The organism is Pleomorphomonas koreensis DSM 23070 (assembly GCF_000425185.1).
Taxonomy (GTDB): Bacteria; Pseudomonadota; Alphaproteobacteria; order Rhizobiales; family Pleomorphomonadaceae; genus Pleomorphomonas; species Pleomorphomonas koreensis.
On record NZ_KE384327.1, the window covers coordinates 1 to 81,984 of the forward strand.

67 protein-coding genes, 1 tRNA gene and 1 pseudogene are annotated in these 81,984 nt (G+C 69.3%); 45 read left to right on the forward strand and 24 right to left on the reverse strand.

Going from position 1 to position 81,984, the window contains the following annotated elements:
- The 4 genes from H512_RS0120125 to H512_RS0120140 form a co-directional block, all read right to left on the reverse strand.
- Positions 1–704, reverse strand: a 704-nt coding sequence (locus tag H512_RS0120125) for an NAD-dependent epimerase/dehydratase family protein (RefSeq protein ID WP_026784696.1), incomplete at its 3' end; no start/stop codon positions are given.
- A 25-nt stretch (positions 705–729) separates the two neighbouring features.
- On the reverse strand, positions 730–2,034 hold the full coding sequence (locus H512_RS0120130) for a UDP-glucose dehydrogenase family protein (RefSeq protein ID WP_026784697.1): 1,305 nt from the start codon (positions 2,032–2,034) through the stop codon (positions 730–732).
- Between the two features lie 262 nt (positions 2,035–2,296).
- The gene (nusG, locus tag H512_RS26770; RefSeq protein ID WP_169507196.1) at positions 2,297–2,860 is read right to left on the reverse strand and encodes a transcription termination/antitermination protein NusG; all 564 of its coding nucleotides are present in this window, start codon (positions 2,858–2,860) and stop codon (positions 2,297–2,299) included.
- A gap of 424 nt (positions 2,861–3,284) precedes the next feature.
- Positions 3,285–3,518 (reverse strand): glycosyltransferase family protein, encoded by a 234-nt coding sequence (locus H512_RS0120140; RefSeq protein WP_026784926.1) that lies wholly within the window; start codon positions 3,516–3,518, stop codon positions 3,285–3,287.
- A 108-nt stretch (positions 3,519–3,626) separates the two neighbouring features.
- Between H512_RS0120140 and H512_RS25250 the strand changes: the two genes are divergently transcribed.
- A complete protein-coding gene (locus H512_RS25250; protein ID WP_053240099.1) occupies positions 3,627–4,037 on the forward strand; it encodes a DUF488 domain-containing protein in 411 nt (136 codons plus the stop codon).
- Here H512_RS25250 and H512_RS26075 read toward each other — a convergent pair.
- Positions 4,016–4,378: an FCD domain-containing protein gene (locus tag H512_RS26075; protein ID WP_053240100.1), complete on the reverse strand. Its 363-nt coding sequence runs from the start codon at positions 4,376–4,378 to the stop codon at positions 4,016–4,018. The two genes, H512_RS25250 and H512_RS26075, sit on opposite strands and share 22 nt — an antisense overlap.
- Positions 4,379–4,531: 153 nt before the next feature.
- On the opposite strand from H512_RS26075, the gene H512_RS27970 reads away from it, so the two are divergent.
- From H512_RS27970 to rpiB, 17 genes and pseudogenes are all read left to right on the forward strand, one after another.
- Positions 4,532–5,248, forward strand: coding sequence for a TIM barrel protein (locus tag H512_RS27970; RefSeq protein ID WP_053240101.1), 717 nt, complete (start codon positions 4,532–4,534; stop codon positions 5,246–5,248).
- Positions 5,199–5,339: pseudogene (locus H512_RS27975) on the forward strand (NAD(P)-binding domain-containing protein); the annotation flags it as partial. The gene H512_RS27970 and the pseudogene H512_RS27975, both read left to right, overlap by 50 nt.
- 250 nt (positions 5,340–5,589) lie before the next feature.
- Complete coding sequence (locus H512_RS0120170) at positions 5,590–6,363, forward strand: GntR family transcriptional regulator (RefSeq protein WP_026784928.1); 774 nt, start codon at positions 5,590–5,592, stop codon at positions 6,361–6,363.
- A gap of 105 nt (positions 6,364–6,468) precedes the next feature.
- Positions 6,469–8,001, forward strand: coding sequence for a putative N-acetylmannosamine-6-phosphate 2-epimerase (locus H512_RS0120175; protein WP_026784929.1), 1,533 nt, complete (start codon positions 6,469–6,471; stop codon positions 7,999–8,001).
- Positions 8,002–8,019: 18 nt separating this feature from the next.
- Positions 8,020–9,339 (forward strand): ABC transporter substrate-binding protein, encoded by a 1,320-nt coding sequence (locus H512_RS0120180; protein ID WP_026784930.1) that lies wholly within the window; start codon positions 8,020–8,022, stop codon positions 9,337–9,339.
- Between the two features lie 173 nt (positions 9,340–9,512).
- On the forward strand, positions 9,513–10,382 hold the full coding sequence (locus tag H512_RS0120185) for a carbohydrate ABC transporter permease (RefSeq protein ID WP_026784931.1): 870 nt from the start codon (positions 9,513–9,515) through the stop codon (positions 10,380–10,382).
- The gene (locus H512_RS0120190; protein WP_026784932.1) at positions 10,379–11,212 is read left to right on the forward strand and encodes a carbohydrate ABC transporter permease; all 834 of its coding nucleotides are present in this window, start codon (positions 10,379–10,381) and stop codon (positions 11,210–11,212) included. The genes H512_RS0120185 and H512_RS0120190 overlap by 4 nt, the downstream gene beginning before the upstream one ends.
- Positions 11,213–11,247: 35 nt before the next feature.
- On the forward strand, positions 11,248–12,318 hold the full coding sequence (locus tag H512_RS0120195; protein ID WP_026784933.1) for an ABC transporter ATP-binding protein: 1,071 nt from the start codon (positions 11,248–11,250) through the stop codon (positions 12,316–12,318).
- Positions 12,319–12,476: 158 nt separating this feature from the next.
- Positions 12,477–14,684: a catalase/peroxidase HPI gene (gene katG, locus H512_RS0120200; RefSeq protein WP_026784934.1), complete on the forward strand. Its 2,208-nt coding sequence runs from the start codon at positions 12,477–12,479 to the stop codon at positions 14,682–14,684.
- A 189-nt stretch (positions 14,685–14,873) separates the two neighbouring features.
- Positions 14,874–15,998 (forward strand): HD-GYP domain-containing protein, encoded by a 1,125-nt coding sequence (locus H512_RS26080; RefSeq protein ID WP_169507198.1) that lies wholly within the window; start codon positions 14,874–14,876, stop codon positions 15,996–15,998.
- Positions 15,999–16,309: 311 nt separating this feature from the next.
- Entirely contained in the window at positions 16,310–17,254 is a 945-nt protein-coding gene (gene alsR, locus H512_RS25270; protein WP_281170375.1) for a transcriptional repressor AlsR, read from the forward strand.
- Positions 17,251–18,189 carry a D-allose transporter substrate-binding protein gene (gene alsB, locus H512_RS0120215; protein ID WP_036793057.1) on the forward strand — a complete coding sequence of 313 codons (939 nt, stop codon included), beginning with the start codon at positions 17,251–17,253 and terminating at the stop codon, positions 18,187–18,189. The genes alsR and alsB overlap by 4 nt, the downstream gene beginning before the upstream one ends.
- Before the next feature lie 234 nt (positions 18,190–18,423).
- Positions 18,424–19,998, forward strand: a complete 1,575-nt coding sequence (locus H512_RS0120220) for a sugar ABC transporter ATP-binding protein (RefSeq protein WP_210162732.1) — start codon at positions 18,424–18,426, stop codon at positions 19,996–19,998.
- Positions 19,995–20,945, forward strand: a complete 951-nt coding sequence (gene alsC / locus H512_RS0120225; RefSeq protein ID WP_026784937.1) for a D-allose ABC transporter permease — start codon at positions 19,995–19,997, stop codon at positions 20,943–20,945. The genes H512_RS0120220 and alsC overlap by 4 nt, the downstream gene beginning before the upstream one ends.
- Before the next feature lie 132 nt (positions 20,946–21,077).
- Positions 21,078–21,761, forward strand: coding sequence for a D-allulose 6-phosphate 3-epimerase (gene alsE / locus H512_RS0120230; RefSeq protein WP_281170376.1), 684 nt, complete (start codon positions 21,078–21,080; stop codon positions 21,759–21,761).
- Positions 21,758–22,651 (forward strand): allose kinase, encoded by an 894-nt coding sequence (alsK, locus tag H512_RS25275; RefSeq protein WP_036793058.1) that lies wholly within the window; start codon positions 21,758–21,760, stop codon positions 22,649–22,651. Before alsE ends, alsK begins: the two co-directional genes overlap by 4 nt.
- Positions 22,648–23,103, forward strand: a complete 456-nt coding sequence (gene rpiB, locus H512_RS0120240; RefSeq protein ID WP_026784939.1) for a ribose 5-phosphate isomerase B — start codon at positions 22,648–22,650, stop codon at positions 23,101–23,103. Before alsK ends, rpiB begins: the two co-directional genes overlap by 4 nt.
- A 104-nt stretch (positions 23,104–23,207) precedes the next feature.
- Here rpiB and rbsK read toward each other — a convergent pair whose 3' ends face one another.
- Positions 23,208–24,128: a ribokinase gene (gene rbsK / locus H512_RS0120245; protein WP_026784940.1), complete on the reverse strand. Its 921-nt coding sequence runs from the start codon at positions 24,126–24,128 to the stop codon at positions 23,208–23,210.
- A 115-nt stretch (positions 24,129–24,243) separates the two neighbouring features.
- Here rbsK and H512_RS25280 point away from each other — a divergent pair, with 115 nt between their 5' ends.
- Positions 24,244–25,365: an ROK family protein gene (locus H512_RS25280; RefSeq protein ID WP_053240104.1), complete on the forward strand. Its 1,122-nt coding sequence runs from the start codon at positions 24,244–24,246 to the stop codon at positions 25,363–25,365.
- Here H512_RS25280 and H512_RS0120255 read toward each other — a convergent pair.
- The 5 genes from H512_RS0120255 to H512_RS0120275 all read right to left on the reverse strand — a co-directional run bounded on the left by H512_RS0120255 (position 25,331) and on the right by H512_RS0120275 (position 32,858).
- Positions 25,331–26,545: an ROK family transcriptional regulator gene (locus tag H512_RS0120255; protein ID WP_026784941.1), complete on the reverse strand. Its 1,215-nt coding sequence runs from the start codon at positions 26,543–26,545 to the stop codon at positions 25,331–25,333. The two genes, H512_RS25280 and H512_RS0120255, sit on opposite strands and share 35 nt — an antisense overlap.
- Before the next feature lie 59 nt (positions 26,546–26,604).
- The gene (locus H512_RS0120260; RefSeq protein ID WP_026784942.1) at positions 26,605–29,625 is read right to left on the reverse strand and encodes an alpha-mannosidase; all 3,021 of its coding nucleotides are present in this window, start codon (positions 29,623–29,625) and stop codon (positions 26,605–26,607) included.
- Positions 29,626–29,646: 21 nt separating this feature from the next.
- Complete coding sequence (locus tag H512_RS0120265) at positions 29,647–30,489, reverse strand: carbohydrate ABC transporter permease (protein ID WP_026784943.1); 843 nt, start codon at positions 30,487–30,489, stop codon at positions 29,647–29,649.
- Positions 30,486–31,328, reverse strand: a complete 843-nt coding sequence (locus tag H512_RS0120270) for a carbohydrate ABC transporter permease (RefSeq protein WP_156899605.1) — start codon at positions 31,326–31,328, stop codon at positions 30,486–30,488. The genes H512_RS0120265 and H512_RS0120270 overlap by 4 nt, the downstream gene beginning before the upstream one ends.
- A 234-nt stretch (positions 31,329–31,562) precedes the next feature.
- Positions 31,563–32,858, reverse strand: a complete 1,296-nt coding sequence (locus H512_RS0120275) for an extracellular solute-binding protein (RefSeq protein ID WP_026784945.1) — start codon at positions 32,856–32,858, stop codon at positions 31,563–31,565.
- Between the two features lie 114 nt (positions 32,859–32,972).
- On the opposite strand from H512_RS0120275, the gene H512_RS0120280 reads away from it, so the two are divergent.
- The 7 genes from H512_RS0120280 (at position 32,973) to H512_RS0120310 (ending at position 41,366) form a co-directional block, all read left to right on the forward strand.
- Complete coding sequence (locus H512_RS0120280; protein ID WP_026784946.1) at positions 32,973–33,977, forward strand: ABC transporter ATP-binding protein; 1,005 nt, start codon at positions 32,973–32,975, stop codon at positions 33,975–33,977.
- Between the two features lie 324 nt (positions 33,978–34,301).
- A complete protein-coding gene (locus tag H512_RS0120285) occupies positions 34,302–35,300 on the forward strand; it encodes a LacI family DNA-binding transcriptional regulator (protein WP_026784947.1) in 999 nt (332 codons plus the stop codon).
- 39 nt (positions 35,301–35,339) lie between these two features.
- Positions 35,340–36,629, forward strand: coding sequence for an ABC transporter substrate-binding protein (locus tag H512_RS0120290; protein WP_026784948.1), 1,290 nt, complete (start codon positions 35,340–35,342; stop codon positions 36,627–36,629).
- A 157-nt stretch (positions 36,630–36,786) separates the two neighbouring features.
- Complete coding sequence (locus tag H512_RS25285; RefSeq protein WP_084798665.1) at positions 36,787–37,722, forward strand: ABC transporter permease subunit; 936 nt, start codon at positions 36,787–36,789, stop codon at positions 37,720–37,722.
- Positions 37,715–38,593, forward strand: a complete 879-nt coding sequence (locus H512_RS0120300; RefSeq protein WP_026784949.1) for a carbohydrate ABC transporter permease — start codon at positions 37,715–37,717, stop codon at positions 38,591–38,593. The genes H512_RS25285 and H512_RS0120300 overlap by 8 nt, the downstream gene beginning before the upstream one ends.
- Positions 38,594–38,595: 2 nt before the next feature.
- On the forward strand, positions 38,596–40,302 hold the full coding sequence (locus H512_RS0120305; RefSeq protein ID WP_026784950.1) for a GH32 C-terminal domain-containing protein: 1,707 nt from the start codon (positions 38,596–38,598) through the stop codon (positions 40,300–40,302).
- A 23-nt stretch (positions 40,303–40,325) separates the two neighbouring features.
- Complete coding sequence (locus H512_RS0120310) at positions 40,326–41,366, forward strand: ABC transporter ATP-binding protein (protein ID WP_026784951.1); 1,041 nt, start codon at positions 40,326–40,328, stop codon at positions 41,364–41,366.
- A 7-nt stretch (positions 41,367–41,373) separates the two neighbouring features.
- Here the strand turns inward: H512_RS0120310 and H512_RS25290 are convergent, their stop codons facing one another.
- A complete protein-coding gene (locus tag H512_RS25290; protein ID WP_053240105.1) occupies positions 41,374–42,276 on the reverse strand; it encodes an AraC family transcriptional regulator in 903 nt (300 codons plus the stop codon).
- Positions 42,277–42,513: 237 nt separating this feature from the next.
- Between H512_RS25290 and ahcY the strand changes: the two genes are divergently transcribed.
- From ahcY to trxA, 7 genes are all read left to right on the forward strand, one after another.
- Positions 42,514–43,911: an adenosylhomocysteinase gene (gene ahcY, locus H512_RS0120320; RefSeq protein WP_036793060.1), complete on the forward strand. Its 1,398-nt coding sequence runs from the start codon at positions 42,514–42,516 to the stop codon at positions 43,909–43,911.
- A 506-nt stretch (positions 43,912–44,417) separates the two neighbouring features.
- The gene (locus tag H512_RS0120325; RefSeq protein WP_245585468.1) at positions 44,418–46,868 is read left to right on the forward strand and encodes a PAS domain-containing sensor histidine kinase; all 2,451 of its coding nucleotides are present in this window, start codon (positions 44,418–44,420) and stop codon (positions 46,866–46,868) included.
- Positions 46,865–48,373: a tRNA (adenosine(37)-N6)-threonylcarbamoyltransferase complex ATPase subunit type 1 TsaE gene (gene tsaE, locus H512_RS0120330; RefSeq protein ID WP_026784954.1), complete on the forward strand. Its 1,509-nt coding sequence runs from the start codon at positions 46,865–46,867 to the stop codon at positions 48,371–48,373. Before H512_RS0120325 ends, tsaE begins: the two co-directional genes overlap by 4 nt.
- Positions 48,374–48,405: 32 nt before the next feature.
- Positions 48,406–49,149 (forward strand): nucleotidyltransferase family protein, encoded by a 744-nt coding sequence (locus tag H512_RS0120335; RefSeq protein ID WP_026784955.1) that lies wholly within the window; start codon positions 48,406–48,408, stop codon positions 49,147–49,149.
- Positions 49,150–49,154: 5 nt separating this feature from the next.
- A complete protein-coding gene (gene addB, locus H512_RS0120340) occupies positions 49,155–52,229 on the forward strand; it encodes a double-strand break repair protein AddB (RefSeq protein ID WP_026784956.1) in 3,075 nt (1,024 codons plus the stop codon).
- Positions 52,226–55,714, forward strand: a complete 3,489-nt coding sequence (gene addA / locus H512_RS25295) for a double-strand break repair helicase AddA (protein ID WP_036793062.1) — start codon at positions 52,226–52,228, stop codon at positions 55,712–55,714. Before addB ends, addA begins: the two co-directional genes overlap by 4 nt.
- 79 nt (positions 55,715–55,793) lie before the next feature.
- A complete protein-coding gene (trxA, locus tag H512_RS0120350) occupies positions 55,794–56,114 on the forward strand; it encodes a thioredoxin TrxA (protein WP_026784957.1) in 321 nt (106 codons plus the stop codon).
- Between the two features lie 81 nt (positions 56,115–56,195).
- Here trxA and H512_RS0120355 read toward each other — a convergent pair whose 3' ends face one another.
- The 3 genes from H512_RS0120355 to H512_RS0120365 are packed head-to-tail and all read right to left on the reverse strand — an operon-like array spanning position 56,196 to position 59,019.
- Positions 56,196–56,441 carry a FeoC-like transcriptional regulator gene (locus H512_RS0120355; RefSeq protein ID WP_210162733.1) on the reverse strand — a complete coding sequence of 82 codons (246 nt, stop codon included), beginning with the start codon at positions 56,439–56,441 and terminating at the stop codon, positions 56,196–56,198.
- A 5-nt stretch (positions 56,442–56,446) separates the two neighbouring features.
- Complete coding sequence (gene feoB / locus H512_RS0120360; RefSeq protein WP_245585469.1) at positions 56,447–58,789, reverse strand: Fe(2+) transporter permease subunit FeoB; 2,343 nt, start codon at positions 58,787–58,789, stop codon at positions 56,447–56,449.
- Complete coding sequence (locus H512_RS0120365) at positions 58,786–59,019, reverse strand: FeoA family protein (RefSeq protein ID WP_026784960.1); 234 nt, start codon at positions 59,017–59,019, stop codon at positions 58,786–58,788. The genes feoB and H512_RS0120365 overlap by 4 nt, the downstream gene beginning before the upstream one ends.
- Positions 59,020–59,852: 833 nt before the next feature.
- Between H512_RS0120365 and H512_RS25300 the strand changes: the two genes are divergently transcribed.
- On the forward strand, positions 59,853–64,481 hold the full coding sequence (locus H512_RS25300; protein WP_036793120.1) for a 2-oxoacid:acceptor oxidoreductase family protein: 4,629 nt from the start codon (positions 59,853–59,855) through the stop codon (positions 64,479–64,481).
- Positions 64,482–64,601: 120 nt separating this feature from the next.
- Here H512_RS25300 and H512_RS0120375 read toward each other — a convergent pair whose 3' ends face one another.
- The 6 genes from H512_RS0120375 to hisB all read right to left on the reverse strand — a co-directional run bounded on the left by H512_RS0120375 (position 64,602) and on the right by hisB (position 68,489).
- Positions 64,602–65,429 carry a ferredoxin--NADP reductase gene (locus tag H512_RS0120375; protein ID WP_026784961.1) on the reverse strand — a complete coding sequence of 276 codons (828 nt, stop codon included), beginning with the start codon at positions 65,427–65,429 and terminating at the stop codon, positions 64,602–64,604.
- A gap of 193 nt (positions 65,430–65,622) precedes the next feature.
- On the reverse strand, positions 65,623–65,931 hold the full coding sequence (locus H512_RS0120380; RefSeq protein WP_026784962.1) for a hypothetical protein: 309 nt from the start codon (positions 65,929–65,931) through the stop codon (positions 65,623–65,625).
- Positions 65,932–66,034: 103 nt separating this feature from the next.
- Entirely contained in the window at positions 66,035–66,772 is a 738-nt protein-coding gene (hisA, locus tag H512_RS0120385) for a 1-(5-phosphoribosyl)-5-[(5-phosphoribosylamino)methylideneamino]imidazole-4-carboxamide isomerase (RefSeq protein ID WP_026784963.1), read from the reverse strand.
- Positions 66,769–67,419 (reverse strand): imidazole glycerol phosphate synthase subunit HisH, encoded by a 651-nt coding sequence (gene hisH, locus H512_RS0120390; protein ID WP_026784964.1) that lies wholly within the window; start codon positions 67,417–67,419, stop codon positions 66,769–66,771. Before hisH ends, hisA begins: the two co-directional genes overlap by 4 nt.
- Positions 67,419–67,883, reverse strand: coding sequence for a DUF2628 domain-containing protein (locus H512_RS25305; RefSeq protein WP_053240106.1), 465 nt, complete (start codon positions 67,881–67,883; stop codon positions 67,419–67,421). Before H512_RS25305 ends, hisH begins: the two co-directional genes overlap by 1 nt.
- A gap of 12 nt (positions 67,884–67,895) precedes the next feature.
- Positions 67,896–68,489: an imidazoleglycerol-phosphate dehydratase HisB gene (hisB, locus tag H512_RS0120400; RefSeq protein ID WP_026784965.1), complete on the reverse strand. Its 594-nt coding sequence runs from the start codon at positions 68,487–68,489 to the stop codon at positions 67,896–67,898.
- A gap of 183 nt (positions 68,490–68,672) precedes the next feature.
- On the opposite strand from hisB, the gene H512_RS0120405 reads away from it, so the two are divergent.
- On the forward strand, positions 68,673–70,088 hold the full coding sequence (locus H512_RS0120405; protein ID WP_026784966.1) for an MFS transporter: 1,416 nt from the start codon (positions 68,673–68,675) through the stop codon (positions 70,086–70,088).
- Here the strand turns inward: H512_RS0120405 and queG are convergent.
- On the reverse strand, positions 70,072–71,094 hold the full coding sequence (gene queG / locus H512_RS0120410) for a tRNA epoxyqueuosine(34) reductase QueG (RefSeq protein WP_026784967.1): 1,023 nt from the start codon (positions 71,092–71,094) through the stop codon (positions 70,072–70,074). The two genes, H512_RS0120405 and queG, sit on opposite strands and share 17 nt — an antisense overlap.
- A 24-nt stretch (positions 71,095–71,118) precedes the next feature.
- Positions 71,119–71,811, reverse strand: coding sequence for a glutathione S-transferase family protein (locus tag H512_RS0120415; protein ID WP_026784968.1), 693 nt, complete (start codon positions 71,809–71,811; stop codon positions 71,119–71,121).
- A gap of 206 nt (positions 71,812–72,017) precedes the next feature.
- Between H512_RS0120415 and H512_RS0120420 the strand changes: the two genes are divergently transcribed.
- Positions 72,018–72,827 carry an undecaprenyl-diphosphate phosphatase gene (locus tag H512_RS0120420; protein WP_026784969.1) on the forward strand — a complete coding sequence of 270 codons (810 nt, stop codon included), beginning with the start codon at positions 72,018–72,020 and terminating at the stop codon, positions 72,825–72,827.
- On the opposite strand, the gene H512_RS0120425 is transcribed toward H512_RS0120420, so the two are convergent.
- Positions 72,828–73,796, reverse strand: coding sequence for a complex I NDUFA9 subunit family protein (locus H512_RS0120425; protein ID WP_026784970.1), 969 nt, complete (start codon positions 73,794–73,796; stop codon positions 72,828–72,830).
- 206 nt (positions 73,797–74,002) lie between these two features.
- On the opposite strand from H512_RS0120425, the gene H512_RS0120430 reads away from it, so the two are divergent.
- The 9 genes from H512_RS0120430 (at position 74,003) to ptsN (ending at position 81,817) form a co-directional block, all read left to right on the forward strand.
- Positions 74,003–74,087, forward strand: a tRNA-Leu gene (locus tag H512_RS0120430).
- Positions 74,088–74,350: 263 nt separating this feature from the next.
- On the forward strand, positions 74,351–75,538 hold the full coding sequence (locus tag H512_RS25310) for an FprA family A-type flavoprotein (RefSeq protein WP_036793063.1): 1,188 nt from the start codon (positions 74,351–74,353) through the stop codon (positions 75,536–75,538).
- A gap of 169 nt (positions 75,539–75,707) precedes the next feature.
- Positions 75,708–76,322, forward strand: a complete 615-nt coding sequence (locus H512_RS0120440; protein ID WP_026784971.1) for a ribonuclease D — start codon at positions 75,708–75,710, stop codon at positions 76,320–76,322.
- Positions 76,323–76,535: 213 nt separating this feature from the next.
- Entirely contained in the window at positions 76,536–77,261 is a 726-nt protein-coding gene (gene lptC, locus H512_RS0120445) for an LPS export ABC transporter periplasmic protein LptC (protein ID WP_026784972.1), read from the forward strand.
- A 71-nt stretch (positions 77,262–77,332) separates the two neighbouring features.
- The gene (gene lptA, locus H512_RS0120450) at positions 77,333–77,893 is read left to right on the forward strand and encodes a lipopolysaccharide transport periplasmic protein LptA (RefSeq protein WP_053240107.1); all 561 of its coding nucleotides are present in this window, start codon (positions 77,333–77,335) and stop codon (positions 77,891–77,893) included.
- Positions 77,890–78,696, forward strand: a complete 807-nt coding sequence (lptB, locus tag H512_RS0120455) for an LPS export ABC transporter ATP-binding protein (protein WP_026784974.1) — start codon at positions 77,890–77,892, stop codon at positions 78,694–78,696. Before lptA ends, lptB begins: the two co-directional genes overlap by 4 nt.
- A gap of 104 nt (positions 78,697–78,800) precedes the next feature.
- Positions 78,801–80,318: an RNA polymerase factor sigma-54 gene (gene rpoN, locus H512_RS0120460; RefSeq protein ID WP_026784975.1), complete on the forward strand. Its 1,518-nt coding sequence runs from the start codon at positions 78,801–78,803 to the stop codon at positions 80,316–80,318.
- Between the two features lie 335 nt (positions 80,319–80,653).
- Entirely contained in the window at positions 80,654–81,259 is a 606-nt protein-coding gene (gene hpf, locus H512_RS0120465) for a ribosome hibernation-promoting factor, HPF/YfiA family (RefSeq protein ID WP_026784976.1), read from the forward strand.
- A gap of 93 nt (positions 81,260–81,352) precedes the next feature.
- Complete coding sequence (gene ptsN / locus H512_RS0120470) at positions 81,353–81,817, forward strand: PTS IIA-like nitrogen regulatory protein PtsN (RefSeq protein WP_026784977.1); 465 nt, start codon at positions 81,353–81,355, stop codon at positions 81,815–81,817.
- Positions 81,818–81,984: the final 167 nt, after the last annotated feature.

The window sequence follows — 81,984 nt, forward strand, 5'->3', positions numbered from 1 at the left end:
GCGACCGGCACCAGGCGGACGATCGCCTCGACGAGATCGCCGACATAGGTGAAGTCGCGCTGCATGTTGCCCTCGCCGTAGACGTCGATCGGCGCGCCCGTCTCGATGGCCTCGACGAACTTGAACAGCGCCATGTCCGGCCGGCCCCACGGGCCGTAGACGGTGAAGAAGCGGAAGGCGGTGGTGGGGATCTTCCAGAGATGGGCGTAGGCGTGGCCCATCGCCTCCATCGCCTTCTTGCTGGCGGCGTAGAGCGTCAGCGGCTCGTCGGTCTTGTCGCTTTCGGCGAAGGGAACCTTGTCGTTGGCGCCGTAGACCGACGAGGTCGAGGCGAGCATCAGGTGCCTGACCTCGCAGGCCTTGGCCAGTTCCAGCACGTTCCAGCTGCCGACGAGGTTGGCGTCGACATAGGCGCGGGGGTTCTCCAGGCTGTAGCGGACGCCGGCCTGGGCGGCGAGGTGGACGATCACCTCGGGCTCGGCCAGGTCGGCCGCCTGCCTGAGCGTCGCGGCGTCCTCCAGCTGGCCGATCACCGCCCGGAAGCCGTTCGAGCGTTCGAGGAGGGCGTGGCGCGCCTCCTTCAGGCGGACGTCGTAATAGGGCGTCATCCCGTCGAAGCCGACCACGAAGTGGCCGTCGTCGAGGAGGCGTCTGGCCAGATGGAAGCCGATGAAGCCGGCGGTGCCGGTGATCAGGAAGCGCATGTCCGTCCCCCGTTCAGGCTCCCGTTCAGGCCCGTCCGACGCTGGTGTAGCTGAAGCCGTGGCGTTCGACCTCGTCGCGGCGGTAGATATTGCGGAGATCGACCAGCACCGGGGCGGCCATCAGCGCCTTGAGGCGGTCGAAGTCGAGCGCCCGGAAGGCGTTCCACTCGGTGACGATGCACAGCGCGTCGGCGCCGCTCGCCGCGTCATAGGCGTCGCTCGCCAGGGCGATGCCGTCGATGGCCGCGCGGGCGTTGGCCATGCCCTCGGGGTCGTAGCCGACCACCCTGGCGCCGGCGTCCTGCAAGGCCTGGATGATCGAGATGGCCGGGCTGTCGCGCATGTCGTCGGTCATCGGCTTGAAGGTCAGGCCGAGCACGGCCACCGTCTTGCCGCGGGCGTCGCCGCCCAGCGCCTGGATCACCTTCCTCGCCATCGCCCGCTTGCGCGTGTCGTTGACGGCAACGGTGGTCTCGATCAGCCGCACCGGGCTGTCATGGTCCTGCGCCGTCTTGACGAGGGCCAGCGTGTCCTTGGGAAAGCACGAGCCGCCGTAGCCGGGGCCGGCGTGCAGGAACTTGGCGCCGATGCGGCCGTCGAGGCCGATGCCGCGCGCCACCTGCTGCACGTCCGCCCCCACCTTCTCGCAGAGGTCGGCGATCTCGTTGATGAAGGTGATCTTCATGGCCAGGAAGGCGTTGCCGGCATATTTGATCAGTTCGCTCGTGCGGCGCGAGGTGAAGAGAAGCGGCGCCTGGTTGAGGTAGAGCGGCCGGTAGACCTCGGTCATCACCGCCTTCGCCCGTTCGTCCTCGTAGCCGACGACGATGCGGTCGGGCCGCTTGAAGTCGTCGATGGCGGCGCCCTCGCGCAGGAACTCCGGGTTGGAGACCACGGCGACGTCGGCCTCGGGATTGGTGTCGCGGATGATGCGCTCGACCTCGTCGCCCGTCCCCACCGGTACCGTCGACTTGGTGACGACGACGGTGAAGCCCTTGACCGCCGCGGCGATCTCGCGGGCGGCGGCGTAGACGTAGCTGAGATCGGCGTGGCCGTCGCCGCGCCGCGACGGCGTGCCGACGGCGATGAACACCACGTCGGCCTCGGCCACCGGGCCGGCGAGATCGGTGGTGAAGGTCAGGCGCCCCGCCTTGACGTTGCTCTCCACCAGCGCGTCGAGGCCGGGCTCGTAGATCGGGATCTCGCCGCGCTCCAGCGCCGCGATCTTCTCCACCGCCTTGTCCATGCACACCACGTCATGGCCGAAATCGGCAAAGCATGTGCCTGAAACAAGGCCGACGTAGCCAGAACCGATCATCACGATTTTCAAAATCGATACTCCAAAACTCGAACGGCGTTCAAATCGACTTCAAACGTTTGATAAAGCCGCAATTCACGCACACCTCATCGCCCAGACGCAGGCCATTGGCGGGCGGCAATAGCCCCCCTTGACGGGCAATAGCTACCGCACTCCGGGTGAAATACTTCGACCCGGCCCCATCACGCCGCCACCGGAACCGAACAGTCACCAGACCGTTCCTCCGTGCCCCAAGCCAAAGGCCATCAACCTACCAAACCCACCAAAAAGGCGGTCACGCCACCTTCAGGATCATATCCCGGGAAACTCCGGTCCGCACTCGACCGCCCATGAAATCCAACAACAGCACCAGGCGACCAGAGCCATCGAGCCGCTCAATCACACCAAGCTGCTCGGCCAACGGCCCCGCCCTGAGGCGCACCGTCATGCCGGGTTGCAGCGGATTGGCGAACTTGAGAATGCCATCGGCATCGGTCGAAGCCGCCAGGGTCTCGATCACGCCCGGCCGAATCGGCAGCGGAACGTCGCCATTGGTCACCAGCGACCGCACGCCGAGCGTGCCGTTGATCGACCGCCAGCGCGCCTTTCCCGGATCCATATGCACGAAGACATAGCCGCGAAACACCGGCACCGTCATCGCAATCGTCTTGCGGGCATGGTGGCGAACGACTCGTTCAAGGGGGCAGAAGGTGTGAAAGCCCTGACGGACGAGATTGTCAACCGCAACACGTTCCCGGTGCGGTTGGGTCGTGGCGGCAAACCAGCAACGACCTTCAACAGCTCGCTCAGGAACGGAGTCCACCACCTCGTTAGCCTTCTGGGACGCCAGACTTTCCATAAGGCTCCTTCTCGCGCCTGAAAACCATCGGATCGCCTGCCGGCAACCTTTTTCCATCCATATGCAAGCGGGCTGCCAAGCCAGTCATTTCACGATGACACAACGTCAATAGACAGTTCCGGCAACAACCGGACGACAATCGATCGGCAGATGCATGCGCCGGATCAAGCAGGCCCTCATCTCAAAACAAACGCGGCGTTCAAAACGGATCGATCCTACGGAATTCGAAAAACAAAACTCAGCAAAATCTCTTGCAAGATTCACTCACTTCGGCATGCCCGCCAATGCAATGTTTAAACCGTACTTTCACTTAAGGCCCACTGTCAACCTGGCCTAGCCAAAGGCGATCCCGGGCGAGATGAAAAGACCGCCGGCGTCCATCCCGGAAAGAGACAATCTCAGGCGGATCAGTGACAAAGCCCCGTCAGGCGCTTTCCATATTTCCCTGGCCGAGCTTCCTGCGGAGGGCTTCTGGCTGGTCCCACCTGATGAAGCCGGTACGGAAGGCGATCGCCTCGGGACAGGCGATCTTCAAGCCCCGGCGTCGTTGCAAAGCGCCGATGAAGCCCGGCTTTTCCTTGATCGGCAACGTCTTCATCACCCTGCCGAACCCGACGATGGCATAGCGCTCGGGATCGGTGACGTGGTAAGCGAACATGGCAGCGCCTCTGCTGCGCGCCGGCGCTGACCAGGAGGCCGGTCCCGGCATTGGATGGGGCGCTTTGCCCGCTTTGCGACGGCGGGCGCTGCCCGGAAAGGCGTGGCCATGGATATCCGCCTGAAGCGCGTCTACGTGCCGCCGGCGCCCGACGACGGCCGGCGAGTGCTGGTCGACCGGCTGTGGCCGCGCGGCCTCCGCAAGGCCGATGCCGCCATCGACGTCTGGCTGAAGGAGATCACGCCGAGCATCGAGTTGCGCACCTGGTTCGGTCACGATCCGGTCCGTCTCGACGAATTCGCGCGCCGTTACGAGGCCGAACTCGACGGCAACGAAGAAGCGGTACGACGGCTCGACGCACTCCTCGACGAGGGACGGGTGACGCTGCTCTATGCCGCCCGCGATCCCCACTGCAACCATGCACAGGTGCTGGCCGCCTACATGGCGCGCCGGCGGTTGCCGGACTCTGAACCGGACGACGCAGACGGCCGCTCGTCTCAAAGAGGCGCGAAAGAATAGATCTGCCGCGCCGATCCCTGCATGGTGAATAGCCCGTTCTCCTGGGCGTCAAGGAAATAGTCCCTGGCGCGTCCGATATGGCGTTTCAGGAGATCGGCCAGCTCGTCCATGCGGTTCTCCCGGAACAGCTCGATGATCCGGCGATGCTCTGTGAGGGAAAGCTCCTGATCCGGCTGATGGCTGGTGGAGAAGTTATTGCGCAACGCGGCGATCCGGCTCGACACCAGGGCGTAGGAATCCATGAAGTAGCGGTTGCCGCAGTGCTCGAAGAACGCCTTGTGCAGCGGGTCGTCGCAATTGACATAGTCGAGGCCTTGCCTTGCCGCGAAGGCGGCCTCCATTTCGGCGAGTATGGCCAGAAGGTCGGCCTGACCAGCTTCGGAGCGTCAGGCCTCGGCGGCGAGTTGATGGCCCATTTCGGCATCACGCCGGCGGCCGCCACTGACGCCGTTCTCGGCCGGCTCGCCTGAGGCCGAGCTAAAGGGAAGATCATCATGCCCAGATTCGCCGCCAACCTTTCGATGCTGTTCACCCAGCTGCCTTTCCTCGACCGCTTCGCCGCCGCGACGGCGGCCGGCGTCTCCGTCGTCGAATATCTCTTTCCCTACGACTTCGACGCCGAGGTGCTGGCCGGCCGACCGACGGCGCACGGCCTCGCGCAGGTGCTGTACAACCTGCCGGCCGGCGACTGGGCGGCTAGCGAGCGCGGCATCGCCTGCCATCCCGGCCGGGTAGAGGAGTTCAGGGCCGGCGTCGACAAGGCAATCGCCTACGCGACGGCGCTCGGCTGTCCGCGCCTCAACTGTCTCGTCGGCAAGCTGCCGGTCGGCGTTGCGGCCGCCGAGGCGCGCGAAGTGCTCGTGGCCAATCTCACGCGGATCAGCCACATCCAGCTCGCCGGCAATCCGGACCGCCACGAGCCCGGCAGCGGCGAGATCGCCTATTCCGTACTGCTACCGTTCCTTGATGCCACAATACAATCGGGCCGGTGCCGGCGGCGATCCTCCCGGCCAGCGCCACGGTCTACCCGAGCGGCCGCGAAGTCGCCCACGCCGCCGACGTGGTATTTGTTATGGTGCCGGACACGCCCGACGTCGAAGCGGTGCTGTTCGGCCCTGCCGGCGTCGCAGAAGGGCTCGTACCGGCAAGATCGCCGTCGACATGAGTTCGATCTCGCCGATCGCCACCAAGGACTTCGCCCGCCGCATTGAAGCGGCCGGTTGCGGCTATCTCGACGCGCCAGTGTCGGGCGGCGAGATGGGCGCCAGGGCGGCGTCGCTGACCATCATGATCGGCGGCCCCGCGGCAGTGGCGATCGAGCCGCCGTTACGCCGGATGGGCCGCAACGTCACCCTGGTCGGCGGCAACGGCGCCGAACAGACTACCAAGGTGGCCAACCAGATCATCGTGGCGCCGACCATCGAGGCGGTCGGCGAGGCGCTGCTGTTCACCAGCAAGGCCGGCGTCGGCCGGATCAGCCTTCCGACGTCGTTTCGCTTTGGGCCGCGACCTGTTACATCGGGCGGGCATGTCGCCATCCTCCGACCGACCCATGTCCGATCTAGCGCCCAGCCAATCCCCGCTCATCCTGTTTCTCCGCCGCGCCCTCGACCGGCATTCGAGCGGCGTCATCTACCGCGATCTCGCGGCGGCGCTGCGCCAGGCGATCACCGAGGACGTGCTCGGCACCGGCGACGTGCTGCCCGGCGAGCGCGATCTGGCGGAAGCCATCGACGTCTCCCGCACCTCGGTGCGCAAGGCGATCGAGGCACTGGTCGGCGACGGCGCGCTGATCCGCCGCCACGGCGCCCGCACCGCCGTGGCCGAGCGCGTCGAGAAGCCGCTGTCGGCGCTGACCTCGTTTTCCGAGGACATGCGCTCGCGCGGCCTTCAGCCGGGCATGACCTGGATCAGCCGCGAGGTGGGGCCGGCCTCGCCGGCCGAAATCATGGCGCTTCACCTCTCCGTCGGCGCCCGAGTCTGCCGGCTGAAGCGCCTCCGCACCGGCGACGGCCTGCCGATGGCCATCGAGCACGCCGTGGTGCCGGCCGACGTGCTCGACGACCCCGAGGTGGTCACCGCCTCGCTCTACGATGTGCTGGCCGAGCGCCACCGCCGGCCGGTCCGGGCGCTGCAACGCCTGCGCGCCGCCGTGGCCGGCGCCGAGGACGGCCGCCTCCTGCACATCGAGATCGGCGCGCCGCTCTTGGTCGCCGAGCGCCGCTGCTTCACCGCCGACGGCACGCCGGTGGAGTTCACCCGCACCTATTATTGCGGCGAGCGCTACGACTTTCTGGTCGAATTGCGCGCCCAGGACAACGTGTGATCACTTCGATACCAGTTGCGCGAATATTAGGCCTTTAGTCCAAACTGGTTGCTAACTGGTTCCCTCACTGCTACCACTTCCGAGGTGGTCTACAGCGAGGAAACCGTGTCCGACCGTCTCCAGCGCTTCGCTTCGTCGCTCGTCGTCTCCTGCCAGCCGGTGCCGGACGGTCCGCTCGACCATCCCGAGCAGGTGGTCGGCTTCGCCCTGGCGGCGCTCGCCTCCGGCGGCCGCGGCCTCCGCATCGAGGGTCTCGCCAACCTCAGGGCGGTGCGGGCGGCCACCGACGCGCCGATCATCGGCCTGATAAAGCGCGATCTCGACGATTCGCCGGTGCGCATCACCCCCTTCCTCGACGACGTCAGGGCGCTGGCCGAGGCCGGCGCCGACATCATCGCCTTCGACGCCACGGACCGCGCCCGGCCGGCCGCCGTCGCCGACCTCTGCGCCGCCGCGCATGCCCACGGCCGGCTGGCCATGGCCGACATCTCCACCATCGAGGAGGCGAAGGCGGCGGTGGCGCTCGGCGTCGACGTGATCGGCACCACGCTGTCCGGCTATACCGGCGGTCCGGAGCCGGACGATCCCGACTTTCCGCTGCTCGCCGCCGCCGTGCGGCTCGGCCGGCCGGTGATTGCCGAGGGCCGCATCCGCGTGCCGGAGCAGGCGGCCGAGGCGATCCGGCTCGGCGCCCACGGCGTGGTGGTCGGCTCGGCCATCACCCGGCCCGAGCACATCACCCGCTGGTTCGCCGACGCCATCGCCACGGCGCGGGCCGCCGCCACCCGGCCGGCGCTCGCCTTCGACCTCGGCGGCACCAAGACGCTGGTGGCGCTGGTCGACGGCGACCGCGTCGTCGAAGAGACCGAGCGCGCCACCCTCCGCCATCTCGATCCCGACGCCTGGTGCGACGCCATCGCCGAACTCGCCGCCCCCTGGCAGGGCCGCTACGGCGCCATCGGCGGCGCGGTGACCGGCGTCGTGCATGCCGGCCGCTGGTCGGCGCTCAATCCCGGCACGCTGCCGGTGCCGGACGGCTATCCGCTGGCCGACGCGCTGGCGCGCCGGCTCGGGCAGCCGGTGACGCTCAACAACGACGCCCAGGCCGCCGCCTGGGGCGAATACCGCTTCGGCGCCGGCGCCGGCCGCGACCTCGTGTTCGTCACCGTCTCCACCGGCATCGGCGGCGGCGCCGTCATCGGCGGCCGGCTGCTGATCGGCCGGGGCGGCGTCGCCGGCTCGGTCGGCCTCACGCTTGAGGCCGCCGCCGATGGCGCCATGCCGCTCGAGACGCTGGCGAGCGGCCGCTTCCTGGCCGAAGCCGCCGCCAAGGCCGGCCATCTTGCCGACGCGCCGGCCGTGTTCGCCGCCGCCGCCCGCGGCGAGAGCTGGGCTTCGGCGCTTGTCGACCGCTCGGCCGACGTGGTGGCGCGGCTCCTCCAGAACCTGCAACTCTTGTTCGACCCGGCCGTCATGGTGGTGGGCGGCGGCGTCGGCCTGGCCGGCGGCTACCGCGAGCGCCTGAACGCGCGGCTCAGCCACCTGCCGCCGCACCTGAAGCCCGAGATCCGCGCCGCGGCTCTCGGAAAAACCGCCGGCGTGATCGGCGCCGCCGATCTCGCCCGTCGCACATCATAAGATCCAAGGGGACACCAAATGACGCGACTGAAGACCCTTCTGACGAGCGCCGCCCTGTTCGCGGCGATGGGAGCGACCGCGGCCATGGCCGAGGTGACCGTGCTCGGCTGGCCGGGCGGACCGGAGGAGGCCGGCCTGCGCAAGGCGGCCGACGCCTACAACGCCACCGCTACCGACGCCGACAAGGTGAAGCTGATCTTCTTCAACCGCGACGGCTTCTTCGACAAGCTGGCCGCCGACCTCGCCGCCGGCTCGACCGACTTCGACGTCAACCTGATCGCCACCTACGCGCTCGGCCGCTACGCGCCGTTCATGGACCCGATCACCCTGCCGGACGCCGCCAAGGCCACCTTCCCCGAGAAGGTGCTGGCCACCATGCAATATGACGGCAAGCAGTATGGCATCCCGACCGACCTGTCGCTGCACTTCATGTATTACCGCTCGGACCTGATCGACAAGCTGATGTCCGACGCCGACTGGAAGGCGAAATACGGCGAGATCTCCGAGAAATACCTCGGCAAGAAACTGGAGCCCAAGGACCCGGACGCCTGGACCTGGGACGACTGGATGGCGACGGCGCTGTTCTTCACCAAGTCGATCAATTCCGACAGCCCGACCCGCTACGGCACGGTTCTCCAGATGAAGAACCTGTTGTTCAACATGATGGTCTGGCATTCGGCGGCGCGCGCCCAAGGCGGCGACTGGATGAATGAGGCGGGCGAGATCACCGTCGACAGCCCGGCCTACCGCACCGCTCTCGACATCTACAAGAAGCTCTACGACGAGGGCACCTCGCCCAAGGATTCCACCACCTACGAGTTCGCCGAGGCCAACGCCGCCTTCGGCGCCGGCCAGGCGGCCACCATGCTGCAATGGAACGCCGCCTTCGGCGACCTTGACAACAAGGACAAGACGCCGGCTGTCGCCGGCAAGATCGGCACCGTGGCGCCGCCGGCCGGGCCGGCCGGCCGCTTCACCCATATCCATGGCCTCGGGCTCGGCATCAACAAGGCCTCCACCCACAAGGAGGGCGCCGTCAAGTTCCTCAACTGGCTGGCGACGCCCGAGGCGATGGAGACCTATGCCAAGGCCGGCGGCTCGCCGGCGCTTTCCGACGAGGTGGTGCAGAAGGTCGCCGCCGAGCGGCCCGACCTCGTCAAGCTCGGCCAGTATGCCGGCGCCTACGGCTTCGTCATGCACGGCGGCACCGCCGCCAAGGCGTTGCAGGTCTACGAGTTGCAGGCCAAGGAGTTCACCGCCTACTGGTCCGGCGACAAGTCGCTCGACGACGCGCTTGCCGCCGCCAAGGCGGGCATGGCCGACCTCCTGAAGCCCTGACCAATCCGGACGGCGGCGGCACTCCCCGGCCGCCGCTGGTCCGGCCCAGGCGGATGCGGTAGACTCGACGAGTGAGCCAGCAGCGCCGCGCCGCCCTTCCCGCGCGCCGATCCCCCCGGCCGGCGCGCGGGCGCCTTTCCGCCGTCGCCGACCTCCCGAGGACGAGACCCCTCATGCCGCGGACTTCCCGTTTCGAGGGGCGTCTCCTGATCGCCCCGCTCACGGCCTTCCTGATCGCCCTCCTGGGGTTCCCGCTCGTTCTCGACCTCGTCTACTCGATCTCCCGCGTCGGCTTCGAGAACATCCGCGCCCCCGAGCTGATCGGCTTCTCCAACTATGCCAAGGCGATCGCCGATCCGGAATTCTGGGCCGCCGCCTGGTTCTCGCTGCGCTTCGGGCTGATCGTCGCCGTCATCCAGATGGTGGCCGGCCTGGCGCTGGCCGTGTTCCTGGCGCCGCTGTTCGCGCGCCGGCCGTGGCTGATCGCCTTGCTGATGCTGCCGATGATGGTGGCGCCGGCGCTGGTCGGCCTGATGTACCGGCTGATCCTGCATGAGTTCGTCGGCGCCGTGCCCTATTATCTCCTCGAATGGTACGGCGACTTCCCGGCCTTCCTCGGCCGCGACTGGGCGTTCACGACGCTGGTCACCGTCGAGACGCTGCAGTGGACGCCGTTCGCGCTGCTGATCCTGCATTCGTCCTACGCGGCGATCTCGCCGGACGTCCGCGAGGCGGCGGCGCTCGACGGCGCCCGCGGCCGGCGCCTGTTCCTCCACATCGACCTGCCGTTGATGCTGCCGGCCCTCGGCCTCACCTTCTTCATCCGCTTCATCGACAGCTTCCGGGTGTTCGACAACCTCTACACCCTGGTCGGCCCCGGCGCCGGCGGCTCCACCACCTCGATGAGCATCTACATCTACCAGGCCTTCTTCAAGGTCGGCGACATCGGCCTCGCCGTCGCCGCCTCGATGCTGCTGCTCGCCGCCTCCTTCGCGGTGCTGTGGGCGATCAACCGGCTGACGGCCAGAAAGGCGCCGCTATGAGGAAGACCGTCGTCGACGCCCTGCGCTGGCTGGTGTTCGCGCTGGCGGTGATCGTGCTGAACTTCCCGGTGATCGCCACGCTGGTCACCTCGCTGAAGAGCGAGGCGGAGATCATGACCAACGCCTCGCTGATCATCGAGACGCCGACGCTCGCCAACTACGCGGCGGTGTTCGCCATGGCCGACCGCTTCGACATCCTGCACTTCCTGACCAACAGCCTCGTCGCCTCGCTGATCGGCTCGGCGCTGGCCATCGCGCTGGCCTTTCCGGCCGCCTATGCCATGGCCCGCTTCGACGTCGGCCGGAGCTGGCTGCTGCCGCTCGCCGTCAATCTCCGCGCCGTGCCGCTGATCATCTTCGCCATCCCGATCTACCTGATGTACCAGCAGGTCGGCCTGCTCGACACCCGCTTCGGCCTCGCCCTGATCCTCTGCCTCGTCAACGTGCCGCTGGTGCTGGTGCTGTTCGCCTCGTCGATCGCCGACCTGCCGCTGGAGATCGAGGAGGCCGGCCGCGTCGACGGCGCCGGCACGCTGCGCCTCCTCGCCTATGTGGTGGCGCCGATGTCGCTCAACGTCGTCGCGGCGTCGTCGGTCTTGGCCTTCATCTACTCCTGGAACGAGTTCCTGTTCGGCCTGATGCTGACCACCAACAAGGCGACGCCGGTGTCGGTCGGCGCCTCCTTCTTCTTCGCCGCCTCGGGCGGCGGCGTGCGCTGGGGCGTCGCGGCCGCCGTGATGATCCTCGCCACCTTGCCGCCGCTCGTCCTCGGCCTCCTGATGTACCGCCAGATCGGCCGGTCGATGACCGCCGGCGCCGTCAAGGGCTGACCCCTTCACCGCTTCGACAGTTCCGGGAAACGACCATGGCCGAGATCGAATTCAAGTCCGTCGCCAAGTCCTTCGGCAAGGTGGAGGTGATCGCCGGCCTCGATCTCAGGGTCGACGACGGCGAGTTCATCGTCTTCGTCGGGCCGTCCGGCTGCGGCAAGTCGACGGCGCTCCGCATGATCGCCGGCCTCGAGGAGACCACGGCCGGCGACATCCGCATCGGCGGCCGCCCGATGGCCGGCCTCGCGCCGTCCGAGCGCAACGTCGCCATGGTGTTCCAGAGCTACGCGCTCTATCCGCACATGACGGTCGGCGGCAACATCGGCTTCCCGCTGAAGATGGCCGGCCGGCCGGCCGCCGAGATCGCCCGGCGGGTGAAGGAGGCGGCCGACATCCTCGACCTCGGCCCCTATCTCGACCGCCGGCCGGCCCAGCTCTCCGGCGGCCAGCGCCAGCGCGTGGCGCTCGGCCGGGCGATCGTCCGCCATCCGGACGTGTTCCTGTTCGACGAGCCGCTCTCCAACCTCGACGCCGACCTGCGCGTTTCCATGCGCGGCGAGATCATGCTTCTGCGCGAGCGCATCCAGGCGACGATGATCTACGTGACGCACGACCAGACCGAGGCGATGACCATGGGCGACCGCATCGCCGTGTTCGCGCCGCTGAAAGACGGCCACCCCCGCAACCTGATGCAGGTCGGCACGCCGGAGGCGCTCTACGAGCGGCCGGCCAACCTGTTCGTCGCCCGCTTCCTCGGCTCGCCGAAGATGAACCTGATCGAGATGGGCGGCGGCGAGGCGCCGGCCTTCGGCACGTTTCCCGTTGCCGGGACGGCGGCCGGGCCGGGCGGCCTTCTCCTCGGCGTCCGCCCCGAGGACATCCGCATCGCCGACGCCGGCACGCCGGGACTTGCCGGCCGCATCCGGCTGGTCGAGGCGCTCGGCGCCGAATATTACGTCCACGTCGAGACCGCGGCCGGCGAGTTGATCGTCCGCGTCATGGACAAGCGCCGGCGTCCGGTGCCCGGCGAGACGGTCGTCCTGCAACCGGCGCCCGACGCCGTCCACCTGTTCGACACGGCGACCGGCCTCCGCGTCGAAGCCTAGAAAACGCCTCCCGAGCGGCGGAATTCCGCGCCTCCCCCGTCGGAATGCGGATTGGTGGCGGGCGCCCGGCCGCCTATGATCGGACAGGTTGCCGGGAGCGCCTGCGCCGCAAGGCGAGGAGGGGCGATGGGCCGAGCGGCAAAAGACGGGAGAGGGACATGGACAAGATCGATCCGCATGCCGGCAAATGCCCAGTCATGCACGGGGTCAGCCCCAACGCCATTGCCGCCGGCCGCTCCAACCGCGACTGGTGGCCGAACCAGCTCAACCTCGACATCCTCCACCAGCATTCCAGCCTGTCCGATCCGCTCGGACCGGACTTCGACTATGCGGCGGAATTCAAGAAACTCGACCTCGCCGCGGTGAAGGCCGACCTCTACGCGCTGATGACCGACAGCCAGGACTGGTGGCCGGCCGACTGGGGCCACTACGGGCCGCTGTTCATCCGCATGGCCTGGCACAGCGCCGGCACCTATCGCGTCATGGACGGTCGCGGCGGCGGCGGCCACGGCAACCAGCGCTTCGCCCCGCTCAGCAGTTGGCCCGACAACGTCAATCTCGACAAGGCGCGGCGGCTCCTGTGGCCGATCAAGCGCAAGTACGGCAACCGCCTGTCGTGGGCCGACCTTTACATACTCGCCGGCAACTGCGCGCTGGAATCGATGGGCTTTGGCACCTTCGGCTTCGGCGGCGGCCGCACCGACATCTGGGAGCCGGAGGAGGACGTCTACTGGGGCGCCGAGACCGAATGGCTGGGTGACATGCGCTATACCGGCGAGCGAAGCCTTGAGAACCCGCTGGCCGCCGTGCAGATGGGCCTCATCTACGTCAACCCGGAAGGGCCGAACGGCAATCCCGATCCGGTCGCCTCGGGCCGCGACGTGCGCGAGACCTTCGCCCGCATGGCGATGAACGACGAGGAGACGGTGGCGCTGGTGGCCGGCGGCCACACCTTCGGCAAGTGCCACGGCGCCGGCGACCCGACGCTGATCGGCCCGGAGCCGGAGGCGGCGCCGCTCGAACAGATGGGCCTCGGCTGGAAGAATGCCTTCGGCACCGGCAAGGGCGTCTACACCACCGGCAGCGGCATCGAGGGCGCCTGGAAGAAGAACCCCACCACCTGGGACATGGGCTATCTCGACACGCTGTTCCGCTACGAGTGGGAGCTGGTGCGCAGCCCGGCCGGCGCCCAGCAGTGGCTGGCCAGGGACGTCGCCGACGAGGATCTGATCCCCGACGCCCACGACCCCACCAGGAAGCAGCGTCCAATGATGACCACGGCCGACCTGTCGCTCAGGTTCGACCCGATCTACGGCCCGATCGCCCGCCGCTTCCGCGACGATCCCGCCGCCTTCGCCGATGCCTTCGCCCGCGCCTGGTTCAAATTGACCCACCGCGACATGGGGCCGAAGGTGCGCTATCTCGGGCCGGAGGTACCGGCCGAGGACCTGATCTGGCAGGATCCGCTGCCGCCGGTCGACCACGAGCTGGTCGACGCCGCCGACATCGCCGCCCTCAAGGCGAAGGTGCTCGGCTCCGGCCTTACCGTCTCCGAGCTGGTCGCCACCGCCTGGGCCTCGGCCTCGACCTTCCGCGGCTCGGACAAGCGCGGCGGCGCCAACGGCGCCCGCATCCGCCTCTCGCCGCAAAAGGACTGGGAAGTCAACGAGCCGGCGCGGCTCGCCCGCGTGCTGTCGGTGCTGGAGGGCATCCGGCTCGACTTCAACGCCGCCTCCGCCACCCGCAAGATCTCGCTCGCCGACATGATCGTGCTGGCCGGCTCGGCGGCCGTCGAGGAAGCGGCGCGCAAGGCCGGCTACACCCTCGACGTGCCGTTCGCGCCGGGCCGTACCGACGCCACGCCCGAGCAGACGGACGTCGCTTCCTTCGCCGTGATGGAGCCGCGCGCCGACGCCTTCCGCAACTATGCGCGGGCGGGCCGGCCGCTGGCCACCGAGGAGATGATGGTCGACCGGGCGCAGCTCCTGACGCTGACCGCGCCGGAGATGACCGTGCTGGTCGGCGGTCTCAGGGTGCTCGGCGCCAACTGGGGCGGCTCCGGCCACGGTGTGTTCACCGAACGGCCGGGCGTGCTCAGCAACGACTTCTTCGTCAACCTCGTCGACATGGGCACCGAATGGCGGCCGGTGTCGGAGGTCGAGGAGACGCTGTTCGAGGGCCGCGATCGGGTGACCGGCGCCGTCAGGTGGACCGCCACCCGCGTCGACCTGGTGTTCGGCGCCAATACCCAGCTCCGGGCGCTGGCCGAGGTCTACGCCCAGGACGACGCCGGCGAGAAGTTCGTGCGCGACTTCGCCAGGGCCTGGACCAAGGTGATGAACGCCGACCGCTTCGACCTCCGCTGAACGGCGGCAGGCACAACAGGTCCGACAAGCTGCTGCCGACCGCCGGGAATGCCCCCGGCGGTCGGCCATTTTACGATTCCGGACACGATTCGGAATTGCGGCAAGGTGTTCGCAGGTATTTGATGCTCAATATGCAGTAGCCGCGAAATGCCGGCGGATTCCCGTCGGCGCGCCTTTCAGGTTGTGAACATGCACACCCGCCAGACCACCATTCACATCGCAGCCGAAGACGCCGGGGAAGCCGCCGGGCTCTGCCGCGAACTGATGGTGCGCGGCTTCCACGGCGCGACGCGCAGCCTGACCGGAGAGGGACTCGGCCAGATCGGCGCCGACGACATCCTGGTCATCGCCGGCGACTTCGAGCGGATGAACGGCGGCGAGCGGCGGCTGCCGGCGCTCAGCCATGCGGTGCGCGGCCGCACCATCGTCTTCGTCACCCGGCTGCGGCCGGCCGACATCGCCGGCCTCGGCCGCGCCGGCTTCCGCTACATCAACACGGCGACCACGCCGACGGTCGACAACCTGGTTTTCCTGATCACCCAGATCGACCCGAACACGGTCTATCGCGCCTCCAAGCAGCAGGCGCTCAGGGTGGAAAAGGCCGCCGCCATCGAGACCGGCGTGCTGTCCTTCTTCCGGATGCTGCGCGACGGCGGCCCGATGGCACCAGCCGAGGAGGTGGAACGCCAGCGCCGCGAGATGGACGACATCATCGGCATGTCACCGATGTCGGTCTGGCTCGACCTGTTCCAGAACTACCACGACGGCACCGCCCAGCACTGCTCGCTGGTCTCCGGCTTCACGCTGGCCTTCGCGCGCAAGCTCGGCTTCAACGATCGCGACACCAGCCGCCTCTACGACGCCGCCTTCTTCCACGACATCGGCAAGGCGGTCATCCCCCTGGAGATCCTCGACAAGCCCGGCCGGCTGATCGCCAGCGAATGGGAAATCATGAAGAGCCACGCCTCGCGCGGCTACGAGATCCTGACCCGCGATGACCGCACGGCCGGCGAGATCGCCCGCATCGCCCGCGACCATCACGAGTATCTCGACGGCTCCGGTTACCCGAACGGCCTGACGGCGGCGAAGATCGGCGATCCCACGCGCATCCTGACCATCTGCGACATCTTCGCCGCCCTGGTCGAGAAGCGCGCCTACAAGAGCCCGAAGTCGCCGGAGGAAGCCTACGCCATCCTCGCCTCGATGGCCGGCAGCAAGCTCGACCCCGACCTGGTGCGGCTGTTCGAGGCGGTGGTCGCCGACTACGATACCGGCCAGGCCGGCCGGCTCTTCGAGGGTACCGGCATCGTCTGACGCCGCCGATCCGGCGCGTCCGTCCATCCCGCCTGCGGCGGGTCGTTGCCTTTTGTCCGTCTCCCCGCCCTTTCCACGCTGTCCGCCGATCCCCGTCCGCCCGGCGTCGACCGGCGCCGGCGCGTGCCGCCGCCGCTCTATCCGTAAAAATACCACATCCAAAGGAGTTGGTGGTTTACACTTTACATGTCGACACCACTTTCGTAAAGTTTGGCCCATCAAGCTCCATGGCGGTGAACCCGCGGGATTGCCAGGCGATGACCAGCAGGGACCGCACCGGTCAACAAGAAAGCGTCAGAAGTCGTGACCATATGGCAGTCGCGGCGCATATCCGCATGTTGCTACCTGCGCTGTCGCAAGGAGAGCAGGCGGTTGCCCTCTGGTTGCTGGAACGCGGAAATTTGACGAGCAATCCGAAGATCGGTGAAGTAGCCACGGCCCTTGGCATTTCGGAAGCGATGGTCGTCAAGGTGGCGCGCCGGCTCGGCTATGGCGGCTTCAAGGAGCTGCGCGCCGAACTGATGGCCTATTACGCCAACCTCCGGGTGGAGATCGACGAGGAACTGAGGCGCGAGGATTCGATCCCGCAGATCGTCCGCAAGGTGTTCGCCACCGAGCGCTCGGCGCTCGAGGAGGTGGAGAGCATTCTCGACATCGACGCCATCGCCGAGGCGGCGCGCATCTTCATCAAGGCCCGCCACCGCGACCTCTATGGCGTCGGCGGCTCGGCCACCGTCTGCGCCGACGCCTCCCACAAGTTCCTGAGGATCGGCATCCGGTCGAGCGTGTTCTCGGACGCCCACCTGATCGCCATGTCGGCGAGCCTCCTCGAAGAGGGCGACGCGGCGCTGGTGGTGTCGCATTCGGGCGAGTCCAAGGACGTCATCCTCGGCGCCGAAGTCGCCCGCGCCGCCGGCGCCAAGGTGATCACCATCACCAACTCGATCGCCTCGACGCTGGCCCGCAATTCCGATGTCGTGCTGTGCGCGCCGGCCAAGGAAGCGCCGCTGATGGGACAGAACGCCGCCGCCCGCATCGCCCAGCTCGCCATTCTCGACACGATGTTCATCTGTCTGGCGCGCGAGGACTACGAGACCGCCGAGCGCAACCTGAACAAGGTCATGACCTCGGTCGCCGTCTATTCGACGAACGACCGCGGCCGGACCGAAAGACGCGGCACGCCCCGCGCTGACAAGAACTCGCCGGACGGCGTACAGCCGGCGAAGGAAACCGCAAGGAAAAGGGTGGAGTTATGAAAATCAAGGGTCTGCTCATCGCCTCCGTCGCCGCCGCCGGCCTCCTCGGCTTCGCCGCGAACGCCATGGCCGCCGACTACGCCATCATCCTCAAGACGCTGTCCAACCCGTTCTGGGTGCAGATGAAGGACGGCATCGAGGCCAAGGCCAAGGACCTCGGCGTCGAGGTCGACATCGTCGCCTCGCCGTCGGAGGAGGACTTCCAGGCCCAGCTGCAGCTGTTCGAGGACATGCTGAACCGCGACTACAAGGGCTTCGGCTTCGCGCCGCTGTCGCCGGTCAACCTGGTCAATCCGGCCGCCGCCGCCTACAAGAAGGGCAAGCCGATCGTCAACATCGACGAGAAGGTCGACATGAAGGCCCTCGAAGCGGCCGGCGCCAACGTCGAGGCCTTCGTCACCACCGACAACGTCAAGGTCGGCGAGAAGGGCGCTCAGTTCATCATCGAGCAGCTCGGCGCCGACGGCGGCGAGGTGGCCATCGTCGAGGGCAAGGCCGGCAACGCTTCCGGCCAGGCCCGCCACGACGGCGCCAAGGCGGCCTTCGAGGCGACCTCCAACGTCAAGCTGGTGGCCAGCCAGCCGGCCGACTGGGACCGCCTGAAGGCGCTCGACGTCGCCACCAACATCCTGCAGTCCTCGCCCGACCTCAAGGCCTTCTACTGCGCCAACGACACCATGGCGCTCGGCGTCATGCAGGCGGTGCAGAACGCCGGCAAGGCCGGCAAGGTGCTGGTGGTCGGCACCGACGGCGCGCCGGAAGCCCGCGAGATGGTGGCCGCCGGCCGCCTGACCGCCACCGTCGCCCAGGACCCCGGCCAGATCGGCGCCACCAGCCTTGAGCTGCTGGTCGAGGCCGTCAAGGCCGGCAAGCTGACGCCGGTCGGCACCGAGCCCAAGCAGGTGGCCGTGGACTCGGTCCTCGTCACCAAGTGATAAAGCCGAGGCGGGCGGCCACCTGCGCATGCGGCCGCCTCCCTCCTCCTCGGTCCGGCGCGTTTCTTCCCCGACGCGCCGGACCTTTTCCGAAGATGCCGCCGATCGGACGATCCCGGAGCCTTCGCGCCTTCTCCGAGGGGAAGGCCATATAGCTCCATCTCTTTGATCATGCATCGGATTTCCTCGGAGGGCGCCCGGCGCTTTCCGGCCCGATGCCCTAGCGAGACCGACATGTCAAACCTGGCCCCGAATGCCGCCGGCCCGGCCGGCACCGAAGCGGTCGCCCCGATCGTCCGCATGGTCGGCATCGAGAAGCATTTCAACACCATCCCCGTGCTGAAGGGCGTCAACCTCGACATCCGCCCCGGCGAGGTGCACGTGCTGCTCGGCGAGAACGGCGCCGGCAAGTCGACGCTGATGAAGATCCTGACCGGCATTCACGAGCCGACCGGCGGCGAGATCGTGCTCGACGGCGTCAGCCACCCGCTGGTGACGCCGCGGCAGGCCAGCGATGCCGGCATCTCGATCATCTATCAGGAACTCTCGGTCATCAACGAGTTGTCGGCGCTGGAAAACCTGTTCGTCGGCCGCCTGCCCGTGAAGCGCCGCCTCGGCATTCCCGTCGTCGACTGGAAGCTGATGGAGGCGGAGGCGCGGTCGATCGTCGACCGGCTCGGCCTCGTCGGCCTCGACCTCTTCAAGCCGGTCGGCGAAATGCCGATCGCCCACCGCCAGATCATCGAGATCGCCAAGTCGCTGATGAAGAACGTCCGCGTCCTGGTGATGGACGAGCCGACGTCGTCGCTGACCTCGGTGGAGACCGAGCGGCTGTTCGCCCTCGTCCGCCAGCTCCGGGGCGAGGGCACGGCGATCCTGTTCATCTCGCACAAGCTCGACGAGGTGCGCGAGATCGGCGACAGCTTCTCGGTGCTGAAAGACGGCGTCTCCACCGGCCACGGCCGCATCGCCGACACCACCAACGACGACCTCGTCCGCATGATGGTCGGCCGCGTCGTCAAGCAGCGCTTCCTCGCCGAAGGTACCATCGACCGCACCTCCATGCCGGTGCTGAAGGTGGAGAACGTCACCAGCGCCGACCGCCGCCGCGTGCGCGACGTCAGCTTCGAGGTGCACCACGGCGAGGTGCTGGGCTTTGCCGGCCTGGTCGGTTCCGGCCGCACCGATCTGATGAACTGCCTGTTCGGCGCCGAGCGGCGGGCCGGCGGCAAGATCATCCTGAACGGCCAGGACATCACGCCGGACAATCCGGTCGAGGCGGTGAAATCGGGCATGGCCTATCTCACCGAGAACCGCCGCCAGACCGGCTTCACCCCCAACTTCACCATCGAGGGCAACATCGCCGTCACCAAGTCGGTGAAGGACGCGCCGCTCCGCGGCACCTGGGGCCTCGTCGACCGCAAGGCCGAGCGGGCGGTGGCCGAGGAGCAGCGGCGGCGGCTCTCCATCCGCTGCGCCGGCATCGACCAGAGCATCCTCGAACTGTCGGGCGGCAACCAGCAGAAGGTGCTGGTCGGCAAGTGGATGTCGATCGGCCCGTCGGTGATCATCTTCGACGAGCCGACGCGCGGCATCGACGTCGGCGCCAAGTCGCAGATCCACGAAATCATCCGGGCGCTCGCCAATGCCGGCAAGGCGGTGATCATGGTGTCGTCCGAACTCCCCGAAATCCTGGCCGTCTGCGACCGCGTCGCGGTGTTCCGCAACGGCCGCATCATGGACATTCTCGACGGCGCCACGGCGACCGAGGAATCCATCCTGAGCGTCGCAATGAGGGACGGCAAATGAGCCAGCGCGTGAAACTCGGCAAACTCTGGGACATCTACGGGACGCTCTGCATCCTCCTGGTGATCGTGGTGCTGTTCAGCGCCCTGTCGCCGACCTATTTCACCCGGCCCGAGAACATCGTGCAGATCTTCCTGCAAAGCTCGATCACCATCATGATCGCGCTCGGCGAGTTCTTCCCGATCCTGATCGCCGGCATCGACCTCTCCGTCGGCTCGGTGCTGGCGCTGACCGGCATGATGACCGCCCAGCTGATGGTCGCCGGCTTCGACCCGACGCTGGCCGTGCTGATCGGCGGCATCGGCGGCGGCCTGACGCTCGGCGCCATCAACGGCCTGCTGGTCAACTTCACCGGCCTGCATCCGTTCATCATCACGCTCGGCACCAACGCCATCTTCCGTGGCGTCACCATGATCATCTCCGGCGCCAGCCCGGTGTTCGGCTTCTCCTACGACTTCGTCAACACGGTGACCGGCTTCGTCGGCTTCGTGCCGGTGCCGGTGATCTTCGCGCTGTCGTTCGCCGCCGTGCTGTGGTTCTTCACCGCCAAGACGCGCCTCGGCCGCAACATCTACGCCGTCGGCGGCAACAAGGAATCGGCCTTCTATTCGGGCATCGACGTCAAGCTGCACACGCTGATCGTCTTCATGATCTCCGGCCTGTGCGCCGGTCTCGCCGGCGTCCTCTCCATCGCCCGCCTCGGCGCCGCCGAGCCGGCGGCCGGCACCGGCTTCGAGACCTACGCCATCGCGGCGGTGATCATCGGCGGCACCAGCTTCTTCGGCGGCAAGGGGCGCATCCCCTCGGTGGTGATCGGCGGCCTGATCATCGGCACCATCAACAACGGCCTCAACATCCTGCGCGTGCCCACCTTCTACCAACTGGTGGTGATGGGCGGCCTGATCATCTCGGCCGTGGCGCTCGACCGGCTGATCGCCCGCATGCGCTGACGGGACCTCCTCCGGACCCCATATGACAAGTCCCGCCCCGCCGCCTCCTCCCCGGCGGAGCGGCTCGCCCCCGCCGCCCCTCCCACGGCGGGGGAACCGCCGGCCGGGACCGGCCCAGACCAGGACGACACGATGAAGATCAAGATCTCCCCCTCCCTGATGTGCATGGACCTCCTGCGCTTCAAGGACCAGCTCGCCTTCCTCGACAGCCACGCCGACTTCCTGCACATCGACATCATGGACGGCCACTACGTGCCGAATCTCACGCTGTCGCCGTTCTTCATGGAGAGCGTCGCCAAGGTGTCGAAGCTGCCGATGGACTGCCACCTGATGACCACCGACCCGTGGATGTGGGTGCCGATCATGGCCAAGGCGGGCGCCGGCTTCATCTCGCCGCAGGCCGAGACCATCAACGCCATCGCCTTCCGCATCCTCGCCAAGATCCGCGAACTCGGCTGCAAGCCCGGCATCGTCGTCAACCCGGCGACGCCGCTCGACAGCCTCAAGCACTACATCCACCTGATCGACAAGATCACCATCATGACCGTCGATCCCGGCTATGCCGGCCAGCCGTTCATCGAGGAAATGCTGGACAAGATCGCCGAGGCCAAGCGCCTGCGCGAGGCGCGCGGCCTCAAGTTCCTGATCGAGGTCGACGGCTCCTGCAACAAGCGCACCTACGCCCGCCTCGCCGCGGCCGGCGCCGACGTGTTCATCGTCGGCACCTCGGGCCTGTTCAACAACCACGAGGACATCGCCGAGGCCTGGAAGATCATGACCGCCGACATCGAAGCGGCGCTCGGAGCGGCGGCATGAGCGTCTTCGCCGGCATCGACCTCGGCGGCACGCATACCCGCTTCGCCGTGATGGCGGACGGCGCCTTCGTCACGTCCGAGAAATACGTCACCGCCGACCTGATGGCGGCCGGTCCGAGGCTCGCCGGCGTCATCGACCGCTACCGCGAGGTGATCGACCGCACCGGCCTCGCCCCGCGGGCGGTCGGCATCGGCCTGCCGGCAACGCTCGACGCGGCCCGCCGCACCGTGCTGTCGGCGCCCAACGTCGACGGTCTCGACGGCCTCGACGTCGTCGATCTCCTGCAAGGCGCCTTCGGCGTGCCGGTCGTCGCCGAGCGCGACGTCAACTTCCAGTTCTTCCACGACATGACGGCGAGCGGCCGGACCCCGAAGGTGGCGCTCGGCGTCTACATCGGCACCGGCGTCGGCAACGCGGTGTGGATCAACGGCTTCTACACCGGCGCCCACGGCTCGGCCGCCGAGCTTGGCCACATCCCGGTGCCCGGCGCCACCGGCACCTGCGGCTGCGGCAAGGTCGGCTGCCTTGAAACCGTGTGCTGCGGCCGCTGGCTGAAGGGCTGGCAGGAGAAGAACGCGCCTCAGACGCCGATCGCCGACATCTTCGCCCGCCACGGCGGCCATCCGGACATCCGCGGCTTCGTCGAGACGGCGGCGATGGCCGTCGCCACGGCCGTCAACATCATCGACCCCGAGCTGGTGTTCCTCGGCGGCGGCGTCCTGGAGATGCCGGCCTTTCCGCTGGAGACGCTGAAGGCGCGCCTCCTCGCCCACACCCGCGCGCCCTTCCCGCGCGACGTGCTGGAGGTGCGCCTTGCCTCCAACCTCGGCGACAGCGGCGCCCGCGGCGCCTCGCTCTACGTCGCCAACCAGTTCGGACCGCAACCATGACCAGGATCGTCATCTCCTCCGACCACGTCGGCCTCGGCCTCCGCAAGGCCGTCGCCGCCCATCTCCAGGCGCGCGGCTGCGTCGTCGAGGACGTCGGCCCGACGAGCGACGCCCGCACCGACTATCCGAAATGGGGCGAGGCGGCCGCCCGCATCGTCCGCGACGGCGGCGCCGACTTCGGCATCGTCATCTGCGGCACCGGCTTCGGCATCTCGCTCGCCGCCAACAAGCTCAAGGGCATCCGCTGCGTCGTCTGTTCCGAGCCCTATACGGCCAGACTGTCGCGCCAGCACAACAACGCCAACATGCTGGCCTTCGGCGCCCGCGTCGTCGGTGAGGATCTGGCGCTGATGATCGTCGACGCTTTCCTCGATGCCGCGTTCGAGGGCGGCCGCCACGCCAACCGCGTCGCCATGATCGGCGACATCGAGGCGCGCGAAGGCGGCGGCTGATCCGGAGCATGTCCGGCCAAAGCCAGTTCGCCGGACATGCTCCGTCTTTTTCTTCCGCGCAGTTTCGGCCGCTGGACCGGATTTCCGGGATTGCCGGACATTCTCTAGCCGCGCGCCAGCAGCGTCTCGACCTCGGCTCGCGTCGGCGCCGCCTCGGAGGAGCCTTCCCTGGTGCAGGCGAGCGCGCCGCAGGCCGCCGCGAAGCGGATGGCCGCCTCCACCGCCATGCCCTCGGCGAGCGCCACGGCGAGGCCGGCGGCGAAGCAGTCGCCGGCCGCCACCGTATCGACCGCCGTCACCGCGAACGGCGGCACGTGGCCGCGGAAGCCGGCGCCGTCGGCATAGACGCCGCGGGCACCCATCTTGACGACGGCGAGCGGCAGGCCGGTCTCCCTGAGCCGACCGGCGGCGGCCGCCGCCGCCTCGACGTCGACCGGTGCGATGCCGGTCAGCGCCTCGGTCTCGATCTCGTTGGGCGTCAGCGCGTCGAACAGGCGGATGGTGTCGGCCGACACCGGACGATCCGGCGCCGGCGCCGGATCGAGGATGGCCAGCGCGCCGGCCCGCCGCGCCAGCTCCACCGCCTTCAGCGTCGCCGCGAACGGATGTTCGAGCTGGGCGAGCAGCACCTTCGCATCCGCGAACAGCGGCGCCGCCGCCGCCACCTGATCCACCGCGAGGCCGGTGTTGGCGCCGGGCACCACGGTGATGGCATTCTCGCCGCGGCCGTCGATGGCGATGACGGCGATGCCGGTCGGCAGCACGGGGTCGACGGCGAGATGGCCGGGATCGACGCCGAGGCCGCCAAGCCGTGCACGGATGAAATCGCCGAAGGAATCGGCGCCGACGCGGCCGATGAAGCGCACCGGCGCGCCAAGCCGCGCCACGGCCACCGACTGGTTGGCGCCCTTGCCGCCGGGCACCATGGCATAGCGATGGCCGGTGAGCGATTCGCCGGGGCGCGGCGCCCGGTCGGCGTAGGTGACGATGTCGACGTTGACCGAGCCGATGACGATGACGGACAAGACTATCTCCGGGCGGCGGACCTTTGCATGCGGCCGGCATCGTTGTATCGCTGGAGCATTGGACCGGAAAGCCGCATTTCGGTTCGGCGGAGAGGCGTGGGTCCGGGAGCGGGTGATGACGGGAATTCGGTCGACGACGCGGCTCGGACGGACGCCGCCGGCCGCCAAGGATGGGCCGGGCCTCAACCACGGCGACATCGCCGACCACAATTGCCGCATCGTGCTGGAGCTTCTGCGCGTCTGCGGGCCGCTGACCCGCCGCGACCTCGCCGCCCGCCTCGGGCTGACCGAGCCGGCGATCACCGGCATCGTCGGGCGTCTGGAAGGCCGCGGCCTCGTCGCCTCGCGCCGGCAGGCCGACGCCGGCCGCTATCCGGCCACCGAATTCCGGCTGCGGCCGGAGGGCGCCGTGGCGCTCGGCCTGCGGCTGGCCCGCCGGGCGGCGGCGGCCGTGCTGGTCGACGCGGCCGGCAGCGTCATTGCCGAGAGGCGCGACCTGACGCCGGACGAACTGATCGCCGCCGGCCGGGCGCTGCTCGCCGTCAAGCCGGCCGGGGCATCGGTGCTGGGCGTCGGCGTGGCGCTGTCGCCCGACGACGGCATCGGCCTTGATGACGTGCAGGCGGCCTTCGCGCCGCTCCCGGTGTTCGCCGACGCCGACAGCGCCGCCGCCGCCACCGCCGAGCGGCTGATCGGCGCCGGCGACCGCGACGGCGGTTTCGTCAGCATCCTGGTTACCCGGTCCGGCGTGCGGGCCGGCCTCTCGATCGGCGGCCGGCCGTTCCACGGCATGCACGGCTTTGCCGGCGGCATCGGCGCCATGCGCACCGGCGAGGCCCGCGCGCCGCTGGCCGACGGCCTGTCGCCCCACCGGCTGGACGCGGCGATCGCTGCCGGCGGCGACCGCGAGGCCGCCATCGCCGGCTGGGCGCGCCAGGCGGCCGACCACCTGCTCGACGCGGTGGTGGCGATCTCCGGCGTGGTGGTGCCGGGACTGATCGTCATCGGCGGCGACCTTCCCGGCGCGGCGCTCGACGCGGTGGTCAGCGAGACGCTGGCCACGCCGGTGGCGATCGGCGGCCGGCCGACCACCGCCGCCTGGATGCCGCCGCTCCGCCGCTCGACGCTGCCGGCGGCCGGCGTCGCCGAGGGCGCCGCGCTGTTGCCGCTCCTCGAATTCCTGCTGCCCGATCCCAGGCGGCTCAGGGAGACGCCGGTCGCGCCGCCTCGGTCCTGAGCGGCACGCGCCTCAGTTGACCGGCGTCGGCCGACGGCAGGCCGAGCCGATGGGCGAGCGGCATGGCCGCCGCGCCGAGGGCGGCGGCGTCTTCCGAGCAGACGGCGCGGTGCAGGGCGGCCGGCGGCAGGCCGGCGGCGATCTGCGCCTTCCGCGTTTCGGCGATCAGCTCGTCGATCAGGCGCACCGGCATCCGGCCGCCGACCAGCACCGCCTCAGGATCGGCGATCAGTGCGATATGCGACACCGCTTCGGCCAGCCAGCCGGCGGCGCGGGCGATCCAGGCCGACACCAGCGCCCGCCCCCGGCCGTCGAGGGCGGCCAGTTCCGCCGGCGTGCCGACGACGATGCCGTGGGCGCGCAGGTGGTCGTAGAGCAGGAACATCGAGAACAGCTCACCGAACTGGCGGATGCGGCGGCGGCCGTCGTCCGGGGTCTCCAGCACCGGCAGACAGCCGATCTCGCCATTGATGCCGCCCGCCCCCTTGTGGCGGACGCCGTCGATGACCAGCGCGCCGCCGACGCAGGCGTTGGCGAGCACATAGAAGAAGCTGCCGATCTCGGTGCCGAGGCCGTAGTCGATCTCGCCGAGGGCGGCGGCGTTGGCGTCGTTGTCGATGAACACCGGATGCGGCGTCACCGCCTCGACGGCGCCGCGCAGGTCGAAGCCGGTCCAGGCGGCATAGGCGGCCGGCCGGCCGATGACGTCGATTTCGCCAAGCCAGTCGGGCACGGCGAGGCCGACACCGGCCAGCCGGCCCTCGTCGATCAGCTTGCGGCGACGGAAGCTGGACAGCGCATCGGCGAACAGCGCCACGAACTCGTCCGGCAGGATGAAGCGTTTCTCGTGGTGGACGCGGCCGCGCACCGTGCCGGTGGCGTCGACCACCACCACCGTCAGGTGGTCGCGGTCGATGTTGGCGCCGACCGAGAACAGGCCCTCGGGATCGATTTCCAGCTCGATGGCCGGCTGACCCCTGAGACCGTGGCGTCGCCGCGCCTCGATCACCAGTCCCTCGTCGGCGAGGCGTTCGACGATGCGGGCGATCGCCTGCTTGGTGAGGCCGCAGCGCGCCGCCAGCTCGGTGCGGGAAATCGGCGCGCCGCGATGGATGGCCGCCAGCACCAGCTGGCGGTTTCTCAAGGCGGCCTGTTCGGCGTTCGATCCGAGCAAGTTCACGCGCCGGCCCTCCTCCGTCCGCGGACCGATCGGCGGACGGAGGGAGAGTAGCCGGCCGGTCACGTCTTTGAAAGCCGCCAGCTCTTGACCTCGAACGGCCTGAGGCCGCGCTCGGGCACATCCATCGGCTCCTCCAGAATGCTGACCGGCCCGTCGACCGTCCAGCCGCCGTCGAGCGACAGGCCGAAGTCGCCGCGCCGACCGGCCGGCTCCCAGACACGCAGGATCAGGCCATCGCCTTCTTCCGCCGGCTTCAGCACCGACAGCGCCGCCGGGATGCCCTCGGCCCTGACCGGCCGGTAGACGCCGGCCGCAACGCCGTCGACCGGGCGGACAATGAGCGGCTGGTTGAGATCGTCGGCCTCCTCGCGGACGCCGCCGGCGTACCAGGCGCCGGCATGCGGCATCAGCGCGTAGGTGAAGGTCTGTTCGCCTTCGTCGGCCAGCGGATCGGGATAGACCGGCGAGCGCAACAGGCTGAGGCCGAGCACATTGTCACGGACGCTGTGGCCGTATTTGGCGTCGTTGAGGAGGGCGACGCCGAAATCCGGCTCGGACAGGTCGAGGAAGCGGTGGGCGGCCGCCTCGAACATCGCCGCGTCCCAGGTGGTGTTGGCATGCGTCGGCCTGCTGACGATGCCGTAGGCGCATTCGGCCGTGGCGGTGCGGCTCCGGGCGTTGACGGCGGTCAGCGTCCTCAAGAAGACGCGGCGGTCGTGCCAGTCGAGCGTGGTGCGGATGTCGAGGCGGCGACCGCCGGCGACCAGCGACAGCACCTGGGTGATGGTCGACGACCGGAACCGGCGGACGATCTTCACCGCCACGCGGTGCGGGCCTTGCTCCACCACTTCCAGGCTCTGGAGATCGGTGATCTCCTCGCCGCGCATCGCATAATCGCCCTCGATATCCCAGGCGTCCCAATTGCGCGGCTTGTCGACCGGATAGGCCATCAGCCGGTTGCCGTAGCCGTCGAGCGCCTCGCGGCCGGTCGGCTTGTGCAGGATCGAGGCGATCGAGCCGTCGGCGGCGAGCGTCACGCGCAACACGTCGTTTTCGAGATGATCCCGGCCGACCGACAGCGCGCCGGCCGGCTTCAGGGAGCCGGCATCGACGACGGCGACGGCGAGCGGCGGCAGCGTCTCGCTTGATGAGACGACGGCGCCATCTTCGAGCGTCAGTCGCAGCGGCCGGACGTCGAGCGACGGGTTGACGACCAGCAGGCGGCTCCCCTCGCCTTTCGGCAGCCGCGCGGCGATCGCGTCGAGAGCGGCGGCCTGCGCCTTCATCCCCTCATCGATCACCGCGCCCAACTCCCCGGCGGCGTCCTCATAGACCTCGCGGATCGACGAACCGGGCAGGATGTCGTGGAACTCGTTCTTGAGGAGCGTGCGCCAGGCCGGCTCCAGGCTCACAGGCTTCGGCGCGCCGATGAGATGGGCGAGCGAGGCGGCGGTCTCGGCGGTGATCAGCGCCCGCTCGGCCTTGCGGTGCAGGCGCTTGACGACGCTCTGGCTGGTCAGCGTGCCGCGGTGCAGTTCGAGATAGATCTCGCCCTGCCAGACCGACAGCGGCGTCTCGCTGGCGGTTTGATGGGCGCGGGCGAAGAAATCCGTCACGCGCGTCCAGCGGGCCTTCGGCAGCGTCGGGAAGACGCGCAGCTGCTCCTCGCGGGCCAGCATTTCCGGCGTCGGGCCGCCACCGCCGTCGCCGTAGCCGACGCAGAGCAGCGTTTCCGGATGCCGCGCCTTTTCCCGGAAGTTGCGCCAGGTCGGCACATGGCAATCGGGCCGGACGAAGCCGTTGTAACCCTGCATCGGGTTGTCGAAGGTGTGGGCGAGCACGCGGCTGCCGTCGAGCCCTTCCCACCAGAACAGGTCGGAGGGAATGCGGTTGGTCTCCGACCAGTTGACCTTGATGGTGAAGAAGCTGCGGATGCCGGCCTGCTTGAGGAGCTGCGGCAGGGCGCCGGTGAAGCCGAAGCAGTCCGGCTGCCAGCAGACGTCGTGGCGGATGCCGAAGGTCTTCTGAAAATAGCGCTGGCCGTAGAGATACTGGCGCGTCAGGCTTTCGCCCGAGGGCATGTTGGTGTCCGGCTCGACCCAGCTGCCGCCCACCGTCTCCCATTCGCCGGAGCGGATGCGGGCGGCGATCCGCTCGAACAGCGCCGGATCGTCCTCGGCCAGCTGGGCGTAATAGTGGGCCGTCGACTGGTTGAAGCGGAAATCCTTCGAGGCCGCCATCAGCGACAGCGCGGTCGAGAAGGTGCGGCGGGTCTTGCGGCGCGTCTCGCCATAGGGCCACAGCCAGCCGAGGTCGATGTGGGCATGGCCGGTGAGGCCGATCTCGCCTTCCGGCGGAAACCGCTCCTGCAAGGCCGCGAGGCGGGCGACGAGCGCGTCATAGGCGGCGGCGACGCTGGCCCGCTCGGCCTGATTGAGGCCGGCCGGCGCGTCGATCAGCTCGGGCAGGCGCCAGATCTTCTGCTGCCCCTCGCTGCCGGCGGTACGGGCGATATAGTCGGCGGTCGACGACGGCCAGTCGAGGCCGCGCAACGTATCCTCGGCGGCGGCGACGAGATGCGGCACCACGTCATGGCCTTCGAGGACGCGCGCCGCCTCGATCGCCTGGGTGACCAGCAGCCACAGGGCGTCGACGGCCGGCTCCATGAGTTGCAGCTCGGCGCGGTTGACGTGCGGCCGCCGCACCGGCTCGCCGAACGGCAGGCGGGCGACCGTCTCCGTCTCGACGCGGACGGCGCGGCCGGTCAGCGGGAAGCTCTGGTGATAGGGATCGAGACCGTAGGGAACGGGCTCGCCGCCGTCGCAGGCGATGGTGATCAGGCTCTCGCCGCCGAGGTCGAGGCTGAGGCGGCTGTTCTCGATCGGCCAGTCCTCCGGCAGGCGGCCTTCCAGCGAGAAGCGGACGACGCCGTCGGCCCGCGGCCAGGGGTCGCCGACGGCGATCGGCGTGCCGTCGAAAGCGAGGGCGGCGAGCGGCCGCCGTTCGCGCACCTTCCATGACTCCAGTTCGGCGACGCGGACGTCGAGGCGGTCGATACGTTGGGCAAGCGTGAGAGGCATGGGAAACATCCGGTTGGGAAATCAGCCTTTGACGGCACCGGCCGTCATGGCGCTCAGGATCAGGCGTTGCAGGGCGAGGAAGGCGACGATGGCCGGCACCACCGAGATCAGGCAGGCGGCGGCGAGGATCTGGATGGTGCTGGCATTCTGCGTGCCGGCATACTGGAAGATGCCGACGCCGATGGGAACAAGGGAATCCTTGGTGATCAGCAGGAAGGGCACCAGGAACTGCGACCAGCCGGCGATCACCGTGATGATGAAGGCCGAGGCGACGCCCGGCGTCGACAGCGGCAGGATGATGCGGACGAACACCGAGAGACGGCTGCAGCCGTCGATCAGCGCCGCCTCGTCGAGGCTTCTCGGAATGCCGTCCATGTAGCCCTTGAGGAGCCAGGTGACCACCGGCACGCCAAGCGCGATGTAGACCATGGTGGTGCCGAAATGGCCGTCGATCAGCCCGAGCCGGCTCATGTAGCGGTAGAGCGGCACCATGATCACCAGGGGGGAGATCATCTGGAAGGCGAGGATGCCGAGCATCCACAGGCCCTTGCCCTTGAAGTCGAAGCGCGAGAAGGCGTAGGCGGCCGGCGCGGCGACGATCAGGCAGCCGACGGCCGACAGGCACGACAGTTTCAGCGCGTTGACAAGATAGACCAGGAACTGGCTCGACGTCAGCACGGCCACGAAATTGTCGAGCGTCGGGGACTTGGGAATCAGCCTGGCGACGCCGAGGAACACCTCCTTGCGCGTCCGGAGCGCCATGGACAGCAGCCAGATCAGCGGCCAGGAGAAGAAGACGAACATCAGGGCCATGAAGGCGTAGCTCAGGATGTCGCCGAGACGGTCGCGGCGGCGGCGTTTCATGAGCGATCCTCCTTGGGCAGGAAGGCGGCGTAGACGAGTGCCAGCCCGAGGCTGATCGCCAGCATCAGGATCGACAGTACGCTGCCGGCGGCGAGGTCGTAATTCCGGAACACCACGTTGAAGGTATAGAGCGACAGCACCTCGGTGGCGCGGCCGGGGCCGCCGCCGGAGAGCGCGATGATGGCGTCGAAGGTGTTGAGCGTCTGGATGGTGATCAGGATCATGTTGACGAGAATGGCCGGGCGGAGCTGCGGCAGCGTCACGAAAGCGAGCTTCTGCCGCGCCGTGGCGCCGTCCATCTCGGCCGCCTCGTAGAGCGTGGGGTCGATGGCCTTCAGCGCCGCGTACATCACCACCATCGAGAAGGCGGTGCCGCGCCAGATGTTGGACAGCACCACCGACCACATGGCGATATCGGGGTCGGACAGCCATTGCACCGGCGCCATGCCCATCAGGCGCAACAGCGAGTTGAGGCCGCCGAACGGCGCCTCGTTGAACAGCATCTTCCAGATGATGCCGCCGGCGATGCCCGGCACCACCCAGGCGACCAGCGCCGTGGTCCTCAGGATGGTGGTGCCGAACAGGCGGCGCTTTTCGGCGCGCACGACGACCAGGGCGATGGCAAGGCCGATCACCTGCTGGCCGATCACCGAGCCGGCGGTGAAGACGAAGGTGACCCAGAGGATCTGCGCCAGCTCGGGGCGCCGCAGCACGTTGCCGAAGGTCGAAAGCGTGTAGTGGCCCTCGCCGCCCAAGAGCGTCAGGTCGGTGAAGGCGTAGCGGAAGACGTCGATCACCGGATAGAGGTAGAACAGCCCCATCACCAGGATCACCGGCATCAGCCAGGGATAGGGCGAGGGCAGGCGGTTCTGCCGGCCCGACGCCCCGAGGATGGACGGCTTCCGCCTGGCGGCGCTTGCGGACATGGGCACCTCGGATATCCGGGGGGATCGACGGGTGGCGGGCGGCCGCCGGGCTCTGCGGCCGCCCGCGGCGGACGGCTGCGGGAGGTCTATCGAAGCCGCCCGCCGGTCGGAAACCGCCCGTCCCCGAGAGAGGACGGGCGGGAGCCGTCAGAGCCGGGCGTAGGCGTCGAGCGACGCCTTGAAGGCTTCGTCGACGGCGGCTTCGGTGCTCTCGGCGCCGGTCAGCACCTTGCCCATCATGATCTGGATCTGGTTGGAGATCTCAGGATAGACCAGCACGCCGGGCCGCGCCTCTCCCACCTTCAGCGCCTTGGCAAAGGTCTGGTTGGCCTCGCTCTTGAAGACGTCATACTTGTCGTAGAGGTCGGCGCGGGTCGGCAGCTGCTCCTGCAGGGCGTTGGCCGGACCCATGTAGACCTCGCGGGTGAGCGCGGCGCACATCTCGACCTTCTTGGGGTCGGAGGAGAAGGCGGCCACCGTCCAGCCGCCGGTGCCGGTGGAGCGCTGATCGGCGGTGATGCCGGGCAGCATCGAGAAGCTCCACTTGGCGAACTCCTCCGGCTCCATGGCGTTCTGGAGCTGGCGATACTGCCAGTTGCCGCCGACAAACAGCGCCGTGCTGCCAGCCGTGGCGGCGGCGTTGAAGTCGTCGTAGTTGCCGATGGTGGCGACGCGCTTGGGGGCGGCGCCGGATTCGACGAGGTCGCGGTAGTAGTCGACGGCCTTGACGAACTTGTCGCGGTTGGCCGCGTCGGCGAACACCGGCTTGCCGGCCTCGTCGACCAGCTTGCCGCCCTGGCCCCAGAAGTTGCCCAGCCAGTCGAAGGTGGTGCCCTCGTAGCGGCTGCCGTTGAACAGCATGCCCTCCATGCCGGCCTTCACCGAGGCGAGAGCGGCGGCCTTGGCGTCGGCCCAGGTCTCCGGCGCGTCCGGCACGATCTCGGTGTTGCGATAGAGCACGCGGAGGTCGGTCGACCACCACCAGGCATAGATCTGGCCGTCCTTGCCGGTGACGCCGTCACGCACGAAGGGGAACAGCTCAGCGATCTCCTCCTTGGAAAAATAGGGGGAGAGGGACTTCAGCACGCCGGCCGCCTTGAACAGCGGCAGCACGAAGCTGTCGACGGCGGCGCAGTCGGGCGCGTGGCCGGCCTTGGCCTGCTCCAGCATGCGCGCCTGCTCCTGGCTGATGTCGCCGGTCATCATCTGCAATTCCAGCTGCCAGCCGGGATGGTTGTTGATGAAGTCGGTGTAGAGCTTGGTGTAGCCGGCCGCCCAGGTCGGATCGGTGCTGGACGGGCCGTCGCCGGTCATGCGGAACACCATCTTGTTCGGCGCGTCCGACGGTCCGACGCGGTCGCTGGTGATCAGGTCCTCGGCGATGGCCGGCAGGCAGCCGAGCGCCGTCGCGGCGGCGAGCGCCGTGAACAGGGTTGTCTTCATTACTGTCTCCTCCCGAGCGTCGCGGGAAGCCGCACGAAAATACGGCTTCCCAAGTCGACATCAATTAGATTAAATCACTTTGTTTTGTTGTCAAGCGATGTGCGGGAGGATCGCATGGCCACCGTCGAGATCAGGAACCTGCGCAAGGCCTACGGGGCGCTGGAAGTGCTGCACGACATCTCCATCGGCATCGCCGACGGCGAATTTCTGGCGCTGGTCGGGCCGTCCGGCTGCGGCAAGTCGACGCTGCTCAGGACCATCGCCGGCCTCGAGATGATCAACGGCGGCGAGATCCGCATCGACGACAGGGCGGTCGACGACCTCGCCCCCAAGGACCGGGACATCGCCATGGTGTTCCAGAACTATGCGCTCTATCCGCACATGGACGTCGCCGCCAACATGGGCTTCGCGCTGCGGCTGGCCGGCCGGCCCAAGGCGGAGATCGGCGACCGGGTGGGACGGGCGGCCGCCATCCTCGACCTCTCCCGCGAGCTTGCCCGCAAGCCGGCGCAACTCTCCGGCGGCCAGCGCCAGCGCGTCGCCATGGGTCGCGCCATCGTCCGAGACCCCAAGGTGTTCCTGTTCGACGAGCCGCTTTCCAACCTCGACGCCAAGCTGCGCGTACAGATGCGGGCCGAGATCCGCGAATTGCAGCAGCGGCTCGGCACCACCACCATCTACGTGACGCACGACCAGGTGGAGGCGATGACCATGGCCGACAAGATCGCCGTGCTGTCGGCCGGCCGCCTCGAACAGGTCGGCGCGCCGCTCGATCTCTACCGGGCGCCGGCCAACCTGTTCGTCGCCGGCTTCATCGGTTCGCCGCAGATGAACTTCGTCACCGGCGATCTCGCGGCCAAGGCCGGCGCCGACACCATCGGCATCCGGCCGGAGCATCTCGTCGTCGGTCGCGACGGCGACGGCTGGCGCGGCCGGGTGGTCGCCGCCGAGCATCTCGGCAGTGACACTTTCATCCACGTCGAGGTGCCGGATGCCGGCCGCCTCACCGCCCGCACGGTCGGCGACATGCCGGTCGGCAGCGGAGACGAGGTGGTGCTGGCACCGATGGCCGGCCACCTGCACCGCTTCGGCGCCGATGGCCGCGCCATCCGAGACTGAGACGACAGTATCGACCGGGGTCGGAGGAAGGCGGGACGTTCGGGCCCGGTCCCGACCGAGGCATCGTCGCCCGGCCGGATTTCAGCCACTCCGCGCGTACAGATCCGCGCCCGCCCCTCTCCTGCCTGCGAGTCCGGGGATGCAGCGTTTTCGGCGATTGACCCCTTGACACGGGTCAGCCGCGGTGGCATTGGGTAATCGATAACTCAAGGGAAAACGCGGTACAGCCGGCGCATTCGTCCGCCACATGCCGCAAAAGCACAGGACGGCAGCCGTGGGAGCGGCGGAGGAGCCGGGAAACCGGCGTCGCGGGGGAGTTTGATCGTGGCCGTTTCGCTACAGGACATCGCCAGGATCGCCGGGGTGTCGGTGAAAACCGTCTCCGGCGCGCTGCATGGCGGTTCGGCGCGCATGGCCGAGGAGACGCGCGACCGCATCCGCGCCATTGCCGAGGACCTCGGCTACGTCACCAACTTCGCCGCCCGCAGCATGCGGCAGGGCTGGATGCCGCTGATCGCCATCATCGCCGACGAATTGCTGACCTCGCCGTTCGCCACCGAGATCATCCGCGGCCTCGACAATTCCGCCCGCAAGGCCGATCTCTCCGTGTTCTTCACCACCATCGGCGGCGACCGCGACATCGCCAAGGTCTATGACGACGTCAGCCGCTTCCGGCCGCGCGCCATCGGCTACGCCGCCATGTACCACAAGGAAGTGGCGCTGCCGCCGGAGATCGCCGACAGCATCGGCGTGATGATCAACTGCCGCGATGCCGCGGGCCGAGTGACGTCGCTGGTGCCCGACGACGAGCTGGCCGGCCACACCATCGCCAGCCATCTCGTCGACGCCGGCCGGCGGCGGATCGCCTTCATCAACCTGCCCGGCATCCTGGCCGGCGAGTTGCGCGAACGCGGCGTCCGCGCCGCGCTCGACGAGGCCGGCCTCGCGCCGGTCGCCGTGCTGCCGGCGGTGAAGCGCGCCGCCTACGCCGACCGGGCGCGCAGCCTGGTGCAGCAGCACGTTTTCGATCTCATGGCCGGTCCCGACCGGCCCGACGCCATCCTCTGCGGCAACGATCGCGTTGCCATGGAGGTCTACGCCGCGCTCCGCAGGACAGGGGCCGGCATTCCCGACGACGTCGCCGTGGCGGGCTTCGACAATCAGGTCGACATCGTCACGCGACTCGACCCGCCGCTCACCACCATGGCGCTGCCCCACAGGGCGATGGGCCGGATGGCGGCGGAAATACTTCAGGCGGCCGAACCGCCGGAGGGGGGGCTGAAACGGCTCCCGTTCCAGCTTGTAGAGCGGGCTTCCGTCTGAACCTTCTTGGACAAACGACTGGTGGAGGAGATTTTCAGGATGGGTAATCGTTTACTTACGGTCCTCGCGGCCACCACCGCCCTCGTGGCGCTTGCCGCCGCCGCCGACGCCAAGACCGTCGTGCGCATGATGCACCAGGGCGATCCCGGCTGGGTGGCGCTCTACGGCAAGGTTGCCGAGCGCTTCGAGGCGGCCAACCCGGACGTCGACATCGAGCTGATCTACGCCCCGCACGACGCCTACAACGAGAAGTTCTCTTCGGCGGTGATGTCCAAGCAGTTGCCGGACATCATGGAACTCGACGCGCCCTTCCTCGCCAACTACGTCTGGTCGGGCTATCTCAAGCCGCTCAAGAGCTACATCGACCAGGACCTTCTCGACGACATGACGGCGTCCAACGTCGCCCAGGGCACCTACCCGATCGACAAGGACCTCTATGCCATCGGCCTCACCGACAGTTCGGTGGTGCTCTACGGCAACAGGAAGTATCTCGAGGCGATCGGCGCCCGCATCCCCAAGTCGGTGGACGACGCCTGGACGCGCGCCGAGTTCGAGGACTATCTCGGCAAGCTCGCCAAACTCGACGGCGTCAAGTGGCCGATCGACACCTTCCGCGGCTACGGCATCAAGACCGAGTGGGTGACCTACGCCTACCAGCCGATCCTCAACTCCTTCGGCTGCGACCTGATCGACCGCACCACCTGGACGGCCACCGGCACGCTCGATTCCAAGGCTTGCGTCGACGCGCTCTCCATGATGCAGACTTGGGTGAAGAACGGCTGGGTCGTGCCGATGTCGTCGGGCACCAACCAGTTCTACGCCGAGGGAGAGCCGGCGGCGCTCGCCTGGGGCGGCCACTGGTTCTACGCCGAGGCGGCCGCCAAGATGAAGGACGACGTGGTGGTGATGCCGCTGCCGAAGTTCGGCGACAAGAGCGCCAGCCCCGACGGCACCTGGATCTGGGCGATCACCAGCCAGTCCGAGCATCCCGACATCGCCGGCAAGTTCCTGAGCTTCCTCTTGAAGGACAAGGACTATCGCGACTATGCGGTGAGCCAGAGCGCCTATCCCGGCCTCAAGAGCTTCGCCGCCCAGTCGCCGCTCTATGCCGAGGGCGGGCCGCTGGCCGTCGCCTTCGAGCAGGCGTCGAAGGTGGCGGTGCCGCGGCCGCCGCACCCGGCCTATCCGGCCATCACCTCGGCCTTCATGCAGGCCGTCGACCAGATCTTCAACGGCGAGGACGCGCAGAAGACGCTGACGGCCGCCGCCGCCAAGATCGACGAGGACATTGCCGACAACGACGGCTACCCGCCGTTCGGCGGCAACTGACGCCCCGCGTTCCCGCCGCCCGCCCCCCGGACGCGGCTGGAACGACGCCGGCGTGCCGGCCGGCCACGGCCAGCCGGCATGATCCTCGCGGCGCGCGCCCGTCCTCCCTTCGGGCGCGCGTCACCTCCTGCCATCCATCGCCCGGCGAGGGGCTCCCATGTCCGCACTCACAACCGTTCCGAAGCAGCGTCGCCGCTCCGTCATCGCCCGCGTCGGCTGGTCGCGTTTCCTCCAGGAAATCGGCATGCTGGCGCCGGCCGTCGGGCTGATGACCATCTTCCTGATTACGCCGTTCCTGTTGTCCTTCTGGACGGCGATGACCAACCAGCCGCTGGTGCCGCGACCGACGCCGGTCCGCTTCATCGGCTTCAACAACTTCATCCGCATCCTCAACGACGGCCTGTTCTGGACGTCGCTGTGGAACGTCACCCGCTTCACCCTGTGGGTGCTGCCGATCCAGTGCGGCTTCGCCTTCCTGACGGCGCTGCTGCTCAATCGCAAGATGCCGTTCCGCAACCTCTACCGCGGCATGTTCTTCCTGCCGGCCATCACCTCGATGGTGGTGGTCTGCGTCATCTGGGGCACGCTGTTCCAGTATCCGACCGGCCCGCTCAACCACGTCGTCGGCGTGCTGTCGGGCGGCCGCATCCAGCCGATCGACTGGCTGGGCGATCCCAACTGGGCGATGCTGTCGATGGTGCTGTTGTCGGCCTGGCAGGCCTACGGCTTCCAGATGATCATCTATCTCGCCGGCCTGCAGGGCATTCCCGACGAACTCTACGACGCCGCCCGCATCGACGGCGCCGGCCGCTGGGGCCGCTTCTGGCACGTCACCATGCCCGGCCTCAGGCCGACCCACGTCTTCGTCCTGGTTATCACCACCATCCAGGCCTTCAAGCTCTACACGCAGGTGGCTATCCTGACGCAGGGCGGGCCGAAGTCGTCGACCGAAACCGTGGTGCACTACATGGTGCGCTCCGGCTTCGAGGAGCAGAAGCTCGGCTATGCCTCGGCGGTATCGGTGATCCTGTTCCTGATCGTCCTGGTCATCGCGCTGGTTCAGCGCAGGCTCATGAGGCGCTTCGATGTCTGACCTCGCCCTTTCCGTGAAAAAGCCGGCGGCGGCGCTCAACGGCTACCGCTTTGTCCAGTCGATTTCAGTGTTCATCATCGCGCTGGTGGTGATCTCGCCGCTGTTCATGCTGTTCATCGCCTCGCTGAAGGACGACCGCTTCCAGATCCTGGCCGACATGGGCTCGTTCCGGGCCTTCTGGGTGGACCATCCGACCTTCAACAACTTCCGCGAGGTCGGCAACTTCGCCGGCGAGCTGGCCTTCGGCCGCTATCTCGGCAACTCGCTGTTCATCCTGTTCTCGACGGTCAGCCTCGGCCTGATCGTCAACTCGATGGCCGGCTTCATCCTCGCCTGGGGCAGCCTGCCGGGGCGGGCGTTGATCCTCGCCGTGGTCATCGCGCTCTACGTGATCCCGCAGGAGAGCATCATCATGCCGCTGCTGATCATCGTGTCGCGCGCCGGCCTCTCCGACACCTTCACCGCCCAGATCCTGCCCTTCGTGGCCAGTCCGCTCTACACTTTCCTGTTCTACCAGTTCTTCGCGCAACTGCCGAAGGAGCTATACGAGGCCGCCGCCATCGACGGCGCCTCGATCTTCCGCACCTGGTGGTCGATCTTCATCCCGCTGAGCCTGCCGGCGCTGGCCACCGTCTCCATCCTGATGGGCATCGAGACCTGGAACCAGTATCTCTGGCCGATCCTGATCACCCAGACCGACTACGCCCGGCCGATCTCGGTGGCCATCGCCACCTTCTTCGGCCAGGACAGCATCTACTGGGACCGGGCGATGGCCGCCTCGGTGCTGATGATGATCCCCATCCTCCTGTTCTACCTTGTCTTCCAGCGCTGGTTCATCAGCTCGTTTGTTGGCTCGGCGGTGAAAGGTTGACCATGTCCCAGGCATTCACTCCGGCCGGCGGTTCCGGCCGGGCAACGCTGGCCTTCCCCGAGGTGGCGGCCGGCGAGACGATCGAGCTGTTCCTCAAGGCAACCGGTGCGGCGCCGGCCGTCGTCATGCTACGCGGCGGCGCCGGCCCGGCCGGCGAGGTCTCGACGCGGCGCAGCGACTGCTTCGAGCGGCAGCGCATCGTCGCCGCCGCGCCGGCCGACCGGCTCGACTATGATCCGGAAACGACCTCGCTGTCGGTCGTCTACGCCTACGATCCGGCCACCGTGCTCGATGCCGGTGTCCGCATCCTCTCCGCCGGGCCGGCCGCGACGCCGCCGGAGCTGGCCGGCTACCACTTCCGGCCGCCCTTCGGCTGGATGAACGATCCCAATGGCTTCGGCCGCTTCGGCGACCGCATCCACCTCTGCTACCAGCACTATCCGCACCGGGCGCGCTGGCACGCCATGCACTGGGGCCACGCCGTCTCCGACGACCTCCTGCACTGGCGTCATCTGCCGATCTTCCTCGAACCGGACGAGGCGGTGTGGGCGGCGAACGGCGCCGGCGGCGTGTTCTCCGGCACGGCGATCGCCGTGCCGGGCGAGGACGGCTTCCGCGCCTTCTTCACCGACCACATCGACGGCCGCCAGCCGGAGATGGAGGTGCAGCGCATGGTCCGCTCCGAGGACGGCATCACGGCCGGCGCCTCGCGGGTGGTGCTGGCCGGCCGGCCCGAAGGGCTCGGCATCGGCGAGGACAATCGCGACCCCTACGTCTTCACCGGGCCGGACGGCCGGCTGAAGATGCTGCTCGGCGGCCGCGACGCCGAGGGCGGCGTGGTGATGCTCTCCGAGACCGACGACCCGACCGGCGCCACCGGCTGGCGATTCGTCGGCCTCGTCCACCGCGAGCGGGAATACGGCCACACGGTCGGCGAATGCCCGGCCATGCTGCCGCTCGACGGCCCGGCCGGCGATCCCGCGACGCGCTGGCTGCTGATCGTCGGCCTGCTGATGAGCCGCGACCTGCCGACGCGGCGGCGCAACCTCACCTTCGGCATCGTCGGCCGCTTCGACGGGCGGACGTTCACGCCGGAGTTCCGGCAGGAGCTGGACTTCGGCACCGACGCCTACGGCTTCCAGGCCTTCGTCGACCAGGACGGCCCGGTGGCCATCGCCTGGCTGGCCAACTGGACCGACATCGTCAAGAGCGCCGACTGGCCGACGGCGATGACGCTGCCGCGCCGGCTGCTGCTGACCGACGGCGCCCTGTCGACGCCGCCGGTCGAGGCGGCCGTCACGCTGCGCCAGTCGCTGGTCGACGATCGCCGCCTCGCTTCCGGCGAGACGCTGCGCCTCGATGACGGCGCCGCCGAGATCGTCATCGAGTTCGACGAGGCCGGCACGCCGTTCGATCTCGTGCTCGACCATCCAGGCCTCAGGCTCGGCGTCCGCGCCGACGCGGACGGCCTTGCCATCATCCACGAGGCGGGCGGCGCCGATGCGCCGTCGCCGCATTATCTCGCCGCCGGCGCCCGCGTGCGCTCGCTCCGCGTCTTCCTCGACCGGGGATCGATCGAGGTGTTCGCCGACGGCGGACGCCACGCCGGCACCAAGCGTTTCGCCGATCCGGCCGCCGTCACCGCCGTCCGCCTCAAAGCCCCCGAGGGGCGCATCATGGCGGCCCGCGTCTGGCGGCTTGGCCTCTGAACACTATTCCAGGGAGGAACAGCATGGCCAAGGTCTCCATCGAGAACGTCGCCAAGTTCTACGGCAACCATCAGGTCATCCACGGTATCGACATCGACATCGCCGACGGCGAGTTCGTGACGCTGGTCGGTCCATCCGGCTGCGGCAAGTCGACGCTGCTCCGGATGATCGCCGGCCTCGAGGAGATTTCCGCCGGCGACATCCGCATCGGCGATCGTCTCGTCAACGACGTGCCGCCCAAGGAACGCGACATCGCCATGGTGTTCCAGAACTATGCGCTCTACCCGCATATGACGGTGGCCCAGAACATGGGGTTCGCGCTGAAGCTGAAGGGCGAAAGCCGCGCCGCCATCGACGCCCGCGTCCAGGAGGCGGCGGCCATCCTGGCGCTCGAGCCCTATCTCGACCGCCTGCCCAAGCAGCTGTCCGGCGGCCAGCGCCAGCGCGTCGCCATGGGCCGGGCCATCGTGCGCGACCCGCAGGTGTTCCTGTTCGACGAACCGCTCAGCAACCTCGACGCCAAGCTCCGGGTGCAGATGCGGGCCGAGATCAAGGACCTGCACCAGCGCCTCGGCACCACCACGGTCTACGTCACCCACGACCAGATCGAGGCGATGACCATGGCCGACCGCATCGTGGTGATGAAGGGCGGCGTCGTCGAGCAGATCGGCCGGCCGCTGGAACTCTACGACCACCCGGCCAACCTGTTCGTCGCCACCTTCATCGGCTCGCCGGCCATGAACCTCGTCAAGGGCAAGGCGGGCAACGGCGGCTTCGTCGCCGAGGGCGGCGCCGTGCTGCCGCTGCCGCCCGGCGCCAAGGCCGGCGCCGTCACCTACGGCATCCGGCCCGAGCATCTGGCGCTCGACGAGGCCGGCTTCCGCGCCGAGGTGGTGGTGGTGGAGCCGACCGGCGCCGAGACGCAGGTGCTGGCCCGCTTCGGCACGACGATGCTGGTCGTCGTGCTGCGCGAGCGCGTCGACCTCAATCCCGGTGACAGCATCGGCCTCCGCCCGGATCTCTCCACCGTGCACCTGTTCGGCGAGGACGGCCGGCGGCTCTAGCACCAGGTCAGGCCGCCGGGCGGGCGTCGCCGCGGCCGGCCGCCTTCCGCTCGGCCCGGAAGGCCGACGGCGTCCGGCCGATCAGCCGCAGGAAGTTGCGGTTGAAGGTCGACAGCGTCTCGTAGCCGACGTCCATGGCGATGGAGGTGACGAGGTCGTCGGTCTCCGACAACAGCTGGCACGCCTTGTAGATGCGCAGATGGTTGATGTACTCGGCGCAGGAGCAGGCGAGGTGCCGCTCGAACAGGCGCGAGAAGGCCGACAGCGCCATGCCCTCCGTCGACGCCACCTCGCGGCAGGTGAGGCCCGGCCGGTTGAAGTTGCCGGCGATGTAGGCGAGCATCCGCTCCAGCCGGCGCGGCTGGGCGCACTGGTGCTCGAGGCCCTTCACCGACAGCGACCGCCGGCCGCCGTCCGCTTCCAGCACGCGCAACAGCTCGAAGAACAGCGCCATCCGCTCGAAGCCGTTGGCGGCGAGCAGCGCCTCCATCAGCCCGGACGCCTTGGCGGACGCGGCGTCGGAGAATTCGATGCCGGCCCGCGTCGCGTCGAGCAGGGCGGCGAGGCCGGCGCAGTCGGAGAACTCGGCCATGCAGCGCTCGGCGAAGCCCTCGCCCATCTGCAGCACCAGGTCGCGTTCGCGGATGCGGCCGTCGCCGTCGCGGTCGGCGGCATCCGACACCCACATGTGCGGCAGGTTGGGGCCAGTCATCACCAGGTTGCCCGGCCCGAAGGCGCCGGCATAGGTGCCGACGTAGAACTGGCCGGAACTGCGGCGAATGAGGTGCAACTCGTATTCCGGATGGTGGTGCCAGCCGGAATAGACGAAGGGATAGTCGTGGCCGTAGATGCGGAAGGTCCGCGCCAGCGGCGCCTCGATCACCTCCAGCACCGGCTTTACATTGCTCATGTCCGCTCTCCTCCCGGACCGGCGGACGGACCGCCGCGCTGGACACTAGAGCAAAAGCCGATCGATCTGAAGCGCCGTCGAGCGTGCCGTCCATCATGATATAAGGATTTCTTTATGTCGCGATTGCGCTGGGGGCCGACTTCTCCTATAAGGCGTCGAGCAGCGGACGCCGGCCGGCGTCCGCCTTTCCGTTTGCCGCCCGCAACATTCATCCAGCCAATACCGGGAGATCCGCCGATGGCCGCCCAGGACTACGTCGTGAAAGACATCTCGCTCGCCCCCTGGGGCCGCACCGAGATCGAGATGGCCGAGATCGAGATGCCCGGCCTGATGGCCGTGCGCGCCGAATATGCCGAGGCGCAGCCGCTGAAGGGCGCCCGCATCGCCGGCTCGCTGCACATGACCATCCAGACCGCCGTGCTGATCGAGACGCTGAAGGCGCTCGGCGCCGACGTGCGCTGGGCCTCCTGCAACATCTTCTCGACGCAGGACCACGCCGCCGCCGCCATCGCCGCCGCCGGCACGCCGGTGTTCGCGGTGAAGGGCGAAACCCTCCGCGACTACTGGACCTATACCGACCGCATCCTCGACTGGGGCAACGGCCAGACCGCCAACATGATCCTCGACGACGGCGGCGACGCGACGCTGCTGGTCACCCTCGGCGCCCGCGCCGAGACCGACCCCTCCGTGCTCGCCGATCCCAAGAGCGAGGAGGAGGAAGAACTCTTCGCCACCATCAAGGCGCGGCTCGCCAAGGACCCGACCTTCTACTCGCGCGCCAAGGCCAGCATCCGCGGCGTCTCCGAGGAGACCACCACCGGCGTCATGCGGCTCTACCAGATGGAAGCGCGCGGCGAACTGCCCTGGCCGGCCTTCAACGTCAACGACAGCGTCACCAAGTCGAAGTTCGACAACAAGTATGGCTGCCGCGAGAGCCTGGTCGACGCCATCCGCCGCGGCACCGACGTGATGATGGCCGGCAAGGTGGCGATCGTCTGCGGCTACGGCGACGTCGGCAAGGGCTCGGCCCAGTCGCTCGCCGGCGCCGGCGCCCGCGTGCTGGTCACCGAGGTCGATCCGATCTGTGCCCTGCAGGCGGCCATGGACGGCTTCGAGGTGGTGACGCTGGAAGACGACATCCACCGGGCGGACATCGTCGTCACCTGCACCGGCAACCTTCACGTCGTCACCCTCGATCACATGCGCAAGCTCAAGAACATGGCGATCGTCTGCAACATCGGCCATTTCGACAACGAGATCGATGTCGCCGGGCTCAGGAACTTCAAGTGGAAGAACGTCAAGCCGCAGGTCGACCTCGTCGAATTCCCCGACGGCAAGAAGATCGTCCTTCTCTCCGAGGGCCGGCTGGTCAACCTCGGCAACGCCACCGGACACCCGAGCTTCGTGATGAGCGCCTCGTTCTCCAACCAGACGCTGGCCCAGATCGAGCTGTGGACGCGCGGCGACAAGTACGAGAAGAAGGTGCACGTTCTGCCCAAGCATCTCGACGAGAAGGTGGCCCAGCTGCACCTCGCCAAGCTCGGCGCCAAGCTCAGCAAGCTGACGGCCGAGCAGGCCGACTACATCGGCGTCAAGTCGAACGGCCCGTTCAAGTCGGCCATGTACCGGTACTGATCGAGCGCCGGCACCGCCCGCCGTTTTCCCAAAGCAGCCCGCCCGCGCCCCTCGACGGCGCGGGCGGGCTTTTGTTGCCGGCAAAGCCTTATCCACAGCTGTTCCACATATGCGGATTTTCCCCCTCGAAGCGGGCGCTCCCGGCGACGGCGGGCGAAAGTCCAGGCGGCCGGGATGCATAAGGCGAGTCCGCTCAACCCTCTGGCCGACCCCTTCCCGAGATGTCGACTCCCCGGCCGCGACGGGCCGGCCGCCGGAAACTCTGAACGTTCCGTGAACAGAATCGTCAGATGAAACTTCCTGCCTCCGGCAGGCCGATGGCGGCGTCCTCGACCCTTTTTGCCCCCCCTGAAAGGCGGTATTTTGGGGTGATTCGGATCGGCGTCGGGGCACGCGCCGGTCCGGGGCGCGGCTCCCGGACGGGAGCGGATGCCCTTTGAATGCGGCCGGAAGGGGACACGTGCATGCCGGGCTCGCGCCGGAGACGATTGCCGTTTGCTGGGCGTGTGGGGAAGATCGCCCTGCTCACGACGGTGCTGTCGCCGATCGCCGCCGGTTCGGCGGCGGCCCAGGCCATCAAGTTCGGTTCCGACGGCGCCGTCTACTTCGAGCCGATGCAGGTGGCCGCCCTCTCCGCCCTGGTATCGGCCATCTGCATCGCCGTGGTGTCGGCCGCCGCGCTGATCCGGGCGCGCCGCATGGCCGAGGACGACCGCGAGCGCCTGTTGCGCGAGAACGCCGACCTCAAGCTCGCCGCCGACCGCACCGAGGCCGCCCTCAATGCCGACGACCAGCGCACCGTCATCTGGGGCGCCCGCGACGAAGCGCCCAAGGTGATGGGCTCGCTGCCGGAAGCCTCGGGCGTGCCGCGCAGCCAGGTCGGCTTCCTCGCCTTCGGCCAGTGGCTGGAGCCGGCCTCCGCCCAGCTTCTCGAAGCCCGCACCCGGTCGTTGCGCGCCGAGGGCGAAGCCTTCGTCGACGTGCTGACCACCACCAACGGCGTCCACATCGAGGCGGCCGGCCGCGTCAACGGCTCGCGCTGCTTCATCCGCTTCCGCAACCTCACGCGCGAGCGGCAGCAATATGCCGAGCTTGCCGAACGCTTCGAGCGCCAGCGGACGCTGATCGAGACCTTCGAGAGCCTGATCGACAAGGCACCGATGCCGGCCTGGACGCGCGACAAGGCCGGCCGCCTCGTCTGGGTCAACGCCGCCTACGCCCGCGCCGTCGAGGTGGCCAGCCCCACCCAGGCGGTGGCCGTCGGCGCCGAGTTCCTCGATACCGCCGCCCGCAAGGCGATCGCCGACAGCCGGCCGGCGGCGCCGCTGTTCGAGAAGCGCCTGTCGCTGGTGGTCGGCGGCGCCCGGCGGGTGTTCGACGTCGTCGACGTCGAGACGGCGAACGGCAGCGCCGGCATCGCCACCGACGTCTCCGACCTCGAACAGGCGCAGGTCGAGCTGCGCCGCACCATCGACAGCCACGCCCGCACCCTCGACCAGCTGACCACCGCCGTCGCCATCTTCGGCGCCGACAAGCGGCTGAAGTTCTACAACGCCGCCTACCGGGCGCTGTTCGACCTCGATACCGCCTTCCTGGAAACCGGACCGGACGACGCCGCCGTGCTCGACCAGCTCCGCGTGTCGCGCAAGCTGCCCGAGCAGGCCGACTTCCGCAGCTGGAAGCGCGAGCAGCTTGCCGCCTACCAGGCGATGGAGGCGCGCGAGAGCTGGTGGCATCTGCCGACCGGCCAGACGCTGCGCGTCATCGCCAACCCGCATCCGCAGGGCGGCGTCACCTATGTCTACGAGAACGTCACCGAGCAGATCGAGCTGAAGAGCCGCTACAACGCACTGACGCGGGTGCAGGGCGAGACACTCGACCACCTGTCCGAGGGCGTCGCCGTGTTCGGCTCCGACGGCCGGCTGCGGCTGTCCAATCCGGCCTTCGGCGCGCTGTGGAAGCTCTCCGACGACATGCTGGCCGGCCGACCCCACATCAACGACGTCGTCAACCACTGCATGGCCGCCCACGGCAACCGCGCCGCCTGGGACGAGGTGCGGCTTGCCGTCGCCGGCCTCGCCGACAGCCGCAACCGCCTGACCGGCCGGCTCGACCGCCGCGACGGCGGCGTCATCGACTTCACCACCGTGCCGCTGCCGGACGGCGCGACGCTGATCACCTTCGTCAACGTCACCGATTCGGTGAACGTCGAGCGGGCGCTGACCGAGAAGAACGAGGCGCTCGAGGAAGCCGACCAGCTGAAGAACGCCTTCATCCAGCACGTCTCCTACGAGCTGCGCTCGCCGCTCACCAACATCATCGGCTTCGCCCAGCTGCTCGGCGACGACACCGCCGGCCCGCTCAACATCAAGCAGCAGGAATACACCGGCTACATCCTCGATTCCTCGACGGCGCTGCTCGCCATCATCAACGACATTCTCGACCTCGCCACCGTCGACGCCGGCATCATGGAACTCGACCTCGGCGAGGTGGACATCCCGCACACCGTCGAAGCGGCGACCGCCGGCCTCAGGGACCGCATCGCCGAGGCGCGCATCGACCTCCGCCTCGACGTGCCCCAGGACATCGGCTGCTTCGTCGCCGACGAGAAGCGCATCCGCCAGGTGCTGTACAACCTCCTGTCCAACGCCATCGCCTTCTCCGACGACGGCGGCGTGGTGTCGCTGGTCTGCCGGCGCGCCGGCGACGAGATCACCTTCGTCGTCGAGGACCAGGGCCGCGGCATTCCCGACGAGTACCTGCAGGCGGTGTTCGAGCGCTTCGAGAGCCGCACCAACGGCGCCCGCCGGCGCGGCCCCGGCCTCGGCCTCTCCATCGTCAAGAGCTTCGTCGAGCTGCACCGGGGCAGCGTCGACATCGTCTCCCAGACGGGCGTCGGCACGCGCGTCGCCTGCCGGCTGCCGGTCAATCCCAGCCTCGCCGAAGCGGCCGAATGAGCGGCGACGCCCTATCCGTCAGCGTCGCCGACGAGGCCGGCACGCGGCGGCTCGCCGACGACATCGCCGCCATCGTCCGGCCGGGCGACGTCATCGCGCTCCACGGCGACCTCGGCATGGGCAAGAGCGCCTTCGCCCGCGCCGTCGTCCGGCGGCTGGCCGGCGACCCCGGCCTCGACGTGCCGAGCCCCACCTTCACGCTTCTGCAGGGCTACGAGACGGCCCGCTTCCCCGTCCACCATTTCGACCTCTACCGCCTCGCCGATCCCGACGAACTCCTGGAGATCGGCTTCGCCGATGCGGTCGGCGAAGGCGTGACACTGATCGAATGGCCCGAGCGGGCCGGCGGCGAACTGCCGGCCGACCGGCTCGACGTGATCATCTCCGAGGGCGAGGGACGCGACGGCCGCCGCTTCGCGCTGGTGCCGCACGGCGGCGGCTGGGCGCACCGGCTCGACGAGACCTGCGCCGTCCGCGACCTTCTCGACCGCGCCGGCTTCGGCGAGGCGTCCCGCGCGCATCTCCAGGGCGACGCCTCGACCCGTCGCTTCGAGCGGATCAGTGGCGGCAAGGGGCCGGCGGTGCTGATGCGCTGGCCGCCGTTCGGCGCCCTGCCGATCCATGCCGACGGCCTCCCCTACGAGGCGCTGGTGCATGTCACCGACCGCCTCGACGCCTTCGTCGCCATCGGCGACACGCTGCGCCGGCACGGCTTCCGCGCGCCGCGCCTCCTTGCCGAGGACGCGCCGCGCCGCATCCTGCTGCTCGAAGACCTCGGCGGCGAGGGCATCGCGCCGGAGGGCGTCGCCGACCCCGGGCGCTATCTCGCCGCCGCCCGCCGCCTCGCCGACATGGCGGCCGTCGCCTGGCCGGCGACGGCGACCGGCGACGACGGCCGCGCCTTCCCGCTCCCCGTCTACGACCGGCGGGCGCTGCTCACCGAGGTCGAGCTGTTCGCCACCTGGTACGCGCCGGACGCGCTTCATCGGCCGCTCGCCGCCGCCGAGGCGGCCGACTGGCGCGCCCTCTGGGATGGCCTCTTCGCCCGCTTCGACGACGATCGCACCGCCTGGGTGCTGCGCGACTATCATTCGCCCAACATCCTCTGGCAGGCCGACGGCGATCCGATCGGCCTCATCGACTACCAGGACGCGCTGATCGGCCCCGCCGCCTACGACCTCGCCTCACTGGTCACCGACGCCCGCGTCGACGTCGCGGACGACCTTCAGGCGGCGCTCGTCGACGCCTATTGCCAGCGGCGGCTGGCGGTGGCCGGGCCGTTCGACGAGGCGGAATTCCGCGACGCCGTCCTCCTCCTCGGCGCCCAGCGCAACGCCAAGATCCTCGGCCGCTTCGTCCGCTACGCCAAGCTCACCGGCCGCAGCCATCATCTCCGCTTCGTGCCGCGCGTCCGTCGCAACCTCGAAAAAGCGCTGGCCGGCAAGGTTCTCGCCGGCGTCAAGCTCTGGTATGAACGGCTCGGGCTCGCCGACGCCCGGCCGTGAGCCGCCCTTTTCGAGAGACCGACCGTTTCGTGATGACCGACGCCGTTTCCTCCCCCGCTTTCCGCCCGCGCCGGGCCATGGTGCTCGCCGCCGGCCGCGGCAAGCGCATGCGCCCGATCACCGCCACCACGCCGAAGCCGCTGGTGGAGGTGCTCGGCCGCAGCCTGATCGACCGGGTGTTCGACCGCCTGTCCGAGGCCGGCGTCGAGACGGCCGTCGTCAACGTCCACTATCTCGCCGACCTCGTGGAGATCCACGTCGGCAAGCGGCGCGACCTCGCCGTCGTCGTCTCCGACGAGCGCAACCTGCTGCTCGACACCGGCGGCGGCGTCGTCAAGGCGCTGCCGCAGCTCGGCGACGAGCCTTTCTACCACCTCAACTCCGATTCGATCTGGATCGAGGGCGTCTCCGCCAACCTGCCGGCGCTGGCCCGCGCCTGGGATGGCGACTGCATGGACGGCCTGTTGCTGCTCGCCCCCACCGTCGGCTCGGTCGGCTATTCCGGGGCTGGCGACTTCGAGATGTCCGGCGACGGCCGTCTGACGCGGCGGCGCGAGCGGACCGTCGCCCCCTTCGTCTACGCCGGCGTCGCCATCCTGAAGCCGCAGGCCTTCGCCGGCCGGCCGCTCGCTCCCTTCTCGCTCAACCGCGTCTTCGACGAGATGATCCTCGGCGGCCGCCTGCACGGCCTCCGCATGGAAGGCACCTGGCTGCACGTCGGCACGCCCGAGGCGATCGGACAGGCGGAGCGGACCATCCTGACATCGGCGGAGTAGGGCTGATGTCCGGGGGCGTCTTCACCATCCATCCCGGCGCACCCTTCCTCGCCACGCTCGCCGAGGCCCTCCTCGACGGCCGGCTGATCGCCGGCCGCACCTATCGCGACGATCCCTTCGCGCTGGCCGACGTCACCGTCTGCCTGCCGACCCGCCGGGCCGGCGTGGCGCTGCGTCAGGCTTTCCGCCGGGCCTCCGGCCGCGGCGCGACGGTGCTGCCGCGCATCCTCGCCATCTCCGACGTGCTCGAGGGCGACGACGACCTCGTGGCGCCGGAAGCGCTCGGCCTGCCACCGGTGATCGCCGCCGCCGAGCGGCGGCTGATGCTCGCCCGCCTCATCGGCCGCTGGCGCGAGCGGGTGGCCGGCGACCGGCTGCTGACGCCGTCCGGCGCGCCGATCGCCGTGCCGGGATCGCCGGCCGAAGCGCTCAACCTCGCCGCCGACCTCTTGGCCCTGCTCGATCAGGCCGAACTCGAGAGCGTCGACTGGCGGAAGCTCGACACGCTGGTGCCCGACGACTATGCCGCCTGGTGGCAGATGTCGCTGACCTTCCTGAAGATCGCCACCGAGGCGCTGCCGGCCGCCGTCGCCGAGCGCGGCGGCATCGGCGCCGGCGCCTTCCACCGGGCGATGGTCGAGGCCACCATCGCCCGCTGGCGCCGCCTTCGCCCACGCGGGCCGGTGATCGTCGCCGGGTCCACCGGCTCGGTGCCGGCCACCGCCGAGCTGATGGCCGCCGTGCTGGCGCTTCCCGAGGGCGCCGTGGTGCTGCCCGGCCTTGATCGCGACATCCCGCCCGACACGCTGGCCGCCAGCCTCATCGACGCCGCCCATCCCGAGCACACCATGAACCGGCTGCTGGCACGGCTCGGTATCAACCGCGACGACATCGGCGAACTCGGCGGGCCGCCGCCGGCGCTTCTCGCCCGCGCCGGCATCGTCCGGCGGGCGCTGGTGCCGGCCGAGGTCACCGACCGCTGGCCCGAGCACGCCGCGGCGCTCGACGCCGACGCCGGGGGCACCGGGGAAGCGCTCTCCGGCGTCGCCCTGACCGTCGCCGCCAACGAGGCCGAGGAGGCGCTGGCCGCCGCCATCGCGCTGCGCGAATGCCTGGAGCGGCCGGAGGCGCGGGCCATCCTGGTGACGCCCGACCGCACCATCATCCGCCGCGTCGTCGCCGAACTCGACCGCTTCGGCATCGAGGTCGAGGACACCGCCGGCCTGCCCTTGCCGCAGACGCCCTACGGCGCTCTGGCGCTCATCGCCACCGAAGCGGCGACCGAGAACTTCCCGGCGGTGAAGGTGGCGGCCATCCTCGGCCATCCGGAGGCGCGCTTCGGCCTGCCGCCGGCCAGGGTGCGGCCGGCCGGCCGGCTGATCGTCCGCAAGGTGCTGCGCGGGCCGCGCCTTTTCGGCGGCACGGCGGCGATCGCCGCCGCCCTCAGGACGCTGGACGGGGCATTCGGCCGGGCCGACGACGGCGACGACGGCCCCGCCCTCGACGAGGCGCGCCGGCTCGCCGACGCCTTCGACGCGGCCATGGCGCCGCTGGTCGCCGCGTCGGCGCTGCCGGCGACGACGCTCGGCGATTTTCTCGCCGCCCTCGCCGAGACGCTGGCCCGCCTGACGCGCCGTCCCGACGGCGAGACGGAAGATGAACCGACGCGGGCCGAGCGGCAGTTGCTGTCGGTGCTCGAACAGCACGCCCGGGCGCCCGACGCCGATCTGCCGCTCAGGGCCGCCGACTTCGCGCCGGTGCTGAAAGCGCTGATCGGCAACGTGCTGGTGCTGACGCCGGGCCGCCAGGCGCGCGTCACCGTCACCGGCCCGATCGAGGCGCGCCTGCTGCCGGCCGACCGGCTGGTGCTGGTCGGCCTCGACGAGGGCGTGTTCCCACCGGTCACCGACACCGGCCCCTGGCTGTCGCGGCCGATGCGGGCCGGCCTCGGCCTCAGTCCGCCGGAGGTGCGCATCGGCCTCTCCGCCCACGATTTCGCCCAGAGCCTCGGCGCCCCCGACGTGGTGCTGATCCGGGCGACCCGGCGCGGCGGCGCTCCCACCGTGCCGACCCGCTTCCTGCAACGCCTCGTCAGCCTCATCGGCCCGGCGCGCGCCGCGGCCATGACGGCGCGCGGCGACCGCTTCGTCGACTGGGCGCGACGGCTCGACGACCGGCCGCCCGAGCCGCGGACGCCGCGCCCCGTTCCGGCGCCGCCGCTCGACGCCCGGCCGCGCAAGCTGCCGGTCACCGACATCGAGACGCTGATCCGCGACCCCTATGCCATCTACGCCAAGCGCATCCTGAGGCTGCGGCCGCTCGACGGCCTCGGCGAGACGCCCGACTTCGGCACGCGCGGCACGCTCATCCACGACATCCTCGCCGATTTCGCCGGCAGCTGGCCCGGCCCGTGGGACGAGACGGCCGTCGCCGTCCTCGTCGAATTGGGCCGGACGCGCTTTGCCGAGGCACTGGCCGCCCATCCGGAGGTGCACGCCCTCTGGTGGCCGCGCTTCGTGGCGCTCGCCCGTTTCATCGTGCTCGACTTCGAGGCCAAGCGCGCGCCGCGCTCCCGCCACCCGGAGATCGAGGGCAGCCTTGCCCTTACCGACCGCTTCACGCTGACCGGCCGCGCCGACCGCATCGACATCGAGCCGGACGGCCGCGTCACGATCATCGACTTCAAGACCGGCCGGGCGCCGACGGCGGCGCAGATCGCCGCCCAGTTGACGCCGCAACTGCCGCTCGAAGCGGCGATCGCCCGCCACGGCGGCTTCGTGGCGCTCGACGGGCCGCGCGAGGCGGCCGAGCTGGTGCACGTGGTGCTGCGCGGCCTCGAGGGCCGCGACGAGGTCGAACGCTACGCCGGCCACGCGCCGCGCGGCGGCGATCCGGTCAGCCTCGAACAGACCATCGCCGAGGCGGAAGGCCGCCTGCGCGGCCTCGTCCGCGCCTATGCCGACCCGAGGCGCGGCTACCTGTCGCGCGCCCGCCCCTTCCGCCGCAGCGACCGGGGCGACTACGACCACCTCGCCCGCGTCAAGGAATGGAGCATCGAGGACGAGGGGGGGGACGAATGAAGATCCCGGCCGCCACCCGCGACGTCCAGAGGAAGGCCACCGACCCGCACGCCTCCGCCTTCGTGTCGGCCAACGCCGGCTCGGGCAAGACCTGGGTGCTGACGCGGCGGGTGATCCGCCTGCTGCTCAACGGCGTCGACCCCGGCCGCATCCTCTGCCTGACCTTCACCAAGGCGGCAGCGGCCGAAATGTCAGGCCGCGTCTTCGACGAACTCGGCCGCTGGGCCGGCCTTTCCGACACCGAGCTGGCGGCTGTGCTTTCCGACCTCGAGGGCAGCCCCGTGGCGCCCGAGCGCCTCGCCCCGGCCCGGCGGCTGTTCGCCCGGGCCATCGAGACGCCGGGCGGCCTGAAGATCCAGACCATCCACGCCTTCGCCGAGGCGCTGCTGCAACGCTTTCCCCTGGAGGCCAACCTCTCCGGCCGCTTCCGCGTGCTCGACGACGTCCGCGCCGCCGACCTCTACGCCGAGGCGCGGGCCGAGCTGCTCGCCGCCTGCGCCGCCCGGCCGGCCAGTCCGGAAGGGCTGGCGCTGGCCGAACTGGTCGCCACGGCCAGCGACGACGCCCTCGACCGGGCGCTGTCCGCCGTGGTCGCCGCCCGCGGCGAGCTGGTCGCCTTCTTCGACGGCTATCCGTCGATCGATGCGGCGCTCGCCGCCCTGCCGCAGGCGCTGGGCGCGCCGGCCGGCGCCAGCCGCGACAGTCTGCTCCAGGAGATGGCGGCGTCGCCGGATTTCTCCGGCCCGTTCCTGAGCCGGCTGATCGACGCGCTCGACGCCTCGACGTCGAAGTCCATGCCGCTGCTGGCCGGCGAATTCCGCGCCGCGCTGGCCGCCCCCGACGCCGAGGCGCGACGGCCGCTCTGGCGGGCGCTGTTCCTGACCGCCAGGGGCGAGCCGCGCAAGCGGCCGTTCACCAAGGACGTCACCGAGGCGCTGCCCGAGGCGATGGAGCGCTTCGAGCGCGAGGCGCAGCGTCTCAATGAGATCGAGCGGGCGCTGTCGGCCACCCTGTGGGGCACGCGCAGCGCCGCCCTGTTGCGTCTCGCCGACCGGCTGATCGGCATTTTCGAGGCGAAGAAGGCGCGGCTCGGCCTCCTCGACTTCGACGACCTGATCGAGCGGGCCGCCGCCCTGTTGTCGCGCTCCGACGCCGCCGGCTGGGTGCAATACAAGCTCGACGAGGGCCTCGACCACGTGCTGATCGACGAGGCGCAGGACACCTCGCCGCGCCAGTGGCAGATCGTCGAGGCACTGACCGGCGAGTTCACGGCCGGCGAGGGGGCGCGCGGCGGCCGACGCACCGTGTTCGCGGTCGGCGACGAGAAACAGTCGATCTATTCCTTCCAGGGGGCGGCGCCGCACCTGTTCGGCGAGACGCGGCGGACGCTCGGCGGCCGCCTCGCCGCCGCCCGCCTGCCGGTGCACGACCTCCGCCTCACCCTGTCCTTCCGCTCGACGGCGGCGGTGATCGGCGCCGTCGACGCCATTTTCCGCAATCCGGCCGCCCACGCGGGCCTGTCCACCGATGCCGGCCCCACCGTGCACGAGACGGTGCGCGGCCGCGAGCCCGGCCTCGTCGAACTGTGGCCGGCGGTCGGCAAGCTGCCGGCGCCGCCGCCCGGCAACTGGGAAGATCCGGTCGACACCACGGCCGCCGCCAGCCCGGCGGTACGCCTCGCCGGCCGCGTCGCCGAGGAGATCGCTAGCTGGCTGCGCGCCGGCACGCGCCTCGCCGCCACCGGTGCGCCGATCCGGCCCGGCGACATCCTGATCCTCGTCCGCAAGCGCGGCGTCTTCGTCGAGGCGGTCAACCGGGCGCTGAAGGCGCGCGGCGTGGCGGTGGCCGGCGCCGACCGGCTCGACGTCGCCCACCACATCGTCACCGAGGACCTGATCGCCGCCGCCCGCGTGGCGCTGATGCCCGAGGACGACCTGACGCTGGCCACCGTGGCGAAATCGCCTTTGGTCGGCCTCACGGAGGAGGCGCTGTTCCGCCTCGCCCACGACCGGCCGGGCCTGCTGTGGGATGCCGTCAAGCGTCAGGCCGATGCCGGCGACACCGACGCCGAGCGCCTGCGGTCGATCGTCGCCGTCTGGATGGCGCGCGCCGATCGCGGCGAGCCCTTCGTCTTCCTCTCCCGCCTGGTCGGGCCGGACGGCGGCCGCGCCGCCTATCGCGCCCGCTTCGGCCGCGAGGCCGACGAGGTGATCGACGAGCTGCTGTCGCTGGCGCTCGCCTACGAGGGCGAGGAGGCGGCCGGCCTCAACGGCTTCGTCGACCGCCTCGCCAAGGGGGGCGAGCTGATCCGCCGCGAACTCGACGCCGAGCGCGACGAGGTGCGCGTCATGACGGTGCATGGCTCCAAGGGTCTGGAGGCACCGATCGTCTTCCTGATCGATCCCGGCGACAAACCGGGCAGCGAGAAGAACCTGCCCGACGTGCTGACGCTCGGCGACGGGCCGCATCCGCCGCTGGTCTGGCGGCAGGGCGGCGCCTTCCGGCCGGCGCCGGTGGAACAGGCGGCCGGCGTCTTCGTCGCCGCCGAGGAGGAGGAATACCGGCGCCTGCTCTACGTCGGCCTGACGCGTGCCCGCGACCGGCTGATCGTCGCCGGTCTGGCCGGCGCCGACGAGGGCGCCGACCGCCGCTGGCACGGCCTGGTGCTGACGGCGCTCGGCAGCACGGCCGAGACGGTGAAGGACGATGACGGCAGCATCATTGCCTGGCGCTGGCGTGCCGAGGGCGAGGAACCGCCGGCGTCGCCCGTCGCCGCCGCCGAGGCTGCCGGCGTACCGGCGCCGCTGCCGGCCTGGCTGACCGCACCCTTGGCGACAACCGCTGCCGAAGCCGGGCCGGTCTCGCCGTCACGGGCCGGCACGGTCGGCGCCGCCGCCTTCGATCCGGCGGCGGCGGCGCGCGGCACGGCGCTGCACCGCCTGTTCGAGCTACTGCCGGAGATCGCGCCGGAGGAGCGCGCCGCCGCGGCGCGCGGCTATCTCGCCCGCGCCCTGTCCCAATTCTCCGACGCGGAGCGGACGACGCTCGCCGATGGCGTCGTCGCCCTCCTCGCCCGGCCCGACCTCGCGCCGCTGTTCTCGCCGGCCGCCCGCGCCGAGGCGGCGATCGCCGGCCGCCTGACGACGCCGGCGGGGCGGACGGTCACCGTGGCCGGCAGCGTCGACCGGCTGCTGGTTGGCGACGACTCCGTGACGGTGGTCGACTACAAGACGGCGGCGCGGCCGCCGCGCGCCGTGCCGGAGCGCTACCTGCTGCAACTCGCCCTCTACCGGGCGGTGCTTGCCGATCTCTGGCCCGACCGGCCGGTGCGCGCCGCCATCCTGTGGACGGCGACGCCGAGGCTCGACGAGATCGCGCCGGGGGCGCTCGACGCGGCGCTTTCCGCCTATCTTCACGCCGTCGATGCCGGCTCCGAGCCCGGCGATCACGAAAGCTGGATCGACGGCGATGCCGGCGCGGCTTGACGGTCGCAGGTCGGCTCCTTAGCTTTCGGGCAACGGCGACGCCGACTCACGGCGTCGCGTTCTGCTCGTGAGGTTCGCCATGTCGACCAAGAAAGTCACCGATCAGTCGTTTCCCGCCGACGTGCTCGCCTCGTCGACGCCCGTCCTCGTCGATTTCTGGGCCGAGTGGTGCGGCCCCTGCCGGATGATCGCCCCGGCGCTCGACGAGATCGCCAGCGAACTCGACGGCAAGATCACCATCGCCAAGCTGAACATCGACGAAAACGGCAACACGGCGATGAAATACGGCGTCCGCTCGATCCCGACGCTGATCATCTTCAAGGACGGCCAGCCGGCCGCCATGAAGGTCGGCGCCGCCCCCAAGAGCGACCTTTCCAACTGGATCAAGGCCGCCATCTGACAGGGCGCTCTTTCTCGGACAACGCAAAGCCCCGGCTCCCTCACGGGAAGCCGGGGCTTTTTCCGTTCTGAAAGACGTGGCTCAGCCGGCCGACCGTTGCTCGCCGACCCACTCGAAGATGTCCTCGGGCTTGCAGGCGCAGCCGCAGGAGCCGGCCTTGGCGCAGGCGGCACCGGCCGGCAGCGGCCGCGCCTTGCCCTTGCCGACCCAGAGGTCGAGGACGGCGCGGGCGGCGTCCTCGCTGGCGTCGAAATGCAGCGCGACGTCGGTGAGCGAGGCGCTGCCGCGCTCCCTCAGATAATCGCGCACTCCGGATGGCGTCATCATGCGGCTCACTCCGCCGGCTGGGCGGCAAGCCGGCGGCCGTGCGCCCGGCCGGCCATCCACATCAGCGTCACCGACCCCGCGAAGATCACCGCGGCGGCGATCAGCCAGCGGGCCGAGCTGGCCGGGTGGGCGGCGAAGGTGGCCGCCTGATAGAAGGACACGGCGGCGAGATAGCCGATCACCGTCGTCCAGACGGCGGCGAAGGCCGTCCACTTGCCGCCGATCTCGTGGCGCATGGCGCCGAGGGCGGCGACGCAGGGCGTGTAGAGCAGGATCAGCAGCATATAGGCGAAGGCGGCGGCGGGGCCGCCGAAATGCGCCTGCATGGCGCCGAACACCGAGCCGTCCACTTCCAGCTTCTCGGCGGCGGCGGTGCTGTCGTCGACATAGCCGACGTCGATGCCGAGCGGATCGGCGACGCTGCCGCCGAGCGCGGCGAGGTTCTCCGGGATGGTGGCCAGCGCCCCGATCAGCTTGTCGCCGAGGCCGACGGCTTCTTCCTCCCCGCCGGCCGGCGTCGCGGCCGCTTCGCCGCCCACCTGTTCGTAGAGGGCGTTGAGCGTGCCGATCACCGCTTCCTTGGCGAAGATGCCGGTAAACAGGCCGACGGCGGCCGGCCAGTTGTCCTCGGTGACGCCGAGCGGCTCGAACACCGGCACCAGCTCGCGGCTCATCGCCGACAGCACGCTGTCGCGGCCGTTGTCGCGGCCGACGCTGCCGTCGGTGCCGATGGCCGACAGGAAGGACAGCACCATGACGATCGGCACGATCACCTGGCCGGCCCGCAGGATGAACTCCCGAAGGCGCTGCCAGGCCTGGACGACCACCGTGCGGACGGTGGGGATGTGGTAGGGTGGCAGCTCCATGACGAAGCGGGTCGGCTCGCCGTCGAGCAGCGTCGACTTCAGCACGAGGCCGGTCAGCACGGCGAAGGCGAGGCCGACGATATAGAGGCCGAACACGATGTTCTGGCCGCTCACCGGGAAGAAGGCGGCGGCGAACAGCGCGAACACCGGCAGGCGGGCGCCGCAGGACATGAAGGGCGCCATCAGCGAGGTCATCACGCGGTCGCGCCGGCTTTCGAGGGTGCGCGTCGCCATGATGGCCGGCACGTTGCAGCCGAAGCCGACGATCAGCGGCACGAAGGACTTGCCGGGCAGGCCGATCGCCCGCATGGCGCGGTCCATGACGAAGGCGGCGCGGGCCATGTAGCCCGAATCTTCGAGGAAGGACAGGAACAGGAACAGGCAGGCGATGATCGGCACGAAGGTCGACACCGTCTGGATGCCCGAGCCGAAGCCGACCAGCGCCGCCTCGATGATCGGCGGCGTGCCGATGGCGGCGAGCAGCGCGCCGAAGCCGTCGACGAACACGGCGCCGAAAGCCTGATCGAAGAAATCGATGAAGGCGCCGCCCACCGAGATGGTGAACAGGAACATCAGGTACATGGCGAACAGGAAGATCGGCACGCCGAGCAGGCGGTTAAGCACCACGGCGTCGATCATCTGCGACAGCGGCGCGGCGAGCCGGCCGGTGTGGCGATGGCTCGCGGCCATCAGTTCGCCGACGAAGCGGTAGCGGCCGTCGGCGATGACGATGTCGGTGTCCTCGCCGGTCGCCTCCTCGACAGCCCGGCGGGCTTTGACGGCGTCGGCGACGAGCGCCGGACCGGCGAGGCTTTCCGCCAGAGTGTCGCCCTCGATCAGCTTCAGCGCCAGCCATTCGGCATCGGCGCCGGCACCACGGGCGGCGTCGGCAAGGCGCGGCGCCAGCGCCTCGACGGCGGCGGCGACGGCCGGATCGAGGGCCGGACGGTCGATCGGCCGGCAGTGGTGCGCGGCCGCCTCGACGATCGCCGACTTCAGCGCCTCGCGGCCGGCGGAGCGGTTGGCCACCGTCGGCACCACCGGGCAGCCGAGCCGCGCCGACAGCGCGGCGACGTCGATCTCGACGCCGGCCGCCTTGGCCATGTCCATCATGTTGAGGACCACCAGCATCGGCACGCCGAGTTCGATCAATTGGGTGGTCAGGTAGAGGTTGCGCTCGAGGTTGGAGGCGTCGACGATGTTGAGGACCAGATCGGCCTCGCCGGACAGCACGAAGTCGCGGGCGACGCGCTCGTCCTGCGAGCCGGCGTCGGCGCTGCCGATCAGGTAGACGCCGGGCAGGTCGACGAGATCGACCGGCCGGCCGGCATGGACGAAGTGGCCGACCCGCTTCTCGACGGTGACGCCCGGCCAGTTGCCGACCTTCTGCGTCGCGCCGGTCAGGGCGTTGAACAGCGTCGACTTGCCGCAGTTGGGATTGCCGGCGACGGCGACGACGAGAGGTTTCCGCCCGGCCATCATACGGCCTCCAGTTCCAGGATGGCCGCCTCGGCCTTGCGCAAGGTCAGCGTGAAGTTGCGGATGGAGATCTCGATCGGGTCGCCGAGCGGCGCCTTGCGGCGCAGCTCGAACACCGAGCCCGGCGTCAGCCCCATGGCAAGCAGGCGCTGGCGGTAGCCGCGGTCGCCGGCCGTGAGGCCGGTGACGCGGGCGCTGTCGCCCGGCTTCATGGTCTCGATCGAAACACCCATCCTCAGGCACTCCCGGAATCCGCCGCGCCTGGAAACCGAACCGGCCAGCGGCACCGATACTGCAACTCACTTTCAATCGTATAGGGCGGACCGGTGATGCACCTCAATTCGTATTCGACCTTAGTCTCATCGACAGCGTAAAGAAGCCGGCGGCCAGCGGCGCTGCAAACCCGCGCCGGCCGCCGGAAGATCTGTCAGTAGAAGGCGTCGACGACTGGCCACAGGGCCGGCCCGACACCGCTCCCGGCGTATCTCCCTGAGACGAATGCAGCATGGAAAGCGGAACCGCTTCGGATTAAACTTATCTTGAAAGGTGAACTTTACGTTCCGTCGGGATCGGGCAGGCCGCCGCCGCGCCGGGCGCAAGAGATAAACCGATTAATCGGCCGACGAATACTGTCCTTTCCTTGCCGGCCGCCGGCGATAGTTTCCGGTGACGGCGGCCGCGGAGGCGGCTCCGGCGCGCTGCCGCGACAAGCGTTTGTCGGAATTCCTCATTTCGGAGCAGCGGGTTGTCCGGGAAGCCGGCGGCAGGCAACGCGACCCTGGCAGGGACGGTGCCCTGCAAAAAACGCATAGCAGTAAAACCTTCGCAGTTCCACTTAGTCCACGGGCGATTACTTACGACAAACTTCTGCCGCGCCTCTATAACGGCAGAAGGGTCTATCGGTAACAACACTGAAACCCAAGTAAGTTTCGTATAGTTTTGACCGAAATCAAGGTCAGAACTCCATCGGCAGCTGAACATCGGCGTATCGTCGCCCGAACTCCGGCCAGTGACTGATCGGACGGAGCGGGCAGAAGCAGCAGATGCAGCAGGACGGATGCAGCAAATGAGCGCGAAATATCCAGGTCTATCCACGGTCATCAACGGCAACGGCGCCGTAGCCCACGTCATGGGTCACGTCTGCGGCGGCGTCATCGGCTACCCGATCACCCCCTCGACCGAGATTTCTGAAATCTACGAGAGCTTCCGCGCCGGCGGCGGCTGCAACGTCTGGGGTCGCCATCCCTTCTTCTATGAGCCGGAAGGCGAGCATTCGGCCCAGTCGGGCGCCCTCGGCGCCGCGCTGACCGGTGGCAAGTTCATTTCCAACGCCTCGTCGTCGCAGGGCATCCTCTACGGCCTCGAGTCGCATTACGTGACGGTCGGCAAGAAGGCCGGCGGTTTCGTGCTGCAGGTGGCCGCCCGCGTGGTGTCCAAGCATTCGCTCAACGTCATGGCCGGCCATGACGACGTCTACTCGCTGCTGCCGACCGGCTACACCATCCTGTTCGGCGCCAACCCGCAGGAAGCGGCCGACCTCGCCGCCATCTCCTACAAGGTATCGGCGCTGTCGCTGGTGCCGGTCGCCAACGCCATGGACGGATTTGCCACCTCGCACATGCTGTCCGAGGCCAAGATGCCCGAGCCGGCGCTGCTCAAGGAATTCCTCGGCGATCCCACCGGCCGCATCAAGTGCCCGACCGTCGCCCAGGAGATCCTGTTCGGCGCCAAGGGCCGCGCCTACCAGCTGCGCCAGTGGCTCGTGCGCCGCAAGGACGCCTTCACCGCCGCCGCCACCGCCAGCCTCAAGGGCTACATCGACGCCAACGAGGCGGCCATTGAGGCCGACAACGACGGCAAGCTGATCGACACCGCCGCCCAGTGGGTGCCGGCCGATCTCAAGGCCCAGTTCAAGCGCCAGTGGCTGAACGCCTGGGAGAAGGGCACCCGCCAGATGGTGCCGGCTCTCGTCGACATCCACAACCCCGGCCTGACCGGCGGCGTGCAGAACCAGCCCGACTTCCAGTCCGGCGCCGCCGACCATCGCACCCACTTCGTGGTGGACGTGCCGAAGTTCGTCAAAGAGGCGATGGACGAGTATGGCGAGCTGACCGGCCGCCACTATTCGCCGATCATGACCTACAAGACCGAGGACGCCGACTACGTGATGATCGGCCTCGGTTCGGTCACCGACGACGTCGAGGCGGTGGTCGACTACCTGCGCTCCAAGGGCCGCAAGGTCGGCTCGATCGCCGTCAAGCTGCTGCAGCCGTTCCCCGAGGCCGAGCTGATCGCCGCCATCGCCGGCAAGAAGGCCGTCACCGTGCTCGAGCGCTCGGACGACACGGCGCTGACCGCCTTCGTCACCCAGGCGCTGTTCAAGGCCCGCGAGAACGCCGACGGCGGCCGCCATGAAGGCATCCCGGCCATCGACAGCCTGCCCAAGGTCACCACGGCCATCTTCGGCCTCGGCGGCCACGACCTGCAGTCGCGCCACATCGTCGCCGCCTTCGACAACATGGAAGCGGCCCGCAACAACCCGTTCGTCTATCTCGGCTCGCAGTTCTTCTCCAAGAACCCGAACGCCCGCATGAGCGAAGTCCAGGCCAAGCTCAAGGCGGCCTATCCGCAGACCGAGTTCATGGCGCTGGAGACCGGCGAGAACCCGCGCCTCTTGCCCGACGACGCCTTCCGCGTCCGCTTCCACTCGGTGGGCGGCTACGGCACCATCGCCACCGGCAAGCTCCTGACCGACATCCTGGCCGGCGCCCTCGGCCTCTACTCCAAGGCCGCCCCCAAGTACGGCTCGGAGAAGTCCGGCGCGCCGACCAACTACTACATCACCCTGTCGCCGGAGCCGGTGAAGATCACCAACGCCGAGATCGAGGACGTCGAGATCGTCATCTCGCCGGACCACAAGGTGTTCGCCCACTCCAACCCGCTGCGCGGCCTCGCCAAGGGCGGCACCTTCATCCTGCAGTCGTCGAAGACGCCGCTCGAAGCCTGGCTCGACCTGCCGGCCTCGGCCCGCAAGACGATCCGCGACAAGGAGATCAAGTTCCTGGTGGTCGACGCCTTCGCCGTCGCCAGCAAGAACGCGCCGTCGCCTGAGCTTGCCACCCGCATGATGGGCATCGCCTTCATCGGTGCCCTGTGCGGCCATGAGAAGCGCATCACCGCCGGCGCCGACCGCGCCGCCATCCTGGAGAAGGTGCGCCAGCAGATCTCCAAGAAGTTCGGCGCCAAGGGCGACGCCATCGTCGCCGGCAACATGGCGGTGATCGCCGAGGGTGCCGAGGCGACCCAGGCCGTCCCCTACAACGACGAAGCCTACAAGGCCGCCGAGGCCAACGCCCCGGTGACGCAGGCCCGTTCGGTGGCGATCTCCGCCTCGATCTGCAACCTCGACGCCAACTCGCCGGCCGGCGTCTTCGACGCCGACTATTACGAGGAAATGCTGGCCGGTCCGTTCCGCGACGGCACCATCGGCGAATCGCCGGTCCTGCCGGGCACCGGCATGTTCATGCCGGCCGGTTCCGCCGCCATGAAGGACAAGGGCCTGTTCCGTCGTCAGGTGCCGGTGTTCGACGCCGACAAGTGCACGGCCTGCCTCGAATGCACGCTGGTCTGCCCCGACGCCGCCATGCCGTCGACGGTGCACGAGATCGACGATCTCGTCGCCACCGCCGCCCGGCAGATCGACGTCGTCGAAGCCCGCCGCGCCGAGATCGCCGACAAGGTGCCGGCCATCGCCGCCGCCATCCGCGAGGTCTACAAGTCTCAGCCGAAGGCTCGCGCCTTCCATGAGGTGTTCGCCCAGGTGGCGCCCGGCATTGCCGCCGGCGATGCCTCGCTCGCCCTCGACTTCGACAAGATGACCAGCGTGCTGGCCAACTTCCCGGTGGCGCGTACCCGCCTGTTCTTCGACCAGACGGAAAAGAAGGCGCCGGGCACCGGCGGCCTCTACTCGGTCGGCCTCGACCCGTGGAAGTGCTCGGGCTGCCTCGAGTGCACCACGGTCTGCGGCTCCGACGCCCTGGTCCAGACCGAGCAGGACGACGCGCTCCTGGAGACGCTGCAGGCCCGCTTCGAGTTCCTGACCAAGACGGCCAACACGCCGGCTCGCTTCACCGAGCAGCTGACCGGCGCCAACGCCAAGCGTCTGGTCCTCGACCGCGACAACTACTATGCCATGACCGGTGGTCACGGCGGTTGCCGCGGCTGCGGCGAGGTGACGGCGCTGCGCCTGATCATGGCGGCGAACAACGCCCTGCAGGGCCGTGCCCGCAAGGAGCACATCGCCGAGGTGGAGGTGCTGGTCGCCAAGCTGGAGGACAAGCTCGCCACGGTGACCGACGAGGCGCGGATCGCCCGCATCAAGTCGTCGCTCGAGACGATCAATCACCACCTCTTCCTGCTGGAGAGCGGCCCGACGGGCGAAGGCCCGGCGGCGGCGGTGATCGCCAACTCGACCGGCTGCTCGTCGGTCTACTCGTCGACCTTCCCCTACAACCCCTACCGCGATCCGTGGGTGAACAGCCTGTTCCAGGATGCTCCCGCGCTCGCCAAGGGCATCTACGAGGGCATCGCGGCCGACGTGCTCGTCAACTTCCGGGCCATGCGCATCGCCGAGCTGGAGCTCGCCGACCAGTATGATCCGGCGGTGCACGACAAGGCGTTCCGCACCTTCGGCTGGGAGCAGTTCAGCGAAACCGAACTCGGCCGCCTGCCGACCGTGTTCTCGATCGGCGGCGACGGCGCCACCTACGACATCGGCTTCGGCGCGCTGTCGCGGCTCCTGTCGACCAAGACGCCGATCAAGGTGATCGTGGTCAACACCGGCGTCTACTCCAACACCGGCGGCCAGGCCTCGACCTCCTCGCTGATCGGCCAGGACTCCGACCTCGCCCGCTATGGCGCGGCGCATGCCGGCAAGACCGAGAACCGCAAGGAACTCGGCCTGATCGCCGCCTTCCATCCGGCGGTGATGGTGGTGCAGACCGCCACCTCGATCCAGGGTCACTTCCTGAAGAACGTCCTCTCCGCCCTGTCGCGGACGACGTCGCCGGCCATCATCGACGTCTACACGCCCTGCCAGGGCGAGCAGGGCATCGGTGACGACGTGTCGAGCGAGCATGCCCGCCTCGCCGTCGAGAGCCGCACCAGCCCGGTCTACGTCCACAATCCGGACGGCGGCTCGGTGCTGAAGGAGCGCTTCTCGCTGGACGGCAACCCCGACGTCGATCAGGACTGGACGACCCTCGTCCTGACCTACAAGGACGCCGACGGCAACGAGCAGACCAAGGAAGTGCCGCTCACCCCGGCTCACTTCGCCCACCAGGAAGGTCGCTTCAAGAAGCAGTTCACCGGCAAGCCGCTTGCCGATGACGTCAACAACGCCGTGTCGATCGACGAGTTCATCAACCTCAGCGAAGAGGACCGGATCGGCAAGATCCCGTTCATCTGGGAAGTCAAGAAGGGCAAGCTGATCCGCTTCCCGGTGCCGGCCCAGATCGTTCGCCTGGTCGAGGAACGCCGCCGCTTCTGGCGCACGCTGCAGAATCTGGCCGGCATCGATGCCGCCAAGCTCGACGAGGCCCATCAGGCCGAACTTGAGAGCCTGCAGGGCCGCTACGACGAGGCGCTCGCCGAGATCGAGGCGCTGAAGGGCGCCGCGACCAACGCCGCCGAGTAATCGGCGCGTCGGCAACACCCATCGAGGCCGCCGGGCAACCGGCGGCCTTTTTCTTTGCCGCGCCGCCAAAAGAAAAAGGCGCCCCGAGGGGCGCCTTCGGCATATCCGGAAGGCGAAGGATCAGCCGACGAAGGCGCGCTCGACGACGAAGGTGTTGGGGGCGTTGTTGGCGCCCTCGACGAGGCCGAAGCGCTCCAGCCGGTCCTTGGTGTCCTTGATCATCGCCATCGAGCCGCAGATCATCGCCCGGTCGATGGCCGGATCGAACGGCGCCACGCCGAGGTCGGCGAACAGCTTGCCCGAATCGATCAGGTCGGTGACGCGGCCCTGACGCGGATAGGGCTCGCGCGTCGCCGAATCGTAGAGACGCAGCTTGCCGGCGGCGATCTCGCCGAGGAACTCGTGGTTCACCACCTCGTCGTAGAGTTCGCGGGCGTAGGCCAGCTCGGCCACCTCGCGGCAGGTCTGGACGAGGATCACCTCGTCGAACTTCTCGTAGACATCGGGGTCGCGGACGAGGCTGGCGAACGGCGCCACGCCGGTGCCGGTGGACAGCAGATAAAGCCGCTTGCCGGGCAACAGCGCGTCGATCACCAGCGTGCCCGTCGGCTTCTTGCGCATCAGGATGGTGTCGCCGACCTTGACCTTCTGCAGGTATTCGGTGAGCGGACCGCCCGGCACCTTGATCGAGAAGAACTCCAGCTCGTCGTCCCAGGCGGGGCTGGCCACCGAGTAGGCGCGGAACACCGGCCGCTCGGCATTGGGCAGGCCGATCATCACGAATTCGCCGGAGCGGAAGCGGAAGCTCTGCGGCCGCGTGGTGCGGAAGCGGAACAGCCGATCGGTGTAGTGCCGGACCTCGGTCACCGTCTCGGCAAACACATTGTCGGGGATCGGGAAGGTGGCGCCCCCGGCGGCGGTCGCAGCGTTCGACGTGTAGGCGTTCAAAGTCGGCTTCCTTCGAATGCAGGCCCGGCCGGAGGCGGAGGATCAACGTCGGAAAGACACGGCCGCGAGCGGGCGTTGATAACACCCGCCTCTCCTCTAAATGAAGCAAAGGCGTTGCGAATTCCAGTCATTCGCAAGAAAAATCCGCCCGTGACAGCCGGCAAAGCTGCATGGCTGGATTGCGGGCGGCCTCTCAGCGCAGCGCGGCGGCGCCGGAGCGGGCGGCGCGGGCCGGCTTGGCCGTCTCGGGAGCTTCCCCGGCGGCGCCGGCGGCCGGCGACAGACCGATGCGCACCGACATGGCGGCGAAGGCGGCCAGCTCGAAGGCGGTGACTGCCAGCACGACCGACAGGGCGACCTGCCAGCCCGGCAGCGCCAGGGAGACGGCGCCGACGCCGGCGGCGGCGGCCACCAGGGCGGCCAGCAGCGTCAGGGCCAGGAGGCGTACCCTGACGCCGGCCACGAACCCCACCAGTCCCGACATCGCGACGATGAACAGCATGGCCCTTCTCCGGACAAATCCCGATGGCCGGACTATGGCAGGCTGCCCTTAGGACTTTCTTAAAAAAGGTGGTCGGTTTTGATCGAATGTGCCGCGGCGGCCGTCACGGCGCCGCCGCCAGGCGTTCGAGCGCGGCGCGCGGATCGAGCCGGCCGTCGTAGAGCGCCCGGCCGGTGATGGCGCCGTCGAGCACCGCCGCCTCGGGCCGGCACAGCGCCTCGATGTCGTCCATCGAGGCGAGGCCGCCGGAGGCGATCACCGGGATGGCGACGGCCCGGGCAAGCTCCAGCGTCGACGCAAGGTTGAGGCCCTTCAGCACGCCGTCGCGGTCGATGTCGGTGTAGACGACGGCGGCGACGCCGGCATCCTCGAAGCGGCGGGCCAGCTCGACCGCCGTCAGTTCCGAACTCTCGGCCCAGCCCTCGACGGCCACCTTGCCGCCGCGGGCGTCGATGCCGACCACCACGCGACCGGGGAACGCCCTGGCCGCCGCCTTCACCAGCTCGGGATCGCGCAGCGCCACCGTGCCGAGGATGACGCGGGAGACGCCCTTGCCGAGCCAGCCCTCGATCGCCGCGAGGTCGCGGATGCCGCCGCCGAGCTGCACCTTCATGCCCGGCGCCACGGCGGCGAGGATCGCCTCGACGGCGGCGCCGTTGACCGAGCGGCCGGCGAAGGCGCCGTTGAGGTCGACGACGTGCAGCCATGGAAAGCCGATGTCGCGGAAGGCGCGCGCCTGGGCGGCCGGGTCGGCGTTGTAGACGGTGGCGGCATCCATGTCGCCGAGCTTCAGGCGGACGCAGGCGCCGTCCTTGAGGTCGATGGCCGGGTAGAGGATCACGGGCGCCACCTCAGGAAGTTGGCGATCAGGCCGAGGCCGAGCGTCTGGCTCTTCTCGGGATGGAACTGGGTGCCGGCGATATTGTCGCGGCCGACCATGGCGGTGACCGGCCCGCCGTAGTCGGCGACGGCGACGAGGGCGTCCCGGTCGGCCAGCGTCATGTGGTAGCTGTGGACGAAATAGGCGTGCAGGCCATCCTCGCCGGTCGGCAGCCCCTGAAGGAGGGCGTGCGGCCGCCGGACGTCGAGGGTGTTCCAGCCCATGTGCGGCACCTTGAGGGCGGGATCGGCGGGGGCGATCGGCACCACCTCGCCGTCGATCCAGCCGAGGCCGTCGGTCACCGTCTTCTCGACGCCGCGCCTTGCCATCAGTTGCATGCCGACGCAGATGCCGAGGAAGGGGCGGCCCTTGCCGAGCACCGTCTCGGTCAGCGCCTCGATCATGCCGGGCACGGCGGCGAGGCCGGCCTTGCAGTCGGCGAAGGCGCCGACGCCGGGCAGCACGACGCGGTCGGCGGCGCGCACGGCATCCGGATCGGCGGTGACCAGCACGGCGTCGGCAAGGCCGGCGTCATGCACCGACCGCTCGAAGGCCTTGGCGGCCGACTTGAGGTTGCCCGAGCCGTAATCGACGATGGCGACGGTCATCAGCGCGCTCCGCTGTCGGGAAAGAGGCCGAGGACGCCGGGCATGACGCGCCGCGCCGCCGGATGAGCGGCGGGGGCCACCGGCGCCGGCGGCGGGGCCGGCCGCCGGACGAGCCAGGCTTCGAAGAAGCGGCGCTCGGCCGCCTCGCGGTTCAGGCCCTCGACGACGCCGGCCTCGGAAAAGCCGCGCAGCGCCAGCGTCAGGCGGCGGACATCATTGGCGACGACGCCGGTGGCAATGATCAGCACCAGTTGCAAGCCGCCGGTCACCACCGGATCCAGCCAGGGCGCGGCGACGCGGATCAGCGCCGCCAGCACCAGCCAGCCGACGAGGCCCAGCCATTCGCGGTGGCGCAGGAACCACAGCGGCCCGAAGACGAGTGCCCAGAAGGCGAAGCCGTCGCGCACGAAGACGGCGCGCTCGGCGACGGGTTCCGGCGGCAGATGGACGCTCCAGAGAGCCATGGTCGCCTCCCTTCAGGCTTCGAGCACGCCCTTGGTCGACGGCACGCGGCCGCCCTGACCGGCATCGACGGCGACGGCGAGGCGGAGCGCCCGCGCCAGCGCCTTGAAGCAGCTCTCGGCGATATGGTGGTCGTTCGAGCCGTAGAAGGTCTCGACGTGCAGCGTCAGGCCGGCCTGCATGGCGAAGGCGCGGAACCATTCCTCGACCAGCTGGGTGTCGAAGCTGCCGATCTTCGGCGCGTGGAAGGCGGTGCGGAAGACCAGATACGGCCGGCCGGAGATGTCGACGACGACGCGGCTGAGCGCCTCGTCGAGCGGCAGCGTCACGTCGGCGTAGCGGCTGATGCCGGCCTTGTCGCCGAGCGCCTTCCGGAAGCACTGGCCGAGCGCGATGCCGACGTCCTCGACGGTGTGATGGTCGTCGATGTGGAGATCGCCCCTCGCCTTGACGTCGAGGTCGAAGAGGCCGTGGCGGGCGATCTGGGTCAGCATGTGGTCGAAGAAGCCGACGCCGGTCGCGATGTCGGCCTCGCCGCGGCCGTCGAGGTCGAGGCGGACGGAGATCTCGGTTTCGCGGGTCGAGCGGCTGAGGCTGGCCGTGCGCATGGCTCGGGGTCACTCCTTCGTCGGGATATCCGGCTTCTATCAGGGGTGGACGGAATTGGAAACGGGAAATGCCGCCGGCGCGCCACCGCCCTTCACCGAACAGTGAACGGCAAAGGCAGCATCCGGCCTGTCCTTTTGACTGCCGATGCCGCATGACGGTCGGCGCTTGCCCCTGCCCCGCCGATGACCGACAGCCTCGCCCCTCCCACCGCCGCCAGCCGCTATTCGCCCGCCGTCGCCCTGACCATGGCGGCGATCGGCTTCATGCAGATCCTCGACAGCGCCATCATCAACACCTCGCTGCCGACCATGGCGCGCGCCTTCGGCGTCGAGCCGATCGACCTGTCGCTGGCCGTCACCGCCTACGTGCTGGCGGCCGCCGCCGCCTCGCCGCTCGCCAACTGGCTGGCCGACCGCTGCGGCGCCCGCCATGTGCTGGTGGCGGCGCTCGTCGCCTTCACGCTGTCGTCGGTGTGGTGCGCGCTCTGCCAGACGCTGCCCGAGCTGATCGTCGCCCGCGTGGTGCAGGGGATCGGCGGCGCGCTGCTGCTGCCGGTCGGTACCGCCGTGGTGATGCGCCGGGCCGCCAGGGCGGATTTCGTGCGCGCCACGGCGCTGATGGTCTGGCCGGCGCTGATGGCGCCGATCATCGGGCCGGTGCTCGGCGGCGTCATTACCGAGCATCTCGGCTGGCGCTGGAACTTCTGGCTCAACCTGCCGCTCGGCGTCTGCGGCGTGCTGGCCATCCTGCGCCTGGTGCCCAACGAACGCGGCGACGGCCTCAGGCGGCTCGACGTCATCGGCTTCCTGCTCTGCGCCACCAGCCTGACGACGCTGCTCGCCGGTTTCCAGCGCTCGGCCGAGGCCGGCGGCGAGCGGATCGTGGCGCTGGCGATGATCGGCATCGGCAGTCTGCTCGGCGTCGCCGCCGTCCGCCACCTCAGGCGCCATCCGGCGCCGCTCCTGTCGCTCGCGGCGCTCAGGCGGCCGAGCCTTGCCTATGCCTTCCATCCGGGCGGCCTCTACCGGGTGATCTTCTCGGCGGCGCCCTTTCTGCTGCCGCTGTGGTTCCAGCTCGGCTTCGGCCTGTCGCCGGCCGCCGCCGGCCTGTGGGTGCTGGTCTATTTCGTCGGCAACCTCGGCATCAAGGTGATCACCACGCCGCTGATGCGCCGCTTCGGCTTCCGCCGGGTGCTGGTCGGCGACGGCCTCATGGTGGTGCTGTCGATGGCGGCCTGCGCGGCGGTCGGCTCGCTCGACCACCCCGTCGTCGTGGTGCTGATCCTGCTGTTCGCCGGCTCCGTCCGCTCGGTGCAGCTGACCACGCTGACGACGCTGGCCTTCGCCGACGTGCCCGGCGCCGAGCGCGGCAACGCCTCCAACCTGATCGCCATGATGCAGCAGGCCACCCAGGCGGCCGGCGTGGCGGTGGCCGCCTTCAGTCTCACGGTGCTGCAGGCGATGCGCGGCAGCGACCATATCGGCTTGCCCGAGTTGCGGGGCACCTTCTGGATCATGGCCGCCCTGGCGCTGATCGGCAGCATCGCGGCGCGGCGGGTGCCGGAGACCTTCGGAGCCGAGGTCAGCGGCGCTCGCTGAGACGGTGAAGCGCCCAGCGGGCGGCCTCGGCCACCACCGGGTCGGCGTCGTCGAGAAGCGGCGTCAGCGACGGCACGAGCGAGGGATCGCCGGAGTTGCCGATGGCGATGGCGACGTTGCGCACGAAGCGGTCGCGGCCGATGCGCTTGACGGGCGAGCCGGCGAACAGCGCCCGGAAGCCGGCATCGTCGAGCGCCGCGAGGTCGGCGAGCGACGGCGCCATCAGCTCGGGGCGCGGCTTCAGCTTCATCTCGGCCGCCTCGCGGGCGAACTTGTTCCAGGGACAGACGGCGAGACAGTCGTCGCAGCCGTAGATGCGGTTGCCGAGCAGCGGCCGCAGGTCCTCGGGAATCGGGCCGGCGTGCTCGATGGTCAGGTAGGAGATGCAGCGGCGGGCGTCGATCTGGTAAGGCGCCGGCAGGGCGGCGGTCGGGCAGGCGTCGAGGCAGCGGCGGCAGGCGCCGCAGCGGTCGGCGGCCGGCCCGTCGGCCGGCAGCTCGGCGGCGGTGAGAATCACCCCCAGCAGCAGCCATGAGCCGAAGTCGCGCGACACCAGGTTGGTGTGCTTGCCCTGCCAGCCGAGGCCGGCGAGGCCGGCCAGCGGCTTCTCCATCAGCGGCGCCGTGTCGACGAACACCTTGACGTCGGCGCCGGTGTCGCGGGCAATCAGCCCGGCCACCTCCTTGAGGCGGCCCTTCATCACCTCGTGATAGTCGCGATGGCGGGCGTAGACGGAGATGTTGCCGACCGCGGGCGTGCCGAGGTTGGCCAGCGCGTCGCCCTCCGGCCCGTAGTTCATGCCGAGCACCACGGCCGACCGCGCCTCCGGCCACAGCACGCGCGGGTCGGCCCGCCGATGAATCGTCTCCTCCATCCAGGCCATGGAGGCGTGGCGGCCGAGGTCGACGAAGATGCGCAGGCGAAGGCCGGCGTCGGAGAGCCGATCGACCGGCGCCACGCCGATCGCCGAGAAGCCGAGGTCGCGGGCGCGGTCCCGCCAGCTCACGGCGTCGCTCCCGGCCGGCGCGACTCAGAAGTCGAGATCGGTGTAGATCGGCGCCGCCGGCAGGCCGGCCAGACGGTCGGCGAGCAGCGTGCGGAAGGTCGGGCGCGACTTGATCCGGGCATACCAGTACTTGGCATTGAGATCCTCGTCCCAAGGGACGTCGCCGACATAGTCGACCACCGACAGTTCGGCGGCGGCGGCGAGGTCGGCGAAGGTCAGCTGCTCGCCGGACAGCCAGTTGCGCGAGCCGGCCAGCCAGCCGATGTAGTGCAGATGGTGCTTGATGTTGACGCGGGCAACCCGCAGCACCTGGTTGTCGGGCGAGCCGCCGCCCAGCTCGCGCGGCAGCTCCAGCTTCATGATCTTCTCATGCAGGAAATACTGCACCGCCTCGTCGTGCGTCTTGCGCAGGAACCAGTCGACGAGGCGGCGCATCTCGGCGCGCGCCTCGGGGTGGTTGGGCATCAGGCGGCGGTCGCCGAGCGCGTAGCCGCGCGTTTCGTCGATGTATTCCATGATCGGGCCGGGGCCGACGACCGGCGGACCGTCGTTCTCGACCAGCACCGGCACGCTGCCGGCCGGATTGAGCGCCAGGAACTCGGGCCGGCGCTCCCAGCTCCTCTCGACGACGAGTTCCACCTTGGCGTCGTGTTCGGCCAGCATCAGCCGCACGAAGCGCGAGGTGGTGGAAAAGGGATGATGGTAAAGCTTGAGCATCGTGAACCCGGATCGCCGGCCGCGCCGGCGCCTAGACTGAAAAGCGGCGTCAGGCCGCCGGAGCGGCCGCCGCCGTCCCGGACCCTGCCGGGCCGGCACGGTGGCGGAGCCTCGGCGCTGGCCTATAGAACCGTCGCCATGTATGAACAACCGGTTACCGAATCCTTGCTTTCACCCCACCCATTTTTCATCGAAAGCCCTGCCACATGGATCCGATCGGACTCGTTCAAGCGCTTCTCCTTGGCGTCATCGAGGGTATCACCGAGTTTCTGCCGATTTCCAGCACCGGCCACCTGATCATCGCCGAGCAATGGCTGGGCGCCCGCTCCGACATGTTCAACATCGTCATCCAGGCCGGCGCCATCCTGGCGGTGACGCTGATCTATTGGCGGCGGCTCCTCGGCTTCGTGACGAACTGGCGCGATCACGAGACGAGGCTCTACCTCGGCAAGCTGATCGTCGCCTTCCTGGTGACGTCCGTGCTCGGCCTGATCGCCAAGAAGCTCGGCTTCAAGCTGCCGGAAACGGTGGTGCCGATCGCCTGGGCGCTGGTGATCGGCGGCTTCTGGATGATCCTCGCCGAGCACTACGCCGCCAAGCGGCCGGAGAGCCGCCATATCAGCTGGACGGTGGCGGTGGTCGTCGGCATCGCGCAGGTGGTGGCCGGCGTCTTTCCCGGCACCTCGCGCTCGGCCGCGACCATCTTCTCGGCCATGCTGCTCGGCACCGGCAACCGGGCGGCGGCCACCGAATTCGCCTTCCTGGTCGGCATCCCCACCATGTACGCGGCGAGCGCCTTCGAGCTGGTCGCCACGCTGAAGGATGGCGCCGCCACGGCCGGCGAGGACTGGGCGGCGCTCATCGTCGCCTTCGTCGTGTCGGCGATCACCGCCTTCGTGTCGGTGAAGTGGCTGCTCGGCTACATCCAGACCAACCGTTTCACCGTGTTCGCCGTCTACCGCGTGCTGTTCGGCGCGCTGCTGTTCGCGGCGGTTCTGACCGGCTGGGTGAACTGATCAGACCGGCGCCTTGTCGCGGTCGTACTGGCCGTGCGGACGGAAGCGGACGGCATAGTCAGGGAGCATGGCGGCGAGGGCGGTCGGGCGGATGCCGAAGGCCGCCAGCGTGCGTCCCTCGTCGACGGCCGCCGCCGACACCACGTTGGCCGACTTCAGGAGTTCCACCTGATCCGCCGTCAGCGGCACGCCGGGCAGGCGGGCGACAAGCGCCGCGAGGCCAAAAGGCAGCGTCAGGAAGCGCCGGCGGCGCTCGGAGGCGTCGAGCAGGCATTCGAGGGCGGCGCGGAAGGTCAGCACCTCGGGGCCGCCCAGTTCGTAGACGCGGCCGCCGGTCACCGCACCGTCGACGGCGGCGGCGACCGCCGCGGCGACGTCGCCGACGAACACCGGCTGCAACGGCGTGCGGCCGCCGCCGATCAGCGGCAGCACCGGGCTCAGCATGGCGATCTCGCCGAACAGGTTGAGGAAGCGGTCCTCGGGGCCGAACACCACCGACGGCCTCAGCACCACCGCGTCGGGCATGGTCTCGAACACCGCCGCCTCGCCGGCCGCCTTGGTGCGGGCATAGAGTGAGGCCGAGGCGGGATCGGCGCCGATGGCCGAGACGTGAACGAGGCGGCTGATCCCGGCGGCGGCCGTCGCCTCGGCGACGGCGCGGGCGCCGAAGGCCTGCACGGCGGCGTAGGTCTGGCGACCGGAGGCGGCGAGGATGCCGACCAGGTTGACCACGGCGTCGGCGCCGGCCACCGCCCGGTCGACCGAGGCGCGGTAGCGCAGGTTGGCCTGCATCGGCATGATCTGGCCGACGCCGCCGAGCGGCTGCAGATGGGCGGCGAGGTCGGGCCGGCGGCAGGCGGCGCGGATGCGCCAGCCGCGCTGCGCCAGGGCGCGCACGACGTGGCGGCCGAGGAAGCCGGAGGCGCCGAACACGGTGACGATCGGCTGTTCTTCTCGAACGAGGGTCATGACGGTCTCCCCAAGCATGGGCTGCGGCGGCCAGCCTGCCATCAACGGGCCGGCAAAAGCGAATTATTACGGCAGGATGCGGCATTCTGTACAGACCGGACAGCGTAGCATTCCGTAAGCGGGAGCAATTTGCCGGCGCGACCCGAAATGGCGGTTGACAACGCCGCGCCGACCCCGTATTCACGCCGCCAGCCGACGACCCCTGTGCCCAGGTGGCGGAATTGGTAGACGCGCACGGTTCAGGTCCGTGTGCCGCGAGGCGTGAAGGTTCGAGTCCTTTCCTGGGCACCATCGTCCGATCCGAGTGATCGGTACGAAAGGTCTCTACTATCGAAGGCGATGATCAACCTGCCCTTCCGGCAGGTTTTTTCATGTCCGCGCCATGCCCCCTGCCGGGCGCGGGGCAGCCCTGCGGCAGATCGTTTTAGAACCCTTCCAGTCTTGTCCGGCGGCGCAACGGCGCCTATCGAGGCGTGTGCAACCGACGACACGCGCCGGCGCGCCGCGGCATGGGGCCGCGACGAAACGCCCTGTCCTTCCGGGAAAGAAACACGATGATTGCCCAGCGCCTCACCGACGACATCCACCTGTTCCGCGCCATCGACTGGGACCGCAAGCTGTTCGACGAACTGGTGCCGCTGCCCGAGGGAACGACCTACAACGCCTATCTCGTCCGGGGCCGCGACAAGACGGCGCTGATCGACACCGTCTACCCGCCGAAGGTCGAGGAACTGATCGCCGCGCTCAAGGCGGCGGGCGTCGAGCGGCTCGACTACATCGTCGCCAACCATGCCGAGCAGGACCATACCGGCGCCATCCCGGCGCTCCTCGCCCTCCACCCCGAGGCGAAGGTGGTGACCAACGCCAAGTGCAAGCGCTTCATCCTCGACACGCTGCCGGTGGATCGCGACGCCTTCATCACCGTGCGCGACGGCGGCAGCCTCGATCTCGGCGGCAAGACGCTGACCTTCCACCTGACGCCCTGGGTGCATTGGCCGGACACCATGGTGACCTTCGCCGTCGAGGACCGGATCGCCTTCACCTGCGACTTCCTGGGCGCCCATCTCGCCACCACCGAGCTTTACGCCCGCGACGAGGCGCAGGTGGCGATCTCGGCCAAGCGCTACTATGCCGAGATCATGATGCCCTATCGCGGCTTCTCGGCCGATGCGCTCGCCAAGGTCGAGGCGCTCGATCCGGTGCTGGTGGCGCCGAGCCACGGCCCGGTGCACGACCGGCCGGCCTTCGTCTTCGACCTCTACCGCGGCTGGACGGCGGACGAGGTGAAACCCCTCGTCGTCATCCCCTACGTGTCGATGTACGAGAGCACGGCCAAGATGGTCGCCTATCTCACCGACCGCCTCGCCGAGCGCGGCGTCGCGGCGCAGCCGGTCAGCGTCGTCGATCTCGACAGCGGCGCGCTGGCGATGAGCATCGTCGATGCCTCGGGAATCGTCTTCGCCTCGCCGACCGTGCTCGGCGGCCCGCACCCCAGCCTGGCGGCGGCGGCGATCCTGATCAACGCGCTCGCCCCCAAGACGCGGCAGGTGGCGGTGATCGGCTCGTTCGGCTGGGAGGGCAGCCTGCCGGAGCAGGTGATCGGCCTGTTGCCGCGCCTCGAAGCCGAGGTGCTGGAGCCGGTGATGGCCAAGGGCCTGGCGCGCGAGGAGACGCTTGCCGAGATCGCCCGCCTCGCCGACCAACTTGCCGGCCTCAACACCGCCGAGGCGGCGGCGGCCTGAGGCTGCGAGGCCGGAAGGCGGCACAATTTCCTTGCGCTCCGCCGTCCGGCGCCCGCATATACGGCGGATCGCTTTCCGGAGCCGGCGCCGCCGGCCGTCTTCTCGGGCATCCGCCCATTCGAAAAGTCGGCAACTTTTCGGGCGGATGCCTCAGCCACAGAGTTCCGCCATGACCATCCGCCTCCACACCGGCGACCTGCCCGACCTTGACGCCTACGGCGACGTCGTCGCCATCGACACCGAGACCCTCGGCCTCCACCCGCACCGCGACCGCCTCTGCGTCGTGCAGCTGTCGCCGGGCGACGGCTCGGCCGATGTGGTGCAGATCGCCAAGGGCCAGACCGCGGCGCCCAACCTCGTCCGCCTGCTCACCGATCAGAGGCGCATCAAGGTGTTCCACTTCGCCCGCTTCGACATCGCCGTGCTGAAGCAGACCTTCGGCATCACGGTGGGACCGGTCTTCTGCACCAAGATCGCCTCGCGGCTCGTCCGCACCTACACCGACCGGCACGGCCTGAAGGACGTCACCAAGGAACTCCTGGGCATCGACATCTCCAAGGCGCAGCAGTCGTCGGACTGGGGCGCCGCGACGCTCACCCCGGCCCAGCTCGACTATGCCGCCTCGGACGTGCTCAACCTCCATGCCCTCAGGACGCGGCTCATCGCCATGCTGGAGCGCGAGGGGCGGATGGAGATGGCCGAGGCGTGCTTCCGCTTCCTGCCGACCCGCGCCGACCTCGACCTCGCCGGCTGGGCCGAGGAAGACATCTTCGCCCACAGCTGACACCGGTCCGGACCATCGCCTGGAACCGCCCGCCAGGCGGGTGTTTCCGGCGAGGCCCCGAAAGGCGCAAAGCGGAGCATGAAGGCGCTGCCGGGCGATGGCCTGAATGTGATCGCCTGCCACTCGCAGCGCGGCAAGCGTTGGTTTATCTTCTCGGGTTATACATGATGCACGGCGCGGGATTACGACCCCGCCCGCCGGCAGGATGGCAGGATGACAGGCATCGCAGCGAACGGCGCTTTCGACGGCGGCCGCCCGGCAGCGTCCGGCGGCGACGTACGCACGCGCCTGTTCGAGGCGGCGGCGAGAGAAAGCCGGCGGGTTCACCGGCTGCGCCTGATGCTGCCCGCCCTCGGCGCGCTGTTGTGCCTCGTGGTGGTCGGCGCCACCATCGTTAGCCGCATCACCATCAGCCTTGGCATCGGCGATCTCAGGATCACCAGCGAAGGCCTCGCCATGGACGCGCCGCATCTCTCCGGCAGCGACGGCAAGGGCCGCACCTATGCCGTCAGCGCCGAGAGCGCCATCCAGGATCTCTCAGACACCAGGGTGATTCGTCTGAAGGGCATCGAGGCCAGCGTCACCCAGGCCGACGGCAGTCAGGCCCGGCTCACCGCCGACGGCGGCGTCTACAATGCTGCCGCCCAGACGCTGGTGCTCAAGGACAACATCCGTCTGGCCAATTCCGACGGCTCGGGCGGCGCGCTGAACCGCGCCGAGATCGACCTCGCCACCGGCTCGCTCTCCTCCGACAGCCCTGTCGCCTTTTCTTCCCGCCTCGGCGAGATCAACGCCGAGAAGATGGGCGTCGCCAAGAAATCGGGAACGGTCACCTTCTCCGGCGGCGTCCGCATGACCGTCGATCCCACGGTCCGGCCCGGCGACGCGAAGGAAACTCCTTCCAACCAGCCGGAGAAGGTCCCGGAGTCCAATCCTTGAGCATGGTCCGGTCCGCTTGATGCGGGCAGGACGCGCTCCAGCCGCCTCGCCGAGGCAGAAGGCAAACGAAGATGACGGTCCGCATGCCTTGCTTCCCAATCCTCCGCTGCGCCGCCGCGGCCGGCCTCGTCCTCGCCTTCGCCCTGGCGCCAGCCGTGGCCGCCGAGCAGACGGCCAAGCTGCCGCCCTCCGCCTACCAGGGCCTCGGCATGTCCTCCGACCAGCCGATCCAGTTCGAATCCGAGCAGCTCGAGGTGCACGACCAGGACAAGACGGCGGTGTTCACCGGCCACGTCATCGTCCGCCAGGGGACGACCGTGCTGAAGACCGACCGTCTCATCGTGTTCTACGCCGGCTCGCCGACCGGCGAGGGGCCGCAGCAGGTGAGCCGCCTCGAAGCGACCGGCAGCGTGCTGGTCACCTCGCCCAACCAGACGGCGAGCGGCGACGCCGCCACCTTCGACACCGCCGCCAACACCATCGTGCTGACCGGTAATGTCGTGCTCACCCAGGGCGACAACGTCATCCGCGGTGCCAAGCTCCAGATCGACATCAACACCAGCCAGGCCAAGATGCTGGGCGGCCGGGTGCAGATGCTGATCGCGCCGAAGTCGCTCGGCACCAAGGGCTGACGCCCCTTTCTCCGGATACCAGACCCTTGCTCAAGCGCTTCTCCCGCACCGAGGCCGGTCCGCCGCCGGCCGCCGCCGACACCTCCGACCTCGCCGTCTTCGACCTCGTCAAGACCTTCGGCCAGCGGCCGGTGGTGCGCGGCGTTTCCATGCAGGTGCGGCGCGGCGAGGCGGTCGGCCTCCTGGGCCCCAACGGCGCCGGCAAGACCACCCTGTTCTACATGATCACCGGACTGATCCCGGCGGATGGCGGCCGCATCTTCCTCGACGGTCACGACGTCACCGGCTACCCGATGTTCCGCCGCGCCCGGCTCGGCATCGGCTATCTGCCGCAGGAAGCGTCGATCTTCCGCGGCCTTTCGGTCGAGACCAACATCCGCGCCGTGCTCGAGCTGGTGGAGCCCGACCGCGACGCCCGCGAGGCCGAACTCGACGCGCTGCTCGACGAGTTCCACCTCGCCCACCTGCGCCGCCAGCCGGCCATCGCGCTGTCGGGCGGCGAGCGGCGGCGCGCCGAGATCGCCCGGGCGCTGGCCAGCCGGCCGGTGTTCATGCTGCTCGACGAACCCTTCGCCGGCGTCGACCCGATCGCCGTCGGCGACATCCAGGCCCTGGTGCGCCACCTCACCGGCCGCGGCATCGGCGTGCTGATCACCGACCACAACGTGCGCGAGACGCTCGGCCTGATCGACCGCGCCTACATCCTGCACTCCGGCATGTTGCTGGTGGAAGGCACGCCCGAAGACATCATCGGCGACGCCGATGCCCGCCGCGTTTACCTCGGCGAGCAATTTAGCCTTTGATACCGACTTTTCCTGGGTTATGAAGCAAGAAGCGGACCAGATCCGGTCCGCGGCTTGCCTTTTCATGGCATCCGCCTCGGCGCGGGAGAGACGGGGATTGCTCGATGGCGCTGTCGGCGCGGCTCGAACTCAGGCAAAGCCAGTCGCTGGTGATGACGCCGCAGCTGATGCAGGCCATCAAGCTGCTTCAGCTCTCCAACATGGATCTCGTCGCCTATATCGAGCAGGAACTGGAGCGCAACCCGCTCCTGGAACGCGCCGACGACGGCGACGGCGAGGCGCCGCCCCCCGAGCCGCCGGACGTCGACACGCCGGTCCGGGCCGACGCGCCGGACTGGTTCGAGACCGAGGGCGCGCCGAGCCCGGAGCGGGTGGCCAACGTTCTCGACACCGACATCGGCAACGTCTACCCCGACGACACCGGCCAGCCGGAGCGGCCGGCGCTCGACGTCGGGGCGCTCGGCGGCGGCGACTGGGCGTCGGTCGGCCGCGGCGGCAGCGGCGAGGACTACAGCCTCGAGAGCTTCGTCGCCGGCGAGATCAGCCTGGCCGATCACCTCGCCGAGCAGCTCGCCGTCGCCATCACCGACCCGGCGCTGCGTCTCATCGGCCACGACCTGATCGACCAGGTGGACGAAGCCGGCTATCTGCGCGCCGATCTCGCCGCCACCGCCGAGCGGCTGGGCGCGCCGCTCGCCGACGTCGAGGCGGTGGTCGCCGTGCTCCAGACCTTCGAGCCGACCGGCATCTGCGCCCGCAACCTCGCCGAATGCCTGTCGCTGCAACTGGCCGAGAAGAACCGGCTCGATCCGGCGATGCAGGCGCTGGTCGGCCATCTCGACCTCCTGGCCCGTCGCGACCTGCCGGCGCTGCGGCGCCTCTGCGGCGTCGACGACGAAGACCTCGGCGACATGATCAAGGAAATCCTGGCGCTCGACCCCAAGCCCGGCCATGCCTTCGGCTCGACGCCGGTGCAGACCGTGGTGCCGGACGTCATGGTGCAGCCGGCTGCCGACGGCGGCTGGACGGTGGAACTCAACACCGACACGCTGCCCAGGGTGCTGGTCAACCAGACCTATTATGCCGAGGTGTCGAAGACGGCGCGCGATTCGGAAAAGAGCTATCTCGGCGAATGCTTCCAGTCGGCCAACTGGCTGACCAAGAGCCTCGACCAACGGGCGAAGACCATACTCAAGGTGGCGACCGAGATCGTCCGCCAGCAGGACGGCTTCCTGACCCATGGCGTCGCCCACTTGAGGCCGCTCAATCTCCGGATGATCGCCGACGCCATCGGCATGCACGAATCCACCGTGTCGCGCGTCACCTCCAATAAGTACATGGCGACGACGCGCGGCATCTTCGAGTTGAAGTACTTCTTCACCGCCTCGATCGCTTCGGCCGAGGGCGGCGACGCCCATTCGGCGGAGGCGGTGCGCCATCGCATCCGCCAGCTGATCGACGCCGAGACCGCCGACGACGTGCTGTCGGACGACACGCTGGTCAAGATGCTGCGCGACGGCGGCATCGACATCGCCCGTCGCACGGTCGCCAAGTATCGGGAAGCCATGCGCATTCCCTCCTCGGTGCAGCGCCGCCGCCTGAAGCAGCTTGCCGGCGCGTGATTTCGCTGTAACCTTTCCGAAATACGGGCTCATCCGGAAGGCGGATTGATATCGCCGCCGCCGGGCGCCACATCTCAAGCATGCGGGCGCGTCGCCCGGCAACGCAGATTCCGGGGAGGTGCTTTCCGCTTTTCCGCTTCACGAGCCGATCGGCGCGCCGCCTTCCCACAACACCCGGCGGGCGGAATCGTGAAGCGGCGATACGATCCGCCGGCGGGACGGAACGACGCGCCCCCGCTCGCCGGCGCCGGCCACAGCCCCACGCGGGGCGAAACGGCCGGAGGCGCGGGCACTTGCTGCCCACGGTCCAGAAGGCGCGAGAAACGAGGACTCTGATGCCGCTTCGCATTACCGGAAAGAACGTCGACATCGGTCAGGCACTTCGCGAACACATCACCACCCGCACCGCCGAGGAACTCGGCAAGTATTACGACGGCGCCTTCACCGGCCACGTCGTGGTGCAGAAGGAGGGCAAGGCCTATATTGTCGACTGCTCGATCCAGCTCGCATCCGGCACGACGCTGCAATCGCGGGGCGAGGATTTCGAGGTCTATCCGGCGGCCGAGAAGGCGGTGGAGCGAATCGGCAAGCGGATGCGGCGCCACAAGCGCAAGCTGAAGAACTTCAAGGGCGGCGAATCGGCGGCCGGCGACCAGACGCCGGGCGGCAAGGCCTGGGGTGACATCGACGCCCAGGCGACGGTGTTCGCGGCCTTCGAGGATGAGGAGATCGGCGAGGACTTCGCGCCGACCGTGGTGGCGGAGACGACGCAGAAGATCCGCACCATGAGCGTCGGCACGGCGGTCAGCGAACTCGACTTCACCGGCGCGCCGGTGGTGATGTTCCGCAACGCCGGCAACGGCGGCGTCAACGTCGTCTATCGCCGCAATGACGGCAACATCGGCTGGATCGACCCTTCGCTCAGCGAAATCACCGGCTGAAGGGCCTCATCCCATCTGTCCAAACGGGACGCGGACCTATATGAAGGCGGGGGCCGGCACCACCGGCCCCCTTCTGAAACCTGGGACAAGACGATGGATCTGCGCGACCTCCTGGTGATCGAAGCCATCCTGCCGCGGCTCAAGGCCGCCACCAAGAAGCAGGCCCTTCAGGAGATGGCCGCCAAGGCCGCCACGCTCACCCGGCGCGACGAGCGCGACATCTTCGAGACGCTGATGCAGCGCGAGAAGCTCGGCTCGACCGGCGTCGGCCACGGCGTCGCCATCCCGCACGGCAAGCTGCCCGGCCTCGACCGGCTGGTTGGCGTCTTCGCCCTTCTCGACAAGCCGATCGACTTCGATTCGCTCGACGGCGAGCCTGTCGACGTGATGTTCCTGCTGCTCGCCCCGGAAAGCGCCGGCGCCGACCACCTGAAGGCGCTCGCCCGCATCGCCCGCGTGCTGCGCGACGACGAGACGGCCGCCAAGCTGCGCGCCGCCGACGACGCGGCGGCGATGTACGCGCTGCTCACCGACAACGTCCGCTCCGACGCGGCCTGATTTTCCGGCCTCAGTCGCCGGCGGGCCTGCGGCCCCTGGCTTTCGCTCCGCTTTGCGTCTTTCGGGGCTTCGTCCCGAAAGACCCGCTTTCCACGCGGCGCCGCTTGGCGCCGGAAGCCGCTGACGCGACTTCAGGCTTCTTCATCCAGCCTCAAGCGCCGGCGGCG

Excerpts from the sequence above, each read along its gene's own strand:
- rpiB (WP_026784939.1), top strand. The coding sequence starts at position 22,648 with ATGACCAGGATCGTCATCTCCTCCGACCACGTCGGCCTCGGCCTCCGC.
- rpoN (WP_026784975.1), top strand. The coding sequence starts at position 78,801 with ATGGCGCTGTCGGCGCGGCTCGAACTCAGGCAAAGCCAGTCGCTGGTG.
- H512_RS0120425 (WP_026784970.1), bottom strand. The coding sequence starts at position 73,796 with ATGACCCTCGTTCGAGAAGAACAGCCGATCGTCACCGTGTTCGGCGCC.
- H512_RS25285 (WP_084798665.1), top strand. The coding sequence starts at position 36,787 with ATGTCCGCACTCACAACCGTTCCGAAGCAGCGTCGCCGCTCCGTCATC.
- H512_RS26080 (WP_169507198.1), top strand. The coding sequence starts at position 14,874 with ATGCACACCCGCCAGACCACCATTCACATCGCAGCCGAAGACGCCGGG.
- H512_RS25310 (WP_036793063.1), top strand. The coding sequence starts at position 74,351 with ATGATTGCCCAGCGCCTCACCGACGACATCCACCTGTTCCGCGCCATC.
- H512_RS0120260 (WP_026784942.1), bottom strand. The coding sequence starts at position 29,625 with ATGCCTCTCACGCTTGCCCAACGTATCGACCGCCTCGACGTCCGCGTC.
- H512_RS0120380 (WP_026784962.1), bottom strand. The coding sequence starts at position 65,931 with ATGCTGTTCATCGTCGCGATGTCGGGACTGGTGGGGTTCGTGGCCGGC.
- H512_RS0120195 (WP_026784933.1), top strand. The coding sequence starts at position 11,248 with ATGGCCGAGATCGAATTCAAGTCCGTCGCCAAGTCCTTCGGCAAGGTG.
- H512_RS0120140 (WP_026784926.1), bottom strand. The coding sequence starts at position 3,518 with ATGTTCGCTTACCACGTCACCGATCCCGAGCGCTATGCCATCGTCGGG.
- H512_RS0120420 (WP_026784969.1), top strand. The coding sequence starts at position 72,018 with ATGGATCCGATCGGACTCGTTCAAGCGCTTCTCCTTGGCGTCATCGAG.
- alsK (WP_036793058.1), top strand. The coding sequence starts at position 21,758 with ATGAGCGTCTTCGCCGGCATCGACCTCGGCGGCACGCATACCCGCTTC.
- H512_RS0120265 (WP_026784943.1), bottom strand. The coding sequence starts at position 30,489 with ATGAAACGCCGCCGCCGCGACCGTCTCGGCGACATCCTGAGCTACGCC.
- H512_RS27970 (WP_053240101.1), top strand. The coding sequence starts at position 4,532 with ATGCCCAGATTCGCCGCCAACCTTTCGATGCTGTTCACCCAGCTGCCT.
- H512_RS0120355 (WP_210162733.1), bottom strand. The coding sequence starts at position 56,441 with ATGATGACGCCATCCGGAGTGCGCGATTATCTGAGGGAGCGCGGCAGC.
- H512_RS0120300 (WP_026784949.1), top strand. The coding sequence starts at position 37,715 with ATGTCTGACCTCGCCCTTTCCGTGAAAAAGCCGGCGGCGGCGCTCAAC.
- H512_RS25250 (WP_053240099.1), top strand. The coding sequence starts at position 3,627 with ATGGATATCCGCCTGAAGCGCGTCTACGTGCCGCCGGCGCCCGACGAC.
- hisH (WP_026784964.1), bottom strand. The coding sequence starts at position 67,419 with ATGACCGTCGCCATCGTCGATTACGGCTCGGGCAACCTCAAGTCGGCC.
- hpf (WP_026784976.1), top strand. The coding sequence starts at position 80,654 with ATGCCGCTTCGCATTACCGGAAAGAACGTCGACATCGGTCAGGCACTT.
- ahcY (WP_036793060.1), top strand. The coding sequence starts at position 42,514 with ATGGCCGCCCAGGACTACGTCGTGAAAGACATCTCGCTCGCCCCCTGG.
- H512_RS0120305 (WP_026784950.1), top strand. The coding sequence starts at position 38,596 with ATGTCCCAGGCATTCACTCCGGCCGGCGGTTCCGGCCGGGCAACGCTG.
- H512_RS25290 (WP_053240105.1), bottom strand. The coding sequence starts at position 42,276 with ATGAGCAATGTAAAGCCGGTGCTGGAGGTGATCGAGGCGCCGCTGGCG.
- H512_RS0120365 (WP_026784960.1), bottom strand. The coding sequence starts at position 59,019 with ATGGGTGTTTCGATCGAGACCATGAAGCCGGGCGACAGCGCCCGCGTC.
- H512_RS0120415 (WP_026784968.1), bottom strand. The coding sequence starts at position 71,811 with ATGCTCAAGCTTTACCATCATCCCTTTTCCACCACCTCGCGCTTCGTG.
- feoB (WP_245585469.1), bottom strand. The coding sequence starts at position 58,789 with ATGATGGCCGGGCGGAAACCTCTCGTCGTCGCCGTCGCCGGCAATCCC.
- H512_RS0120190 (WP_026784932.1), top strand. The coding sequence starts at position 10,379 with ATGAGGAAGACCGTCGTCGACGCCCTGCGCTGGCTGGTGTTCGCGCTG.
- lptC (WP_026784972.1), top strand. The coding sequence starts at position 76,536 with ATGACAGGCATCGCAGCGAACGGCGCTTTCGACGGCGGCCGCCCGGCA.
- H512_RS25300 (WP_036793120.1), top strand. The coding sequence starts at position 59,853 with ATGAGCGCGAAATATCCAGGTCTATCCACGGTCATCAACGGCAACGGC.
- hisB (WP_026784965.1), bottom strand. The coding sequence starts at position 68,489 with ATGCGCACGGCCAGCCTCAGCCGCTCGACCCGCGAAACCGAGATCTCC.
- H512_RS26075 (WP_053240100.1), bottom strand. The coding sequence starts at position 4,378 with ATGGAGGCCGCCTTCGCGGCAAGGCAAGGCCTCGACTATGTCAATTGC.
- lptA (WP_053240107.1), top strand. The coding sequence starts at position 77,333 with ATGACGGTCCGCATGCCTTGCTTCCCAATCCTCCGCTGCGCCGCCGCG.
- H512_RS0120280 (WP_026784946.1), top strand. The coding sequence starts at position 32,973 with ATGGCCACCGTCGAGATCAGGAACCTGCGCAAGGCCTACGGGGCGCTG.
- H512_RS0120290 (WP_026784948.1), top strand. The coding sequence starts at position 35,340 with ATGGGTAATCGTTTACTTACGGTCCTCGCGGCCACCACCGCCCTCGTG.
- H512_RS0120180 (WP_026784930.1), top strand. The coding sequence starts at position 8,020 with ATGACGCGACTGAAGACCCTTCTGACGAGCGCCGCCCTGTTCGCGGCG.
- addA (WP_036793062.1), top strand. The coding sequence starts at position 52,226 with ATGAAGATCCCGGCCGCCACCCGCGACGTCCAGAGGAAGGCCACCGAC.
- alsE (WP_281170376.1), top strand. The coding sequence starts at position 21,078 with ATGAAGATCAAGATCTCCCCCTCCCTGATGTGCATGGACCTCCTGCGC.
- tsaE (WP_026784954.1), top strand. The coding sequence starts at position 46,865 with ATGAGCGGCGACGCCCTATCCGTCAGCGTCGCCGACGAGGCCGGCACG.
- addB (WP_026784956.1), top strand. The coding sequence starts at position 49,155 with ATGTCCGGGGGCGTCTTCACCATCCATCCCGGCGCACCCTTCCTCGCC.
- H512_RS0120335 (WP_026784955.1), top strand. The coding sequence starts at position 48,406 with ATGACCGACGCCGTTTCCTCCCCCGCTTTCCGCCCGCGCCGGGCCATG.
- alsB (WP_036793057.1), top strand. The coding sequence starts at position 17,251 with ATGAAAATCAAGGGTCTGCTCATCGCCTCCGTCGCCGCCGCCGGCCTC.
- H512_RS0120275 (WP_026784945.1), bottom strand. The coding sequence starts at position 32,858 with ATGAAGACAACCCTGTTCACGGCGCTCGCCGCCGCGACGGCGCTCGGC.
- H512_RS25280 (WP_053240104.1), top strand. The coding sequence starts at position 24,244 with ATGACGGGAATTCGGTCGACGACGCGGCTCGGACGGACGCCGCCGGCC.
- H512_RS0120170 (WP_026784928.1), top strand. The coding sequence starts at position 5,590 with ATGTCCGATCTAGCGCCCAGCCAATCCCCGCTCATCCTGTTTCTCCGC.
- trxA (WP_026784957.1), top strand. The coding sequence starts at position 55,794 with ATGTCGACCAAGAAAGTCACCGATCAGTCGTTTCCCGCCGACGTGCTC.
- H512_RS0120310 (WP_026784951.1), top strand. The coding sequence starts at position 40,326 with ATGGCCAAGGTCTCCATCGAGAACGTCGCCAAGTTCTACGGCAACCAT.
- H512_RS0120405 (WP_026784966.1), top strand. The coding sequence starts at position 68,673 with ATGACCGACAGCCTCGCCCCTCCCACCGCCGCCAGCCGCTATTCGCCC.
- H512_RS25305 (WP_053240106.1), bottom strand. The coding sequence starts at position 67,883 with ATGGCTCTCTGGAGCGTCCATCTGCCGCCGGAACCCGTCGCCGAGCGC.
- H512_RS0120270 (WP_156899605.1), bottom strand. The coding sequence starts at position 31,328 with ATGCCGGTGATCCTGGTGATGGGGCTGTTCTACCTCTATCCGGTGATC.
- nusG (WP_169507196.1), bottom strand. The coding sequence starts at position 2,860 with ATGGAAAGTCTGGCGTCCCAGAAGGCTAACGAGGTGGTGGACTCCGTT.
- alsR (WP_281170375.1), top strand. The coding sequence starts at position 16,310 with ATGGCAGTCGCGGCGCATATCCGCATGTTGCTACCTGCGCTGTCGCAA.
- H512_RS0120220 (WP_210162732.1), top strand. The coding sequence starts at position 18,424 with ATGTCAAACCTGGCCCCGAATGCCGCCGGCCCGGCCGGCACCGAAGCG.
- H512_RS0120440 (WP_026784971.1), top strand. The coding sequence starts at position 75,708 with ATGACCATCCGCCTCCACACCGGCGACCTGCCCGACCTTGACGCCTAC.
- alsC (WP_026784937.1), top strand. The coding sequence starts at position 19,995 with ATGAGCCAGCGCGTGAAACTCGGCAAACTCTGGGACATCTACGGGACG.
- katG (WP_026784934.1), top strand. The coding sequence starts at position 12,477 with ATGGACAAGATCGATCCGCATGCCGGCAAATGCCCAGTCATGCACGGG.
- ptsN (WP_026784977.1), top strand. The coding sequence starts at position 81,353 with ATGGATCTGCGCGACCTCCTGGTGATCGAAGCCATCCTGCCGCGGCTC.
- H512_RS0120185 (WP_026784931.1), top strand. The coding sequence starts at position 9,513 with ATGCCGCGGACTTCCCGTTTCGAGGGGCGTCTCCTGATCGCCCCGCTC.